We start from the raw sequence: 95464 nt of genomic DNA, 5'->3' as shown, positions 1-95464 counted from the left end.
GAAAAATTTCGTGGATGAGAAAATAGAGATATGGCCGGCCTGCTGACGCTCAGAGATTTCAAGGGAACGGTGATTACCGTCGAATGCAAGCCGTGCGGGCAACAGGGTGAGCTTGATCGCAAGGCGCTGGTGAAACAGTTCGGCGCCAGCATGCGTTTTGTCGATCTGCGCCGTCGCATGGCAATGGGTTGCGACAAGATGCACGGTTCTGACGGGCAGGATAGATGCGGGACGGGATTTCCGTGTTTGCTGGAGGCGGCCTTGGTTTTTGAGCCGCAAAAGCCCACGTGCTCGCTGGAGCTCGCAAAGCTTGATTGCGTTCCGAAAGGGTTGGAAACTTCGCCTTGAGCCGCAGGGGATAGGAGGACGGCAATGTGTAATCTCTACAACGTGACGACCACGCGCGACGCCGTTTTGCAATTTACAAAGGCGTTCCGGGATCGAGCCGGCTGGAATGAAGCCTCCTTCGATGTTTATCCAGGCTATCAGGCGCCGATTGTCCGCGTCGCCGAGGACGGGAGCCGAGAGATTGCCCGGGCGACCTGGGGAATGCCGTCGCCGCCGGCTTATGTGAAAAACTACGATCCGGGCGTCACCAATATTCGTAATGTGAGTTCGCCGCACTGGCGCCGCTGGCTCGGCCCCACCAGCCGCTGCGTCGTGCCGTTCACCTCCTTTGCCGAGCCTGACCCAGCCAGCAAGATTGAGGGAGGACGGGTGCCCAACGCCTGGTTTGCCGGCAATGAAGATCGGCCGCTGATGTTTTTCGCCGGATTCTGGACGCCATGGAAGGGCGTGCGCAAAGTCAGGGATGGCGAGCAGGAATACGAACTCTTCGGATTTCTGACGACCTCGCCCAACGAGATTGTCTCGCCGATCCATCAAAANGAAGGGCGTGCGCAAAGTCAGGGATGGCGAGCAGGAATACGAACTCTTCGGATTTCTGACGACCTCGCCCAACGAGATTGTCTCGCCGATCCATCAAAARGCCATGCCCTCCATCCTGACCACGCCTGAAGAAGTCGATACCTGGCTGACAGCACCGTGGGATGAAGCCCGCCACCTCCAGCGTCCGCTCCCGGGCAACATGCTGGTGATCGTGCCGCCGCAGGCCAAACCAAAGCCGGACGAGGAAGGTCTGTTGCTTTGATCACCAACACCATGCACGACCAGAGCAGTCAGATGCCTGTTCACGACATGCCGGCTTACCGTCTGGAAACTGACGGAATGGGTGGCGTGCAATCTGTGCGCAAAATCATCCATGTGGACATGGACGCATTTTATGCGTCGGTCGAGCAGCGTGACAATCCGGAGCTGCGTGGCCTGCCACTGGCCGTCGGCGGGTCGGCGGCACGCGGTGTCGTAGCGGCTGCAAGTTACGAGGCCCGTGTCTTCGGCGTGCATTCGGCCATGCCGTCGGTCACCGCCAAGCGGAAATGCCCGGATCTGATATTCGTGCCACCGCGCTTCGAGGTCTATCGGCAGGTCTCGCAGCAGATCCGGGAGATTTTTGCAGAGTACACGCCGCTGATCGAGCCGCTGTCGCTGGACGAAGCCTATCTCGATGTCACCGAGAACCTGAAAGGTATGGAGATCGCCACCGAGATTGCGCTTGAGATCCGTGCGAAAATCAAGGCGGTCACGGGCCTCAATGCGTCGGCTGGCATCTCCTACAACAAGTTTCTGGCCAAAATGGCGAGCGATCTGAACAAGCCGAATGGCCAGGCGGTCATTACGCCAAAGAACGGGCCGGGTTTTGTAGAGGCCCTCCCCGTGAAGAAATTCCATGGCGTGGGGCCGGCCACTGCCGAGCGGATGAAACGGCATGGAATCGAGACGGGGCTTGATCTCAGGTCGAAGTCCCTCGCCTTCCTTCAGCAGAATTTCGGGAAGTCCGGTCCATATTTCTACGGCATCGCTCGCGGCATTGACGAACGCCAAGTTCGGCTTGATCGCATCCGGAAGTCCGTCGGCGCGGAAGACACCTTCGTTGAAGACATCGACAGTTTCGACCTGGCCAAAGCCGAGCTGCGTCCATTGTCCGCGAAAGTCTGGCGGTATTGCGAGGCGCACGACATCACGGGAAAGACCGTAACAGTCAAAATCAAATATTCGGATTTCAGCCAGGCGACACGCAGCCAGACAGTGTCGGGAGCCGTCTCGGACGTCGACCAGATGCTCGAAATTGCGGAGTTCCTACTTGCCTCGGTGTTCCCGTTCAAACGTCCAGTGCGGCTACTCGGGATCACCCTGTCATCGCTCAACACCGAAGAGAGTGAGCAGGCACCGCAGCTCGCTCTCGAACTCTGATGCGACGGTCCTGAAAACGAAAAAGCCTGCCGCGGGAGGAGGTGCGGCAGGCTTTTCGAAAAGAACCGAACAACGGCTGGGAGGAGGAGTGCCGCTGTTCCGAGGTGCGGCAGGCTTTTCGAAAAGAACCGAACAACGGCTGGGAGGAGGAGTGCCGCTGTTCCGACAGACGCCCCTTGGGAGGAGGAGTGGGCCGTCTGAATTCGAAGCTCTGCGGGAGGAGGTGCATCGCTTCGATGAAAACCAGGATACCCATTCTCTCCGCACATTAAATAGACTTTGCTGCAGTGCAGCTATGCGGAAAATGCACGCCCTCTCCCTGACGAATGAAATCTCCAGCACAGCGCCTCGCGGCGGCCAAACACAAAAACGCCCGCGTCATCAGCGGGCGTAGTGTCATTCAGGATGGGCAGGAAAAAGTCGCTTAGAGAGCGACCGACTGGCGAGCAACGCTGTGGATGTCGGCGCGGTTGATGCCGAGGTCCTGCAGTTCGCGCGAGCTCATGCGGCCAAGTTCGGTAACGGTCTGACGGTACTTGCGCCAGTTATTGAAGGAGCGTGCTACGTTCATGATGATCCCCTTTCGTGATGTCTCTTGACGCCAGCAACCTTGCTTCGGTTCCAACGTCGTTTCGATGATTGGAACATAGGCCCTCGGACGCCCGTCGATAAGGCAGAAGGTCTCAGGTCGGCCATGCGATCAATGCATGGATCCTATAGAGATGGATTGAAGGAAGCGATCAGGCCCGGAACCGGTCGAAGGCAGTGAGGCGTTTGATGGGCGGATCGGCGTCTGGATAACGGTAGATTTCGGCTCTGAGATAGCGGAGTTCGTCATCGAGCGCTTCTTCTCCAACCTCGATCCACCAGGATTTGGGACGGCCGTCGCTTCCGTCGGACCAGCGATAGCCTCGCGCTTTCAAGTGGTCCTTCATGTCGAAGGGGCTGTTCTCCGCAAAGATCCGGACACGCGACCGTTGGCTTGCCTCATAGAGTTCGGCAAAAGCGGAGAACGCAGATCCATCGTCCTGCCGGGCGAGAACTTCCAAGAGCGCGAAACAATCATCGACAGCGCGATGACCTTCATGAAAATAGCCCGCTTGCCCGATCAGGTACCCGAGCTTGGTACCTTCATATCCCCGCGACGACCAGTCGATCTCGGAGTTGGAGCACGCCCAGGCCTTGCCAGAAAACAGATGAGAAAATGCCTCGCAGAATGGCCGGTCGAAACCGGCATTGTGGGCGATCAGCAGATCAGCCGGTTCAATCAGCGCCTGCAACGCAGCCATATCGATTGACTGCCCGGCCACCATATCATCTGTGATCCCGGTGAGCCTCGTGATCTCAGTGGGAATGGAAACGCTCGGCTGTTGAAGCCCACCATAGATGCCGGTCACGTCACCAATGCTTCCGGTCGCATCGAAGGTGAAAGCGATCACGCCGATCTCGATGATCTCATCCTTGCGAGCATTCAGGCCCGTGGTCTCGGTGTCGAGAATGATGCCCTTGAGGAGGTATTCCGGACGCGGGAATGGCGCAATCGTCCGCGGCACGAGTTTCGTGAGGATGCGGTAGCGGCCCGTCTGTGAGAGATACTGGACCATCTCCTCTTCACTCATGGAGACGGTAGGTTGTTCGGGCTTCGCGTGTTTGGAAATGTCACGCTTGACCACCCGGTCGCGCGAAACCTCTCCCGAAAACATATCGAACTGTTCTGCCATTCTTGCTGTCATCATCCTGCCGCCGGTTCCCACCCTTCAAAACACGGCGGGATTGCTAGATCAACCATGTTGGTACCAGGCATCATCAGTAAGCCGGTCGGTCATCGGCGATACGGCGCAGTTCGTTGTGACTGCCCTCGGATGTCACGAAAGCGCCCAAACTGGAAATGGGCATACCAGCTGTAGCGAGCAGCGCGAAAGCCGTTCGCCTCCCGCAAGACCGGTAAAAAGGGTTGCCGCAGGAGGTTTAGCATAGCGACGGCAGGGCCGGAAACCGGGACCGACAGCTCCCGGCGCGCGGGTCCGCTTAAAGAGGTCTACCGCACCGATGTTCGCAGATATTCTACTCGCGCTGTTAGGAACGAACGTTCGATGCACCCCTCCATTCATACGCGCAGCGCATCTATGACGGCGCGCATGCCGGCCGATAGGTATTTCCGCGTCGGGTAATAGAGATAAGGCCAGTCCTCGGGCGCACTCCAGGATGCCAGGCATTCTACCAGGCTGCCGTTCTGGACATAGGGACGCGCTCGCTCTTCCCAGACATAAGCCAGCCCCACGCCCGAAAGTGCTGCCTCGACCATCAGTTCATGGTCATCGAGCAAGAGAGACCCGGTTGGCTCGAACTCGATGATCTTTCCAGCGCGGCTGAACTCCCAGGCATAGGGTTTGCCGCTAGGATAGATATTGCGGATGCAGACATGGTGACGCAGATCGTCCGGGGTTTTGGGAAGCCGATGATGCTCGAAATAGTTCGAAGAACCTACGACGGCAAACCGCAGTCGTGGCTTGATCTTCACAGCCGTCATGCCATCACGCAGGCTTTCGCCGAGACGAATGCCGGCATCGAACCCCTCCTTCACAATGTCGACGAGGCGGTCGGTGGCAACGATTTCCAGCTGGAGACCAGGATTTTTTGCAATCAGCGGGCCAATGATCGATCGGAACACGAACGGTGCGACCGAATTGGGCGCATTGAGGCGCACCTTGCCGAACGGTGTGTCGCGAAACTGGTTGAGGGCATCAAGCGCCGAGCCGATTTCGCCAAAGGCTGGCGACAGTTGCGCAAGCAACATCGCACCGGCATCGGTCAGCGACACGCTGCGGGTCGTCCGGTTGAGCAGACGAATACCGACGCGTGCCTCGAGATTGCCCACTGCATGGCTGATCGCTGAAGCCGTCACACCGCGCTCTTCGCCGGCCCGGCGAAAGTTGCGGTGACGGGCAACGGCATCGAAGGCCGCCAATTCAGAGAGATCCGTACTGCGCATTGTCAAATCTCACTCATCATTGAGAGGAAGATTATCTCTCTAATTCTTATTCCCAAAAAGGTCCAGATTTCTCCTCGCAAACCGGCGCTGGTGCCGGACCAGACAGGAGACAAGACAATGGCCGACTTCATTCCTCCCGCCCGCAACACGGCATCGCCCTTTGCTGACATGCGTGGCCATCACGTTGCCGTGCGCACGCCGGACCTCGAAACCGCTAGGCGCTGGTATGTCGAGAAGCTCGACTTTCGTGTCGTTGCCGAATGGGACTATGCCGACGAGCAACTCGCCTATCTCGCGCCTGCAACGGACGACCATTTCTACATAGAAATCCTTGGTGGTGGAGATCCGTCGCCAACAGACGTCCGCCCCTACACCGATCTTGGCGACAGTCTCAAATATGCGGGCTACCACCATTTCTGCCTGAATGTCGCAAGCGTTGACGCCACCGTCGAGGCACTGCGGGCACGCGGCGTCACCATCGTCACCGAGCCGTTCGAGCTTTTGGCAATCAGCCGGCGCCTTGCCTTCTTCTGCGATCCCTTCGGCAATCTGATCGAGCTGGCAGAAGTCCTGCCGTGACCCTTTCCTACCCGGCTGGCCATCACAACATCGCGGTGGCCAGACGCCCTCTCGCTTATCTCATCGAAAATCAAGGAAGATCCTCATGAAAATCTGGTTCATCACCGGCGCCTCGCGCGGCTTTGGCGCCCTCGTCACCACAGGCGCTCTTGCCGCGGGCGACGCCGTCGTCGCTACCGCCCGCAATCCGAAGGCGATCATCGAGCGGTTCGGCGAACATCCCAACCTGCTTCCTGTCGCCCTCGATGTAACCGATGACAAACAGGCGACCGCAGCGGCGAAAGTAGCGATCGATCGCTTCGGCCGCATCGATATCCTGCTCAACAATGCGGGCTTCGGACTGATGGGTGCCGTCGAAGAGGCCACCGTGGCGGAGGTCGAGGCCGTCTATCGCACCAATGTCTTCGGTCTCCTCAACGTGACGCGCGCCGTGCTGCCCTTCATGCGCCGGGCGCGCTCCGGCCGCATCCTGAACATCTCATCGATCGGAGGTTATCGCGGCGCGGCAGGCTTCGGTGTCTACTCCTCGACGAAATTTGCGGTCGAAGGGCTGAGCGAAGCCCTGCATGACGAACTGGCGCCGCTTGGCATCCACGTCACCGTCGTAGAGCCGGGCTATTTCCGCACCGACTTCCTCGACAGTTCGTCCTTGTCGGTCAGTGGCAATATCATCGGCGATTACGCAGAAACTGTCGGCAAGGTGCGAACGATAGCAGCAGGTCTCAGCCATAACCAACCCGGCGACCCTCAAAAGCTGGCAGAGGCGCTCATCGCCTTTACTGATACCCCTAATCCGCCGATCCGCCTGCCGCTCGGTAGCGACACGGTCGCCGCGATCGAGAAAAAGCACGCGCAAGACGCTGCCATCCTCTCCGAATGGCGCACCGTCTCGGTGTCGACTGACTTCGCCGCTGACTAATGACGGCGCTTGTCCGGTAAAACGGTCGTGCGATAGGAGGCCGCTTTCCGGCCTCCTATGATTAGATACGAACCGTTGTATCTTGCTTGTAGTAAATTCAAAGGTTTAGGCTGCTGTTGAGGCGTAGTCATATTTATGGAACTAACATGCGTTTTTGGGGTGTTGCTTTTTGTACTAAAAACCGCCGTAAGGCGTTTTGGACTTTTGTGCAAACTGCGGTTTGACCTGTTGCTTTCTGACTTCCTTGTGTGCGCGAGGCAGCATGCCGGTCATCTCAAGCGAATACGCTCAGTTAAGGCATCCCCTGCTTTTCAAACGTTCCCCTGGGGACGGGTCCCCAAGTTCATGGGGACGTTTCAGCCATCGATCATAGCAATGCGAAGCCGTCTGCCTGCTTCCAAACCATTGTATAACTTTCTGAGACCCTCTCCTCACACGTAGTTTCTGACGACGCAGAAACAGCATTTCCACAGAACCTGCTCAGGAGACGTCTAAATGTATCCTCACATTTATCCCGGTAAGGAAACCGCCGGCGGCTTCACGGTGGTCTCGACTTTGGACCGTTTCGTCGCCAGTTCAGGGCTCGACGAACATCTGATTCGGCTGCTCAGTCTCCGAGCCTCTAAAATCAATGGTTGTGCGCACCGTCTGGACGCGCACACGCGGAAGCTCGCAACGACCAAGGGAATCAGTTTCTCGACCTCGTGGCGCAGCGCAAGGCCCAGGAAAGAGTAAGGCGATGTCTAACACATTGATGCAAACCCCAGCCCCGAGTACGGCGAAACCCTGGCTGCATTCCTACCCTCCCGGCATGCCTAGCTATATCGATCCACTGCCTTTCAATTCAATCGGTGAACTTTTCGCGCACTCATGCGAAAAATATGCCGAACATGCCGCCTTCACCTGTATGGACAAAACGCTGACTTTCAGGAACCTCGACGCACACAGTAGGAAAATTGGTGCCTGGCTGCAGTCGACCGGTCTCGTTAAAGGCGATCGCGTGGCGGTCATGATGCCGAACATCCTGCAAAATCCGGTGATCGTCTTCGGCATTCTTCGGGCGGGTTACACCGTCGTAAACGTGAATCCGCTCTACACGCCACGCGAACTGGAACATCAGCTGACGGACTCCGGCGCCAAGGCAATCTTCGTGCTCGAAAATTTTGCCCATACCGTCGAACAGGTGGCGACCCGGACCGATCTCAGGCACACCGTAGTCGCCACGATGGGCGATCTTCTCGGTCTGAAGGGCCTGATCGTCAATTTTGTCGTACGCAGGGTCAGAAAGCTGGTTCCCTCGTGGTCGCTACCGGGACACCTGACTTTCAAAACGGTTATTGCGAAGGGCTCCAGCCTGACGCTTGAAGCCGTCGACGTCAAATCCAGCGACGTAGCACTGTTGCAATATACTGGTGGAACTACCGGCGTCTCAAAGGGCGCAACGCTGACCCATTCCAACCTTTTGTCGAACATATCCCAAATGGGCCTGTGGCTCGAATCGGCTTTCCAAGACAAGAAACGGCCCGAACGGCTGGTGTTTCTCTGTGCCCTGCCGCTCTACCATATATTTGGAATGACGGTGAACGCCCTGATGGGGGTAAGCACCGGCAGCGAGAACATTCTTATTCCCAACCCGCGCGACATTCGGGCTTTCGTGAAGGAAACCGCGAAATACCAGATCAACATCTTCCCCGGGGTCAGCACGCTTTTCAACAAACTGATGTACGAACCCAAATTTCGGAGCCTAAATTTTTCTAATCTAGCGCTGACCTTTGGCGGAGGAATGGCGGTACCGCGTCCGATAGCGGAACGTTGGGAAAAGTTGACGGGATCCTCGATCAAGGAGGGCTACGGCCTTTCTGAGACGTCGCCTGTTGTGCTCGTAAACCGGCTCGACGGAGGCGGTTTCACTGGCACGATTGGCCTGCCCTTACCATCCACTGACGTCGAGATCCGAGGCGATGATGGCAACGCCGTGCCGCTCGGTGATATCGGTGAAATCTGTATCCGTGGCCCGCAGGTCATGGCGGGCTATTGGAAACAGCCGGAGGAAACAGCCAAGGCGATCTCGGCTGACGGGTTTTTCCGCTCAGGCGATATCGGCTATATGAACCCTGATGGACTAGTGAAAATCGTAGATCGCAAGAAGGATATGATCCTGGTGTCCGGCTTCAACGTGTTCCCCAACGAGATCGAGGAGGTGGTGATGACCCTCGCCGGAGTGCTCGAGTGTGCAGCAATCGGTGTGCCCGATGAAAACTCCGGCGAAGCTGTAAAACTTTTCGTTGTCAAGAAAGATCCGAATCTCACGGAAGCGGACGTGAAGGCGCATTGCGCTGCCAATCTGACCAACTACAAGCGTCCTCGGTTCGTGGAATTTCGCACCGATTTGCCTAAGTCGAACGTCGGCAAAATCCTACGGAAGGACCTACGAAGCCTCAAAAGCCACTCGAATGGCGCAGGCTGACGCAAGCAGGGCTACCTTCCCGAACCTTCGTATAGGATATCAAATGTCCGCTTTCGTTATAGACGGAACGATAGATGTGTCGCCACAACCGGAGGCACCTGGAGGACGTCGATGAGCACCGTCTCGTTTCTCAACATCGGCATGCATGGCTACATCAACCCAACACTTCCCGTCGTCGCGGAGCTCGCCAGCCGCGGCCACACATTGACATACCACACATTCCCTTCGTTCGCGGCCGAGATTAAGGCTGCTGGAGCGCAGGTCCACCTATACACCGAAGGCTATATACCCCTGCCGGACCCCCCGATCCCACTTGCGCTACTGGAAGAGCTTGCAAGGACCTCTCTTGAATTAATGCCCGGCGTACTCTCTGATCTTCGCGACATTGGTCCCGACCTGATAGTGCACGGGGCAGCTTGTCCGTGGGGCGCAGTGGCCGCGCGTGAGCTTGGCGTCCCAGCGGTGGCGACATTCACGACATTTGCGTTCAACCGGCAAGTAGAAAGCCCCACAGGCGTCTCCCAGGGTTTAGTGGCCGCTGCATTGAGTCATCCCCGTATCGCCTGGAGATATGCGTGCGCACGTATAGCTTTAAGCCGCCGCTACCAAACCGGCAGCCTACCTTTGATCGATCTATTGAAGGCGGAGGCAAAGCTCAACCTAGTGTTCACCTCTGGCGCATTCCAACCTGGAGCCGAAGCTTTCGATCAGTCCTATGAGTTCGTTGGTGCCAGCGTGGGTTCACGCCCAAGTGACCCAGCCTTTGACGCCTTCAAGCTCAAAGACCCTGTGCTGTACGCATCTCTGGGAACAGTATTCGACGCTGGACCGGCCCTACTTCGGACCTTCGCAATTGCCCTTGCACCACTGGGGGGAACGGTTGTCATATCAACTGGGCATACTCAACCGGAAGAACTGGGTACACTGCCGTCAAACGTGCTGGCCGTGCAATCAGTCCCTCAACTACGGGTGCTTGACCGTGCAGCGCTATTCGTGACGCACGGCGGAATGAACAGCGTCAATGAGGCAATGCGGGCCGGGGTCCCGACGCTCGTCGTGCCACAGGGGGCGGACCAGCCACTGGTTGCTCGGCGGGTCGTCGAGCTCGGTGCTGGCCTCTCCATTCGCACGGATGAAGCCACTGTGGAAACGGTGAATGCCACCGCCTGGCGCCTTTTGAATGAGCCGAGCTTTCGTGCATCGGCCGTTGTACAGCGCACGGCGCAGGAGCGAGCTGGCGGAGCGCGGCGTGCCGCCGATGTGATTGAACGGTATGCCCAGGACATAAGCGGAGGCGCAGCCTCAGGTCGTAAACGAGGGCCCTGAACCATGTCACATACGGTTATCGTCCTACTGGCCCTGTCCGGGCTTTCCGAGAGTGCCGGGCGGCTTCTGCCCCTAATCGCAAGTCGCAACAAGAGTTCGCTTTATTTCGTAATCGGGCTCTTAGTAACCGGCACAGTGGTTGAAGGAACCGTCATCGCATCCTGGCCTATTGCCGCGTGGGCCACCGCCGACCTCGTACGGTCTGCCTCTCAGCCGGAACTCCGACTAATCGCGACAACAGGCCTCGTCTGGACACCTAACCTGCTCGCACCATTGCTGTTGTCCGCTATCCTCGCGTTCCCACTGCTGGGGCCGTTTCTGCACACCCTCCTTATCGTTGGTGTCGGGACGGGACTTGTGGGACCCATTGCAGCAGCGTCCGGATTAGGGTGGTGGACGTCGGGTGCCTGCGTCGCTGTTGCCGGACTTGGGCTGGCTGTTACGGTCCAAGCAGTCCGGCGGCTTATAGGGCGGAGAATTGCCAGTGCGGCAGAGAAGGACGCGATCGTATGAGCGATTTCCCGTGGCTCGTCTGCCTCCTGGCGCTAGGGCCAGTCCTCCTCGCCGAGGGCTTGCTGGCTCGTTATGAACTGGTGCTCTACACCGTAGGGCGGCGGCGACTAACCGCGACTCTCCCGCCGGAAATGCCTTACGCCAGAGGCGCGGACCCAAGTCAGCCACCCCACGCATACGTGGTCTATTTGGATGGAATCGGCAAGCGACGCTTCGATGACACCCGCGACGGCGGCCAGCTTGTCGAAGCCGTTATTGCCAGAGCGCCCGAAGTGCGAGTTCTAGGCCAGGTTCAGCCTTATTCGCCGTTGGCAGACCCGCTTGTGGGTCGACCAATATGGGACTGGCTGCGACACCATATTGCAATAACGCTGTTTTTGCACAACGCAATGCAGACTTTCGTGGCATCGGATCGTAGATACCGCCCGCTATACAACCGAGCTGTGAGCGCTCAGATCGTAGGCCAGCTGCGCTTAGCGGGTTACGAGCCCGATAACGGCATACCGGTGGTTCTTCTTTGCTACAGCGGTGGCGCTCAGGTCGCCACCGGGGCACTTGAAGGCCTCTTCAGCGAACTCAGTTCTCCCCTTTGGTTGATCATGCTCGGAGGTTTCCACAACGGCGCTAATGACCTGACGCACGCACGCCACGTACACCGCCTCACCAGCAAAAATGACTGGATCGAAAAGGTGGGCATCGGGCTTTTCCCACAGAGGTGGCGTGTTCTTCGGCGTAGCCCATGGAACAAAGCCCTGAACGCAGGGAGCGTTACCGTGCATTCCCTTGACCCGGCCACTCATGTTGGCCCGCAGAGTTACATCAGTCCGACGGCACGGCTTTCCGATGGTCGCACTTATCTCGACCGCACCGCCGATATCGTGATCAACATTATTAGATGCGACTGCAAAGTGAAAACGTGAGAAATTAGGGCCACGGTGGCTCCTTCAACCGATAAGAGTGCGTAACATGGCACTTTAGCTGAACATCATCATCGACAGCGCGAGACCAGTCCGCAGCGGCTCGGTCGTCGCTGGATGGGTTATCATAATCCTTGCCCCATGTTGGGAACGGAGGCTCAAGGGTATAGCGATTTCAACGATAAGGTGAACAACCATTATTTCAAGACGTTCGGCTCAACTGTTCTGATCGCCCTTATCGGGACGGTATCGATATGACCGTTCCGGAAGCTCTACGCGCGGAACCCAGGCCACCGCCTCGGATGCGGTGCGGCGGAATTTCGCCGAGACCGTTGGCCGGGTGGCTGACCGGACTATTCAACGGAACATGCACGTCCAGCCCACGCTGGAGATTCGGCACGGGTACGAAAATGAACGATCTTACCCAGGTTATTGTTTGATGAACGCAGAGGAAACCAAATTTGGCCCTCACTACCTAGCGAGCCGCTCTGTCACATTAACGGGGATGGCTACGGACGCGCCGGCGGCTTGAAACACCAGCGCTCCAACATTCCCTCCACCACGGTTTTGCGCTTCTGCCTTACGCAGCTCACCACTAACCCGTGCCAGCGCGGCATAGCGATCGTGTCCAAGACCGTCGGATGACGCGGCTGACGTTACGTCTATTATGTTGACGTGGTTAGCAATTGCCGCCTGTCTTATCGTCGGATCGTCAATATCTAATCGACCTATGCGCGGTCGTTCACCACCAATGACGCTGGAAATTGTCAACGCCCGGTCGGTTTTCGACACGAGAAGGGTGATCGGTGCATGCATGTGTCCAAGATCGCGCAGCTGAGACCTGAACACGTCGACGTCTATATCAGGTGCGGCAAGCACTATCTGCAGCTTTCCCATTACATCGCGTCTGCCCTGAAGTTTAAGCTGGACTGCGGCTTCCATCGACAAAAAGCCGCCCATGCTGTGGCCGAACAGCACGATGCGTTTGACTCTCAAATCCCTCGCGAGTGCCCCAAGAAGGCGCTCCAGCTCCGCACGTGAATAAAGAGCCGCGTCCCTATCCGTCACATAACCAGTGACGCTGGCCGCCGAGGGCCACGAAAAAAGTATCGGAGGGCTCAAGGTCCTGGCGTCAGCGGCCATCTGCGCCGTTCTAAAGAGCGCCTCCTGGTAACTGTAGTTGTAGCCATGGACAAAGACCGCGACAGTGCCGTCGAAATTCGCCGCGCTCGTGGCATCGTCTATAAGTTCTCTTTCCGAAAGTTGCTTGCGGGCCGTGACCGCGAATTGGCGGCGCGGGTCCAGATTTTTTGACGGATAAACGATGGCGGTGGATTTGCGCTCCGAAGGTATGGAGAAGCCATATTTCTCGTAAGTGAGTTTCGCCGCCCATCGGCTTCCAAACCCATTCCCGTTAGTTTCCCGGTCACGATTCGTGATGGCAAGCAGCGTAACCTTCTCGTTTTCGTTTTGTACGAGCCCGACAGGCTGGAGAACTGATGATGGCGGCCGCGAAGCGCAAGCCGTTACGCCAGTCAGAACTATTAACATTGCAACTTCAATCATATTACGGCTAGGCTTGATATATTTGACAATCATCGACAACACGCCTTGCTGAATAGAGAGATGCGAAACGTCTTCGGCTCTAGTGGGCCGAGACTTCTGCGTCGCCGACGCCTCGTTTTCACTCGGTATGCGGAACCAGGCCACGTGGAGAACTGGCACAAGAGTGTCACGACCGTTCCCACGATGATCCCGCCCATCATGGCATAAGCCATGAACAGCAGCAGGTCGACGATGTCGGCCGCTTCGTCGCGCTGCGGCAGCCCAGTTTGCACATGGCGCAGCCAGGTTAGTGGGGCGACCCCACAGGCGCGGCAAGTGAGCATCAGACTGTAGATCACGGCGCTGGCTGTATTTGGGTGCGGCATTTACCTCCGTCATCGGCTTTCAATTCACCCCAATGACTTTCCTGAATTTACACATATTACAATACGTTGACGCTTACCACCGGGGTCAGCTTTCGGCGTTCAAAGGCTTAGATTGCCGCGCCTAATACAGTCAGCAATATCTGAGTGGATTGGAACGCGGACGACGCAACCCAACGGTGATTACATTGTATGAACTGGCAAAAGCTCTAGGTGTAAGTCATGTGGAGCTTGTGACACCGGGAAAATGATGGGTTGTGTCCCTTGTGGCGTCGCATCGATGCGAGCCGCGCTTGGCGTTTTTACTCACTGATGTGGCTGTCCGCCGATCTCTCCCTCTTTACCGGAGGCATGCGGATGCTCGGGATCATAGGAGTGGGTCGATTTCGGCCCTTCATGCCCGTCCAGTTTTCCGTCGATTCCATAGAAGGCAAGGTGCAGACCCCAGTATGCCGTGCAAAAGATCACAAGCGCCGAGGCCATTCCTATCGGAATACGCCATGTGCCTCGCTTGAGGTTGGTCAAAACGTCGACTCCCGACCTGTGATCGGCAGCCACGGCGAGGAGGATCGCCATGATGAGGCCGTGTCCGATGAGATCAACCCGTCCGAACGGCCAGACGGCGGCCGTAAAAATCACGATCAAAGCCAGTGCCGAAAGACGCCGTATCAGCGGGGTCCAAAGCAATCCGAGGCCGAGAGTGAATTCCGTAACCCCAGCCATCGGGAGAAAGACGTCCCGGGGCATCCCGAATGTCAGGAACGGTTTTTCCACGACAAGAGGATAGAACCAACTGGGGAACGCGAACTTCTCGAGGCTCGACCACATCAAGGCGATAGCGAGTCCCCAACGCAGGGCTTCGAAGCGCCTCGTCCGCAGCGACTCGTTTTTCAATGGTTCGAGGAGAAGGTAGGCGGCGACGCCCAGCCCGAGGGCAAGGTAGTCGAACAAATGGAACAGGTCATAGTCACGCAGGGCCAAGATCCAGAGGGCGATGATGCCAACCCCGGCGATGGGCATCGTCCGCCGCGAAAAGACGCAGAACGCGATAACCAGCTGTAGCCAGGATACCCATTCTGCCGGAGTCTTCAGGTCTGGAGTGAGATAGACGCCCCCTACCGCGAAAATGGCTACGAAGAACGCACCGATTATGGCCCGGATATAGTCGTCTTGTCGCTGCCACAGCGGATTAGTGACATAGTCGAGTGCGCTGATAGCAGCGCTTCCGAACCTGGAGAGTTCGAGGGCTCTGGTTATGACAAAGAACACCAGAACCAGTGCGATGCCCGCCCAGAACCAAGTGTCGGCCAGCGTCTTCGTTATGGGCGCGGGCGGCGCACCGACAATGTACGGTGCAAACCACTTGACGTGAGCGGATGCAACGGAGGGAGAGGCGTTGACCAGCATGAGCGCCCAAGCGAGTTTTAGGCCGATCGATAGTTTGCGTTTCCACATGGCGTAGCCTTTCGGAGAGACGCCGGGGCCAATGGCCCCGGCTGTGATGGTTCAAGCAGCAATGAGCTCGTCGGCTGGGCCGAAAAATTCGTAGTGTAACCGATCCGGCGCGATCCCTGCCGCCCACAAACCGCCAACCAAAGCTTTTAGGAATGGCCTAGGGCCACAAAGGTAATAGTCGGCTGAGGCGAACGGAGTATTCTCCTTGAGCCATTCAATCGAGATCATACCGTCATGATCGTGTGAGATCCCAGCTGCGTCAGCGTCAGCGGGATCGCTATAAAACGTTCGGACAGCGACGCGACCGTGTTGAGACGCCAATGTACGCACGTGGCGGTCCATGGCATGCGTGGTGCTGTTTAGAGCGCCGTGGACAAAATGCGCGTCAAGGTCGGGGTAGCTGGCCGAGATAGCTTCAAGCATGGCGACCATCGGCGTCAGACCCACGCCGCCTGACAGCAGGACGATTGACCGCTTTGGCTCATCCGGAAGGAAGAAGTCTCCGGCAGGCGGCGTGGCCTCAATGATTGCGCCAATGGAGGTGTGGTCGTGAAGGTAAATGGAGCCTCCCTGCCCCATTGCCTCCCTTTTTACGGAGATCCGGTAGAAATCGTTGTTGGGCCCGCACGAGATGGAATAGTTCCGCTTGACCTCTTGCCCGTCATTCAGTGTGAGTCGGAAGGTAAGATATTGGCCGGGACGATGCCTGGTTACTTTCTGACCGTCGGCTGGGCGTAGTACGAAAGACGTGACAACATCGCTCTCCTTGATCTTTTCAGCGATGACGAATTGCCTCCAGCCGTTCCAGCCCCCAACCGCCGCCTGCAGTTCAGACCGCAACTGCACTTCACGCTCTTTCAGGATGTCGGCGAGGAACCAGTAGGCTTCGCCCCAAGCTTCCAGCAACTGCGGCGTCGCCGCCTCGCCGAGTACGTCCGAGATTGAAGCTCGCAGCGCTGTCGCAACATAGGGATAGTGCTCGGGGAGAATATGGTAGCCGATATGCTTGTGGGCGATCCGCTCGACCGCGGGCGCAAGTACACCCAGATTTTCGATGTTGCGTGCGTACGCCAGGATGGCCGCAGCCAACGCGTGGACCTGCGACCCGCCCTCGCCTTGATTGGAATGGTTGAAAAGCCCTCGGATGTGGTCGTGCTCGAAGAGGCGTGTGTACATGCCTTTTGTAATCGCGGTTCCATGAACCGCCAGTGCAGGGGCGCTCGCCTTTACGATTTCAATGGTTTTTGCGGAGAGTGGAGTTGGCATCCAAGTGCTCTTTCTTCTTTTTTCAATGTTGGTCTGTGGTCGGTGCGTGATCATAAAACTCGATCCTGAATTTCACCGGGCCGAGCGTTTCGAGGTGGTGGGGAATTTCCGGGAGAATGAGGCCGAAGCTTTGAGAGGTTAGAATCTCCCGGCCTGCTGCAACCAAGGCGACCGAACCTTCCGTGATCCGGACGACGCCCCATGAGCCAGGCTTCAACGAATGTTCACGCAGCAAGGCCGCTGGGATAGAACTTTCATCGAAATCCTGTGTAACCATGTAGGGTTTGGACCTCGGCAGGGAGATATGGGTGACAGGGCCTGGAGGTAGCGAACCACAGACGGTGAGCGACAGCCGAGAGGCGATGCGGGAAGCCTTCGCCTGCATCAGTGCCGCTATTGACTGTGTCAGGAGCTCCGACGTCGTCTGCATCCAGAGAGTAAGCCATTGGTTGAACATCCCCGGCCTGATCTTGTCCGAATGCATCATATGCATCGACATCGGATTTCCCTTATAGCGACCCGAAGTCAGCATCAGGGAAGACCAGAATTCGGACAGCCGGACGATGTGCTCGTCCCAGTCGGTCACTACGTCGAACACGGGTCCGATCTCCGGATCCCGCCGGACTTTCTCGTAAAACCTCTCGAGCACCAAGGTGATTTCGGCCTCCGTGATCGCTTCCACATTATCGCTCCTAATAGATGCATTTTATATGCATCTATTATATTTTGGGAAAAGATGCGATCTAAATGCATCTTGGCTCCTTTGGACGTTTTGACGCAGGCTGTTAGATGAGGCTCACACGCTATACCGACTACGCGATCAGGGTCTTGATATACTTAGGTACACGTGACGGTGAGAGCACTTCGATACGTGCGATCGCGGACACGTTCGCTATCTCGCAGAACCACTTGATGAAGGTAGTGCAAGACCTTGCGGCTGCGGGGTTCGTACAGTCCATTCGTGGACGGAACGGAGGGATTCTGCTCGCTCGTCCCGCCGCTGATATTAATATCGGTGCCGTCCTGCGTCACACCGAGGGGCTTTCGGACATCCTGGATTGTTCGGTCTGCATGATAGCGCCAGCTTGTGGCCTGCCCCCCATATTGTCCGAGGCCACAAAAGCGTTCGTCGCGGTCTTTGACAAATACACCGTCGCCGACCTCATAAGACGCAAATCGGACCTGCATGCTCTTTTGCGGCTTTCGGAAATTCGCAACTCGATTATCACTGACATATTGGACTGACCAGATACGATGCCATCCTCAGGGTTACGCGTTGGCTCGTTCCTAATGCAGTAACGCATATGCCATTATGTGAGCGGAAGAGTACTGGCACCGCCAATTCAAGTACCCAAGGTTCCTTCTAATACTGAAGGGCGGGAAGGTTTGCGACCTCCTTGTTAGAAGACCGGTTCAGTTTCTTAAATGCCGGGCATGCGCGGTTTCGTGGGCAGCCAAAGTCGGAGCGAAAGGGCCTGCGGCAGCAAGCCGATGATGCGGAACACCGTTGTGCTCGCCAAGCAATTCCTAATTCAAGGCTGAGATGTTAAACCTGTCCAAAGTACTTTTGGTTGTGTTTAAAAGTCGTCTTAACAGCAAACAATTGCACTGGTTCTTTGAAGCCTTTCATACGGTGGAATCCAACCGAGTCAACAATGCGACAACTGGTCCTTTCCTTAAACGTGCTCGACATCAACACGGAAATTCCTAGGCTGCCGCACACTGCTTGGATCCGGCTCAACATGTTTACGTCCGGACCGATTACCGTGAAATCCAAGCGTCGGCCCGAGCCGACGTTGCCGTAGCTGACTTTTCCATAATGCAGGGCTATTGCGGCCTCGAGACCCGCGCCATCGCCCACGACCCTAGTTAATTGGTCCATGATCTCCATTGTAGCCGAAAGCGCCTTCTCGCTCGCCTCGTTCACGTCCGCATGCGGAAAAAACGCAAGTACAGCATCGCCCATGAACTTGAGGACTTCGCCTCCTCTTCGCGTGATTGCGGGGACCGCCAAGTCGAAATACTCGTTCAAAATTGCAAGCACTTTTCCTTCGGGCAGTCTGTTTGACAACTCGGTAAACCCGCGGAGGTCACAAAGGAGAAGTGCGGCCTCCATCGTTTCGACTTCCCCCTGCCGGATCCGTCCCGCAAGAATGCGACGGGCAGTCATTGGGCCGATGTAGGTATCCAGCAGTGAAAGTTCGGCTTGGCGCATCACCCTTATTTCGCAGGTGTTTCGCAAAGCGGGAAGCAACCGCTCAATCATACCGATTTCCGATACGGTGAAACCATCAGATTCCCTGCTTGCAAACGAGACGGCGCTGACTGGGCCGTCTGCATTGCAAAGGGGAGCGATGACGATCTGACTGAGCCCCCTGCCCTCGAACACGTCGATGTGCAGCCACGGCAAAGTCTCGTCGGTTCCGCTGACGACCAAGGTCTCCCGGAAATCTATTGCCCTTCTTAGGGCCGTCGCCGCGAACGCTGTCTGCATTCCATGCTCGCGGTCATGTACCTCCACCGGCTCGCCGGGGGCCCATGCGTAGGTCCGACCCATAATTTCAGGATGCAATGTCATTAAATGCAATGTAAGCCTATCCAATGGCAGTCCTATCTGCCGCAGCCTCCTCCCGAATGCGGCTATCATGCCAGCTTCATCGAGCAAATGGCATTCGTCTCCCGAAAGCCATTCGAGGATCGATAGCAGCGAGCCGGGGTCGAGAGAACGCTTTGAATTGTCATCGACGCGGGTTTTCGATTTAACTTGTTTGTAGGCCGTCGCTTTGCCTCCTGCTTTTGTCATCAGTGACCTCCTCCTCCCGAGAGATGATCAGGCTTTTTGAGCAACATGCTAGCGACAAGGGCAATCGAAAGCGCGACGCCAAGAACGAAGAACGCATCACTGAATGCCATAATGTTAGCCTGTTTACGTACTTTCAGTGCGACTGCCACGATTGCAGTATGGATTGCAGTTGCCTGGTCACTTGTACCGTGGCTCATAAAGTACGCCGTGAGTTTTGAAACGCTCGTTCGCGTAGCTTCGTCAAAGACACTTATTGAGTTCGTGATGATATTCGAATGGAATTGCTCTCTTTTGGACAAGAAGGTCTGCAGAGAAGCTATGCCGACGGCGCCGCCCAGATTACGCATCATGTTGAATATTGCCGAAGCCGATCCGGCATTTTCCTGCTCGATACCCGCAGTTGCGACCGCGGAGAGTGGCAAAAAAACGAGAGCCTGGCCGACGGCACGAACGATGTTCGGCCAGAATAGTTGATCGCTCCCGTAGTCGCTTGTCATGTGAACATTCATGAAATTCGAAACTGCAAACAAAGCAAATCCGACTATGATGACAAACCGCACGTCGAAGCGCTTCATCAATCTGGGCACCAATGGGATCAACAAGAGTTGCGGAATGCCGGTCCAAGCTAATACAAAGCCAATTTGCTCAGCGTTGTAGCCTTGGATTCGGCTTAGGTAGATAGGCAACACAAATACCGAGCCGTAGAGCGTCATTCCAAGTAGAAAGTTGGCGACGACGCCGAAACCGAAGTTTCTCCGGAGAAGGAGGCGAAGGTTTAGAAGTGGGTGCTCCGATCTTAGTTCGATGACAATAAAGAGGGCGAGCGAGACGGTGGCGATTACCGAGAGCCGTACTATGAACTCTGATCCGAACCAGTCTTCCTTGTTGCCTTCTTCAAGTACGGTCTGGAGCGCAGCAAGACCAATGGACATTGTCGCGACCCCCGGCCAGTCCCCTTTTGCCAGAAGGCTTAGGTTCATCGGCCCTCGGTCAAGGGAAACCCATAGCATAGCGACCATGACTGAGCCTGGTACAAGATTGACGTAGAAGATGTACTCCCAACCGTAGTTCTCTGTGAGAAATCCCCCAATCGTTGGCCCAATAGCGGGTGCGAACGTTGCTGATAGCGCAAACAAGGCAAGGCCGATTGGCTGCTTTTGCTTTGGCAGGAACGTAATGATGATCGTAAATGCCATCGGTATGAGAACGCCTCCAGAAAACCCCTGTATCGCCCTTAAAACAATCATCTGAGAAAGATTGGTTGCGAAGGCGCACGCTACCGAAAAGGCGAGGAAGAGGATGGCGTTGACGAGAAGATACTTACGAAGCGAGAATACTTTCGCCAACCAGGCGCTTAGCGGAATGACGACGATCTCGGCTATCAGGTAGGATGTGGAAATCCATCCGCCGTCGTCCTTTCCTGCACCTATCGCCCCCTGAATGTCCGCAAGTGAAGCGTTGACAATCTGAATATTCAGCACTGCCATGAACGCCCCGAGAGTAGATCCGACCACCGCACACCACATCCGGGCTGTACTCATCTGCGGCGTACTAGGTGGCAACGATGTCGTTAGGACACCACTGGCGTTCTTCGCCTTTACATGACCGATGGACACGATTCATCTCCTCGTGGCGAATCCTGGGATCCACCTCGCAATTAGAACTTTTGTTGGATTAGAGCGGGTTTCCCGTCTTATCTGGCGGCCAGATGTTCGCCCTTCGTGTCGATCTCAGGCTCCACTGACATTCCTGCGCGGAGGCGTCCGACAGCGTCATCATCCTCAATGAGAATTTTTACAGGTATGCGCTGGACAATTTTCGTAAAGTTACCCGTGGCGTTGTCCGGAGGAAGCAAGGAGAACTCAAGGCCACTTGCAGGCGAAATACTGTCAACGCGACCTTTCACCTCAAGATCTGGAAAGCTGTCGACCTTGATCATCACGCGTTGCCCTGGTCGCACGAATGTGAGCTGGGTCTCTTTAAAGTTCGCTACGATGTAGACCGACTGCAATGGCACAACCGCCATGAGTTGCGTGCCGGAATTGACGAACTGACCAACACGAATTGATCGAGCTCCCACCGTACCGTCAACCGCTGCAACAATGTTCGTGTAAGAAAGGTTCAGCTCGGCTTGTTGAGCAGCCGCGGCCGCCTTATCCCGCTGCGCCCCGACCTGATCACGCTGGGTGCGAAGAACCGGAATCCTGTTTTGTGCAGCTATAAGTGCCGCTTCATCGCGTTCGACCGCGGCAGAGGCTTGATCCAATACGGATTGGCTCTGCTCGGCCCGGGATTGGGTACCGGCACCGTTGTTGACCAGTCGTGCGTTTCTGGACGCATCCAACTTCGCGAACACCAATGAAGCTTTAGAAGCATCCAGTGACGCCTTCGCTTGCCCGATTACCGACTTCTGTAAATCGATCTGGGCGTCAACGTTCGTGAGCGCAGCTTCTGCTGCGGCAACTTCTGCCCTCGCCTGAGAGAGCGCGGCCTGAAAGTCTCGGTCATCAATTGTTGCAATGACCTGACCCGAAGTCACGACGTCATTGTCATTAACGAGCACTTCCTTAATGTAACCCCCTACCTTGGGTGCGACAGTCGTATAGTCAGCTTTCACATAAGCGTTGTCAGTGGAAACGATGAATCGTCCGATGGTCCAATAATGATGACCAAAATAGGCCCCGTACGCTACTCCGGCTACGAGCAGTACCGCACCCAATCCTTTTTTTACTCTGGCGCTCCGAGGCTTGGCAATAGCTTCGTTTTGGGCACCAATTGTTTCGGGTGGCGTGGAAGGAACTGCCTCTATCTTCCTCTCGATTTCTTCGGGGGTTTCGAAGGCCTCCTTGCGGGGTAACTCCACGATTTCGATCTCCTATCTGTGCGCATATTTTGCTTTGATCTTAAATGCCCTGCGTTGAGCCACCAGATAAGACCGAAAGGGCAGGAAGGATCTTACGCTGAGAGCGGATAATCCAACCCATTGGTTGTTAGATTGCCTCCGCTGTGAACTTGGCATTGGCCGTTAACCGCGGAGACAATTGCTTCGGTGTTCTTGAGAAAATCGGTGTTAGCTGTTGGCCGAACCAGATTCGCTTTTCTTGCTAGCCAAGAGCTGGATCGATGCGAACAACGCGACACAAAGTCCGACAGTCACATGAATCCACGTCGGCGAGGCAAGCGATCCGAATTTCAGAATGAAAGGGGCAACAGCCGCCCAGCATCCTAGAGCGAGGTTCGCCCACTCAGTCCAGACTCCATAGCGCGAGAGCGCTACCGCGGAGCAGCTTGCGATGATGGCACCGACAATCACAGCATCCCAAACGGCAGCGGGGAATTCCGTGAAGAAGAGCGCGGAGCACGCGAGGCACGCGCCCATGATGAAGTTGGTCCACTCCAAGCCTTTGCTCGGGACTACGTTTTTCATTTTTTACTTCCTGATAGTTGAATTTGACCCTTTGCCGTTACGATTTTTCCGTCGGCATCGGATGCACCGAACAATGTCTCATCGCGCCGTGCATGCATACTAAACACACGTATAGAGCAGGATCTGAACGATGGGAGCTATCGGGCGACCTAGCACTCGAGGCTGATGGGAATCGGGCTGACACCTTGGCAATAGGACTTAGCTGCGCGCAAGTTTAACATTTTCGGTTGTCTGACGCTGTTGATGGAAGTCAACGCGAAATTAGCGATCGTCACGAACAGGTTATGTGCTAGCGACAACGAGCGTTAGCGGGCCATGCCGACCCTATCGCTCAGCATGCCGAAGGGCAGGGACACCGCTCGGCGCTATAGAACGCCCAATATTGCTCCACCAAATTTTTATGTTGCCGTGGGAGTTCATATATCGGCTCAATCCATGTTAGGGGTACAGGGTAGTGTGACATCAGTGAAGCAAATTGGTTGCGCGGGCTAACTTATGGCTGAACTGTGGATCGGGACTGATCAGTTGTTTTGCTGATGTGAAGGCCGTTGGCAAAGGGGTCGGCGATGGGGGAAATGCAGGTCCGGCGGCGGTTGACCTACTTAGTCGCCGCAACGATAGCGTCAGGATTAATCGCGTCTTGGACTGCCGGCTCTCCCCTTGGTCTGCTAGCTCCATTCTTGTCATTCTTTTTGGCTGCACGAGGCGGTGTCGTGCACATTTTGATGGTCATGTGTGCGCTTGGGTTGGTTGTCTCAGGTTTGACGGCCATTAGTATTGTCGGTGTAAACCAGCAGTATGCGTTGTCTTGGGCAGTAATGTTTGCCTTGGCTGGCTCCAGCGGAATGATACTGAGGTACATCATTCAGACACGGCACCTCGGGCAGGTTCACAAGTTTCTTGCGAATGGATCCGATCGTGGGGCGATGGACACAACTTTCCCGCCAAATTTTCCGGCCTTGAACTCCATCCATCCCGATGACTGGCGCGCGGCGGCGTATGGGCTCTCGCGTGCGTTCTGGACTGGAGTGCCGCAGGTCCTGCGGCTTCGCCAATTGCAGGCGGACGGATCGTACCTGTCGGCAGATACTCGCCTGGAGCCCGGATACGGGATCAGCGTCGACATCGATGACCTAGCCCCAAAAATTGGAGTTCCCGCAGTTGCGTCAAAAAGCGCCAGCGCGGATGAACTGCCGGCTGTCCGCGCCGCAAAGGTCATCGAAAATCTCTTTGGTAACGGGTGGGCCTTGGATGCCCAAGGAAAATGGCTTTATCTCCCTGAATTCGCTCAAACCACGCTCGGGGTGACACCCGACGATCTCAATTCGTCCACGGTCGAAGGCGAGCTGAGTTGGAAACAGCTGATGCACCCCGACGAGTACGATGAGGTTGCGGCCAAATGGCGTCACGCTGTGGAAACAGGTGGCCTTTTTAGCGCTGAGTATCATATTAAACGCGCGACAGGTATTTACGCTTGGGCAAGGACTGCTGCCCGTCCAACGCACGACGGACAGGGTCGGATTACAGGGTGGTACGGCACCTCGTTGGATATGGACGTCTATAAAAAGACCGAAGAAGCTTTAAGAGAACGAGAGAGGCAGCTTCAACAGCTTATCGGAGCGCTGCCAGCCCTTATCTATTCCTCCCTACCGGATGGAAAACCAATCTATCGAAGCCAGAAGCTCGAGGCCTATCTTGGATTCGGGCTTGCAGACAAGGATGTATCCAAAGCGTCTCCGATAAACGACACGCTTGACTTGATTATTCATCCCGACGACGTCGCCGCTGTGAAGGCCAGCTATACTCACTCGTTACTGACTGGTGAGCCATATGCTATGAAGCACCGGTTGCGAAGGCATGACGGCGTCTATCGGTGGGTCGAGACCCGCGCTGAGGCAATGAGAAACAGCGACGGTGTGATCGTCCGCTGGAACGGCATTTGCTTTGACATTGAGGAACAGGTCCGCTCATACGAAGAACTTCGCGTGGCGCAGGAGAAGTTATCCCGAGCCAGCCAAGCCGCCAGCCTTGCGGAGCTTTCTGCATCAATCGCCCACGAAATCGGTCAACCGCTAGCAACTCTGGTCTCCAGTTCAGATGTGTGCGACAGATGGCTTTCGGCAGAGCCCCCGAACATCGACCGCGCAAGAATTGCCGCTAGACGAGTTGTATCAAGTGCGAAAATTGCGAACGACGTGGTTAGCCGTATTCGCGCCTTGTTCAAACATTCTGATGAGGCACGGCAAATCACGGACTACGGGCAAGTGATTGACGAGGTATTGAGTCTTGTAAGAGATGGTGCGAACCGTCGGCACGTTCGCCTACAAGCCGAGGTGGATCGCGAAATACCTGATGTCTTCATTGACCGTGTTCAGATTCAGCAAGTTCTCATCAACCTCATATTGAATGGGATGGAGGCTATGGACGGTGACATTGTCCGAAAATCGCTTCTCGTGCGTACTTCGCACTCTGATAATTCGATTCGAACGGAGGTTTCGGATTTTGGGCCAGGAGTTGAGTTTCCTGACCGCATTTTCGAGCCATTTTTCACAACAAAAGAGCAGGGGATGGGAATGGGACTAGCAATATGCCGAACTGTCATCGAATCGCACGGCGGGCGACTTTGGGTGCAGAGTAATGAGCCGACTGGCTCAAAATTTGTTTTCACGCTTCCATTGAATCTGTAGGCTCTCGTATAAATCATCGCGCATGGATCGACTCGTGCAGCAAAAACGACGAAACGCTGGAGTAACGGGTCCGTGCGTATGAGCGAAAGCTGGCCACTCATAATTCGAACTCCGAGACTTGCGGTGCGGCTCGTCGTGGCACCTTGCGACTAAACCACCAGACCGCGGGCAGACCAAACCTCAGGGAAAGGGATCTCGTTCATGGTCGGCAACAACCACTGGATTGCATCTACGCCGTGGTATGCCGGTCGCGAACCGAAGGTTCGTCGTGTTGCCATCAAATGCAGGTATTTCCAGTTGGTGAACTCAACGGCGATATCGGCGAGTAGCTCTGCGAGTGTACGCCAATGATCAGCCGGATCGTCTACCCGGTATATCTCGGCCCACACACCCTCTATCTCCTTGTTCGACACGTAGACCGCAGCATAATCGGGCGTGAGGTATTGCGGCGGGATCGGCTTTCCATCGCGAGCCAACGCAGCGAGAATGTCATCGTAGAGGCTCGGCGAACTTAGTCTTTCGGAAAGTTGCCTGAACCGATGCGGCTGCGGCTCGAAATGCTCAAGTGAGGGCCTGTCCTTCACGCCGAGCAGAAACACCATCTCGCGGAACGCCCAACCCTGGAGGGCGGTGTCTTTCCCGTGCCTAGCACTGAGTCCTTTCAGGATGGGCATGAGTTCGGCCGGCGTCAGCCAAGAAAGAGATCTCCAGTTTGCATTGAATGCTTCCATGTGGCTGACGATACGGCGAAGAACGCGATTGGTCGCCGCGATCCTGTCGCTTCGCAATTCCGTTTGGGCTGTCAGTAGCTCACGGGTGATAAGCGCCCAATAGATTTCGCTGATTTGCACATTGGCAAGAAACGCAGGTTCCGCAGGACTGTCGCTGACAAGTTCTTGTAGCGTATGGAGAACTTCTGTCTGGACATATCTGCTGTAGGGTGTGTGACTGTCTCCTTCAGTCGGCGACTTCATCCCAGTGTCGATCATCGTTCCATCCTTTTTATTGGCCTAAGCAGCCGGGCCTTTAGAACCGGTCCGGCACGAGGATAGGAGCAAACATCAATTCACGACAGGCTACGGTTCTTCGACTTAGCGTCCAAAACAATGGACAATCATTTTAAGGCGCTTGAAAAGCAGACGGCCGAAACGCTCGGCCGTCTACCAGCCAGTATGCTTTACTCGAGGCCGGCCTTATCGAGGCCAAAGGCCTTGTCGGCAGATCCTGGAACCGCGCGGAACGCAATGCTGGCCCGGTTCCACATGTTGATCGCCATGACCTGGAACGTAAGATCGGAAAGTTCCTTCTCCGATAGCTGACCACGAACTCTCTCGTAGACTTCGTCAGGAACGCCGCCTTCAGGCAGCTTCGTCACCACTTCGGTCCAGGCGAGCGCCGCGCGCTCGCGTGGGCTGAAAAGAGTTGACTCGCGCCATGCTGCGAGATGATAGAGCCGCAGCTCGCGTTCGCCGTGGATCTTGGCTTCCTTGGAATGCATATCGAGGCAGAAGGCGCATCCGTTAATCTGGGAGGCGCGAATATCGATCAGATCCAGGATAGACTGCTCGATAGAACCTTTCTTGATTTCGTTGCTCAGAGTCATCAAGCTTTTGAAGAGCTCGGGCGAAAGCTGTGCGAAGTTAAGTCGCTGTGTCATCTTCTTCTTCCCAGGGTTGGAATTTGAAATCGGCCAGATCGGCGGTCTGGAAGACGCGAATGGCCGGCCTCGATCCTGGGATACGCGCACAGACTCGGATAGATATACCAATGTTGGGGGCATAAACCGAAGTGGCCCAAAATGCGGGTTGCGAAGAGGTGGTGCGCGCTATTCGGTTGCGGTCGCAACCAAATGCTGCTCGCTGGCTCTGAGTTACCTTAGTAATATCCTACCCCGTGTTTCCTATTGGATTGGCAAGCCGGGATATCGCGGCGTCGCTGAATTTTCCGCATCATCCGCGAGTCAGAAGCAGCGAGGCAAAACCGCAGCTCTGTGGCACAAATGAGCCATCTATTGAGGGGCGCCCACCATTACCTGGGCGATGAATTCGGTGAAAATCTGGAGGCGGTGACTAGGCATGGATCCAGAGGCGTGCAGCGCCTGAAACGGAACGGTCTGCAATCGGATGTTGGGAAGTAACTCTACCAGTGAGCCTTCGCGAAGGTCTTCCTCAACCACGCGCTTCAGCAAATGGGCGACGCCCGCCCCGCTTCTTGCAGCTTCCCGAATGGCGGTCGCGGTATCAAATTCGATCCTTCCAGAAGGAAAGAATTCGCGGCCGCTGGCAAACCGCACGGGATATGTTTTGCCTCCAAGCGAGTATTTGGCAAACTGAAGCTGCGACAGCTGTTCGATGGAACCAGGGACCGGATTTACCCTAAGAAACGACGGCGAGGCGACTAACGCCATATCGAGATGCGCAAGCGTTCGGCACATGAGTTCGTTTCGATCCGAGTTGCCGACGCGGAATGCCGCGTCGTAGTTTTCACGCACAAGATCGACATGCCGGTCCGTCATCCCAATTTCCAGAGAGATGCCTGGAAATCTAGGCATGAAGTCATTGAAGATCGGCCCGAGCATCACTCGGCCGAGCTCGCCCGGCAGACTGACCTTTAGATGGCCAGATGTCTCCCGATAAGATTGGACGGCGTCGGCGCTGGCTTCGATTTCGCGAAGTAGTGGCATCACTCGCGCGTAGAAGGCCTCACCCTCGGCCGTCATCGCAAGCAACCGTGTCGAGCGCCGGAAAAGCTTGGCATGAAGTATGGATTCTAGTCGCGAGACGCTTTTCGACGCTGCCGACGACGTGACCCCTAGAGTTCGGGCGGCAGCGCTGAAGGTGCCTGTTTCGACCGTCCGGACGAAGGCAAGCATCCCGGCAGTTTCATTCAGAAGACTTTCCATCGTGCGAAATCCTCAGTTCGGACGCCGAGAGCTGCTTTCAAATGCCGGAAGCCTGTCCGAGGAGATTTGAAGCTCCCTTGCCAGATTTTCGAGATTGTTTGTCGCAAGTACTTCCTGTCAAACGGCGTCGGCAGATTTGAACGACCGTTCCAGGATCGAGGCCACGCTGGCAATGGATCCGGCCGGGACCATTTTTTCGGCTCGGCCGCTGTCCGCAAAGGTCTCGATGTCGCCTTCTATCGCTCGCACGACCTCAAGCAGGGTGATTGAGCGCGCCTCCCGCTCGAGGCTGGTGGAAAGTATTTCGTTTCTTTCCAACGTCGTCATCAACAAGCAGCAAAGCAAGCCTTGCTCGACCTGACTACGAAGTTTCATAGCAATCAATCTCGGTGCGATCCGGCCCGAACCGGAAAAGGGGATACGTGTCGAATGAGTCTATTTGGTCTCAGATGCCCCAGATAGCCAACTGAGGTTTAGCTTGTGCAGACGCAAGTTTTTTGCATAGCGGCATGGGCCGCAAAATCTATCAGTCGTGCGCACGGGGAGTGAACGCCGTGACCTTGGGCACTTCCATTGCCAGGAAATCGACCAGCGCACGAACTGCTGGCAGAAGCCCATTCCTGTAAGGCATGAGCGCGCTCATACGAGCGTCGGCAGCCATCCAGCCAGGCAATATCTGACGAAGTCTTCCGTCTTCGATCTCTTGGCGACACATATATCCAGGAAGTGCGGCTACGCCCAGATCAGCGCAAGCAGCCTCCTTGAGGGCAATCATATTGTTGCTCAGAAACCGTGGCTCAATCGGCACGTCCAACTCATGCCCTGACGGCCCTTTCAGACCCCACATTTCGGCACCATGTCGATCCATAGCTAGCGTTGAATGGGACGAGAGGGCTCGCGGATCAGTTATGTCGCCGGCCTGATTCAAGTAGGTCGGACTGGCAAACAGATACCATGGAACGCTTGCGATTCCGCGGTGCACCAGCGTAGAGTTTTGCAAGGAAGCGACATGTCCTCTAAGGGCCAAATCGAATCCTTCAGCGACCATGTCGACAAGTCTGTCCGTCGCGATCTCGACGATTCTTACCTTTGGATATCTGTTCAGGAAAACTGGAATTAGATCCTTTAGTGCAAATTGAGCTATCTCAACCGCAGTCGTTACCCTGACCGTCCCGCTTGGCTCATTCAATCTCTGGCGGACGAATTCTTCGGCGATATCAGCACTTTGAAGAATCTGCAGAGCATAATGGTAGAATTCCGCCCCCACATCAGTCGTGCCGAACTGCCGCGAGGTACGATTTATTAGCCGAACGCCAAGCATCGACTCTAGTTCGCGAACTCGGTGACTAAGCGTCGATTTCGGCACCCGCAGACTTCTTCCGGCAGACGTGAAGCCGCCGCGATCAACGACCTGGACGAAGAAGTAAACGTCTTTGAGTTCAAGCATCGACACCTGCCGTCTTCGAGCGCGCCCGACAAAACCGCGCGAAAGCCATCGCGAGACACCGCGATGGCCCTGTTAATCGACGCCCTTGCAGATAAAACGTCAAGATCCGAAACGCATCCCCGGACGCTTAATCCGAAAAGGTGACAAACTCTTCGAGTGAAAGCTTATGGTTTGCCATGTTGTTCTCGGCCAGGTTGTTATCCGCCCAACCCAGGGAAAGTCCGGCAACCACCATGTCCGATTGTGAAAACTTAAACTCTTCTCGCAGCATTTGATGTTGGAGCGACCAGATCTGCTGCGCGCATGTGTCCAGCCCCCGCGCCTTCGCGGCAAGCATGATGTTTTGCAGGAAACATCCGTAGCAGATGAAGCTCGCCCATTCGAGCTTTCGGTCCATCGTGAAAATCAGGCCGACCGGCGCCTCGAAGAAGCGAAACTGCCGCTCGACGTCTTTCATTCGTCCGTACTTGTCGCTGCGAGGTACGCCAACCGCGTCACCAAGCTGACCTCGGAATACGTTGAAGCGGCCGGAAAAAGGATCGTGCAAAGGCTGAGGAAAGAAGGGATACTCGGGAGTTAGCTTCTCCGGCCCCGCTCGGAATATATCGACCGCCTTGGAGGTGATGCGGTCGCGGGTGTCGCCGGTGAGAACGTAGCATTTCCAAGGCTGGGTGTTGGTTGAACTTGGAGCGAAACGCGCGGCGTTCAGAATGTCTTTCACGGTATCGAGCGACACAGGCGTCTTGAGAAATCCTCGTTTAGCTCGCCTTTCGACCATGACCTGATCGACGACGGCTGATCGTACTAAGTTGGATTCGTCCCACTTTACATTGGCGTGCATGACAGCTCCCCTTTCTTTTATTGAGCTGAGAGAAGACTAAACGCTCGTCGATATTTGAGAAGTTCGCAGTCTTGTACGCATGGTCCAATTCCCGCGAACGATGACGCCATCCATACTTGGCCAAGAGCGACGCTGTCATCGAGTCACCCGCCCCCTGAAGGTCGATCGGATTGACTGAAGCAACTGCTCTCGCGCTACGTCCGGCGGCGGTGGCACTGCAATGATGCCCCTTGCACGAGCCACTCCGGCGTCCGTCGCAGCCTGCATTGTAGGCACTTGGTCATATGAGGCTTGGAAAGTATGGCTCCCCGCTGGCTTCGCGAGCTCGATACCGGTGGCCACACAGTGTCTGTAGACGCTGTCGATCACCTCGTTCCGGGCAACGCCGCGCTGTGCGGGACTTGATACGCGGAAACACAACTGAACATCAATCGCTGCGGCGTCGATGCCAACGAGCGAAACGCTCGGCGGGGGCTCGTGGGCTATTTCACGACAGCTATTCAATGCGTCGAGCATGACGTTGAACACTTCATTAGGCTCGCGCGTCGGTACGATGCGGACGCCCAGCATTATCTGGTGGTTTTCATCCGGCTTGCTAACGTTGGTGAGGCCCTGTTTTGCCAACACGCTGTTGGGGAGGACGACTACGTTATGTGCGCTCGTAAGTAGGTATGTCGAGCGCCAATTGCTAGCGACGACCCTACCCTCGGTGCCGTCACTGAGCACAATCCAGTTTCCAATGGTGTACGGTCGACCAAGGGTCAGTGCCACGCCCGAAAATACATCGCCCAAAGTGTTTTGCAGAGCGAGACCTAGAATGATGGCAAATACGCCCGATGTCGCGAGCAGCGTGCCGATCGGAACACCGAACACGAAAGCCATTACGGAGAGCACGACGCCCAGATAAACGATGGCGACCAGCAGATCCTGGATCAGCCGCGCTTCGCGCGGCCTGCCGTCGAGCACAATGTATATTCTAACGAGACCGATGGTCGCCCAGGAAAGATGAGTCCACCAAAGGATCTTGGCGGAGACCATCCAATACCCGCTGCCATCAAGATGTGGAGTGTCGAAGCGGAACGGCATGACCCGAGCGAATACCAAGGTGACTGTCATAGCAATGAAAAAGATGATCTGTGCGATCAGCCGGGCAGTAGGTCGCGACGTTCCTTGAAGGTGCCAGACGACGATCCCGGCCACTCCTAGGATATTGATCAAAATTATAAGATGAACCGTTTGCACAGGCATAAATAACTCACGCGCGCGAGTGCCCGCGGAACGGCAAAGCAGCGCAGACGCGGGCGGCTGACAGATTGAAATCGAACTTCCGGAACAGTATTTTACCGATGTCTCGACCAAGCTATATAAAACCTTTGGGTAGGTTGGATGCCAAACCACGAGGCTTTATTTCGCCGACGCGCGCGAGCTGCCCTTCTGGTACGGGCTCTGGTCGAATATATCCAGCCAACCCGGCTGCTCCTTCACGCGATCCAGCCACCTGAGGATGGCCGGGAAGCGCTCCATCTCGTATTTGCCTTGATGTGCCAGAGAGACGTACGCAAACAATGCGAGGTCTGCTACGGTATATCTATCGCCAACAAGCCACTCGTGGGCGCCTAGCCATCGCTCCAACTTCTCCAGGCCGAGATAGCCGTCGGCGTGAAGCCGCTCGATCTGCTGGGACATTTTGTCAGCCATTCCTCTAATATGGTAGACCCGCGATAGCGCGATGAAACGCTGAAGGTCGCCCTGCTCGAAGAACATCCAGCCGATTATTTGAGAACGCAGGTAGGGATCGTCGTAGAGATAGGGAGTGCCCTCCGACAGATACAACAATATAGCTGCTGACTCGACCACCGTACGGCCGTCCTCGAGCTGCAAGACCGGTATTCGGCTGAACCGGTTTAAGCCGTAAAACTCGTCACTCTTCGTCTCGCCTGACTCCAGGTCGAGCGTGTATCGCTCGAATGGCCTTTTTAGCTGGTTGAGCAGAATTCGGATCTTCCACGAGTTTCCGGAATAGCGGCTGTCATAGAGTCGAAGCATCGTCTGGCCCCTCGCCAACTTGACTAATCGACTCGCACCTTAAACTCCGACATACCGGTTTGACTATCCAAACAAGGTTTAATTGGCAGCCACCGATTTCAACCAGTAATGTAGGAGCGAATGTATTCCGCCTCGTATTCGATCGCTTTGATATGATGCCGGACTGCGTCGCCGATCGATACGATCCCTGCAAGACGCCCGTTGTGTTCCACAGGCAGATGACGCGCCCTGTGCATGTTCATTATGTCCATGAGGATGGTGATGCTTGTGTGGCGAGTGCAACAGAATACATTCCGCCACATCACTTCGCCTAGCGGCTCGGCTAGGCATTGGACGCCGCGCTTCGAAATAGCGGCCACGACGTCACGTTCGGTGAAAATGCCCTCGATCCTGTTTTCGGCGTCGACGACCACCACAGCGCCGATACGATTCTCATGAAGTAGATGGCACACCTCCTGCACGGACGCCTCGCGCGGCGCGGTGACGACGCTGTATCCTTTCTCCTTCAATATCGCCTGTACCGACATGCTTTTCCTCCCTTTTACATACGATGCTCAGGACCGGCCAACGGTCGGACCCACGATTCAATCTCGCCCGCGAATTCGAGGAGCTGCGCGTCGCGTCCGCGCGCAGCGACGATCTGTAAGCCTACCGGCATGCCGTCGGTCGCAGATTGTCCGATCGGGATCGAGATCGCCGGCAAACCGGCGAGGTTGAAGGGCGCCGTGTAGGTCATTAAAGCCTCGCGGACAGTGCCGCTCCAGGAACCGATCACGACCAAATCTTCACCGATGAGCGGCGCCGTGCACGGGCAGGTAGGAAGTACAAGGAAGTCGAGCGTCTGCATCACAGAATCGAGGTCACGCGCAAACTCCCTGCGTCGCTGCTGCCACTTTGCATAGTCGCCAAGGCTTACGTTTTCCGCGAGCTTCAAGCGGGCCGCAGTCTCGCGCCCATACCTCGACTGGATGAACTCGACGTCGTTACGACCGAAGTGTCCCACTCCTCCTTCGACCAACACGATGCCAGCGAATGTCTTGAAAGCCCCGTCAAACACTGTTTCGATCGACAATTCGGTTAGGTCGAAACTCTGCCTCAGTAGGCTGCATGCCAGCGTAAACAGGTCGGCGACATCGGCGGACATGGGAACGCCGCCCAGACCACTCGTGACCCCGATGCGATATCGGGATCGCATCGCCTTCCCTTGCCAAGCAATACCGAACGCCCTTGAGATTATTTGAACGTCCTCCACCGAGCGGGCAAGGATACCAACATGATCCAGCGAGAACGCGAGTGGGAACACGCCGTCGGTGGAAAGGAAGCCAAAAGTCGGCTTGAAGCCGACGACCCCACAGAGCGCAGCGGGAATCCTCACCGAACCGCCTGTGTCCGTCCCCAGGCCTCCCCGCACTGCCCCGCACGCAATCGCGGCCGCCATCCCGCCACTCGATCCGCCAGGAATTTTAGTGTGGTCGTATGGATTCAGCGTGTCCCCTAAGGCCTCGCTCGACGTCGTCACGCCCCAAGCAAACTCGTGCGTCGTGGTCTTGCCGACGACCACGGCACCATTTTCCCTAAGCGCTTGCACCACGACTGCGTCAGAGTCTGGCTGATGTCCCTCGTATGCAGGAGAGCCGTAGCGTGTAGGCATGTCTCCGGTGTCGATCATATCCTTCACAGCGACAGGGACGCCCTCTAGCGTTCGTGCGGTTTTCTCCCGATACCGTTGATCCGAGCGCGATGCAGCCTCGAGCGCGCCAGCTTCGTCGATTTCCGCGAACGCCCTGATGTTGGCCTGGCAGTGCTTTGCCAACGCCAGGCTTTCGGCGACGGCGTCCGTGGTGGTACGCCGCCCCGCTGAATAGTCGGACAGAAGAGTTGCGATCGAACTTGTATCACGAGGTTTCGTCGACAGCTCCATCTACCAAATCCCCTCAAGCAGCGAGGCAAGCTTCTGCTCTGTGTCCTCGCCGAGATCGGCGACTTCCCTTGGATAGTTTTCAATCAGCAAGTCGCGTACCTTGGAGAGGTTGCCTCGATCGAATTCAACTTCCCGAAGACGACTGGGAAGCCCGAGCCGTTTCACTGTCGTTTGCACGTCGCCCGAAAGCAGGTTTGCGGCCTCTCGTCCCGTGGCGGCGTCGTTGAATATGCGAAGCTTCTCACCATAGAACGCTGCACAGGCACTGATGACGGGGCCGAGAGTCATGCAGGACGTAAGGCTATGAGGTACCCCGAAGGTGCCACCTAGAATATGACCTATTCGGTGGCTCAACCCATAGACGACGGACGCCGGAAAGAAATAGCTTTGCCAAGCGGCAAGCTGTAGCTGCAGCAGGTCGTCGAGCGAGACAAGATTTGCTTCAAGGGCCGTCTCCGTAACAATCTCTGCAGGCCACATGTTCAAGACGTCGAGGAAGCGTCGGACGCCGCTCGCAGCCATAATGGCATGTGGATGGTCCGCACCCACCAGACGCATGCCCTCGACGGCGTGGTCAATTCCTTTGATCGCAGAAGAAAGCAACAGAACTCTCGGCGTCCCCCTGATCAGTTCAGGATCAATCACCACTAGCTTCGGTGCGATCTCCCTGACGGCGTAGCTTCGCTTGAACTTCACTGACGACAGAGTCTCTGTGACTCCGAAGTAATGGGAGAATTCCGATCCAGACAAGGTGGTCGGCAGTGCGACGATCGGAAGGAAGCTGCCGTGCTTCACCTGGTGGAAATGTGAAACCGCTTTTGCCGCATCAAGAACGGAGCCGCCTCCCAAGGCGATGATCGATCGAGCGCCGGACTCTTCGCACGCCTGCATGCCAAGTCGGACGGCAAAGTCCGGGACGTGCGGCGGCAAGTCGAGAAACTCGCCCACCGCATCTTTTACATACGGTTCGACAAAGGCACGTCTAAGGTCGTTTAAAGGTCCAACCGAAAAAACGATGGGCTTCTCGATGCCATAGCGCGCGAGGCTCGCCATGGCATCGGATAGAACTTGACGGCCCCAGATGACCTTTTCTTGGGGTAAAAAATCGAGCTTTTCCATAAGCGCTGATTGCTCTCCTGTTTGTCATCCAAAAACGCCCCGAATTTAGCGGGGTATCGGTACGGGAGCTGGACGGTAAGCGATGTGCTGCTCGATCGTCCGCCGATCCTTTTCGAGGGGTTCGGGGAGGCACAGTTTCGCGCCAAGTACGGCGGCGTCCTCGTCTATAGTAAACTTGTTTGGCGTGGAAAGGGCGCAGATGTGACCGTCTGGATCCCGGAAATGAAACTGCCGGGAGTAAATTGCGTCCTGGATGGCTGACACCTCGATGCCGAGTTTCCGGAACCTGGAATGCTCCTCGCCGAGCGCGACCTCATTTTCCACTTCAAGCGAGAAATGATGCGACAGACCTGTGCCGAGGCGACCGGGCGTGTACCCCGGTAGGCCGAAGAAAGTCAGCACCGACCCCGGAGAAAGATCTTCGTCGCAGGCGTAATAGAAGTGCGTGCCACCCTTCTCATCGAGGTAGTCGGTCTTCTTAATTAGGCGAAGACCCACTTTCTGAACGAAGAAGTTCTCGGTTCGCTCGGCGTCGCTGGAGATCGACGTGATGTGGTGGAAGCCACGAAGCGCGAAGTCCGCCGTAACCTCTGGAAGCGGCTGCGGCCAAGTTTCGGCGGCCACCTGAAGCTCGTCGCGCCCGCCGATAAGATTTTCCTTAGGCTGGGGCCGGAAGCCAGACCCTAGCACAGTCTCGTCATGACCGAAGCCCGGCTCGCTCGTTGCGATCTCGATGATCGCTCCATCAGGGTCACGAAGATAAATGGCGAAGAAGTAGTGGCGGTTGTAGGGACCCGTTACGTGGACGCCGTGATCGGATAGCCTGCGCTTCCACTTGAGCAGTCCGTCTCTGTTGGGGACATGAAGTGCGAGATGGTGGTTGGTGCCTGCGCCCCAGCGGCCCTTGGGGTCGCCCACGCGCGGATTGGCGACAGCGTCTCGCGTGCTGTCCGCTTCAATGAAACCCCTATCGGGCATCATGTAGAAGACAGGGTTCCACTCGATGTACGTTATGGATTCGCCGCGCGCCGGCTCGCCCTGGAACTGCCGGAAGCCGAAGGTGACGGTTGGCAGTCGGGCGTCGTGGTGGTGCACAGTCCTCTTGACGACCGGCAGGCCCAAAACCTTGCCATAAAACTCTTCGGTCCGCTTTATGTTGGCAGCGACGAATGTCTGGCTGCTGACACCTCTGATAACCATCTGATTCATGTTCCACCTTTAGGTTTTTTCGTTTTCTACCGGCTTCAAAAAGCTCGATCGGGAGCAGGCTAGCCCTTCGTCCCCCTGCTCAGAAGACTGGCGCGCAGAGACGAAGCGTCCAAAATCATGGACAAGTCGTTGGCAGGCATCCGGTCCTTTGACGATGACGTGAGCGTGGCAGGTTCGGATAATGCCGCCTAAGCGGCCACTGCCGGTCGCGGTCGCTTCCGTCGTCCAAATTCTTGGACGCACATTCCATCTTTCCCCAGCTTCTGAGGCGCGCCCTACTCGTCCATTTGTGAGCTTAAGCTGTGGCATAGGCCGACAGCCCTAACCCCCAGCTGGAGGCAAGCATGTCCAACCCCAAGGTGCTCATTGCGTTTTATTCGCGCAACAGCTCCACCGAAATTCTTGCAAATGCAATCGCTGAAGGAGCGATCAAGGAGGGCGCGGAAGTGCGCCTTCGCCGCGCTCGCGAATTCGTTGGCGAAGACGTCATGGCCCAGGTCCCTGGCTGGAAAGAAAACGCAGCAGCCATGAATGCCAAGTACGAGGCGCCCACGGAAGCGGACGCGGAATGGGCCGACGCCATCGTTTTCGGCACGCCGACACGCTTTGGATCCATCTCTTCCGAGCTCAAGGCATACATCGATGGTTTGGGCGGTATTTGGTTCCAGGGCAAGCTTAATGGAAAGGTCGGGTCCGTATTCGGCTCCACATCCTCCAAACACGGCGGGAATGAATCGACCTTGCTTTCCATCTACACGCCCATGGCCCACCTCGGCCTGATCATCGTACCGCTCGGCTATGCCGACCCGGCGATGTTCAAGGCCGGCACCCCATACGGTGCGACGCATGTATCATTGCTCGACAGCCTGAAGCCCGACGAAGACCACCTCGCCGTCGCCCGCTTCCAGGGTCGCCGCGTCGCCTCGGTCGCCCGCGGACTAGTGAATGCGAAAATTATCGGCGCCGTCGCCTGAAGAAATGCTTAGCGTGCCTGGTTCGCCGGGCGCGCGCCCCTTCGGGACCACGGGGTACCATATGCTCAAGATCGCGTGCTTTGAAAGCAGCCCCGCCCGCCGACTTCTTGTCGCGTTGCTCGTGGGTGCGTGGAGCGGAATAGGTAAACTTGGACAAGCGCACTGCATCTACAGCGAGCCGACGACTGCCGATCGTCTACGGTCTTCGAACGCTGAAGACAGTGCGCTTCCGCACAATTATCAAAGTAGGTAGATGGAACAGATCACCAACCTCAAGCGGCGCCAGACAACTCAGAGAGTCGATATTCTCTCGGCGCAGATCGCCGACGCCAGCAACGAAAGCGTGATCATTTACGATGCCGACAAGCGGATCGTCCATTGGAACCACGCGTCACAGCGTCTTTATGGGCGGCCAATAACCGAGGTGGTCGGCAAGCGGTCCCAAGAAGTGTTCGGCACGCTTGCCGTCGGCCCCGACTGGAATGAACTGCAAGCTGGCGGATCTTGGCAGGGCTTGGCCCAGCGCACCTGGTCAGACAATACGCCGATCCTGGCGGATGTCCGCTTGCGGGCGCTTCGAGACGAGCGCGGTCTTATAACGCACTTCATAGAGCACGGCGCCGCCGCTGATGCGAGGATCGTCGAAGGTCACGCACCCACCGCCTATAAGGACTGGATCGCAGTCTGGAGCATCGACACGACCGGGGCTGCGGCACTCCTAGAGCAGATCGAACAAATTCGCGATCACAGCCTCACTGCCGTGGATCCCAGCTTGATCGCGGAACATCTGCGGATCAGCGATATGAACGTGGCTGCGTCCAAGCTGTTTGCCGGTGGGACGTCTCCAAGCGCAATGATCGGGCGGAGCGCCTATCGATACTGGCCGCAAAAGCACCGCGACAAGCTGCTCGAACTGAGCATCGAAGTTCTCTCAGCGCCTCAGAGTGAAAAGCCGTTCATGACCGTTGAGGCCGGCACCGATATCCTGTCTGTTTGGCGAGGTACTTCAGACCATCCCAATCTCATTTCCTCTAGCGTCACAGGCTCATGGAGCGATCCGGAAAAGTACTGGGATCTTGCAGCCAGCGAACAGCGGTATCGAAATCTCATCAACAACGTCCCATTGCCGGTATGGCAAGTCGACGCGCGCATTATGAGCGACGTGATCCACAGGCTCATGTCGAATGGTGTCTTGGATATAGATGTCCATCTCAAGGAACAACCAGACCTGGTTCGATTTGCAAGTGAGGCAGTCGTCGTGACTGAGGTGAACGACAGCGCCATGCGGCTGTTCAAAGGAAGTTCAAGGGAGGACTTCCTGCAGAGCGTCACTTATCTCTATTCAGCAACTCCGGAAGCCGCTGTACGGGTGGTGAAAGCGCATTTCAACGGAAGCCGAAACTATAGCGAAGAAATGAAGATACGGACGTTCGACGGGGAACTCCGTGAAGTTTTGTTCTACGTCACGTTCCCTCAAATCCCTGAGAAGCTCGACAAGACGCTGATCATGATGATCGACGTGACCGAACAACGGCGCATCGAACAGCAGTTGAGAAAGATAGAATCCGAATTTGCACATGCCGCTCGCGTGTCAGCACTCGGCGAACTTGTAACCTCGATCGCTCACGAGGTTCGGCAGCCGCTTTCGGTAATAGTCACGGACGCGGACACCGGGCTCAGATGGCTCGACCGCGACGAACCGAACGTCCCGAAAGTAAAGGCGATCATTTCACGCATAATGGAAAATGCTCATCGCGCGAATGAGGTAATCCGGCGCATCAAGGACATGGCTGTTAAGACCGATCCCGTTCGAACAGCCGTCGACGTCAACGACATCATTCGCGAGGCGGTTCTGTTGGTCCGATCGGAAAGCCAAGCTCACCACATCTCAGTCACGACGCAACTGGCTGGCGGCCTCCCACAGATAATGGGCGACCGTGTGCAACTTCAACAAGTTGTCGTGAATCTCCTCATTAACAGCATTCAGGCGATAGCAGTCTCCCAGCGCGCATCTCGGTCAATATCGGTAGAGACCACTCTCGGGTCCGATAAAGAATTGACTATTGCCGTGCGCGATACGGGAGGTGGTATCCCGGGAAATGATATGGAACGGATATTCGACGGCTTCTTTTCGAGCAAAGCAGACGGCATGGGAATGGGTCTGGCGATATGCCGATCGATCATAACCGATCATGGAGGTTACATCACGGCTCGAAACGATGGTGCCCTCGGGGCCATATTTGTGGTCACCCTCCCGTTGCCCCCCGAAATCCAAAACGATCCAGAACCTTTGGATCCTTATAGAAAGCAACCAGATAACAAACGTTAGTTTACTTGTTCAGATAGGAGGCGGTTGATAAAATGGGCGTTGAATGGACGCCATTGATTTCGGTTGGAGGAACCAACATGGCAGAGACTGCCAATACTCTCGAATCCAATGCTGTTGCCCGCCAGCTTATACACATCGTCGAGGACGACGAAGAGTTTCGTCTTTCCCTCCTCGATCTCTTCCAATCCTTGGACATGGACGCCCAAGCTTTCGAGAGTCCGTCGGCCTTTTTCGACGCTGCTTCCACGACCAATGCAGGATGCTTGCTTCTCGACGTTCGGTTACCTGGCATCAATGGCATCGAATTCCAGAGGGAACTCGAAACGCGAGGCTATAAAATCCCGATCGTTTTCATGACCGCCCATGGCGACGTCGCCATGAGTGTGAATGCAATGAAGGCCGGGGCGGTCGATTTCCTTGAGAAGCCCCTCCAGACGGCCGAACTGATCGATGCGATCAAAGCCGCGTTTTCCCTCGACATAGACCAGCAACAAGAACGAGCCCATCGCGTGGAAGTACGCAGGCGCGCTGATAGCCTCACTCGGCGCGAGACCGAGGTACTTGGCCTTGTCGCGAGCGGCCTCATGAACAAGCAGATCGCATTCCAACTAGGCATTAGCGAGATAATGGTGAAGCTGCATCGAGGTAGCATGATGCGCAAGATGGAGGCGACCTCGCTCGCAGACCTGGTCCGCCAGTTCGAACTACTGACTTAAATAGCGCTACCACGCGACCAAGAAAAAGATCAACGGCAGGCTTTTATCGGCCGGCATTCCGAGCTGAGGTTCAATGAGCGCAAAATCCCCAATCACGGTAGCGATAGTCGACGATGACCTGTTTCTACTGGAGTCATTGCACGATTTCTTCGATGCGATGGGCATCGCAAGCAAGACCTTCAAATCCGCCGACGCCTTTCTCGAATCTGGCGATTTACCGAATGTTCATTGCGTGCTTGCCGATCTGAAAATGCCGGGCACCAATGGAATTCAGCTTCTGGAGTTGCTCGTCAAGCAAGGGGGGCCGCCAGTCTGTATTATGACGTCGTTCGCCGATAGCCGAACGAGAGCCGCGGTCCGGAACTTCGGCGCATTCGGTTTTCTGGAGAAGCCAATAAGTTCGGCGGACCTGCTTGCCTTCGTGTCAACAGCCAGGCCGAATTGATCTGATCCTAGTCCCAAACGGACGTATAGCTCCCAATGCATCGTGCTGAGGCGTAAATCCGCTGTAGCATTGATTTACGGAGTGCCGGCGCTTTGAGAGCTTCGGACTTCGAGCCCGTGGGAACGCGTGCAAACACTGATAAGGCTGCTTGCCAACAATACCGTGCGCGAAGCCCGATGTAGCCAGCTTCCGAGCCACGTGTCCTAGGCAAATCCTGAAAGGTGCTTCAATCAAAGCCCAAGATTAACAGGTCCGTCGAGACGGGCGACATAGCGAGTCGAAATGATGAAGATACTTCATTTGATCTGTAGTCCCAGAGGACATGCGTCTCAGAGCGCCGCGTTTTCCAGACACCTCGTTGAGAAATTGACCAGCACGAGCAGTGGCTCCGAGGTCACCGTGCGCTGCTTGAGTGCGCTAACGATGCCGCATGTCGATCGTGAATACTCCCTTGCCTCCAGATCTCTGCCACCGGGTGGTGTTCAGGAAGGGTCCCTGCAGCTATCTGAGGAGTTGATCGGCGAGATAGTGGAAAGCGATGCAATCGTGCTCGCGACGCCGATGCACAATCTTTCGCTGCCCTCCGCGTTAAAAGCGTGGATAGACCATGTCGTGAGACCGGGTATGACTTTTCGCTACAGCGGCCGAAAAATGATCGGTCTGCTCTCCGATCGTCCGGTTTTCGTCGTTTTGTCGTCGTCAGAAAATCTCTGGAACGACAAAGAACAGGACTTTCTCCGGCCTTATCTCGGGGCAATGTTCGCAGCAATGGGGATTTTCAGCGTTGAGTTCTTTGGACTGAACCGGAAGGCGCTCTCGGGAATCGCGGGGATTATCAACTCTGCCGATGCGATGTCGATCCTGACAAGTTCACGGCCAGCAATAACGCATGAGGCGGTTCATGCACTCTGGTCGCAATTTTGTTGATGATTTGCTTTAGTGGTAGCTTCGATCGTCACCGAGTTGATTGACTTGCAGACAGTGAACGAGGCGAAAATGAGCGAGTCCCGCAAAGATTGTCAAGCGTCACTTATGAGATGGTTGTCGGCCGGCCTGCGTGAAGAAGCTGCTGCGGAACGCATATTTGTCCAGCTTTGCGAGCGCCTCGTCTTGGGTGGGATCGATCTCAGTCGCGCTTCACTACATTTTCGAGTACACCATCCCCAGTGGCTGGGAACCCGCGTTCTCTGGTGTCGCGGACTGGTCGACGCCCACGTCCAAACAGTTGCTTACGACGTCGAGGCCACCGACGCGTTCAAACGCAGCCCGTTTCGTCTTGTAATCGAGACGGGGAACGAGGTTCGCCAGAAAATCCAGACTATCGGTCCGCATACTTTCCCGATTTACGACGAGCTAAGACAACAAGGTCACACGGACTACGCTGCTTGGCCGCTTGACCACACCCAGGGAAGGCGCCATCTGATCACCTTCGCGACCAAAAGACTGGGAGGCTTCCAAGAGGATGAAATCGCTCTTATTCGCGAGGCCCTTCCTCTCTTCTCGTTGGTGACCGAGATCCGCCTGAAGAACCAACTCGCCCGGACTCTTCTCCAGACTTATGTAGGCCCGCATGCGAGCGAACAGATCCTCGATGGCGCCACCACTCGCGGAAGGGGCGTGACGTTAAGTGCCGCTATAATGATCTGCGATCTTCGAAATTTTACAGAACTTTCCGGCCGTCGGCACCGCGACGACGTGATCGACATCCTCAACGACTACTTCGATTTGATAGCGGATCCCATCGAGTCCTTTGGCGGCGAGATTCTGAAATTCATTGGCGACGGGTTGTTAGCAGTCTTTCCCCTCGACAGAGAGGACGCGTGTCGGAGACTTCTAAGCGCAGTCGTTGCAGCCTACGAGGCCACGGCAAAAAGACGCGTCTCCGAATATCCGATCAGGTTTGGGACCGGTATCCATGTCGGAGAGGTCATGTACGGAAACATAGGCTCGAAGCGGCGGCTGGATTTCACGGTCATCGGACCGGCAGTCAATTTAGCATCGAGGCTTGAGAGCCTGACAAAAGAGTTAGGGCGACCGGTATTGGTCTCGGGAGACTTCGTCGCCGCCGCAAGCTGTTCGGCGCAAACCGATTGCCTCGGCCTTCACAAAGTTAAAGGATTTGATGCCGCCGTCGAAGTCCACGCGCTGCAGATTTAAACTGCGTCGCAGCGCCTGCTCAAAGGCTGAGCACGCGAGACAGAGTTTTGCATCGACTTGCCACGTCTCTCCTGCGAACGTTCGCTATACCGAGCAGCAGACCCCTTGGCGAATCTTTGCGCTGGTACCACGAAGATAGTGGGAGGACGCCGAGGTCATGCGTTCGCGCAACGCCCGCGATCGCGACGTCGTCCGTTCCTGGAGGCAGAAACAACCTGACAGAGAGAGCGCCCTCAAAGTCGCACCTGATAGCTGGATGCAGCTCCCTTCGAAGCGCGTCAACCAGCATTATCTTTCGATCGGCATACAGCGCCTTCATCTGCCGGAGATGACGAAAAAAGTGACCGCCTGTCATAAAGTTCTGAACCGCCTGCTGAGCGACGACTGACCCGGCAGGTGCGAGGTGTCCCACGAAGACGGCGAATCTTTCGGTAAGCGCCCGAGGAACGACGAGGAATCCCAGCCGCAGTCCCGGATTGAGCGTCTTACTGAAGCTCCCAATATGGAAAACGCGTCCGGAGGTGTCGTCTGCGGCGAGAGCCGGGGAAGCATGACCAGACAACTGCAGCTCGCCTGCATAGTCGTCTTCGATTATCCAGGCGTCTGAGTCATCTGCCCATTTCAGAAGTTCTTGTCGCCTGCCCTGTGAGAGCGTCATCCCCAAGGGCGCCTGCTGCCCCGGCGTGACCACGGTCAATTCGACGCCTGGATGAAGGCCCGTAATCGGAAGCCGGATCCCCTCGCCATCGACCGCCGCGGGAATGGTTTCTACCCCCGCTTGTTCGAGCGCATGCCGTGTGCGAGGGAAGCCAGGCTCTTCTACAAAGGCTTTCTTGCCATTCAGGTTCATGACATTCAGGACTACGCCCAAAGCCCCGGCAAAACCTGATGTAATAAAAATCTGGTTCGTGAGGCAACGGACGCCGCGAGCGGTAGCGAGATATCCCGCGACCTCGCGTCTCAACGAGGAAAGGCCCCGCGGATCCGGATAGATCTGCGGACGCGTCGCCTCTGCAGATATTGCGCGCCGCCAGGCGGCGTGCCACGCCTTGCCCGGAAATTGATCTTGCGCCGGGACCCCGAGTTGGAAGTACTGGGGACCTGTCTCGAAGTCGTAGAACAAGCCCTCCGGCCCGCTTTCCTTCGCAGCTTGCGGCGGTGCGCCAATCGGCAATATCGCCGCGACCCGCGTGCCGCCGCTACCCTTGGTCTCGACGAGATTTTCGTCTTTCAAGAGATCGTAGGCGCGTTTGACCGTTCCCCGTGACACGCCCAGCTGGGCGGAAAGGTCTTGCCACGATGAAAGTCGTGCCCTCTCCTGTAACGTGCCATTCAAGATAGCGGACCGCAGACCCTGAAATATCTGTTGGGTGAGCGAGACATGTCCCTCGCGGCTTACCGGCGGAAGATAGGACTCTGCCACTTGGTACAATGCCTTTCTGCGTTTTTGGGCCTATGAGGCCGCGACCGCTTACACCATGGTCCGACCAACTTAGGAAGGATTCGCAATGTTTGCACGAGCGCTTTTGATACTTGCCGCCACAACGTTGTCAACGCAAACCGTTTACGCGGACGACGCCCATCGTGGCTCCGCAAAAATCTCCATCGTATTTGACCAACCGCTCCCGAACGTCCCCGGCAAGAGCATGAGAGGCGTTCTAGTGGAGTATGGTCCCGGCGGGTCCTCATCGGCACACGTCCACCCAAAATCGGCTTTCATCTACGCCACGGTGTTGGATGGTGCTATCAAAAGCAAGGTCAACGATGGCCCCGAAAAGACATATCAGGCAGGCGAAAATTTCTCCGAAATTCCCGGCGACCGTCACGGTGTAAGCGCAAACGCAAGCAGCACCAAGCCCGCGCGCTTGTTGGCGGTTTTTGTGGTCGATACCGACGAGAAAAACCTGGTCACTGATATCAAGCCCTAGATCGAAGCTAAGGACCGACCTTGGCCGCGCGACGCCGTGCGTCATTCTGCCCACACCTCCACGGCGGGCGGGGTCGATGGAGCATTTCATGACGCACGTCGTAGTGCTCGATAGCGATGAAACCTCGGGGGTTATCCTGGGCGAGTTTCTGAAGCAACACGCCATTCTGGTGACCCAGATCGCCGAGAGCCGACAGATCCGACGGGTTCTGGTACAAGAAATCGTCGATGCATTCCTGATCGAGGTTAGTACCGAAGACGGCGTCGAGATTGTCCGGAGTGTTGCCAATCTCACGGATGCTCCGATTCTGATCACCAGCAGAAAGCAAACGACAGAAGATGACAGGGTCGACGGTCTCGAGGCAGGGGCAAGCGATTACGTTTGTCAGCCGTATGGCAACCGCGAGCTGCTCGCACGGCTCAAGGCGGCGATAAGAGACAGGACCAAAGCTAAGCCGGAGCTAGACCGCCGGTCCTATAAGTTCAACGGCAACGAGCTCCTCGTGCACAAACGGGTTCTCCGGTGGCACGACCGTGAGGACGTCAAACTTACGACGGCAGAATTCAATCTGCTTTCTGCATTCCTTCGAGCGCCTCGGGAGGTGCTTTCACGAGAACGACTCCTCGCCGCCAGTCGCGTGCATTCCGGGGAGATTTTCGATCGCAGCCTCGATTCTCTTGTGCTTCGGCTGCGCAGGAGAATCGAGCGCGACCCCGGCAAGCCAGAGTTGATACGCACGGCCCGTGGAGTCGGGTATTGGTTCGATAGTGACGTCGACTATGAGGAACGACCGCGACTGAAGAGATAGAGTGAAGTATTTCGAACTGAACCTCTTTGTCAGCTCTATGTGAAACATCGCGCTCGGGTTGCCGATATCGAAGGTATCAAGGTCTGGGGAGGATGCTCCTCGACGAAACATATTGGCGTTCGCCTTGGTCGACGCCACGGTCGGACACTTGTGCCCCGTCATGTGGTAACCGCAACCACAAGCCGCTCCACGAGTTCCATCGCAAGATCGCGGACACAGTCAATTACCAGACGCGCGCAAACCTCCGTATAGCTTTTGCGGCGTCGTTGATCGCACTACAATCACCTTCGTTGCCTGCGGTCATGCCTTTGCAATGCAAACCAAGCCGCTCGCTATCTGCGTGGGATTTCGAGTTATTCCAATCATCTACTTGATTTTCCCACCCCCTACTTGGCGAGTGCCTTTTGCCGACAAAACCGGATTTTGAAGATGGCCGTCACGTCGTATACCGATTATCTGCGGGATCTAAAAAAGATTATCGATCGGATACGCGACCGACCGTTCGAATACGATACTGCGGTGTACAGCTAGCGTTGTGTAAAAATGGTTTCGGCTACAAGAGCTTTGATCTGCTTTGCAAAGGTAGACTGCACTCGGAGTATCACATGGGTCCGTTGAACGTGGAGAATTGGAGTCCCGACTTTGCAGAGCTAGGGCGTACCGAGATCGAGAAATTCTTCCAGTTCCCAGTGATATATGCCTATTCTGATCAAGCCTTACGAGGCAAAAAAAATCCGCTTTCGACTGCCCATTGGGACGCAACTGTTGGCATAGTCGAGATCCAGGTCCATCAACGAGGCCATAGTCCGAAGCGACAGCGCATGTTGTTCGCGGGCTTCAACGATTACATCCATGCCGAGTTCTTCCTCGCTGTGAATCATGATCTGATCGTTCAGGATCATCAGCCAGGCACGGATTTGTTCGAATGGCAGGAAGATACGACCTCCGACATCGATGCGTTGAATCTCACGATATCAACCAAGGACCACTCAGAGCGTTTGCATGCGCTGGCCAGCCCGCGAAAACGGCCCGGTTCCTCGGTACATCCAATCGATATTTTTTGATTAAACGGATGTATAGCTTCAGAATTATTCCTGTTTTCTTAATGTAGATTGCTGCGATTTTGGCCGTCCCAGGCCATATGTACGCAGTTCAATATATAATTTTCAATCAGGAGACTTAATATGAAGAGCTCTTCAATGATCGCTACTCGGCGAGACATCATGGCTGGAACTTTTACTCTAGCGGCGGTCGCGGCCGGTGCGGCCGCACATCCGGCTGCTGCTGCGGGAAAGAAGAAGAAGACCCCTGGGGAGGCCACTGCGGGTCACGGCTATGTCACCGCAAGCGACGGAACCCAGATCTTTTACAAGGACTGGGGTCCGAGGGATGCTCAGCCGATTGTCTTCCATCACGGATGGCCGTTGAGCAGTGACGACTGGGACAATCAGATGCTTTTCTTCCTCGGAAAAGGGTACCGCGTCGTCGCCCACGATCGTCGTGGCCATGGCCGCTCGTCACAGGTCAACGACGGGCACGACATGGACCACTACGCTGCAGATGTCGCTGCGGTAGTTGAACATCTCGATCTTCATAACGCCATCCACGTCGGACACTCGACAGGTGGCGGTGAAGCGACCCGCTACACGGCCCGCCATGGTAAAAACCGCGTTGCGAAGCTTGTTCTGATCGGCGCCGTCCCGCCGATCATGGTGAAGACCCCCGACAATCCAGGCGGCCTCCCCGTCGAGGTGTTCGATGGCTTCCGGACTGCTCTCGCCGCCAACCGATCGCAGTTCTATTTCGACGTCGCTAGCGGCCCGTTCTATGGGTTCAACCGCGATGGTGTCAAAGCGTCAGACGCAATGATCAAGAATTGGTGGAGACAAGGTATGACAGGAGCCGCAAACGCCCATTACCTCGGAATCAAGGCCTTCTCGGAAACCGACTTCACCGAAGATCTCAAGGTCATCAGAGTGCCTACGCTGGTAATACATGGAGACGACGACCAAGTCGTTCCAGTCTCTGATTCGGCGCCGCTGACGGCCAAACTTCTCAAGAACGCCACCCTCAAAATCCACAAGGGTCTGCCACACGGTATGGCAACGACCCATGCCGATGTAATCAACGCGGACATCCTGGCATTCATCCAGGCGTAAAGAAGCAGGAGGGCGCCGGTTCGCCGCGCGCCCTCTCCTCTTTTGACACGCAGATGAACTAATAAACCTGGCGGTCGAAGCAAACGCACTTGCCGATGGAGCAAACGAAAAAACGAAAGGCCGCGGCTGACCGCGGCCTTCGATTTTTGTCGGCCCAGGAGAGCCTAGAGCCGATTAATCCATCATCGCGCCGGCGGCGGCGTAGCGGTTTTGACCCATTCGGAAAATGCTGTCGTACCAACGCGGACACCGGCGCTCGGCATTAAAGTCCTGTCGTCGAGAACCGCTCCGAAGTAAGGCGTGTTCCCATCGACCACGATCTCCCGGCTATCTCCGATCTGGCGAAGATATTTGGTGACGGCGTCCGCGATCCGGATCGACTCCGGACCTGCTATCTCGACGATGCCGTTCGTCGGCGCGCCGACCACGAGGTCAGCGAGTGCGTCGGCGACATCGTCGGAGACGATAGGCTGCATCAGCGCTGGAGAAAGGTGAACCTTATCGCCCTGAGTGCCGGACTGAGCGATGCCGAACATAAACTCAAAAAACTGAGTCGAGTGAACGAGCGTGTAGGGGACGTTAGATTCCTTGATGAGCGCCTCCTGAGCCAGCTTGGCCCGAAAGTAGCCGCTGGCCTGAAGACGCTCGGTGCCGACGACGGATAGGGCTACGTGATGCTTGATCCCCGCTGCCACTTCCGCAGTCAGGAGATTGCGCCCCGACGTCTGGAAGAACTCCATGACGGCCTTATCTTCGAATGACGGCGAATTTGCAACGTCGACTACGACCTGAGCGCCCAACAGCGCCTCCGCCAGGCCCTCACCGGTGATTGTGTTCACGCCCGACGCAGGCGACGCAGCAATAACGTCGTGGCCTTTTGCTTGGAGCCGCCTAACCAATTTCGAACCAATGAGACCGGTTCCACCAATAACGACGATTTTCATGTTTTGCTCCTTAGGTTTTCTAATGTCGGCGCGGCCGACGCGATTGAATTCCGACCCGCTTGATACAAACCTGTCATCGCGGCAAACGGGACAGGTTGAACAAAGAGTTCGTCAACCCTTTAGGGTATCAGCTACGATGGCTCCGATGGCAGGTTCGTACATTGAAAAGCGAAGGCGTACGGACCCACCAGGCAGGCACGGAACCGGCACAGCCATAGGACATCAACCGTCGATCGGCGGCGTCCTTCAATTTTAAGCGAATGTCGCATGGGGAACAGATAAACGAAGGTTTGGGGCTGCGATGAAAATCGCACGTTTTTAGGCAGACCAGTTGCGCTGAAGCTGCTCGGCCTTGCGGACCAGATCTGCGAGTGACCGGCTCTCCATTTTCCGCATCACGCTCATGCGGTGAAGCTTTACAGTCATCTCGCTAATTCCGAGCTCGTACGCCACTTGTTTGTTCATAAGACCGCTCACGACCTGCCACATCACTTCCTTCTCGCGTGGCGTCAAACTACTGGCGAGCGTCTTTATGCGATTCAACGCCGCATCGGTTTTGCGACGTTCGCTATCCAGCAGTATCGCATGGTCCACCGCCTCCAGCAGATCCTGATTGATAAACGGCTTGGTGATGAAATCGGTCGCTCCCGCCTTCATGGCTCGAACGCTTGTCGGTATATCCGCGTATGCCGTCAGGAAAATTACCGGAAGCCTGCTTCCCAACGAAATCAGTTGGTTCTGAAGATCCAGTCCGGTGCCGCCTGGCATCCGGAGATCGACCACAACGCAGCCGGCAGCGCTCGTATCGGCCAACTGAAGAAACTCAACGCCGTTTGAGAAAGCACTCGCTCTCTTTTTGGTGACCATAAAGAGGTCGAGCAGCGCGCCCCGCATCTCTTCGTCGTCATCAACCACGTACACGATGGGCTCGACCGGGGCTTCCAATTTTGCCTGGACGTTATGCATGGTTCTCCCTCTACGTGCACCGATGCAGCGAAAAAACCGCTAGCACTGGCGGCACCTTTGATCGTGCGCGTCCGAGGATGGGACCACGCAGGATTGTTATGACCTATTTGCCGTCACCTTATACCATGGTTTACCCCGTAGAGAGCATAAACCTTCGTTTAGGGTCTCCTCAAAGCTGTCACAATGATCGACAGTCGATGGGGTTCAGCCACGCTAGCGAGGCGAAGGCGTAGAGTATGCGCCGGATGTGCCGGACCCTGGACTGCCAATTCGTTGGTCGAAGAACGAAACCGAATGGATCCCCGCGTTCATCATCCTCATGATCACCGGTTTATACGGCTCATAAGGACGAGTTATTCGTAGATGACGCTGGTGACGTCCCAAACCTTCCTATACGGCAACCTGCATTTGTGGCTCTCGATGCCGAGTTTGAACCGCTTCTCCAAAGGAGCCGTATCTCGTCGGAAGTGCTATCTGGGTCAACCCAAGCCTTCGTTTAATCGACCCCCCAGTGGAAACGCCTAGTATCGCACGCTTTACGTTCCATGGAGCATAATGATGAAAATCGTGGTAGTTGGCGCAAGCGGAATGATGGGGGCGAAAATTGTCCGTACCCTAGAACGGGGCGGCGAGGACGTCGTCGAAGCTTCGAGCAAGCTCGGTGTGAACGCTCTTAGTGGCGAAGGTCTTGAGGCTGCGTTCGAAGGCGCTGACGTCGTTATCGATGTCACAAATTCGGGCTCGTTTGGCGAAGGCGACGCGCTCGCCTTTTTCAAGCAGGCCGGAAAGCAAATGCTGTCCTCCGCCAAAGCCGCCGGCGTGCGCCACTACTTGGCACTGTCTGTTGTCGGCGCCGACAACCTTGTCGAAAATGACTACTTCCGGGCGAAGCTCGTACAGGAGAATCTTGTCCGGGCGTCCGGTCTGGCGCATACTATCGTGCGTTCGACACAGTTTTTCGAGTTCTTCAGCGGAATTGTGAATACCTCCGTCTTAGATGGCAACCTAAGACTGCCCGACCTGCGGCTCCAGCCGATCGCCGCCGACGAAGCAGCAACCTTTATGGCGAACATCGCCACCGCAGAGCCACGCAACTCGATTGTAGAGTTAGGAGGACCGGAGCCCACCGAACTCGTTGAGCTCGCTAGGGAACTGCTCACGGTGACAGAAGACAACCGGCCGGTCGCGATCGATCCAGCCTCACTATACTTCGGCGTATCGCTTGCTCGACAGGGCCTGCTGCCGAATCCAGGAGTGGTATCGGGAAAGCTAACGTTTCATGACTGGCTGACGCGCACGGTCTATGGGTAAGTAAGGGCGCGAACCCGGACACCGCGAGAGGGTCCGGGGCCGCTATCACGTTTCAAATGCGCATCGCGGCAGTCCTGCGGGATGCTGCAATGGCTTGTGACTGCGAGCAGGCCCAAATCGTCGACGCAAGTCCGAAAAGTGCCGGAAGGCTGACCGCCGGAAAATCTCGCACCAGAACCGAAGCTGAGCAGATTCCGACCGCAACCTCCCAAAGATGAAATGCTGCGTGCGCTATAAGCCAGAGCGTCGCCGCGGCCCAGAGTTCGAGCCGCCGCTCCAGCCTAAATATGCCAATGGTGAATGCCGCAGCAATGAAGCCCTGAATGATGCCGATATCCCGGATAAAATGCTGATTGAAGAACCCGGTATCGGTGACGCCCGGTACGAAGTAGTACCAGCCTTCAGGGTCATAGAGCATATGGATGGAAAGCCATCCAGCGAGCAGAACGTTGAACCATACCGTGGCGTAGATGCCATATTTGATCGCTTGCATTTTCGTCTCCTTCGATTAATCCGAAGAGAAAACTACCACCGCTATGGGGAGAGAACTTCCCAAACCATCGTTTAAGCCGCTGCGTAAAACGAGGAGTATCGATGCCTAAATTTTTGGCCTATGTGCCGGATGCCGAGCTTTTCGAAGCCAAGTATGCGCTCTTACAGTTTGGTACAGTTGTATCGGACGAGGCCCACTTGGTCGTGATCGATACGGAGGTGGAATTCGCGGACGTTCAAGCCGCTTTGGCGAAGGCCGATAAAGACTTCCTGTTGGTCGAGATTGGGAGCGACGGCGCCGTGGCCGGGCGCGGGAACCGGGACCTTCGCTCGGTGGTCGAACTGTTGAGGAAATAGTGAGAAGCTTCAGTGCGTTGCCGTTCTTATGGACTCAATCAGTCGTTTACTCTCGATCGGTTTCGCCAAGAATGCTTCGGCCCCGTGTCTCATCGCGGTCGCACGCATCCCGTCATCTGCATAGGATGTCATGATCAGAACGGGCGGGCATTTCGTCATCGATCGCAAAATGCGCAGCATCTCAATCCCGGACATTCCGGTCATTCGCACGTCTGCAAGGATGCAATCGACGCCCTCGTGACCCTTTTGAGACAAGAATTCTTCGGCCGACTCGTAAAGCCTACTCTCGATGCCTTCCGTCTCCAAAAGGTCTTGCAGAGACTCCCGGAGATGCCGGTCGTCGTCGACGATTGCTATGGTCGTATACTTTTCTGCTGGCATGGGCTTGAGCGAACTCTTTCCTGGAAACCTCGGCTGTCCCCTGCCAGCGTCGGCATCATCTACAGATATACGTCGTATTCTTTGGAAGCCATGTCCAGTTTTTTGACGAGTTCGGCGAGCGAACCGACATGCATTTTTCTCATCATTCGGCTCCGATGGATTTTGATCATCATTTCGCTCACTGCTAATTCGTGGGCGATCTGCTTGTTCAACCTTCCCATCGCAACATGTCTCATGACCTCGCGTTCCCGAGGCGTCAGCGTCCGTATCGCGGATATGGTGATCTCGCGTTCCACTGCAGCGGCGCGCTTTGCTGCATTCAACTGAATCGCGCGGTCCGTCGCACCCACAAGTGCAGGGCGATCCAAAGGTTTCAAAAGAAAATCGCTCGCACCACGCTTCATAGCCTGGACGCTCATAGGTACCGTCGCATCACCCGTCATGAAGACGATCGGCAGCATGCATTCGATGGCGGCGAGTTGCTTTTGAATGTCGAGGCCGTTCATGCCTGGCATGTGGATATCCAGAAGAACGCACCCCGCTTTTCCGAGGTCCGCGCGCGAAAGGAAATCATCGCCGCTTCCATAAGGCATCGCGCGTATTTCCAATGACTCGAACAAATCCACCAACGACAGTCGGAGCGCTGCATCATCGTCGACGATGGAGATCGTCGGAAGGTGGGTGTCATGCTGTAGATCTGTCGGCTGCACGTCTCGCTCCTAGCTGCTTCTCAAGACGAGCATGCGCAGCGACGCAATCATAACACCGCCGATACGCACCCCCACCTATACGAAGGTTCTATGGGCTTGCAGTCGCCGTCCACCATGGTGTCTGACCTGTCACGTAACGAACCATTTGTCGGAGGCGAACCCAGGCCCGCCTCCGAACATCTCGGCTCATTTTGCCGTCGCAGCCTCTTCTATGAGTTTGGTAACCTCGCCCGGATGAGAGATCATCACGACATGAGACGCCCCATCGATCGCAACAGTTCTCTTGGACTTGGCGCGTTCCGCCATCCACCTCAGAGTAACCGGCGGAATGTTTTTGTCAGCTTGACCGTATACAAACCAGGACGGAATCGTTTGCCAGGCCGCTTTTGGAGCTGGCTCCGCTAATGCGGTGTCAGTGATAGGGCGCTGAGCTACCGCCATCAGGCGTGCGGTGGTACGTGGCACGTCGGCCGCAAACTGTTCCGGAAATTTCTTTTGGTCGATATATAGATCTTTTGCCCCGCTAGGTAGCGCAACCGGCTCTGCAAGTGTCGGGCCGAGAGTGCTGCCAGGGTTTTTACCGGACAGTGCGACCGCGGACTCCCCAGGCTCCGGTGCAAAGGCCGCCACAAAAACGAGTGCCTTCACGTTCGATGCAGAAGTGGCTGCGTCACTGATCACCGAGCCGCCGTAGGAATGTCCAACGAGCACGACGGGTGTCTTTATGCCTCTCAGGATGCCGGCCACGTAGGCTCCATCGCTCGTAACGCCGCGCAGGGGATTGGCGACGGCCAGCACCGGGTACCCATCCTTTTCAAGGCGGGAGATGACATGGTTCCAGCTCGAGGAATCGGCAAAAGCGCCATGGACAAGCACAATTGTCGGCTTAATTGTCTCTGCATGGACGGAGAGAGACGTCGCTGCAGACAACGCTGCAGCGGCGAGAAGTTTGGCGCTCTTACGCATTTGGATTCCTTTTGATCACCTGAAACAAACTGGGCTAGCCGCTTGCAGACGAACGTCAGGAGCGACCCGTCGAGAAATCGACTTCGTCACGAACGGCGGCTATCTATTCTGCTTCCACGCAGGGGCTCCATTCAACCCAAACGTAAGTATGTGACTTCCGGCGAACGAGCGTAGGTGGCTTTATCGAGCAGCGCCTGTCAGCCTGGTGTATGCACTGGTCGGACAGCAGCCATGCCGGCCCCACGAGTTCGACCGTGCATATGGAGAACACTCTGCGCCAGCTTTGCCTGTTCTATCGGATTTTTGCCGGCGTCATACGGCCGTGACTTGCCATGCTCTCCATATCGGAGACCGACCCGACAATCATTCAAAGTTATTTTTTGCGATGCAAGTAAGGGCCGAACTAATATATCGCGGCGTCCCGTGGGGAGTTGCTATTCTCAAGGAAGGAAACGGACGGGATATCAGCCGTCCAGGCGGGCCTCGGGACCGGAAGTCTCATCAGACCTGTAAATTACTGACATTCGCTCACAGTCGGTCAAATCGACCCGGGGACCGAATATAAAAGAAGACCGACGCAAAGTTCCGCGTCGGCCCCTTCGTCCTTTTCAACTCAGGCCAGCGACATGCCGCCGTCGACAATCAGTTCGACACCATTAACGAAGGTACCCTTCGCTGCCAGGAACAGAGCGGCCTCCGCCAGCTCCTCTGGCCGCCCCATCCTTCCGGCCGGGATCAGGTCAGCCATGTGCGCTTCGAATCCTGGGCGATCTGCTTCGGCGATACCGAGCTTCGTCAGGATTTCTGTCTCCACCGGTCCTGGGCTTAGGATGTTGACGCGGATGCGTCGTTCCTTGAACTCAATCGCCCAATTGCGGGCGAAGGCTGCCATCGCGGCCTTTGATCCTGCATATAGTGTGTGCTGGGGTAAGATTTTGGTAGCCGCCAGCGAGCTTGTCACGATGATGTTCCCTCCGTCACGGATCAGGGGCGAGATGGCCTGGACCCCGAAGAAAACGCCTCGGGTGTTGACGGCGAAATGCTCGTCGTATCCGATTTCGGAAACCGCTGCTGAAGCCTCGAGCTTGATGATGCCGGCGTTCGCGAAATATACGTCGACGCCTCCAAACCACTTACCGACGCTATCAGCGAGACGCTGGTGAAAATCATTTGCTGCAACGTCGCCGCAGACGCCGACAGCACCGTGTCCGATTTCTTTTACCGCCAGGTCGAGCACCTCCTGTCGACGACCAGTGATGACGACTTGGGCCCCCTCCTTAGCAAAGAGCTTGGCGGTTGCCTTGCCGATCCCGCTATTGCCTCCAGTTATAATTGCTACTTTATCGTCGAGTAATCGCATTGATATTTATCTCCGTTCTGATTTCGGAGAAATACGACTTGGGCTGTCGCCGCATTAGCCCCCTGAGCGGCACATAAGGTATTCCTCGTCCATTATAATGTGCGTCGGGGTGGCGATTCTCGGCCGCTGAACATGGATGACGTGAAGTGAAGGCTAAGGCCTTGTCAAAGCCGGCAAACACCGCATCGTCAAGGGGCTGGCCGGAGCAAATCAAACTCTCCGCAATCCCGGGCGCAGGAGCGTGCTTCCGTGCTGCGCGGCATCCTCTCCGTTCACCCAAACCGAATGTGGGGTTGGTCTATCCCACGGAAATGCGTTATTTTGGCCCGCATGGCGAAGCTTTTGGGGAAGGTCTGTTATGTCAGAAATCCATCTAGGCAAGAACCCGCCAGGGCCAAAAAAGGCTCCCGGTGCGATCGGATGGATCGCTGCCAGACTTCAGACGCCGTTCGTCATCACCTTCGCCGCCGTAATCGCAGGTACCGCGGTCGCGTGGTCCACACACACTCTCTTGGGACTACTGTGTCCGCTAGTGGCCGCATTCGTTGTCTCTGATGACCGCCTTAGAGAGATTTTTCGACCCTTCTTGTGTTTTGGATTCGTTGTTTCTTTAGTTATAGCGGGAGCTCAGCGAGATGCTGCAGCGGCGTCTTTGACGTGGTCCGCCGTCGCCCTATTCGGTTTATCGTTTCTGGTCTGCGAAGCGATCCGGGCCAAGGCCATGCGAGCGGTTCAAGCGAGCGACCCTACGCTAGCTAAACCGTCAGGGGTGGGGGAAGACCGAGACGTCCATCCCTCGCTCGGCATCGTTCACCCCGAAGACCGTGCGGCGGCGTCACACGCTGCCGCGTATGCTTTTTGGACCGGCGTCCCACAGGTTTTCAAATACAGGCAGCGTCAAAGCAACGGACAATATCGCTGGACGGAGATGAAAGCCGAACCAGGCTATGGGGTCAGCGTAAACGTCGATCCGATGGTATCCGATCCAGACGAGCGGTGGCTGAAGATGGGACCGGTCGGAGAGACTGCGGAAGCAATCCGGGCGGCCAAGGTCATTGAAAGCTTGTACGGCAAAGCATGGGCGCTGAACGCGGAAGCGCAGTTCACCTACGTCACTCCGTCTGGCCAGGTAGCGATCGGCATGGCGCTCAATGATTTGAATCGACCGTTGAGCGACAAGCGATTTATTGATGGTGGAGACAATGGCTGGAGCTTGGGAGTGCATCCGGACGATTATCCGCGCGCGGCCGAGACATTTCGGCACTCCCTCAGAACGGGCGAACATTGGCATATCGAGTATCGAATGTTGAGAACGACGGGGCTTTATGTATGGCACAGGATCGCCGCCTGCCCTACCACCGATCCTTCTGGCCGCATCACCGGCTGGTATGGCACCTCGATCGACATTGATGTGTACAAGCGAACGGAAAGTGCACTCCGCGAAAGCGAGCGCTCTCTACGCCAATTGATCGAGACCGTCCCGGCCCTCATCTGGTGCACAGCTGAGAACGGTGAGCCAATCTACTTCAGCCAGCAGTTTCGCGATTTTCTTGGGTTCGACGTCGATCAAAGAGATGTCGAGGGCAAAAAGCGGCTGACGGTCGTACTTGACGCGATCGTTCATCCCGACGAGCGCCCTGCCCTAGAGCAGACCTTCCTCACTGCATTGACGACAGGTACGTCCTTTGCATTCAAGCACCGGATGCGCCGTTTCGATGGTCAATTTCGTTGGGTTGAGATGCGTGTTGCGGCAATGCGGAAGGAGGACGGCACCATCGTCCAATGGAATGGCGTGTGCTTCGATATTGAGGATCAGGTTCGCTCCCAAGAGCAACTACGGCGAGCCCATGAAAAATACACCCGCGCGAGCCAAGCGGCTAGTCTGGCTGAACTTTCGGCGTCCATCGCACATGAAGTTGGTCAACCGCTTGCCGCGCTGGTATCAAGCTCCGATGCGTGTGAGCGCTGGCTAAGCAGCGATCCACCCAACCTCGAACGGGCAAAAGTGGCACTGGATCGTGTAACCCGAAGCGCTGCAACAGCGGTAGAAACGGTAAAGCGTGTGCGTGCGCTGTTCAGGCGTACTGACGAGTCTCGCGAGACCGCGGCATTGGCCGAGCTTATACTTGAAGCACGTGATCTGCTTGCGGAGGAGGCCTCTCGACGGCACACCGTCATGTCTATCGATATCAACGCACATCTTCCACTCGTGGCAGTGGACCGAGTGCAGATTCAGCAGGTGCTCACCAATCTGATTAGAAATGGGCTTGAGGCTATGGATTTGCCCATTGAAGGAAAGCGGCTAAGCCTCACTGCCTATCGCTTCGAAGAATCAGTCCGGGTGGACGTCAGCGATGTCGGACCGGGCGTAGAATATCCGGAACGCGTTTTCGAACCGTTCTTTACGACAAAGGGAGAACAGGGGATGGGGATGGGCCTTGCAATCTGCCGCTCGATTGTCGAGTCACATGGAGGAAGTTTGTGGGTTGAACCATCCGTCCCAAGCGGTGCGACCTTCTCGTTCACTCTGCCAACGGCCTGAAAGATTTTAACGCCGGTGCGATCATCTCGCGTCAAGCCGCAGATTGCACTTCGTCGTCAGTTTTCCGTTAAATGGCTTGCCGGGTAGCGAGCTGCTAACAGTGTCTGCGCTGCACCTGAAACCATTGACGTCGGCGGTACGCGATTGGATCCGCAGAGGATGGTTTCACGCCTCACTGTGTGCTGCTGCAGCCTCAACGAACAGTCGTGCCTACCCCGAGAGCGGATGCTGAACGATCCCCATACTCGAGGTCGGTCCGACGGCAGTTCGCGACGTACCGCATTTTGATTCTGGCGGACACCTCCGCCATCGATTCAACTGTGTTCCGGATGAGAGTGGATTTTTGCGTATGCGTTGCCATAGGATTTGAATGGTTTGGCAGGATGCCATCAAGCGGCTCGGCCATATAGACCGTCGTTTGTGTGGTCATGAGGCGCGGCGGGTGCTCTCAAGACGGCCTCAGGTGACGACTCCGCTTAAATCGAATGGAATTGGTTGCAGTTGCAACATTAGAGCCAAATAGCCGTATTCGGCAAGCTTGACACAAGCGCCTATGCCCAGCCTATGGCCGGTATCCCCGCAACGAAAAGGATAAATTAATGAGAGTCGGATCTGACAATTCCATCTACAGCCTGTTGGCTTCCTCGCCGCGAAAAGGGCCGTCCATCGCTGACGCGAAAATGGGTGGTGCAGTTCAGGTGAATGCGCCCAAGATTCCCGCCGTCCGGAGTGATCAGGAATTGATTGCAGACTTCCACGCCCGCATGTCAAAACAAGCACTCGACTGGGCAGACAACGACAAGGACGGAAAGGTCACCAAAAGCGAGTTCATGGATGGGCAGTCACGTCTAGCGGAAATGAATGGAACACCGCACGACACCGCCTATAGTGAAAGTAAATGGGCGAAGCTCGACGCAACCGGTAAAGGCTGGGTGACAGCGGAGGAACTTGGCGACGGCTTGCAGAAAATCTTCCCTGTGAACGTCGGCCATCTCGGTGCCGGTTATGCGGAACGCCTTCGCAACAGGCAGGGATGAGGTGCTAATAGATTCACTGCCGTTAGCTTTTTTTGACATGCTATCTCAGGCAATGTTCGCATGCCTTGGAAGCCGCGCTGTGGTTACTGGTGAGCGGGTCCACTGGCTTCAAAGAATAGAGGTGGACGGTGATGCGCGTTAACGGCTCCGCCTGACTGCCTCCAAAACGTTATGCGAAAAAGGGGCCGTCTTCCGAGGAAAGACGGCCCACTGGTGGATTTGACATCCACGTCCTCGGCGGAGGGGGCGGAGAACCGAGGTTTTGGTCAGTATCGCTGGGAGGGGATCGCGATATCGACACTTAGAAGATACCTGATTGCGCCCTCCAATAACACTATACGTAGGTTTGGGACCAAGTGTGGTCGGCGCAGATCCCTACATTGCCCCTACTTCAACGATGGCGTTCGCGAATGCGTAGGGTGCCTCTTGGGGTAGATTATGCCCAACACCGCGAATAATGTGGTGCACACGCTTGACGAATTTTGCCGACGTCGAACTTCCGTCAGTGGCTGCGACGACCCCGTCCGAGTCCCCATCCAGAGTCACGGTTGGTACGGTGATCTGTGGCTGTAATGCGAGCAGAGCTTCCAGCTTCATATAATCGGGATATCCTGGTGCGCCGCCAAGTCGATGGCGATAGGAATGGACGACAACGTCGACGAAGTCCGGGTTGTTGAAAGATCGTGCACTGCGCTGAAACGTCACCTCGTCGAACTCCCAGGTTGGAGAGTTGTCATGCCACATGATGCGGGCGATGTCTGAGCGATTGCGCTCTAGCCCTTGCCGCCCCCTCTCCGTCTGCAGATAAAACTGATACCAGAACCCGCGTTCGACTTTCGCCGGCGCAGGTTCAAGCGCCTTCGCGATATTCTGGATAAGGTAGCTGTTGACCGAGACGAGTCCAAGGCAACGCTCCGGCCAAAGCGCAGCCGCCACGCATGCAGCGCGGCCTCCCCAGTCGTACCCAGCAAAGATTGCTTGGTCTATCTTGAGGGCGTCCATTAGGTCGACGAGATCTCTACCGATCGCAGCCTGCTCACCGGACCGGACTGTAGAAGTTTCAAGGAAAGCTGTCGTTCCGTGCCCGCGAAGATGCGGCACAATCACGCGGAAACCCCTTTGAACCAGCATCGGAGCCACATTGACGTAGCTATGCACATCGTAAGGGAAGCCATGCAGAAGAAAGACGGCCGGCGCCGTTTGGGAGCCGGCAGCGTAGTAGCCGACATTCAGCACCCCGGCCTGAATCTGACTCGGCGTCTCTGAGAACAAAGTTCCATCTCCGTTTGTCGCAGCCATCAGACGCTCAGGGACCGCAACACCAAGTGCCGACGCCGCGGCGCCAGCCACAAATGCACGACGTCCAAACTGCGCGAGAGAGTGGGACACGGTTTTACGAAAGCCGGGGACTATTTCACCTGCCATAATGACTACTCCGCAATTTGACTTTTATTGGACCAAGCGATGTTCCGTTAGGGGCGGTGGCGGGTCGAACTCGGCGAACACGATTGCAGTCCGCATCTCCGCTGATCGCCAGTCCAAACAGAACATAAATGAGCGATTGCTGTGACAGATGAAGCGGTAGTTCGCGGTCTGAGATGAACGTGACACCGTTCCACTAAGATGAGATGCTGTAAGCACAGAGTTCGTGCGAGGTCCGGTTGACTTCCGGACCTCGCTACTTCGGGCCTCTTGCTGCATGGTGTGGCCACCGCCGCATCGTTGCTCAATGACGGGCGAACGCTAGCAACACGATCGCTCAAGGCGTCATGCTCTAAGTGTCAGTAGTCCCAGAACACCGGAACCCAACGGAAGGCGTCGCCCGCGACAGCCACCCGTCCGAGTGACGGGAACGGAAGATGGGTTGCCACAAGGAGTTCGCGCGTATCTGCGAGCTGACGCAGAAGGTCAATGCGGACGCGCGCCGCTTCTTCCGGATCGTGCTCGAAGCCGTTGTGCCAGTCAGGCTGTTCGAATCCGACCGCGAAGACGGCGTCGCCGGCGAACGTCAGTGCTTCATTTCCTGAAGCCACGCGGATCACTGCGTGTCCGGGCGTATGTCCACCCGTGCGGCGTACAATTACGCCTGGAGCGACCTCGTAGCGCTCGTCGAACGTAATGATGTGGTTTCCGTATTCCTCCAGAAAACGTTTGGCGGTCGCCCGCAGCGCGGCCGGGAACCCTTCCGGCATTTTGGTGTGGGTGAAGTCGGGGTTCTTCCAGAAATCCACCTCCGATGCTGCTGCGTGGATTCTAAGGTCAGAACGAAGACGTTCCTTAACGCCTTCGACGAGCAGTCCGCCGATGTGATCCATGTGCAGGTGCGTAAGCACGATGTCCGTCACCGATCCGAGGTCAATGTCTGCGGCCGCAAGGCGCTGGACGAGTTGGCCTGCGCGCGGCAGGTGCAGATCCGGATCGAGACCAAGGCCGGCGTCAAGCAGGATTGTCTGATCACCGCTACGAACCACAACGGCGTTCAGTGGCCAGTCAAAAGAATCCGGAGGCAAGAACATGTCCGCCATCCAGTTTGCACGAATGGTAGGGTCGGCATTGTGCCCCATCATTTGTGTCGGCAGCGGCAAGACACCGTCGCTGACGACCATGACGTCGATGTCCCCGATTTTCAACGCGTAGCGCGAAGGAACGAGTTCGCCCGCCCCGGCCTTACCGGGATGAAAGGCGCTTTCAGCCGGGATCTTAGCCTGTGGCGGGCCTGGGGTATGAGTTTTTGCTTCTGTCTGCGACATGAGGCGCTCCTATGTTTTTTAATGCAAGCCGTTCACGCCCCGTGCTGCAGTACGCGATGCGTAAGGGCACGGACAAGCGCTCAAAATTAACTATCCGGCTTTAGCCGGTTCGAGCGTTTCGGGGTGACGGCTCTCGGCAAACTTATCGTCGGCCGTTGGAGTAGGTAATCCTAACTTAAGTTTAGGTTGCTGCCGAGACCGCGTAAGAAATCACAATGTCTGAGGTAGACGACGGCACACTCAGTTTGCGAAGGCATGCCCGAGCACCACCAGTTGTCGGTCATACTTTGTGAAACCTGCGCTGCCAGGCGGTTGAAGCCCGAAAATGGGCCAGACGCAACGCCAAGGAAGAATGGGGGGCGATTGCTAAACTCATATAGCTATACCACCACGACTCGCTGCGATCTTGTGGACCATTTGGTCGGCACGGCGCTAACAATAATGGCGTTGTCGACGTTGCCCCGCTGCTGACCATCTCTTACGATCAGCGATTTTGCCGTCGACGGTCGAGTCAGCCATATGAAGAGGATTGCCTAGGCCGAGGTGCTCGGCGGTTCGACACATAGGCAGCGAAAACAAGCAGCGGGATAGTGGATCGGTCATTCCTGTAGTTGTTCTCTCAACTCTTTGACTTCGCTGGCCGCGACTGGGACGGCACTGTTGCCCCACCTATTTCTAATGTAGGTCAGGACGTTTGCCACGTCGTCGTCTGAAAGGTTCCAAGCAAACGAAGGCATGGCAGGACCGGTCGGAGAAGCCTGTGTTCCGCCTGCCCTACTGCCCGCCAACACTACACGGATTAGGCTAGTCGGATCGTCGCTGTTTACGAGCGGTGCGGAGGAAAGCTTGGGGAACAGGCGCGGAATGCCATTTCCGTCCGGCGTATGACAGGCGGAACAGCGGTCAGCGTAAATATTCTTGCCCGCCACGATACGAGTGTCGTCCGCGTCGAGCGCGTCCGGCACCTCCGTTGCGGACGTCCTGCTTTCCTTCAGGTAGACGGCGACGGCGTTTAGGTCAGCGTCGTTCCAGTGTTGGCTGGAGTTTTCGACTTCTTCCGCCATGGGACCTGAGGCAGTGTCAAATCTATTCGTTCCCGTTTTCAAGTACTGGACGATCTCGTCCGTGGACCATGAGCCGATACCCCTGTGTCGATCGGCGGTAATGTTCGGCGCATGCCAGTTCTGTAATGTTGCTCCCTCCAGGAACCTGTCGTTCTCGTCGCCTCCCAAAGAGGTCTTGGGCGTATGGCATGTGCCGCAATGGCCAAGCCCCTCTACGATGTAGGCTCCGCGGTTCCATTCGGCCGACCTGTCCGGGTTCTTCTCAAATTCGCCTTTTGAAAAATTGAGAAAATTCCAGCCAATAAGGCTCGCGCGGATGTTAAACGGAAACGGCAGCTGGTTGGTCTCGACCTTGTTCCTGACCGGTTCGACCGACCGGAGATAGGCGTAGATCGCGGAATTGTCGGACTTCGAGACCTTGGTATAAGCGGTAAAAGGCATGGCCCCGTAGAGGTGGTAACCACCCTTGCCGATACCTTCCGACATGACGCGTTGAAACTCCTCCTCGGTGTAGCGGCCGATTCCGGTATCTGGATCGGGCGTTATGTTGGCTCCGACGAGATCGCCGAATGGCGTCTGCAGGACGACGCCGCCAGCGAAGGGAGCGCCTCCGGCGGCCGTGTGGCACGCGCTGCAGTCGGCGAGGGTCGCGAGATAGCGACCGCGGGCAACCTTTTCAAAGGAGTCGTCACGCGGGGCCTGGGCGACAGCCGCGGTCGCCGTGAACGCGAGTATCCCCACTGACTTGAGAAGGAGATTGTTCATGCTTGCACCAATGGGCCTGGATTTTTGACATACAACGTGCGGATTGCGTCAGCCGCCTTGAAAGCTAGCGCTCCGACTGTGGCTGTCGGGTTGTAGCCGGGGTTTTGGGGGAAAGCCGATGCACCCACGACGAAGACGTTCGATACGTCCCAACTCTGGAGATACTTATTCACCGAACTGGTCTTGGGGTCCGCGCCCATGACGAAGCCACCGACGACATGCGAGGATTGATATGGCCCTCCGTTCCAGTGACCCTTAGAGGGGTTTTTAACGTACTGGCGCGGATTCATAGCTTTGGCGATCTCGCCGACCTTGTCGGTACAGTACTGAGCCATCTTGAGGTCGTTTTCGGGAAAATCGAAAGTCACGCGGAGAAGCGGTCGCCCGAGCCTGTCGCAATAAGTCGGATCAAGCGAAAGATAGTTGTTTCGCATCGAGTAGCTGGACGCTTCACAACCGATCGACATCGTTGACAGGTAGTTCTTCACCGTTTGCTTCTTCCATTCCGATCCCCAGGTCGGGGTCCCTGGCGGCGTCGGGCGATTTCCGATGGGAGCAGCTCCGATCGGCGTGACGCGGATGCTCCCACCACCAATGAAACCCAGTCCGGAATGGTCGAAGTTGTCGTTGTTGAAATCGTCGATCCCCATGCCGACTGCACCCGCTCCGATAAACGGATTGAAATTCTTGTCATCGAAGAAAAGCTGCACGCCGTTGGCGGTCTGGTAGGCGTAGTTACGGCCCGTCGTCCCTGTATTGGTGATCGGATCGTAGGGCTCGCCGACACCTGATAGCAGCATGAGGCGAACGTTTTCGAAGGTGAAGGCGGTCACGATTACGATGTCTGCCGGCTGCTCCCATTCTTCGCCGGAGCTGTCTACGAAAACCACGCCCGTGGCCCGTTTGCCACTTGCGTCCATGAGGATACGCAAGACCTCGGAGTTGGTTCGACAGGTAAAGTTCGACTTGCGCACTAGAACCGGAATGATCGTGGTGATCGCGGTTGCCTTAGAGTAGTTCGCGCAGCCGTAGTTCGTGCAGAAACCGCAGAATGTGCACGGTCCCATCGTTACGCCGAGGGAGTTTGTGTAAGGCTCGGAGATGAGTGCCGAAGGCACCGGAAACGGCTTGTAGCCCATATCGCGCGCCGCCTGGGCGAAGAGCGTTGGTCCGTACGGCTGCCTCAGCGGCCGGGTCGGATACTCGCTCGAGCGCGGCCCCTCGTAGGGGTTGCCGCCGTCTTGGATCTTGTTTTCGAGATTGCCAGCTTTGCCCGAGGTTCCAGCCACTTTGTCGAAGGCATCGTAGAACGGCTCCATTTCGGTCCAGTCGGTGCCCCAGTCCTGCAAAGTCAGCTGCTCGGGGACTGCCGTAGAACCGTATCGTTCGGTCAAATGGCTCTTGAGCCGGAACTCTTCGGGCTGGAAACGGAAGGTGATCCCGGCCCAGTGGTTGCCCGCGCCGCCGGTGCCGTTCCCCGGATGGAACGAGCCCCAGTTGCGCATAGGCAGGGCTTTCTGTCCGGGATTGTTGCGCATGGTAATCGTGTTCTGCGCCGTCCGCAACATCAGGTCCTGGCGCTGTGAGTAGCGGAGTTCGTCAGGAGCCGTGGCAATGTTGAAATCCGCGGCCGTGTCGCGCCACGGTCCACGCTCGAGCGCGACGACCTGAAGGCCTTCATCGGTCAGTTCGTTGGCGATGATGGCGCCTGCCCACCCGAGCCCTATGATGACAGCGTCTGTTGGAGGAAGTCTCTTTGCCATCATCTAACCTTTCTTGTGCCATTCGGGGCGGCCGGAAATACTCAGTGGCGGCAGATCGAGTTTTTCATTGTGACGGTCGATATAGTCGCGATAATCATAGCGTGCGCCGGGGAAGCCGAGCATTTTCCAGGAAACCATGTCCCGGTTGCCGCCGTAGATCGGATCGGCGAAAAAGCCTTCCATCGTGTTTTGCAGCAAAATCGCGAAGAACATTTTCGAGTCGATGTCTTTGAAAACGATCTCACCGTTTTGTACCGACGTGATGACTTGGTCTTTCTGCTCGCCCGGCAGTTCGACAAAGCTCTTGCCGAGGGTCTGCTGACAGTGTCTTTCCAGTGCAGCAAGTCCGAGGCGATAGCGTCGCTGCGGGACCAGCGGCGATTGGTCGCCTTGCTCGGGCGTTCCGGCCACGAATGGCCCCTGCATGTAGAGACGCTCGAAGGTCCCGTAGGAACCGGCCAACTGACGGTCGATGAATTCGGCACATCCGGCATCCAGACCGCTGACGCTCAGTTCGTCGGCGGGGATGAGACACTCGACCAGCGCTTCCATCAGCCGCGCCTCCTGCGGTGTGAAAAAATACCATCCGCCCGTACCCAGAGTTTCGGGCGGGTTGTAGTCGAACGGCTTGAAAGGCGCGACGCCCTTGATGATGGTGGCGCCAGCTGTTGACGCTACGGCCACGAAAATGGCCGCGACGCCGGAAGCGAGGAAATGCCTCCGGCTCTGCTTGAACGGTAGTGGGGGTTTCATCGGGTCTTCTCGGTTTGGGTCTCTTTTTCGTTCCGAAGACGAATGTTGACTTTGGGGCGCTGATCTATCAGCCACTCTGGTGAGAGGGGTAGGAAGATATGAGCGAAGTTTTCTCCAGAAACGATATCGAACGCAGTCTTTCTCGCAGTGCTTGTCGTCGCAATCCATACCTACGTATAGGTCTCCTGGCGCGAGCGGTTGCGGACTGTCGGGTTCCGCCTTTAAGGTGTACAGGGTGAACTCTTGGAGTGGGCTCTGTTGCTAGCGTGACTGGCTGCTTCATTGCGGCCGTTTCTTGGCAAAGGAAGCTTAATCGGGGAGTCGATATTGCGATCGCGGTTCTGCCCGTCTTAACGTCCGCCTTGGGATGCGACAGTATCGCCTGAAAAACTGGGTCGTCGATGCGCGGCAGAATAGGACCCTCCGTCTCCTTCCTTGAAAGAGCCGGAAAAATTTGAGGCAATGGCGGTACAATCGGCTTTCCAATAGGCCGTTGTCGGTCATCTCGGGAAAGCGGCTGAACGTCCGGAATTGGTACCCGTAGTCGGCGGCTTCGCAAGCTAAAGAATGGCGATCGCGCCGCTCCTGACAACTTGCTTGCCTTTTGCACCTACCGAAACCGATGCGCAAACCCACAGTTCCGTTCTTGACGGAACGTGTTTCGACGATCTCCGACATATGGTTAGGGTCTCACTCCGCCATTTTCATATACTTCGTTGCTGCCCGACGTGGATTAGTGTTTCTGGGAGAAGGGAAATGCACCTTAACGTATGATTTGATAATCTCAGAGATTGTGTAAGGATCGTAAAGCCTGAGTGCATAATCGGAGGAAAGCATGGATCGGCTGACAAGCTTGGCAGTCTTTGGACAAGTCGTTGAATGCGGGGGATTTTCTGCAGCCGCAAGGCGCATGAACATGTCAACAAGCATGGTGGCCAACCACGTTCAATCTCTGGAAGATCGCCTCGGCGTCCGATTGCTGAACAGGACGACGCGAAGGGTCAACCTCACCGAAACCGGCAAATTCTACTATGACCGCTCCTCGCAGATCCTTGCTGATCTCGACGAAGCAGATCAGTTCGCCGGCGCGTTGGTATCAACACCCCGGGGAAAGCTTAAAATATACACAAGCACCGCCATCGCCCCGTTTCTCGTCCCACTCATGAGCGAGTACATGCAGCAATATTCTTCGGTGGTTATCGAGCTGGATATTGGCGAGCGGATGATCGATATGATCGAGGAGGGCTATGACCTCGTCATCAGGACGACGTTGAGGGATTCCCGCCTTATCGCCCGCAAACTAACGCCATGGCGACACTTTGTTGTCTGCTCTCCCGACTACCTCAAATCACATCCGGCGCCGGAACAACCAAGTGATCTTGCAAGCCATAATTGCTTGCAATACTCGCACTATGCCTACGGAACGTCCTGGCACTTTGAGAACAGCGCGGGTGTCAAGGAAGAGGTCAAGATTGAGGGCAACTTCGTTTCGAACAGCCCGCAAACTCTCAGGGAATTGGCAATCGACGGACACGGCGTATTCCTTGCACCGAGCTTCCTGGTCTTCGATGATCTGAAGGCCGGCCGGCTTATATCAAATATGCCCAATTACCGGGGCGTCGAATTTTCCATCGATGCTCTGTTTCCGGAACGAAGGCAACTTCCGACCAAAGTAAGGCTCTTTATCGAACTTCTCGTTGAACGCTTCTTCGAACATCGAAAGTGGATGGCCTAAGGCATCGCGATCTGGCCCGCAACCCGAAGGCGCTTAGCGATCACCTTTCCGATGATGATCTTCGAGACGATCAGGACCGGTGCAGCGCCCAGGAAAAATAGTGCCACGGAAAAGAAGGCGGAGTTGAAGGCGATCGTCGTCGACTGCAACGCGACGGACTTGCCCATCAGAAGCGCAGATGCCTTGTGCGCCCCGTGTTCCAGGCCGTGGGTCGAGAAATACTGTGCAAGGCCGGACAGGTGATCGATAACTTCCGGACGACCTGGCGTGATGTAGGCGGCAAGCACGGCGCGGTTTTGGGCCGTCTGATCTTCCACGAATGTTTGCAGGAACGAAATGCCCCCGAGACCCCCAGTTTGTCGACCGGCGTTGAAAAGGGCGACGGCGGTGACGACTGCCGATCCATTAAGTCCAAACATCGTGATGAGGGTGATTGAGAGAAACAGAAATCCAAGCGCGCATCCACGAACCAGGACACCGGGCAACATGTCAGGGATACCGCTGCCACTGGTTGAACCGGACAGCATCCACATCGCCAGCATGAGGCCCAGGATGCCGAAGGGGATGGTGAGCGCTGGGGGCGCGCCGCGATTGATGATGAAGGCCGTGAAGAAGAGTGTAGTGATGAAGGCGGCCGAGCTCGGCAGCAGGAGCGCGCCGGCCTCCATCGGTGTCATTCGCAGTATCGAGATGGCGAAGGACGGGATCAGGTAACTGCTGCCAAGGAGAGCAAAACCGGCCGCGAAGCTTGCCAAAAAACCGAAGCTGAACCCGCTGTTCATGAACACCGAGAAGTCCAGAAGACGACGATTCTTATCGCCAACGAAATGACAGCCGACAACGACGGCGAGCGCGGCTATGCCGATTGCGGCGAACAAGACAATGGTGGGCTCCTCAAACCAGTCCCAACGATTGCCCTGGTTTAAAACGTAGGTCAGCGATGACACGGCGACAGCGAACCAAGCGAGCGATGGCCAGTTCATCCGGATTGGCTTTGGTGCCTCTCCCTCCAATGAAGGGCCCAGCAACAGGAGAGCGAGCGCGGTCAGGCCGATCGGGATGACACCCAGGAATATCCACACCCAGGAATGACTGTCGAGCAGCCAGCCGTGGAGGTAGGGAACAAGCGTTGCAGGGGCAACCACCGCGGTGACGGCGAAGACACTCTGGACGAACGGTTGATGCCGCCAAGCATATGACTTGAGGAGCATTGACTGGGCGCTCACCAGAATGACACCTCCCGCCATGCCCTGGAGAAGACGTAACACAAAGAGGGAATGCAATTCCTCCGTGACGGCTGCAAATCCCGACGCGACCGTCATTGTGATCGTTGCTGTCGCCAAGGATGAGGCCAGCGTGAAACGCCCGGCTAGCCATGCAGTCATGACGAAGCCAATGAGCTTCGCGGTTGTATAGCCAAAATCCATCCGGGCAAATTCGTCGGCCGTCGCTGCAACCTTCCCCATCATGTCGAGGCGTGCGAACGAGAGGACTGTCCCGGGGATGGCTTCGGTCAAGGCGGCCAAAGACGCTCCACCGATCAGGCAAAACCCCGCGAAGTTCGTTGGGCGGCTGGTGGCTTCCGAAACGGTGCTCATGACATTTTCCCGCAGCGCGAGGCGCCCAAGTCGCTCTTCTTGCCTCCAGGGGGAGGCGTGGGAAGAAAATGCCGGAGCACGGCGCGATTGATAAGCTGGCAAATCGAGAGAGGATCTTACAGCCTGGGTGTAAAATCGTGTCAGAAGATCCCTGTTGTCTAACCAATGATTGAGTTGGCAATGCCGGTTGATGGGGAGCTTTTGCATAGCGTTGGCGAGGGAGCGTTTCGTGCGGGAGCCGGCTGCCCAGGACGTCTTTTTATGGGGATTTTCAAGCTTGCTGGGCCGTATCATCAACCCGAGCGATGGCCTATGTCCACGAGAACGCCAGCTAGACGAAGATCGTCCCTTCGATATTTATGCATGGGAGCCTGTAGAAGTAATTGATTCCCCCGCCTTGAATGGATCCGAACCAGCGACCAGCCTTCTGTTCAGTCAAGCATCTGAAAACACTCGAGTTCGTGATGTCCACGCTGGAAGACTAATTACCGGCAGTTCAAACCATCCCTTTGATTTTCAACCGGCTCCTCCGCCCACGCTCCCTGCGAATAGGATCGGACATAACGGACTGTCCGGTCGTCAGGGAATTTGGACCGACCGGCAAAGGCGCAGCGCTGAACCAGGAACAAGGCGAATATGCTATCTGTAGCTCTTCGGTTGAATCCCGAATTCAAGCTCCAGATAACGGGCCACTACATGTCCGAACCCGGGCAACTTTCCGTCTGTGCGGGCCCTGACACGAAGTAATTCTTCGTGGGCCGTACGGCCCGCTGCCAGTACTTCCTCGACCTCGGCGATAATTGCGGCTCGCTCCAAATCCAGTGCATCATCGTCTAGTGACAGCGCGCCGATCATATTCAAAGCCGCCTGGTCGTCGGATCTTGCCGCCCCGATCTTCCCCGACTGTCCGAATGTGAAACGCTCCTCACACCCTGGATCCGAAGGGAGAATGCTTGCAACGTTGTCGTACCAGTTCTTTTTCGAATCGCCGCAGGTCGATGGTCGCTGCTTAGGAACTCCATGATTGCCCGGTGGGCCACAACTGCGGAAAAAATTGTTATAGTTCAGGGTGAAATCTGGTCCGCTTACACCGTCGAAATGTGCTTGCGGCCAGAAATGATCTATATGACCATCACCGTCTTTCAACGGGCGTCCACAGTAGCAACAGACATGCCCTTGCTCGGCAAGCAGGCTTTCTCGGACGGCAGTCATCGGAGTTCCCGACAGGCCCTTATAGGTTGGCTTCCAATCAGCGCACTCTTTACCAAGCCACGCGACGAACTCCGGCGGCGGCAACATCTTGTTTGAATGCTTCATTCTGAAGCCGTCCTCGTACGACGGGCCAGCCTTGCCTCAGCAATATCGATTTGCGGATCGGCTCCTTCTACCTCGTGTCGAAGTTGACGGATTTCTTCCGCCACATCCTCCAAGCGGCCGTCAGCGAGTGCCTTGTCGATGCGATCAATACGGCCTTTGGCGACAGGCGACCGCTCGTCCGCACCGAAAGCGGCCGCGAGAAGGTAATTGCTGTCCCGCCCGAGTGACGCTCGGATATAGTCGAGCTTAACTTCATTGCGGCGAACATTCAGCACCCTGATGACCTCTGATTGCACCTCTCCGAGCACCTGCGGAGAATGGGTCGTAATGATGAACTGAACATTTGCAAAGGTATTGGTCAGCCACGAAATGATCCGCCTCTGCCAAGCAGGGTGCAAGTGCAACTCCACTTCGTCGATTAGAACAATTCCTTTTCCCAGGAGCGGGTTCTTAATATTCGGATTGATGATGGCAAGCCGCCGAGCTAGGTCCCCGGCGAGAGCCATGTAAATCCTCTCACCTGTCGAGAGCTGGTTGGCGTGAAGCTCGGTCCTTCCCTTGGTGAAAGTCAAACCCCGGGGAGCCTCGATACGATAATAGGGATCTTTCAAGCCCGTAGCTGATGAAATGGCCTTTCGAACCGCTTCCAACTGAGGGTCGAGATAGCTTTTCTGGCGACGCTGTTTGCGCAACTCTTCAGTTTCGCGCTCCTGAAACCAGTAGGTGAGCTTTCGAAAATCAATACGACCGACGTCTAGGCTCTCCGCAAACGCGTCGGCAACCTCATGACTAATCTTTCCGCGCTTTCGCTGCGGGATCTCAATAATGGCACGACGCTGGTTATAAAATATGACCGGAGCTTCCCCTGCCAGGAAAGTCGAAGATCCTTCTGCCCTTTCCGCAATTCGTTTTACCAAGTCGGAAACGCCGCGATAGTCGCTTGATACTGGCCGCAGAAGTTTTTCACGTTGGTCCTGCTTCACCATCGTCCAGCGATACTTCTGCGAGCCATCCTCTGCGAGAATCTGGATCCTCGTTCCAGTGCTATCTATCTTAACATCGTCGTCGGTGATGCGTCTCGCGCTCATCGCCGTCTTGCTAAGTCTCGCAATATATTGAGAAAGACCAATCGCAACCGCATCGAGTATCGACGTCTTCCCCACACCATTTGCACCAACGATCACGGTGAGCCGGCGATCAAAATCGACCTGCAATCGGGTGATGCCTCTGAAGTTGCGAAGCTCTATTCTCTCCAGGTACATTATGTGCCTTAAGGTTGCGCGTCACTCATTTCACCGCATCGTCCTGGCGCGGCACTCTAACTCGGGCCGTCGGGAACTACCAAAGTTTCGGCAGGCCGACAGCCGTCACTAAAGACATAATTTGATAAGTTTATACAGGCAAATGTCTGAAAAGATACGATATCAACGACGGTTTTTTGCTCGAAATCTGGTGCGGGGCCGGCAGAGGACGTCGGGAGTACACCAAAGTTTTTTCTGGAGGCAAAAGGCATGATCGAGCCGCGGCGCCCCGATATTGCTTCCTTAAGTGGAAGCTGATTTGCTGCTACCGTCAGAACAGAGGATCGTCGGCTAGCTGCGTTGTGCCGACCGCAACGACATGCTCTGGTGATCGATCTCTGCATAGCCGCCGGCTGTCCGATCAACCTTTGTTGAAGGCGAAAAGCAGCGGATCAGTCGCTTGTAACGGGGTGACGCTGTGTCGCGACCTGTTGGCAGCAAGATCAAGAAGTCTCTTTGCCTCTGGAACAAGCTCCAGAGATGCTGCATGGCAGAGCCTTCGGTCGGCTTGACGTTGGACCATGCCCCAAGACACCATCGTTTTAAAGGCATAACTGGTTGCCTGATCGATCGTAGCCCGCTTTCCGTGCAGTTCGAACATGCGGCGGTGAACCTCTCCTGCGGAACAAGTCTCTTGCAGACGAAGTAGGCGACCAACGTTTTCCACTACCTCCCGGAAATATGGATAGGCTCCAATAGCTACGGCTACAAAGGCCGCGGTGCGTGACCCTGGCTTACTATGTTGCACGAGCATAGCAGCCTCTATCGTAAGGCTTCGACCGACCGTACCCTCCGGAAACCACATCCGATTTAAGATACCGACAACCTTGCGCTGGACCTGGCGTCCTGGGATATCAGCTGCGAGTTGTGCGTGGAGACCTTTCCAGTCGCTTTCGCCACGCACAACGGACGCCGCCAACTCCATCCATTCGGCATCGATGAAACGATCCATGCCAATTCGGGGTGGTACGGTGCTCACGTCTCTTCCTTTCTCGAAATCCTGACGAACGGGACGATGACTTCCTCCAGGGATGTGCCCCCATGCACGACGGCTCGCCGGCCGTCGGGGATAAATGCCCGCCCATACGGTGCGAACAGCGGCATATAGGTGTCGGGCAAACCACCCGGCTGCAGAACCCGGCTGCCGGCGATAGTGGCGGACGACTTCTGCCGCAGAGCCACGCTGTCGTAGATACGGACCCGCTCGCCACGCTCCTCCGCGGCGCTCCCCTCCGACGGACGGCCCATGCCTACGACGTCGACATTGCCGTGGTCAGCGGTGACGTAGATGCGGTAGCCCGCTCCGATCAGCGAACAGACGAGCCGATCCCATTCGCCGAGCCCGAGCCAGTGCTCGATGCGGCCGACCAGCGCCTGCTTACCGAACAGCTCTCCGTGGAGAAGCTCGTCGACCGTGTCCACAACGAGCCCGATGACCTCGACGCCATCGGCAATCGCGCCGGAGATGACCTCGTCGCAAGACCCCGGCTGGCCAAGTCCCTTGGCGTAGAACACTTGGCTCTCGGCGAGACCCTCGTTCACCCAGAAGCGCCGCCATGCGGCGGGTTCGGGCGAGGTGCTGCCGATCGTCTTGGCAAAGGCTCGTGGTTGATCGCCGGTGAAGATCGCTTGGCGCGAGACGCCGGTCACCGTCGGTAGCCAAGCGAAGCATGACCGGGTATCGATGAGGAGGTCCGGCTGATTGACACGAAGACGGCGCTCCAAGATGAGCCACTGGTCGAGCGCGATCCCATCGACAACGATCAGCGCCTGCCTCCGCTCACCGGACCGTCGACGATGCGCCATGTGCGGCGCGATCTGATGCACGATAGAGGGAGCGGTCGCGTAGCTGTTGAAGCTCAACCCGTCGAAGCCGCTCTTCAGCCAGTCGAAAAGGGAGACATCGATGGCCTGTGCGATCCCGGCCATCGGATCAGGTCGGGTGGCGTCAGTGGCTAGGCTTCGCCCCGCATCAACGATCTCGGCGTGCCGTTCCGCAAACCGCAGCCACTCGCCGTGTGTGGCGCCGTCCTTCGGGATGTCCTGTCGCAACAAGTCGATCCGCTGCTCGGCCAGGGCGCGAGCGGCTTCATCGTCCCGCGCCATTCCAACGACCATCCAGCTCGGCGTCGATGGGGGAACCAGCTCGACCTTCGCGGGCGCAATGGTGCCATCAAGCACCATGCTGTCGAGGTTCACGCGGACGCCGGGCAGCGCGAAGGGGATGACGTCGGCGGGCGGCTCCTCGCCGCGTGCCCATGCCCGTGCGAACAGGTTCCAGTCCCGTTGGACGCGGTCGATGAAGGTCGCCCGATCGGAAAGGATCGATGCCGCTACCTCGACAGACATGCCGTCCGGCCTGCAGGCCCGCTCTGCCACATGGCATGCGATGAGGCGTGGGAGGGGCGAGCCCCGGAAGAAAATGTCGAAGGCCTGCTCCCAGAAATCAGTAGGGCGTCGGAGTAGGTCCGGCACGACGCGGTAAAGGTTGGTCGCTAGGAAGTCTTTCGTCGCGACCGTGCCTATCGTCGGCATGCTCGGCCTAGAAGACGTGATCTGCCACAGGTCGTCATAGCGTTCTGATCCGACCGCGCGCACCGCGTTTGCGTCGAGCGCGCCGAACAACTCGGGGATCGAGAGCGCATGTACGCGCGCCTCGTTCAGGACGTCCCAGGGCACGATCGTGCTGGCATCACCACGGACGTGGACGAGGAAGGCGCCGCCTCCAGCCGCACCCCTTATTTCGGCTTCGTAGCGTTGCCGGAAGGCGAGCGGGTCACGATAGGTGACGAGCTCGAAACCTCTTTTCGCGAGGATTGGGGCAACCGTGGGGGCGAGCAGAATCTCATCGGGGTCGGTAACGACCCACAGATGGCTGAACTCGCGCTGGAACGGAGCCAAGATGTGATCGGACCAAGCCGTCATGCCGGTCGCACCTCGACGATGATTACCGGCTCCAGGCTTGGCATTATCGCAGCCGCGTTCTGGAGCTCACGGATGCGACGCTCATGTTCCTCCTCAAGGCGCCCCAGCCGTGCGCGTCGAACGTTCTCAAGCCCTATCCGGCCTATCGCCCGTCGGCGTGCGTCGAACGCTGCGGCTACGCGCTGGCGCTCCTGCTCCAGCTGCTGGAGGTGTCCGTTGCGAAGCTCCAGGTAGATCGGCTCGGCCTGCGCTTCGGCGAACTGCTCCAAGGCGGCTGCCGCGTCGCTGGCGTAGTCGCCGTCGGTCGTGAGTTCACCTGTGACGATCATGTCCCACAGCCTACGGGCCGTGGGCGCGAACGCCCGCCCGTTCTGCACGAAGAGCGGCATGTATCGCTGATTATCCCCCCGCACGGTGCTCATGCGAATGCGCCATAGCGACCATACGCCCTCGACGCCGGCCGGCAGCTGTGGCACCGATACGCGCGGAATCGGGCGACCCGGCGGTTCTGCGGGAAGGTGGTCGATCACGCCACGGACGGCGGCATTATCGAGGGTCAGCCAAGTCGCGTCGGGAGCCGCGTCGAGACCGGATGCGTCGAAGCAGGCACGATCGTTCGAGGAGCCATCGGGCCAGGTAATCCGCCAGGTTTCACCATCGCGTTGGGCAACGCCGCCGGCGTCGGCAAGACCGGCTGTCACCGCCTTCTCAACCCAAAAGTGGATGGGATGCCGGCGCCACCTCTGGGCGGCGCCCGGATCGAGCGGGGCGGCGGAACCGAGGAGCTCGTGACGTTCGCGGTCGGCAGCTATCCGTGCCCGTAGTTCTTCCAGCCTGGCGTCGGCGCGTTGCTCGACCGCGTCGGGCGAGAGGATGCCGTCGATGTAGAGGCCGTCGAACATCGCTTCCGCTTCGACTGAGTCCATCACGTCGGCCGCCTTGTTAACCCCGAATTCCTCGGCTATCGCCTCGAGCTTCGCCTCCAGCACCTCACGGACGCGGTGCTCGACCGTCCCACCGAGGACGAAGTTGGTGGCGCGAACCGTATGCTTTTGCCCGATTCGGTCAACGCGGCCGATGCGTTGCTCGATGCGCATAGGATTCCACGGCATGTCGTAGTTGAACATGACGTGCGCAAACTGGAGATTCAGCCCCTCGCCACCTGCGTCCGTCGAGATCAGCACCCGAGCCGTTCCTGCGAACGCCTTTTGAGCGGCTACTCGCTCCTGCACCGCCATCTGCCCGTTAAGCGTGGCTACCTCGAAGCCGCGCTCGCGGAGCTGTGTGGCGAGCATCGCCTGCGTAGGGACGAACTCGGTGAAGATGAGCACCTTCAGGTCGAGGTCGTCCTCCTCCTGCTGCATGCGGTAAACATGCTCCAGCAACGCCTCGACCTTTGCGTCGGTTCCTCCGAGTGCCTGCTCCGCGAGACGTAAAAGGGTCGCGACCTCCGCCTTCTCCGACCGCCAGCCAGGCCAGTCCACCAGCTCGTCGAGCTGCGACTGTCCATCCATGTCCGCCATCTCGGCGACGTCGATGTCAGGCGCAAGCGACAGCTGCGCGGGTGCATCCTCAAGCACCTCGAGACGACGGCGGAGGGTTGTAGCGATCGCGGCAGTAGACGATGTCACCAGCCGCTGCATAAGAACCATGAGGAAGCCGATGTGGCGCTGCTTGCTCTTCAATGCCTGATTGTAGCCATGCCGCACATAGTCGGTGACCGCCTCGTACAACTGCCTCTGGGCGGCGTGCCTCGGTTCCCACTCCACGGTCACGAGCCGGGTCTGCCGGGGCTTGAAGAGCGGATTGCCCTCGTGGTCGATGGCGAGCCGCTTCTCGGTTCTAACGACGTACGGTGCCACCCGATCACGGTCGATGCAGTCCTCGCCGGGAAAAGCCTCACGGTCGAGGAGCTGCATCAGGCGCAGGAACTGGTCCGACTTCCCCGAGTGTGGCGTCGCGGACAGCAGGAGCAGGTTGGGCGTGGCGTCGGCGAGCGCGGAGCCCAGCTTATAGCGGGCCACCTGATCGGTGCTGCCGCCGAGTCGGTGTGCCTCATCGATGACCACCAGGTCCCAGGCGGCGGTGATCAGGTCCTCAAAACGCCGCTGGTTGTAGGCCGCGATCCGCTCCCAGGACCAACCGCGACGCCGAGCAAGGGGCTTCACGCTGTCGAGGGGGCAGATTACCTGATCTGCGACGCGCCAGACGTTGTCGTCGTCCGACCAGCGGGAGATTGCGTCGAAGTCGCCCGGTTCTGCGATGCGGAATGCCTCACCGAAGTGGAGCTGCATCTCCGCCTGCCACTGTGGGGTAAGCCCCTTCGGCGCGACGACGAGGATGCGTTTCGCCAGGCCGCGCAGCTTGAGCTCGCGGATGACGAGTCCCGCCTCAATCGTCTTGCCTAAGCCGACCTCGTCCGCGAACAGGTGGCGGACTCGCCCCTTTTCCATGGCGCGCTCCAGCGCATAGAGCTGGTGCGGCAGCGGGGTGACGCTTGATCGCATAGGTGCGAGCAGGACCTCGGTGGCGAGCGCCTCCTGCACGCGTGCCGCGGCGGCCCGGTGCACGATGGTGTTTAAAGTGGGTGCGCGGGCGGCGACTGGCTCGGCCGCGGCTTCATCGATCTGGGTAACCGTGCCCGACGCGGGTGACCACACTCGGAGCGAGTGCACGCCCCAGCTCTCCAGCCGGTCAATTACCTGGACGGCACCAAGAGGACCATGCCACAGCCAGTCGCCGCGTTGGGCGCCCGACGCGACGATGGCGCTCACCGCTCAGCCTCGAGTCGAGTCTCGGCCATGCTGTGCAGCATCATTAGACGCTCGTCCTCCTGCCACACTTCATCGGGCACTTTTGCCGATACGTCGATGATAGTGCGGTAGTCCTTGGCCGCCCACGCCGCCTTGAACCCGACCCGCATCACCTCCAGCCGGATCTCCCTCATCTTTTTGCCCTTGTGAGCCTTGTAGATGTCGAACTCGCGCAGCAGCGACTTCTCGCGGCGGGCCTCGACGTCATGTTGCTTGTTAGGGTCGGGCACGAACCAGCGATTACGCGCCTTCTCGACCAACTGCGGGGCGTCCTTGTCGAGGTTGCGCAGCTCTTTCCAGTTTGACGACAGGTAGGCATGGATCTGCGACGGCACAGGGCCATTGCCGTCAAATTTTAGGAAATTCTCGTCGAGGAGTCGAAGCAGTTCCGGCTTGGTCTCGTGCTTCCTCCAACCAGCGCCCGTCTTTTGAGTGAAGTCAGGGTGCACCTCCTGATAGGTCGAGGGTTTGGCCTTTAGAAAGTCGGTGAGCCAGTCGATCGCGGTGCGCTCGTCGTCAACGAACAGGTCGCGCTGCGGTGGATCCCCTGCCTGCATGCGCGCCCTGTCGTACTCGTCGATCTGGTTGGGCAGGAAGAACATGCTATCGCGCTCAGGGAAGCGCTCGGCGAGCCCGGCCTGGAACTCGGCGCTGGACAACGGCACGGGCGTGTTGTGGCGCACGAACCAGGCGACCATCCGGTCGAATAATCGTCGTGCATCGCGCTCCGCGACCATCTCGATCCCGCCGACCTTGCTCCGCTTGACCACAGCCAGATTCTTCAGATGGGTGCGGATGAAGTCCCACGCAGTGTCGTCAGTCAACCCGCGCGCTTCGAACCGGTCCTCTAGCCCGCCATTTGGCTTGTAGCACGAGACGACAAGATCCTGTTTCACAGCGTTTGCGGACGTAACCTGACGGTAGCTACCCTGCGTCTTGTCCAACGCCGTAACCTCCGCAACGACGAAGCCTGCTTGCTGAAGCGCGACTTGGATCGCGTTCCACACGGACGCCCGGCTGTTCGAAAAAACGACTGTCATCCACCGACCAGGCTTTAGAACGCGAAAGTATTCCGCGAAGCAGGCCTGCATGGCACCTTCATACCAAGGAAGGTCCTTCTCCTTTGCCGAGTCCACGATAGCCTCAGCTGATGCTGCGGTAGTCACACCGTGCCAAGCTTCCACAAGAAAGTTGAGATCAGCGTAGTAAATGTTTTCCCCGAACGGTGGATCAGTAAACACGTAATCCACGGAGGCGGCTGACACCGGCAGGTGTGCGGCTGTCCCCACGGTCACAAACGCATCGTGTGACTTCGGTGCAAACAGGCGAAATGCGCTAACGAGTCGCGAGAACTTTCCTTCTAGGTTATACCAAGGGCTGCATTCCGCATGCTGCGAGGCGATGTAGTAGACGCCGTTGAGGTTGCGGTTAACCTGCGAAAAGTGGGTCGGGCTGTAGCGGTTGAGGATCGAGAACCCCCAGATCGTCTGTTCCACAGCGAACACCAGCATCTTCCGCACCCGCTCGTTCGGCTCTGCCGCGGACAAGCGCAACAGGGCAGCGAGCGAAGATTATTTCCTTCTCGCGGCAAAACCTATCCTACACCGAGAGATATTTTGCCGAAAAGTTCGCCGAGTATGATCTGACACGGAACATCGCTTACACCTGCGACGACACTTTTTCCCTGGTTTCGCTGGTCTCCGCAGGGCTCGGGATCGGCTTTGCGCCGGAATGGACTGGCGATCTTCCAAACCGCAACCTTGCACTCCGGAAGGTGAGGGGCGTTGACTTCCGGATTGGGCTGGGTATTGCTTGGAACGCCGAGGACCCTACGACGTCACGAAATGACATTGTGGATATCGCGCGATCGCTCGCCCGGCAAGTGCGCTAGACCCAAATGACTGGGTACCGATAAGCCATTGATAATGCAACATTATCGGTCTTTTATTAGCGGCGACGGGTGGTGCGGTTTTGGTGCACTACGTGACCGTAAAATGCACGTACCGGCTCGGTGATTTCGCGAGCCCGCGGTGCATTTAGTCGATTCGTTTGAGGTTTTCCGGCACCTGATAAGCAGTCCCCTCGAAGCGCAGACGACGGACAGTTGTGATCGCGTCTTTATCGTCCACACACTCTCCGTCCGGGCCCAACGTGCTGATAGTCTTTGTTTTCTTCTCCGAGACGAGGATATCGGAACGGCGGTTTGGTTGAAGGCGCCCCATGGCGAGCGTGCGCTCGATGGTCTGGAATTCCCCAGCGCAATTGGTATCCCATTCGCCCTGGTGCCCTGCGACCACAATGTTATCGAGCACAGGTTTCAGTTCGTTGTTGTCTATGACAAAGAGCCACAGGACTGTCTCGCCAAACGGATTGGGGCTCGAACTTCCGCGCCGTTCAATGCGCAATCCGAAGGCAATCTCGCTCTCTGAAAGGCGATAGTATGCGGTGTCAAAAGCCACGCCTGAGACGAAGACGGCATCGTCGGTGAGAAGGTCTGGAAGGCGCAGCCGGTGCTTCAGCTTGAGATCGTCGCTTTCGACAACGAGCAGTTCGATATCTCCTTCGTTTCCGTCCTCGGATTGGCTCGTCATGAGAGGTACTGCGAAAAGCGTGAGCTCGGGGCGGGCGGGCCACGTCTTGCAGATCAGTTCATGAGGATTGTCGCCCAAATCTGCCGGTAGCCCGATGGTCTGGACTCCAAGCTTGATTTCCCGTTCGGAAACTTGTTTCGCCGCGGGGTAAGCTTGCCTGACGGTGTCGGCGCCTCGAGCGCTACACGCGCTGTCGGCCGCCTGAACACTCGGAACGGTGAAGGCAACAATGGCTGACGTAGCGGCAAGCAGAAAAAATACCCGGCGCTGGCGAACGAAACTTGACGACATGCTGGTCCCCAACGATTGAGTATCTTCGTCCATAGTGGTCCAACGAGTGCGGAGAAGCCAGTGCGGCTTGTTTGGCTGCGGGCTTAGAGTCCCTCCCGCTGTCGAAAGATAGCGCAGGAGCGATTGCTCGCCGGTCATTGACCCAACTTATCGCGTTGACACTCTCGTCTCCAAATGAGAACGATTAGTGAACATTATGGAGGCTCACAGCCGATGATTCGCTATTCCCGCTATGTCGAGCCCGACGTCCCGCTGCAACGGGCAGTCCCAAAATCCCCCAGCCCGAAACCACGGACTGTTGTCGTGTCAACGGAGCACGCCGTGACGGAGCCGGCGCCCACATCTCTTAACACCGACAGGGTGCAGTCGGCTGCCGAGACCTTGTCGCCGGGCGTCGAGCAACTCGAACTGACAGCGCCTGACGACCCGCCGTCGAAAGCGAGGAAGAGTAAGTCCTCCGTGCGCAGGCCCAAGACCCAGCCGGTCGATAGCGGCACGGCGCCGGCATTGCCTTTGCTCACCGGGATCGAAGTCTAGCGGCGGCCGCGTCATCCGACATCTAAAACACTGCCTGCCGCAATATCGTAACCGCCCGATTGGCACCGCCTGCCGCTTAACGCCCTGATAGCCTAAGACACGTGTGTAACGACGTCGTTAGCGACGTGTCTTATGCGGGGATTGCGATGCGGGTTGAAATTCTTGGGCAAGAGCGGCGGCGTCGATGGCGCGATGATGAGAAGCTCGCGATTGTCATGTCGGTTGGGGTTGCGGGAGCCACGATCACAGAGGTTGCTCACCGGTACGATGTAACGCGTCAGCAGATCTACACCTGGCGTGGCGAACTCAAAAAGAAGGGGCTGCTGTCGGCGTCTGCGAATGCATTGTTTGTTCCCATCGATATGAATTCTGTACAGACCGATGTTCAGGAATGCAGGGAGAGCCGCTCCGGGATGATCGAATTGCGATTGAGCCGCGGTCGCATCCTGCGCTTCGGCAGCGCGGTCGATACGGCCGCACTGACGCAGCTTATTCGGGCGGTGGAAGCAGCATGATCGGGCCTGGGACCGGCGTTCGGGTCTATCTTGCGTGTGAGATCACGGACATGCGCAAAGGAATAGAAGGCCTGGCAGCCCTTGCCCAGGATGACGCCGGCTCATCCTTTCCGAGAAAGCCAGTCGCACCTTCAGATAACGTTCCACGGTGTAGATCCCGGGCCCTCCTGCATTCGTCGCAGAAGGGTATATAGGTGGCTGGGTTTTATTCCAGCGCAGCAGGACTATCCCGCCTCTACCCTGGCAGACTTTCTCACCGCCGCTCTCAGAGCACAGATCACTCATAACTACATCCCTCATGAAAATCGGGTTTTGCACTCTGGCCAGGTGGATTCACCTGAACGTCGCCTCTCGAACACTGGCGTCGGCGGAAAACAATTTTTCGATGCGGTCGGCTAGTCTCTGAGTGGCTTTGGACAAGCGCCCATTGTGCACCACGATGTGAAACATCTTGGGATTCACGACCCTGCGTTCTGCGACGGGTAGAAGGCCAAGCCTTCTGCACGCGTGATCGCCGTAAGGTGCGCGCACCAAAGCAATACCCAATCCCTCGGCCGCAGCAAGCAATGTCAGATCGTAGCCGGGCAGGTGTCTGTCCAGAGGACGGACCGCCAGGCGCGGCAAATCCAGCCACATTGGCCAGCCGTCATCATACTGGTCATGGATCAAAGGGTAGGATAGGATGGTTTTGGGATTTAGATCTGCGGGTAACGTTGCGGCGAGACCCGCCGAGGCGTAGGGCCTGAACATCTCTCGCGCGAGTGGGATTGACCGGCTCGCGGGCCAGGGGCCAGCTCCGTAGCGGATTGCGATACGGTCGGTTGCCAAGGGCATCAGCCGTGAATCGATGTCGAGAAGGATGTGCAGGTCCTTGGGGTCGCCTTCGAGCCGCATCAAATTCGGTATCATCCAAAGCCGCGCGAAGGAGTTGATGACCCCAGTGCGCACAATTGGCATGTCTGCGCCGCGCGGCCCCGCAAGTCCGATGTCGCGAAACTGGAGAAGAAGGGTTTCCACCTGTGCGGCGATGTCTTGCCCCGCTTCCGTCAGCCGCACGCCGCGTCCGTGCCGCTCGAAGATCCGGAAGCCGGCCCAAGCCTCCACGAGGGCGATCCGGCGACTGATCGCCCCATGGGTGATGTCGAGCGCATTGGCAGCAGCGGAGAATGATCCCGTTTCGGCCGCGTGCAGTACGGCTGCGAAAGCGTCGAGGCTTGGCAAGCTGTGATCCATGCGCACAACAGAATATCGATGGGCGCCATATGTCAACAGCATCCGATGTGGCAAAACTCGGTCATGACCCAGACAATAAAGCTTCCCACCCAGACAACACTCTTACCCGCCCTCGCGGTCGCTGGAACGATTATCAATTGGTCGGCCTCGTTCGCGGCCATCGGCATTTCGCTGCGCGAGTTGGAACCTCTCCCCATGGCGAGTGTCCGTTTTGCGCTCGCTTCGTTCCTCGCTCTCGGATGGCTGCTGTGGCAGCGCCAGTTCCGTTTTCCCACGCGCGACCTCTTTGTGATTCTGATATGCGGCGTGCTCGGCATTGCCGCATACAACATGCTCTTGAACCTGGGGCAGGCTTCGGTCTCTGCGGGGGCGGCCAGCTTTATCGTCAACACACAGCCCCTCTTCATGGTTGGGCTCGCGGTTGTTTTCCTGAAAGAGCGGTTCAGTGCCTGGGCCTGGTGCGGCGCACTCCTTGCACTCTCTGGTGTTGCCGTCATCGCTTCGGGCCAGCCCGGAGGTCTGGTGTTTGGCGCGGGAACGATACTGATTGTGGGGGCAGCGGCGAGTGCGGCAACCTATTCGGTTCTGCAACGGCCGCTCCTCGCTCGCCACAACCCTCTGTCCGTAACGGCTGCGGTTGTACTTGCTGGAACCGTTGCGCTGTGCCCATGGCTTCCCGCAGGGCTCGAGCAGCTTGCCGCCGCCTCACAGGCAACTGTTGGCGCGGTTGTTTTTCTTGCCGTCGCGCCGGCGGCCATCGGTCAGTCGTGCTGGACATATGCGCTCAAACATTTTGGTGCGGCGCGAGCCGGCCAGTTTCTCTATCTCATTCCGCCATGTGCCATGTTTTTCGCTTGGGCCGGCCTCGGCGAGACGCCTGAAACCAGAACGCTTCTCGGTGGCGCATTGGCTCTGGGCGGGGTCCTCGCTGTCAACACGCTCGGCCGACGATAGGGCTATGCAATAGAAGTCCCACAGTTCTGGTAACCTGAAAACGGCCCGTACTTCCGGTGCCGGAGAGGCCAGGTCGGAAAAAGGGGAGCCGACGTCCGCTGACGACAACCCCCAATTTTTTTAATGCCTAGCTCAAACCCGTTTTAGCGCGTTGCTTTCCGGTTGATTGCATCGCGAGGGGGATCGCCGCGTCCAGGAGCCACTTCCTGAACGCTGACATTGCAGGCGTTCCGCTCCGGGATTTTTGCGATGTGAGCCAATAGCTCCCACGCGACACGAAAACATCGAAAGGCTGCTGCAGCGAACCCATTGTCAGTTGCCGCTGGAACATCAGTGGCGGCGCGAGTGCGACGCCTGCGCCTTGCAGTGCCGCCTCGATCATGGCGAGGGACGAGTCGAACATTATGCCGCTTGCGATCGGCGGCTCTCCAGTCACGCCGGCCGCTGCAAACCATCCGGTCCACTCATCTGCGCGATAGGACCTCAGAAGAACATTCCTGAAAAGGTCTTCCGGGCGTTTCAGTTTCTTTGCCATTTCAGGAATGCAGATCGCAGAGAGCGGTGCATCAAACAGGTGTTCGGCTTCGATATTGTGCCAGGCGCCGCTCCCGAACCTGATCGCGAAATCCAAGCCCTCAGCTGCGATGTCCACGCGATTGTTGTTGGTGGATAGTCGCAGTTCGATCTGCGGGTGGTGTAGTTGAAAGTCAGCAAGACGTGGCAATAGCCAACCTACCGCGAATGTTCCGATGACGCCGACGGTGAGGACCTCCCGCACGTAACCGCCCTCGAAGCGCTCGAGCATATCGGCCATGCGGTCGAATGAATCGCGCACCACTGGCAGAAGCGCCTCGCCTTCTGCGGTTACCATCAGACCTCTCGAGATGCGCTTGAAGAGGCTGACTTTCAAGCGGTCTTCGAGAATCTTGACCTGATGGCTGACGGCAGCCTGCGTTACCGAGAGCTCAATCGCCGCCCGGGTAAAACTCAAATGCCTTGCGGATGCTTCGAAGGCGCGAAGCGCGTTGAGTGGCAGATGCGGACGGACCATGGTGACCCAAATTAAATTTGTATCTGATCCTAAATAACGTCGTTTGTGCGGAGGTATCAACCCCTATATCACACCATCATTGAAATAGCAGGTCGCAACAAGAACTCGGCGGAACGATCAGGTCGCCAAGAAAAATCGGGCTTCTCACGAGAAGAGAGGCTTGCTTTCGGCTGTCCCATGACTTGGCTCATGGAGAGCGGGCCGGATGTAGATGGAGTACGGAATGAAGCTTCTGGGAGGAATTTTGAGTGCCGCAATCAATCTCGGGCTCGTGCTTGCAGTGATGCTTTACGTCTTGATCGCGAATTTTAGCGCCGAGCTTCCCGACCATACGATGCTTGCCAACTGGCATCCCTCCGTCACCTCACGGCTCTACGCTGGGGATGGAACAATTCTGGCGGAATTTGCCCACCAGAAGCGTCTTTTCATGCCGATCGAGGCTGTGCCGCTGCGTGTGAGAGGCGCATTTCTCGCTGCCGAGGACAAGAACTTTTACAGTCATTCGGGTGTCGATCCGCTCAGCATTGGACAGGCCTTCCTGTCGAACATCGAAAATAGCTTGAGCGGTGATCGCCTCATCGGGGCCTCGACGATCACACAGCAGATAGCCAAGAACTTCCTGCTGACGAATGCCCGGACGCTTGAGCGCAAGCTGAAGGAAGTGCTGCTGGCTGTTCGCATGAGCCAAGCCTTCACCAAGGATCAACTGCTCGAACTCTACCTCAACGATATCTACTTGGGCGCCGGAAGCTATGGGGTGGCACAGGCGGCGTTGAGCTACTTCGGCAAGGGCGTGGCCGAACTCGACATCGCTGAGGCCGCTTATCTGGCGGCGCTCCCGAAGGGCCCGAACAACTACCATCCGGTCAAGGCCCGAGACCGAGCAATTGCACGTCGGAACTGGGTGATAGAGCAGATGTTGGCGAACAGCTTTATTACCAAAGCAGACGCGCTTCGGGCCATGGCGGAGCCGTTGGAGGTCGTTCTCAGCGAAAATCTCCCCACAGTTGAAAAAGCGGAATACTTCACAGAGGAAGTTCGCAGGTTCCTGCTGACCAAGTATGGTGAGGTTGAACTTTATCGTGCCGGATTCAGCATACGGACAAGCTTGAACCCTGTGTTTCAACGTGCGGCGATGAGCGCGTTACAGAGGGGGCTGGTTGAGTACGATCAGGCCAAAGGCTATCGCGGGCCGCTGACCCATCTGGCGAACAATGCCGAATGGCCATCCGCCTCAAGAAAGATTGCGCCTCTGGTTGATGTGCCCGAGTGGCGCCTGACCCTTGTGACACGGGTCGATGCGAATGGTGTGGTTCTAACTTCGGATGTCGTCAATGAAACTCCAATCGAGATGGATCTAAAATCGCTCGGTTGGGCTCTTTGCACCCCGCAGAAAGGCAAAAGACGATGTGCCAAGAACGCGTCCGACGTCTTTTCGGTGGGCGATGTCGTCTATGTCGAGAAGACTGAAGATGGGTATCGCGTACGCCAGCCGCCACAGGTTCAAGGTGCGCTGGTCTCTATGGAGGCAAGGACCGGTCGGATCGTGGCGATGGCCGGTGGTTTCTCTTATTCTCAATCACAATTCAACCGCGCGACCCAGGCTTTCCGTCAGCCAGGCTCATCGTTCAAACCGTTTGTCTACGCGGCTGCGCTTGACGCTGGTTACACCCCCGCGACCTTGGTGCTCGATGCACCCTTAGCCATTTCCGACGGCGCAGGCAGAGTGTGGCGTCCCAAAAATTATGACGGTCGTTCGGGCGGTGCATCTACGCTCAGGACAGGATTGGAAAACAGTCGCAATCAGATGACGGTACGACTTGCGCGCGCTGTGGGAATGGATGTCGTGGCGCACTACGGCGAGCGCTTTGGCCTCTATGATGATCTGAAAGAATATCTTCCGATGTCACTTGGCGCGGGTGAAACCACACTGATGCGGTTGGTAGCGGCTTATGCCGTCTTCGCCAACGGTGGCCGCGAGGTGCTTCCATCGTTCGTCGACCGTATTCAAAGTCGCGACGGACAGACGATTTTCAAGCAGGACGAAAGACGCTGCGATGGCTGCAACACTGCGCATTGGAATGGGCAGCCTGAACCCACTGTGGTTGACGACAAGGACTATGTGCTCGACCCGATGACTGCCTACCAGATCACCTCGATGCTGCAAGGCGTGGTCCAGCGTGGCACAGCGAGGAGTGTTAACGTCCTCGGGGTACCGCTCGCGGGAAAGACGGGGACGACAAACGATGAAAAGGACGTCTGGTTCGTCGGCTATACGCCGGATTTTGTGACCGGTGTCTTCATGGGCTACGATACGCCGACCCCTATGGGCTCGGGCGAGACTGGAGGGGGGCTGGCTGCGCCTGTATTCATCGACTATATGAAAACAGCGCTCGCTGACTGGAAGAGAGGCACGTTCCATCGGCCGGACGGTATGATCCTTCACCGTATCGACCGGCGAAACGGAACGGCGACAGAAGAGCAATCGGGCTCAGTTTTGGAAGTCTTCAAGCCGGGAACAGGCCCCTGCGTGGCCCCGTGCGACGTGATTGCTGATACGGCAGACCCCATAGTCGGTTCATCGTCAGGAAGATTTGACGATGAGTTGCTTGACCGGCTGATGCGCAGCACCGGCGGTCTGTATTGAGATGCGCCGCACCTTGCGATCAAGGCCGCAGTCGAGCGGCCAGAGCCGAAATCGCAGGCTCCTGCTGATCATGGCGGCATTCCTGGGCCTCTTTCTACTCATGCTTGCACGTCTCACCTTCCTCGGCCTCCTGGAGCCTCCCTTGTTAGCCACTGTGCCGAAGGTTGTCGCGAACAGCCGTCCCGCAATTGTGGACAGAAATGGTGCGATCTTGGCGATGGATCTCCCGATCACCAGCGCTTTCGCAATACCGAGGCTGATCGTCGATATCGACGACGCAGTCGAGCGCATCACCTCCGTGTTCCCGGACCTCGACCATCGTCAGCTCTATGACAAACTTGCCACAAGAGCGCACTTTGCTTGGATCAAGCGGCAGATAACGCCGCTCGAAGAACAGGCGTTGTGGGACGCCGGCGTCCCAGCGGTCAGTTTCCGGAGTGAGACAAAGCGGTTCTACCCCAACGGAGCACTGGCAGCACATGTGCTTGGCGCCGTGAATGTTGATAACATTGGTATCTCGGGGCTTGAGAAGTGGATGGAGACAGAAGGACTGGCGGACCTTCGTTCAAGCGGCATGGACACCTCGGCTGATGCGTTGGAGCCCGTTGTTACCACGATCGATATCCGCGTGCAGCATGCACTCGAGTCCGAATTGAAAAAGGCGATCGAGAAATATTCAGCCAAGGCGGCGGCGGGGCTCGTGCTTCAGGTCGAGACCGGAGAGGTTTTTGCCCTCGCATCCTTGCCCGACTTCGACCCGAACGCTCCCTCGGCGGCGCTTAAGCCCGATCGCATCAATCGAGTTGCCGCGGCAAATTTTGAAATGGGTTCAACGTTCAAAGCGCTGACCACCGCCATGGCGATCGACTCTGGCCGATACTCGATCCATTCGGTGATTGATGCCAGTAAGCCACTCGCTTTCGGTCGCGCGCGGATTCACGACTTCCAAGGCAAGTACAGGCCCTTGTCTCTTCCAGAGGCATTCATCTACTCGTCGAACATCTCGATGGCGAAGATGGCCCTGGACATCGGGAGAGAAACTCACCGGCGCTTTCTGCAGCAATTTGGACAGATGGAAACCCTTCGGACGGAACTGCCGGAAACAGCCACTCCGATCCTTCCGAAGCGCTGGAACGACATCGAAACGGCGACCGCCTCTTTCGGTCACGGTATTGCGGTCACACCGCTACAGGCGAGTGTCGGCGTCGCTGCCCTGGTCAACGGTGGAAAGCTCATCCGACCCACTTTCATCAAGATGTCAGCCCTGGCTCCCCGTCTCCTCGGCACGGACCTTGTCAAGGCTGGAACGACGAAGGCCATGCGCTACCTTTTCAAGCTGAATGCCGACGTAGGCTCCGCTCGAAACGGTAGGGTATCCGGATACCTGATAGGCGGTAAGACCGGCACGGCAGAGAAAGTCGTCGACGGCAGGTATTCAAAGACCCTGAACATCACCTCCTTTATGGGAGTAGTTCCTGCCGACGCCCCTAGATTCCTGGTGCTGACACTTCTGGACGAGCCAAAGGGGCTGCCGGAAACCCATGGTTTTCGCACATCTGGATGGAACGCCGTGCCGACTGGCAGCGCGGTGTTCAGCCGCATTCTTCCAATGCTCGGGGAGTTGCCCTCATTTGATGCGCCTCCGGGCCAATCTTACTAACGGCCCTGAACTCACGCGTTCACGGCCGATCTCACGTAATTGTCCATGAGAGGATAAAGTATGGAACGCCTGGTTTTACATGTCGTCGCCCTGTTGTCTTGCGCATCACTGGCCGTGGCCCAAGACGATCTTTACCCCGGTAGACCTGGTCTGACATATCCAGAAGGGACACCCCAGGAAATTGCGACTTGCGCGAATTTAAGCGGAACAATTCTGAATTTTCAGGCTGAAAGTTATCAACGGGTCGATCTGTGGGCAACCGGCCCTTTGACGATCGTGGATACAGACGGAGTGCTCTGGTATATCGGCATCTGCTCTTTGCCGGGCATCCGTGTGTTGTGTGTGACGTATTCTGACAACGGAATGCGTGTCGGCGAGGTCGTGACCGTCCGCGGTGGCATGGCGATTCAAGATAGCAAGCATGTTTTGCTTGACCCTTGCCTTGCCTCGCGCGATTGATGTCGCCTCTAAAAAGAAATGTTGGCACAACAGCGTCGAGCAATCCAGCATGGGGTGAAGCTCCATCGCAGCAATTCTCCCGAACCGTAACTTAGCGGATAAAGTGCAGGACCTGGCGGACACGACTACCAGCTCGCTAGCTATAGTTCCATAATTCAGTGCGGCGTACCGGTGTGGCGCAGCTGAAAAATCAAAGACTTAACCAAAGAATGGAGTCAACCGGTTTGATTCCGTTCAAGGCGTCTATCGTGAACGAGCTGCATTCGTGACAACAGCGCCTAAACAATGATTGGCTGGACGAAAGTGCCGGCATTCGCTATTTCCAGGATTTGCAGTGACACCGAACATGCCGCTGTCCCACGTCTACGCAAGGCTCCCAGAATTGAAAAAAAACGAACGCAGTTTTGCCGTCGAATATAAATCCAGCCGGCGAAAACCGGATGCCAAACCAAACTCGATCTGGGGCAACATGGATCTCAAGGCGGTGGCACTTGATTTGGAAGAAGAGGCAATGGCCTTCGCGGCGGATAGTAACATCACACGTCCACCCGCCCACGAACTTCATGAGGTAAAACCTGACACGGCGGTGCCGTTGTTGACAGTGACCCTCGGGCGGCCGACAAGTGTGGCAGTCAAAGAGGAGACGACGATGGCCGACGAAATCAATACGATCACACCTGATGATGCACCGGCCGTTGCGGAAACGCCTGTCGTACCAAAGAAAGAGCGCAAACCGCGTGCGAAGCGGGCAATCGCCTCTGTTGATACTGCGACAGAGTTTGCGCCTCCTGCAAAGCAAACGCGGGGACGCAAGGCAAGGCCAACGGAGGAGGCTGCGCCCGCAAAGCGTGCACCAGTGAAACGCACGCCAAAGGCGGAGCAAACTGCACCTGCCGGACCGGTTACAGCAAGCGACGAGATGGCGGATCTTTTGCAACTGGAAGAAGAAAACCAAAGGCTTCGTACGCTTCTGGCGGAAAAGCTTCGGGCCGAAAACGCTGATCTTCGCAAACGGCTCAAGCTCGATTGATATCTGTCGGGCGGCCGGTCGCAGACTGAGAGGTGAGTATCCTGGTGGCAGTCATGCTTGCTGCTGGATGTCGGCTCGCACCCTGCATGCGGGATAACCACGCGAGGTCGAAGTCATGGCGTCTCCCTGGAAGTTCTTGTCCGACTTGTGTCGTCTCCACGCCAGCAAAGGCAGGGCGACAACCCGCTAGAAGGCGAGTAGCTAAAAGATTTACTGGGCGCGGGACCGGCAGAAACGTCTATTGATGAGACCATCAACCCAACGGATCAGCCAATAGCTGACACGCCACCCGCCTTGCCATCAGCTTCGGCGCCCGAAGAGCCGGAACCGCTGGAGCAAACCGACGCGAGCATTAAAGGCGTGGCGGAGGGCGACGGCGCCTCCGACCCGGCGTTGGCGGCTCCAGGCATTGGCGGTCCCGCTGTCCTTTCGAAACCTGAAGAGCCCGTCAAATCTGCGCCGGGTAAGCGAAGAGGTCGTGCAAGGGACATCGGAGCGATTGGTTGTGCAGAGACAACTGCCGCCGTTTCGGCCAAATCCGATGAAACGAGTTTGGACGACGAAATCAAAAATCTCCGCGGTCAGCTGGCGCAAAAGTTGCGACTGCAGAATGCTAAATTGAAGAAAATGCTGGAGCGGTTCGACCGCTGACGTAAGCGGCTAGCGGAACGGAGCTCACACTAAAGGGCACCGATGCCGATGCCCGGTTTCAAACGTCTGTTTTGAACATGGCCGAGTTCTCATGCTTCCAGGGGCCGTTCAGATATTGCCAGAGATCGACACCGATGACTTTGATAGGGTGCGGTTCAAACGTCGAAAGGAGCTGGCGATGCAGATCGTCGGCCGCAAGGTTCGAGACCTTGTTCTGGATCGTAATGTGGGGCCGCCAAATCTGCATGTCCTGCGGCCCGAGCCATGGCAGGAAAGCGGCCTTCAGCTGCGCGCGAAGCTCGTGAAGTTCGAGGCTGTCGATCATAAAGGCAACACCAGCGCCAAGATTTTGAACACCGGTGACTTCGGCTTCGATTGTCACGCTTCCACCGGCGATGTCGGCAAGCTGCTCCATAATCCGGCCCGTGTATTCCCCAGGAAGACGGTGAAACATCGTCAGATGGGCACGGAGAAAATTCCGGTCCGGCGGAAAATAGATCTGACGCAACCGATCGAAAGGCGCCAGATCGGTCTCCGGTATGCGCGCTGTGAGAATGAGTGGTTGTCGTGTCTTCAAACGCATCAGTTCCTTCGTCACTGCTACGGTGTCGCGACTGGCTGACGACGGCCGCTGGCGGTGGAAACCGCGATCTCTGCGATCGACACGCGCATCTATAAGGTGTGGCCGTGAGCACCCCGGCGACACGACTATAGTGGAGATGCTGTCAAAAGCAGCGCAATAGGTGCGCTGACGGCTGACGCCGTCAATGCCCATACAGATGCCAGTTTGATCAATCGCATTTTTCGTGCGCGGGCTTCATCCCACTCGTATGTCATGATCTGTCCTCCGGGCCGCAATCAAGCACCGGGAGGCATCAAAGTCGAGTCAGAAACCGAGGCAACTGTACGTGCTAATGCTCCGTCCTGGCAGAATTCACTGGGGGTCAATCCAGATCTATTCAAGGCATTCGATGCCAATAGCCGTGTATGCTTACCTGTTTTATCCAAGCAGACGGCAAAACTCGCCTGCTTTCAAGGTTGTTGTCGATGCGTTGAAGATGTGAGGTGCCGATCAGCGGGCTGAGATGCGGATAGTCAGTAGGATCCTCAGATAAGCCGCGCAAGCAGCCAACTACGCCGACGGCCTGTCTTTGTGCAACTGCATCTGCTACCGAGATTGCGTGAGTTTCTCCTCGAAGGCCGTGTGTTGGTTTTCACGCGGAACTGAGCCGGTGGGGATGCGGATAAAAAGTTGGACTGCTTCATAAGTTTAGGCCGAGGCTCTTACGATATTCGACTGGGCTGAGCGATCCCAGCGATATCTTGATACGCTTCTCATTGTACCAGCGAATATAGGCATCTACCTCGGCGACGAACTGTTCGATTGTGATGGTCTTCCAGTCTCGTGGATAGAAGAGTTCGGTTTTCAACCGGCCGAAGAATCCTTCGCACGCTGCGTTGTCTTGTGAGCAGCCCTTTCGAGACATCGAGCGAACCAGTTTTGCTTCGCTGATCCGTGCGAGCCAGCCGGGCCAGCGATAGTGAGCTCCGCGATCGGAATGGACGATTGGTCGTTCCTCGCCGTTAGTCATGGTCTCAATGGCTGCATCCAGCATGGTATTGACCAGGTCCGCATCTGGTTGCGTTCCAATCGACCAACTGATGACCATGCCATCGAAGCAGTCGATGATAGGCGAAAGGTACACCTTCCCGGCTGGGATCTGGAACTCGGTGATGTCTGTCAGCCATTTCACATTCGGCGCTTTTGCATGGAAGTCGCGATTGATCAGGTTCTCGGGTGCCGGACTGATTTCTCCCAGATATGATCCAAAACGCCGTCGACGCGGTCTGGCAACGACCAGTAACTCCTGCTTCATCAAGCGCTGGACAACCTTTTCCGAGATTATCACGCTCTGCCTTGCCAGCGACGCCTGTAGTCTCCGATAGCCGTAGCAACGTCTGTTCGCTTCAAAGATTTTCGCGAGGCTGTGGCGGACGGCGGCATACTTGTCTGCCAGACACATGCGTGTGCGATGGTAAAAGTAGGAGCTTCGGGCAATTCGCAGCTGGGCGAGCAGTTCTGGCAAGCGGTAAACTTCCTTAAGGGCGTCAATCAGCTGTGTCTTCTCCCGATTACTCAGGATCTGCAGATCGACGCCCAGGCCTTTTTTTAGGAGTTCGTTGGCCTTCTTCAGGAGATCATGCTCGAGTTGCAACTGGCGGACATCACGCTGGAGGGCTTCAAGCTGGCGCTCGAGTTCCTCATGTTCTGGCACTTTAGAGTTGGCTTTGCGGCGTTTCATAGATGAAGGGGCCTCATGACCGAGAAGCTGGTCTTTCCAGCTGTACAATGTAGGCCTTGAGACGCCCAGCCGGTCAGCCACCTGTTGAGCGCTTTCATCTCCACTGCATAGTCCGATGACCCCCGCTTGCCGGACCTCCCTGGAATAGCCAGGGTGCCACGATCGACCGACCATCGATGTTCGTGTCTCTGGAAAGGCCTCTCGGACCCATGCGGTTAGAGTCCCTCGTCCAGGATAGCCAAGTGCCCTCATCGTCGCAGAGATGCAGCGATCATGGGTGCGAAAGTGCTCAAGTGCCGCTTGCCTCTGAGCCTCGGAATATTTTGGCGCTCGGGCTACTGACTGAACACGCAGGTCGAGATCCTGTACGTACTCGCGGTACCAGCCCCTCAGCGCATTCTTGGTGGGATAACCCAACTGTCGAATGGTCGAGTTGAGTCGCTTGCCAAGCCGGATATAAAGCTCAACGGCTCGAAGTCTGTCTGCGTAGGAATACATGAACTACCTCCTTGGTGGTCCAAGTTTTCGTCCGCACCCCCTTATGCGTCTAACCGGCTCAGTTCTGAGTGGAAACCAACATCGAGGTCCCTGAAAGTCAGCGTTTTGTCCATACAGGTGAAGGCGGGATGTTCGGCATATTTTTCGCATGAGTGTGCGAAAAGTTCACCGATTGACTTGAAAGGCAGTGAATCGATATGGCTAGGCATGCCCGGAGGGTAGGAATGCAGCCAGGGTTTCGCCGTACTCGGGGCTGGGGGTTGCATCAATGTGTTAGACATCGCCTTAATCTTTCCTGGGCCTTGCGCTGCGCCACGAGGTCGAGAAACTGACTCCCTTGCTCGTTGCGAGCTTCCGCGTGTGCGCGTCCAGACGGTGCGCACAACCATTGATTTTAAAAGCTCGGAGACTGAGCAGCCGAAACAGATGTTCGTCGAGCCCTGAACTGGCGACGAAACGGTCCAAAATCGACAGCACCGTGAAGCCGCCGGCGGTTTCCTTGATCGTGTCCCAGGGAGTGGTGTAGCTGGATTTCATAGCCATCGGTGATTTCCGGTAGGGTCGGGTTGCTTAGAACCAACCTGAAGGACACCACCGATGACCG

General features: G+C 56.8%; 82 protein-coding genes and 7 pseudogenes. 38 read left to right on the top strand and 51 right to left on the bottom strand.

The genetic code is table 11. The annotated features are described in order from the left end of the window. Positions 1 to 30: 30 nt before the first annotated feature. The 4 genes and pseudogenes from ASD36_RS12435 to dinB all read left to right on the top strand — a co-directional run bounded on the left by ASD36_RS12435 (position 31) and on the right by dinB (position 2310). Complete coding sequence (locus tag ASD36_RS12435) at positions 31 to 348, top strand: hypothetical protein (RefSeq protein WP_060510851.1); 318 nt, start codon at positions 31 to 33, stop codon at positions 346 to 348. A 24-nt stretch (positions 349 to 372) separates the two neighbouring features. Beyond that, positions 373 to 887: pseudogene (locus ASD36_RS12430) on the top strand (SOS response-associated peptidase family protein); the annotation flags it as partial. 1 nt (position 888) lies between these two features. Then, positions 889 to 1150 (top strand): annotated as a pseudogene (locus ASD36_RS31395) (SOS response-associated peptidase); the annotation flags it as partial. A gap of 47 nt (positions 1151 to 1197) precedes the next feature. Continuing rightward, positions 1198 to 2310 (top strand): DNA polymerase IV, encoded by a 1113-nt coding sequence (gene dinB, locus ASD36_RS12425; RefSeq protein WP_244489812.1) that lies wholly within the window; start codon positions 1198 to 1200, stop codon positions 2308 to 2310. Positions 2311 to 2734: 424 nt separating this feature from the next. Here the strand turns inward: dinB and ASD36_RS29985 are convergent, their stop codons facing one another. From ASD36_RS29985 to ASD36_RS12415, 3 genes are all read right to left on the bottom strand, one after another. Further along, on the bottom strand, positions 2735 to 2881 hold the full coding sequence (locus ASD36_RS29985) for a DUF1127 domain-containing protein (RefSeq protein ID WP_082562777.1): 147 nt from the start codon (positions 2879 to 2881) through the stop codon (positions 2735 to 2737). Positions 2882 to 3050: 169 nt separating this feature from the next. After that, a complete protein-coding gene (locus tag ASD36_RS12420) occupies positions 3051 to 4031 on the bottom strand; it encodes a 3'-5' exonuclease (protein ID WP_060510850.1) in 981 nt (326 codons plus the stop codon). Between the two features lie 386 nt (positions 4032 to 4417). Continuing rightward, positions 4418 to 5302: a LysR family transcriptional regulator gene (locus tag ASD36_RS12415; RefSeq protein ID WP_060510849.1), complete on the bottom strand. Its 885-nt coding sequence runs from the start codon at positions 5300 to 5302 to the stop codon at positions 4418 to 4420. 117 nt (positions 5303 to 5419) lie between these two features. On the opposite strand from ASD36_RS12415, the gene ASD36_RS12410 reads away from it, so the two are divergent. From ASD36_RS12410 to ASD36_RS31390, 7 genes and pseudogenes are all read left to right on the top strand, one after another. Next, positions 5420 to 5881 (top strand): VOC family protein, encoded by a 462-nt coding sequence (locus ASD36_RS12410; protein WP_060510848.1) that lies wholly within the window; start codon positions 5420 to 5422, stop codon positions 5879 to 5881. An 85-nt stretch (positions 5882 to 5966) separates the two neighbouring features. Then, the gene (locus tag ASD36_RS12405) at positions 5967 to 6800 is read left to right on the top strand and encodes an oxidoreductase (protein ID WP_060510846.1); all 834 of its coding nucleotides are present in this window, start codon (positions 5967 to 5969) and stop codon (positions 6798 to 6800) included. A 495-nt stretch (positions 6801 to 7295) separates the two neighbouring features. After that, a complete protein-coding gene (locus tag ASD36_RS12400) occupies positions 7296 to 7535 on the top strand; it encodes a carboxymuconolactone decarboxylase family protein (protein WP_060510844.1) in 240 nt (79 codons plus the stop codon). Positions 7536 to 7539: 4 nt separating this feature from the next. Next, positions 7540 to 9267, top strand: coding sequence for a long-chain-fatty-acid--CoA ligase (locus ASD36_RS12395; RefSeq protein WP_060510842.1), 1728 nt, complete (start codon positions 7540 to 7542; stop codon positions 9265 to 9267). Between the two features lie 111 nt (positions 9268 to 9378). After that, positions 9379 to 10593 carry a macrolide family glycosyltransferase gene (locus ASD36_RS12390; RefSeq protein WP_060510841.1) on the top strand — a complete coding sequence of 405 codons (1215 nt, stop codon included), beginning with the start codon at positions 9379 to 9381 and terminating at the stop codon, positions 10591 to 10593. A 509-nt stretch (positions 10594 to 11102) separates the two neighbouring features. Continuing rightward, positions 11103 to 12026: a hypothetical protein gene (locus tag ASD36_RS12380; RefSeq protein WP_060510837.1), complete on the top strand. Its 924-nt coding sequence runs from the start codon at positions 11103 to 11105 to the stop codon at positions 12024 to 12026. 138 nt (positions 12027 to 12164) lie between these two features. After that, a pseudogene (locus ASD36_RS31390) lies at positions 12165 to 12429 on the top strand (TrbI/VirB10 family protein); the annotation flags it as partial. Between the two features lie 65 nt (positions 12430 to 12494). Here the strand turns inward: ASD36_RS31390 and ASD36_RS12375 are convergent. Beyond that, a complete protein-coding gene (locus ASD36_RS12375) occupies positions 12495 to 13622 on the bottom strand; it encodes an alpha/beta fold hydrolase (protein ID WP_060510835.1) in 1128 nt (375 codons plus the stop codon). A 179-nt stretch (positions 13623 to 13801) separates the two neighbouring features. Beyond that, positions 13802 to 13936: pseudogene (locus ASD36_RS30595) on the bottom strand (transposase domain-containing protein); the annotation flags it as partial. A gap of 50 nt (positions 13937 to 13986) precedes the next feature. On the opposite strand from ASD36_RS30595, the pseudogene ASD36_RS31385 reads away from it, so the two are divergent. After that, a pseudogene (locus tag ASD36_RS31385) lies at positions 13987 to 14202 on the top strand (helix-turn-helix transcriptional regulator). Positions 14203 to 14257: 55 nt separating this feature from the next. Here ASD36_RS31385 and ASD36_RS12365 read toward each other — a convergent pair. From ASD36_RS12365 to ASD36_RS30910, 3 genes are read right to left on the bottom strand one after another with little or no spacing between them, the layout of a single operon-like run. Then, positions 14258 to 15406: a hypothetical protein gene (locus tag ASD36_RS12365; RefSeq protein WP_244489809.1), complete on the bottom strand. Its 1149-nt coding sequence runs from the start codon at positions 15404 to 15406 to the stop codon at positions 14258 to 14260. A gap of 51 nt (positions 15407 to 15457) precedes the next feature. Continuing rightward, on the bottom strand, positions 15458 to 16672 hold the full coding sequence (gene hmpA, locus ASD36_RS12360) for an NO-inducible flavohemoprotein (RefSeq protein ID WP_060510833.1): 1215 nt from the start codon (positions 16670 to 16672) through the stop codon (positions 15458 to 15460). Between the two features lie 22 nt (positions 16673 to 16694). After that, a complete protein-coding gene (locus tag ASD36_RS30910) occupies positions 16695 to 17354 on the bottom strand; it encodes a DUF1971 domain-containing protein (RefSeq protein WP_112834623.1) in 660 nt (219 codons plus the stop codon). Positions 17355 to 17461: 107 nt separating this feature from the next. Between ASD36_RS30910 and ASD36_RS12350 the strand changes: the two genes are divergently transcribed. Further along, positions 17462 to 17917: an Rrf2 family transcriptional regulator gene (locus tag ASD36_RS12350; RefSeq protein WP_060510831.1), complete on the top strand. Its 456-nt coding sequence runs from the start codon at positions 17462 to 17464 to the stop codon at positions 17915 to 17917. Positions 17918 to 18218: 301 nt separating this feature from the next. Here the strand turns inward: ASD36_RS12350 and ASD36_RS12345 are convergent, their stop codons facing one another. From ASD36_RS12345 to ASD36_RS12330, 4 genes are all read right to left on the bottom strand, one after another. Next, positions 18219 to 19475 (bottom strand): adenylate/guanylate cyclase domain-containing protein, encoded by a 1257-nt coding sequence (locus ASD36_RS12345; RefSeq protein WP_060510829.1) that lies wholly within the window; start codon positions 19473 to 19475, stop codon positions 18219 to 18221. Continuing rightward, on the bottom strand, positions 19475 to 21016 hold the full coding sequence (locus ASD36_RS12340) for an MDR family MFS transporter (protein ID WP_082562779.1): 1542 nt from the start codon (positions 21014 to 21016) through the stop codon (positions 19475 to 19477). Before ASD36_RS12340 ends, ASD36_RS12345 begins: the two co-directional genes overlap by 1 nt. 152 nt (positions 21017 to 21168) lie before the next feature. Beyond that, a complete protein-coding gene (locus ASD36_RS12335; protein WP_060510827.1) occupies positions 21169 to 22341 on the bottom strand; it encodes an HlyD family secretion protein in 1173 nt (390 codons plus the stop codon). A gap of 204 nt (positions 22342 to 22545) precedes the next feature. Next, positions 22546 to 22902, bottom strand: a complete 357-nt coding sequence (locus tag ASD36_RS12330) for an SPW repeat protein (protein ID WP_060510826.1) — start codon at positions 22900 to 22902, stop codon at positions 22546 to 22548. A 566-nt stretch (positions 22903 to 23468) separates the two neighbouring features. Between ASD36_RS12330 and ASD36_RS12325 the strand changes: the two genes are divergently transcribed. Then, positions 23469 to 25589 (top strand): PAS domain-containing sensor histidine kinase, encoded by a 2121-nt coding sequence (locus ASD36_RS12325; protein ID WP_060510824.1) that lies wholly within the window; start codon positions 23469 to 23471, stop codon positions 25587 to 25589. Positions 25590 to 25738: 149 nt separating this feature from the next. Here ASD36_RS12325 and ASD36_RS12320 read toward each other — a convergent pair whose 3' ends face one another. The 12 genes and pseudogenes from ASD36_RS12320 to ASD36_RS12265 form a co-directional block, all read right to left on the bottom strand. After that, positions 25739 to 26578 (bottom strand): tryptophan 2,3-dioxygenase family protein, encoded by an 840-nt coding sequence (locus tag ASD36_RS12320; protein WP_060510822.1) that lies wholly within the window; start codon positions 26576 to 26578, stop codon positions 25739 to 25741. Positions 26579 to 26766: 188 nt separating this feature from the next. After that, positions 26767 to 27246 carry a carboxymuconolactone decarboxylase family protein gene (locus tag ASD36_RS12315; RefSeq protein ID WP_060510820.1) on the bottom strand — a complete coding sequence of 160 codons (480 nt, stop codon included), beginning with the start codon at positions 27244 to 27246 and terminating at the stop codon, positions 26767 to 26769. A 351-nt stretch (positions 27247 to 27597) separates the two neighbouring features. Beyond that, positions 27598 to 28491, bottom strand: a complete 894-nt coding sequence (locus ASD36_RS12310; protein WP_060510818.1) for a LysR family transcriptional regulator — start codon at positions 28489 to 28491, stop codon at positions 27598 to 27600. Positions 28492 to 28608: 117 nt separating this feature from the next. Beyond that, positions 28609 to 28866 (bottom strand): hypothetical protein, encoded by a 258-nt coding sequence (locus ASD36_RS12305; protein ID WP_156407475.1) that lies wholly within the window; start codon positions 28864 to 28866, stop codon positions 28609 to 28611. Between the two features lie 151 nt (positions 28867 to 29017). Then, a complete protein-coding gene (locus ASD36_RS12300) occupies positions 29018 to 29938 on the bottom strand; it encodes a LysR substrate-binding domain-containing protein (RefSeq protein WP_060510814.1) in 921 nt (306 codons plus the stop codon). A 127-nt stretch (positions 29939 to 30065) separates the two neighbouring features. After that, positions 30066 to 30779 carry a nitroreductase gene (locus tag ASD36_RS12295; protein WP_060510812.1) on the bottom strand — a complete coding sequence of 238 codons (714 nt, stop codon included), beginning with the start codon at positions 30777 to 30779 and terminating at the stop codon, positions 30066 to 30068. Positions 30780 to 31091: 312 nt separating this feature from the next. Then, positions 31092 to 32027, bottom strand: a pseudogene (locus ASD36_RS12290) (mechanosensitive ion channel family protein); the annotation flags it as partial. 156 nt (positions 32028 to 32183) lie between these two features. Then, positions 32184 to 32825, bottom strand: coding sequence for a glutathione S-transferase family protein (locus ASD36_RS12285; RefSeq protein WP_060510810.1), 642 nt, complete (start codon positions 32823 to 32825; stop codon positions 32184 to 32186). A 98-nt stretch (positions 32826 to 32923) separates the two neighbouring features. After that, positions 32924 to 33352, bottom strand: coding sequence for a CBS domain-containing protein (locus ASD36_RS12280; protein WP_060510808.1), 429 nt, complete (start codon positions 33350 to 33352; stop codon positions 32924 to 32926). Positions 33353 to 33366: 14 nt separating this feature from the next. Beyond that, the gene (locus ASD36_RS12275; protein ID WP_060510805.1) at positions 33367 to 34746 is read right to left on the bottom strand and encodes an amidase; all 1380 of its coding nucleotides are present in this window, start codon (positions 34744 to 34746) and stop codon (positions 33367 to 33369) included. Further along, positions 34747 to 35865, bottom strand: coding sequence for an iron-containing alcohol dehydrogenase (locus ASD36_RS12270; protein ID WP_060510803.1), 1119 nt, complete (start codon positions 35863 to 35865; stop codon positions 34747 to 34749). It lies immediately after the preceding gene. 45 nt (positions 35866 to 35910) lie between these two features. Next, positions 35911 to 37074 carry a VOC family protein gene (locus ASD36_RS12265; protein ID WP_082546872.1) on the bottom strand — a complete coding sequence of 388 codons (1164 nt, stop codon included), beginning with the start codon at positions 37072 to 37074 and terminating at the stop codon, positions 35911 to 35913. A 344-nt stretch (positions 37075 to 37418) separates the two neighbouring features. Between ASD36_RS12265 and wrbA the strand changes: the two genes are divergently transcribed. The 6 genes from wrbA to ASD36_RS12235 all read left to right on the top strand — a co-directional run bounded on the left by wrbA (position 37419) and on the right by ASD36_RS12235 (position 43695). Next, a complete protein-coding gene (gene wrbA, locus ASD36_RS12260) occupies positions 37419 to 38048 on the top strand; it encodes an NAD(P)H:quinone oxidoreductase (RefSeq protein WP_060510799.1) in 630 nt (209 codons plus the stop codon). A gap of 253 nt (positions 38049 to 38301) precedes the next feature. Further along, entirely contained in the window at positions 38302 to 40377 is a 2076-nt protein-coding gene (locus ASD36_RS12255) for an ATP-binding protein (RefSeq protein WP_060510797.1), read from the top strand. Between the two features lie 77 nt (positions 40378 to 40454). Continuing rightward, the gene (locus tag ASD36_RS12250; protein WP_060510795.1) at positions 40455 to 41093 is read left to right on the top strand and encodes a response regulator; all 639 of its coding nucleotides are present in this window, start codon (positions 40455 to 40457) and stop codon (positions 41091 to 41093) included. Between the two features lie 73 nt (positions 41094 to 41166). Beyond that, complete coding sequence (locus ASD36_RS12245; RefSeq protein ID WP_060510793.1) at positions 41167 to 41538, top strand: response regulator; 372 nt, start codon at positions 41167 to 41169, stop codon at positions 41536 to 41538. Between the two features lie 282 nt (positions 41539 to 41820). Next, positions 41821 to 42465, top strand: coding sequence for an NAD(P)H-dependent oxidoreductase (locus ASD36_RS12240; RefSeq protein ID WP_060510790.1), 645 nt, complete (start codon positions 41821 to 41823; stop codon positions 42463 to 42465). A gap of 69 nt (positions 42466 to 42534) precedes the next feature. Then, entirely contained in the window at positions 42535 to 43695 is a 1161-nt protein-coding gene (locus tag ASD36_RS12235; RefSeq protein WP_060510864.1) for an adenylate/guanylate cyclase domain-containing protein, read from the top strand. Between the two features lie 19 nt (positions 43696 to 43714). Here ASD36_RS12235 and ASD36_RS12230 read toward each other — a convergent pair whose 3' ends face one another. Beyond that, positions 43715 to 45118, bottom strand: a complete 1404-nt coding sequence (locus ASD36_RS12230) for a PLP-dependent aminotransferase family protein (protein WP_200954898.1) — start codon at positions 45116 to 45118, stop codon at positions 43715 to 43717. An 85-nt stretch (positions 45119 to 45203) separates the two neighbouring features. On the opposite strand from ASD36_RS12230, the gene ASD36_RS12225 reads away from it, so the two are divergent. The 4 genes from ASD36_RS12225 to ASD36_RS12210 all read left to right on the top strand — a co-directional run bounded on the left by ASD36_RS12225 (position 45204) and on the right by ASD36_RS12210 (position 48590). Continuing rightward, positions 45204 to 45623: a cupin domain-containing protein gene (locus tag ASD36_RS12225; protein ID WP_060510787.1), complete on the top strand. Its 420-nt coding sequence runs from the start codon at positions 45204 to 45206 to the stop codon at positions 45621 to 45623. 88 nt (positions 45624 to 45711) lie between these two features. Then, positions 45712 to 46431, top strand: a complete 720-nt coding sequence (locus ASD36_RS12220) for a winged helix-turn-helix domain-containing protein (protein ID WP_060510785.1) — start codon at positions 45712 to 45714, stop codon at positions 46429 to 46431. A 605-nt stretch (positions 46432 to 47036) separates the two neighbouring features. Next, positions 47037 to 47495, top strand: coding sequence for a hypothetical protein (locus tag ASD36_RS30590; protein ID WP_156393843.1), 459 nt, complete (start codon positions 47037 to 47039; stop codon positions 47493 to 47495). A 120-nt stretch (positions 47496 to 47615) separates the two neighbouring features. Continuing rightward, positions 47616 to 48590 carry an alpha/beta hydrolase gene (locus ASD36_RS12210; RefSeq protein ID WP_082562773.1) on the top strand — a complete coding sequence of 325 codons (975 nt, stop codon included), beginning with the start codon at positions 47616 to 47618 and terminating at the stop codon, positions 48588 to 48590. A 182-nt stretch (positions 48591 to 48772) separates the two neighbouring features. Here ASD36_RS12210 and ASD36_RS12205 read toward each other — a convergent pair whose 3' ends face one another. Both ASD36_RS12205 and ASD36_RS12200 read right to left on the bottom strand, forming a co-directional pair. Continuing rightward, positions 48773 to 49534, bottom strand: a complete 762-nt coding sequence (locus ASD36_RS12205) for an SDR family oxidoreductase (RefSeq protein ID WP_060510782.1) — start codon at positions 49532 to 49534, stop codon at positions 48773 to 48775. 318 nt (positions 49535 to 49852) lie between these two features. Continuing rightward, positions 49853 to 50500 carry a response regulator gene (locus tag ASD36_RS12200; RefSeq protein WP_060510780.1) on the bottom strand — a complete coding sequence of 216 codons (648 nt, stop codon included), beginning with the start codon at positions 50498 to 50500 and terminating at the stop codon, positions 49853 to 49855. Positions 50501 to 51055: 555 nt separating this feature from the next. Between ASD36_RS12200 and ASD36_RS12195 the strand changes: the two genes are divergently transcribed. Beyond that, on the top strand, positions 51056 to 51811 hold the full coding sequence (locus ASD36_RS12195) for an NAD(P)H-binding protein (RefSeq protein ID WP_244489808.1): 756 nt from the start codon (positions 51056 to 51058) through the stop codon (positions 51809 to 51811). 52 nt (positions 51812 to 51863) lie between these two features. Here the strand turns inward: ASD36_RS12195 and ASD36_RS12190 are convergent, their stop codons facing one another. Further along, positions 51864 to 52304 carry a hypothetical protein gene (locus ASD36_RS12190; protein ID WP_060510776.1) on the bottom strand — a complete coding sequence of 147 codons (441 nt, stop codon included), beginning with the start codon at positions 52302 to 52304 and terminating at the stop codon, positions 51864 to 51866. A gap of 101 nt (positions 52305 to 52405) precedes the next feature. On the opposite strand from ASD36_RS12190, the gene ASD36_RS12185 reads away from it, so the two are divergent. Beyond that, on the top strand, positions 52406 to 52660 hold the full coding sequence (locus ASD36_RS12185) for a hypothetical protein (protein WP_060510775.1): 255 nt from the start codon (positions 52406 to 52408) through the stop codon (positions 52658 to 52660). Between the two features lie 9 nt (positions 52661 to 52669). Here the strand turns inward: ASD36_RS12185 and ASD36_RS12180 are convergent, their stop codons facing one another. The 4 genes from ASD36_RS12180 to ASD36_RS12165 all read right to left on the bottom strand — a co-directional run bounded on the left by ASD36_RS12180 (position 52670) and on the right by ASD36_RS12165 (position 56077). Then, positions 52670 to 53041 carry a response regulator gene (locus tag ASD36_RS12180; RefSeq protein ID WP_060510773.1) on the bottom strand — a complete coding sequence of 124 codons (372 nt, stop codon included), beginning with the start codon at positions 53039 to 53041 and terminating at the stop codon, positions 52670 to 52672. A 59-nt stretch (positions 53042 to 53100) separates the two neighbouring features. Next, entirely contained in the window at positions 53101 to 53751 is a 651-nt protein-coding gene (locus ASD36_RS12175; RefSeq protein WP_060510771.1) for a response regulator, read from the bottom strand. Between the two features lie 186 nt (positions 53752 to 53937). Beyond that, positions 53938 to 54717, bottom strand: coding sequence for an alpha/beta hydrolase (locus ASD36_RS12170; protein ID WP_060510769.1), 780 nt, complete (start codon positions 54715 to 54717; stop codon positions 53938 to 53940). 613 nt (positions 54718 to 55330) lie between these two features. After that, positions 55331 to 56077 carry an SDR family oxidoreductase gene (locus tag ASD36_RS12165; RefSeq protein WP_060510767.1) on the bottom strand — a complete coding sequence of 249 codons (747 nt, stop codon included), beginning with the start codon at positions 56075 to 56077 and terminating at the stop codon, positions 55331 to 55333. A gap of 358 nt (positions 56078 to 56435) precedes the next feature. Here ASD36_RS12165 and ASD36_RS12160 point away from each other — a divergent pair, with 358 nt between their 5' ends. Then, complete coding sequence (locus ASD36_RS12160; RefSeq protein WP_060510765.1) at positions 56436 to 58619, top strand: PAS domain-containing sensor histidine kinase; 2184 nt, start codon at positions 56436 to 56438, stop codon at positions 58617 to 58619. Between the two features lie 193 nt (positions 58620 to 58812). On the opposite strand, the gene ASD36_RS31380 is transcribed toward ASD36_RS12160, so the two are convergent. Then, a complete protein-coding gene (locus ASD36_RS31380) occupies positions 58813 to 58980 on the bottom strand; it encodes a catalase-related domain-containing protein (RefSeq protein ID WP_277995997.1) in 168 nt (55 codons plus the stop codon). Between the two features lie 319 nt (positions 58981 to 59299). Between ASD36_RS31380 and ASD36_RS12155 the strand changes: the two genes are divergently transcribed. Further along, positions 59300 to 59656, top strand: coding sequence for an EF-hand domain-containing protein (locus ASD36_RS12155; protein ID WP_244489807.1), 357 nt, complete (start codon positions 59300 to 59302; stop codon positions 59654 to 59656). Positions 59657 to 60031: 375 nt separating this feature from the next. Here ASD36_RS12155 and ASD36_RS12150 read toward each other — a convergent pair whose 3' ends face one another. From ASD36_RS12150 to ASD36_RS12130, 5 genes are all read right to left on the bottom strand, one after another. Beyond that, positions 60032 to 61081, bottom strand: a complete 1050-nt coding sequence (locus ASD36_RS12150) for an alpha/beta hydrolase (RefSeq protein WP_082562771.1) — start codon at positions 61079 to 61081, stop codon at positions 60032 to 60034. Between the two features lie 356 nt (positions 61082 to 61437). Further along, positions 61438 to 62406 carry an MBL fold metallo-hydrolase gene (locus ASD36_RS12145; RefSeq protein WP_082546868.1) on the bottom strand — a complete coding sequence of 323 codons (969 nt, stop codon included), beginning with the start codon at positions 62404 to 62406 and terminating at the stop codon, positions 61438 to 61440. Between the two features lie 599 nt (positions 62407 to 63005). Continuing rightward, the gene (locus ASD36_RS12140) at positions 63006 to 64235 is read right to left on the bottom strand and encodes a cytochrome c (RefSeq protein WP_060510761.1); all 1230 of its coding nucleotides are present in this window, start codon (positions 64233 to 64235) and stop codon (positions 63006 to 63008) included. Then, entirely contained in the window at positions 64232 to 65998 is a 1767-nt protein-coding gene (locus tag ASD36_RS12135; protein ID WP_060510857.1) for a GMC family oxidoreductase, read from the bottom strand. Before ASD36_RS12135 ends, ASD36_RS12140 begins: the two co-directional genes overlap by 4 nt. Positions 65999 to 66001: 3 nt before the next feature. After that, positions 66002 to 66919: a gluconate 2-dehydrogenase subunit 3 family protein gene (locus ASD36_RS12130; protein ID WP_244489806.1), complete on the bottom strand. Its 918-nt coding sequence runs from the start codon at positions 66917 to 66919 to the stop codon at positions 66002 to 66004. A gap of 667 nt (positions 66920 to 67586) precedes the next feature. On the opposite strand from ASD36_RS12130, the gene ASD36_RS12125 reads away from it, so the two are divergent. Continuing rightward, positions 67587 to 68486 (top strand): LysR family transcriptional regulator, encoded by a 900-nt coding sequence (locus ASD36_RS12125; RefSeq protein ID WP_060510757.1) that lies wholly within the window; start codon positions 67587 to 67589, stop codon positions 68484 to 68486. Here the strand turns inward: ASD36_RS12125 and ASD36_RS12120 are convergent. The 7 genes from ASD36_RS12120 to ASD36_RS12090 all read right to left on the bottom strand — a co-directional run bounded on the left by ASD36_RS12120 (position 68483) and on the right by ASD36_RS12090 (position 79951). After that, positions 68483 to 70012, bottom strand: a complete 1530-nt coding sequence (locus tag ASD36_RS12120; protein WP_244489805.1) for an MFS transporter — start codon at positions 70010 to 70012, stop codon at positions 68483 to 68485. The genes ASD36_RS12125 and ASD36_RS12120 overlap by 4 nt on opposite strands. 711 nt (positions 70013 to 70723) lie before the next feature. Next, complete coding sequence (locus ASD36_RS12115; protein ID WP_060510753.1) at positions 70724 to 71401, bottom strand: retron system putative HNH endonuclease; 678 nt, start codon at positions 71399 to 71401, stop codon at positions 70724 to 70726. Further along, a complete protein-coding gene (locus ASD36_RS12110) occupies positions 71398 to 72663 on the bottom strand; it encodes an AAA family ATPase (RefSeq protein WP_060510752.1) in 1266 nt (421 codons plus the stop codon). The genes ASD36_RS12115 and ASD36_RS12110 overlap by 4 nt, the downstream gene beginning before the upstream one ends. A gap of 400 nt (positions 72664 to 73063) precedes the next feature. Beyond that, positions 73064 to 73681 (bottom strand): hypothetical protein, encoded by a 618-nt coding sequence (locus tag ASD36_RS12105; RefSeq protein WP_156393842.1) that lies wholly within the window; start codon positions 73679 to 73681, stop codon positions 73064 to 73066. Next, positions 73678 to 75627: a BREX-3 system phosphatase PglZ gene (gene pglZ / locus ASD36_RS12100; protein WP_060510748.1), complete on the bottom strand. Its 1950-nt coding sequence runs from the start codon at positions 75625 to 75627 to the stop codon at positions 73678 to 73680. The genes ASD36_RS12105 and pglZ overlap by 4 nt, the downstream gene beginning before the upstream one ends. Then, positions 75624 to 78401, bottom strand: coding sequence for a helicase-related protein (locus tag ASD36_RS12095; RefSeq protein ID WP_200954897.1), 2778 nt, complete (start codon positions 78399 to 78401; stop codon positions 75624 to 75626). Before ASD36_RS12095 ends, pglZ begins: the two co-directional genes overlap by 4 nt. Continuing rightward, positions 78398 to 79951, bottom strand: coding sequence for a site-specific DNA-methyltransferase (locus ASD36_RS12090; protein WP_156393841.1), 1554 nt, complete (start codon positions 79949 to 79951; stop codon positions 78398 to 78400). The genes ASD36_RS12095 and ASD36_RS12090 overlap by 4 nt, the downstream gene beginning before the upstream one ends. Before the next feature lie 56 nt (positions 79952 to 80007). Here ASD36_RS12090 and ASD36_RS29960 point away from each other — a divergent pair. Next, positions 80008 to 80331 (top strand): annotated as a pseudogene (locus ASD36_RS29960) (LysR substrate-binding domain-containing protein); the annotation flags it as partial. A gap of 145 nt (positions 80332 to 80476) precedes the next feature. On the opposite strand, the gene ASD36_RS12085 reads toward ASD36_RS29960, so the two are convergent. Beyond that, on the bottom strand, positions 80477 to 81322 hold the full coding sequence (locus tag ASD36_RS12085) for a hypothetical protein (protein ID WP_156393840.1): 846 nt from the start codon (positions 81320 to 81322) through the stop codon (positions 80477 to 80479). 213 nt (positions 81323 to 81535) lie between these two features. On the opposite strand from ASD36_RS12085, the gene ASD36_RS12080 reads away from it, so the two are divergent. Continuing rightward, a complete protein-coding gene (locus ASD36_RS12080; protein ID WP_060503981.1) occupies positions 81536 to 81859 on the top strand; it encodes a hypothetical protein in 324 nt (107 codons plus the stop codon). Positions 81860 to 82005: 146 nt separating this feature from the next. Then, a complete protein-coding gene (locus ASD36_RS12075; RefSeq protein ID WP_060510742.1) occupies positions 82006 to 82374 on the top strand; it encodes a transposase in 369 nt (122 codons plus the stop codon). A 333-nt stretch (positions 82375 to 82707) separates the two neighbouring features. On the opposite strand, the gene ASD36_RS12070 is transcribed toward ASD36_RS12075, so the two are convergent. Next, the gene (locus ASD36_RS12070; RefSeq protein WP_162246360.1) at positions 82708 to 83595 is read right to left on the bottom strand and encodes a LysR family transcriptional regulator; all 888 of its coding nucleotides are present in this window, start codon (positions 83593 to 83595) and stop codon (positions 82708 to 82710) included. 75 nt (positions 83596 to 83670) lie between these two features. Between ASD36_RS12070 and ASD36_RS12065 the strand changes: the two genes are divergently transcribed. Next, positions 83671 to 84561, top strand: a complete 891-nt coding sequence (locus ASD36_RS12065; protein ID WP_060510740.1) for a DMT family transporter — start codon at positions 83671 to 83673, stop codon at positions 84559 to 84561. A 127-nt stretch (positions 84562 to 84688) separates the two neighbouring features. Here ASD36_RS12065 and ASD36_RS12060 read toward each other — a convergent pair whose 3' ends face one another. Beyond that, a complete protein-coding gene (locus tag ASD36_RS12060) occupies positions 84689 to 85612 on the bottom strand; it encodes a LysR family transcriptional regulator (protein ID WP_060503989.1) in 924 nt (307 codons plus the stop codon). Positions 85613 to 85835: 223 nt separating this feature from the next. Here ASD36_RS12060 and ASD36_RS12055 point away from each other — a divergent pair, with 223 nt between their 5' ends. From ASD36_RS12055 to ASD36_RS12035, 5 genes are all read left to right on the top strand, one after another. Then, on the top strand, positions 85836 to 88259 hold the full coding sequence (locus ASD36_RS12055; protein WP_060503990.1) for a penicillin-binding protein 1A: 2424 nt from the start codon (positions 85836 to 85838) through the stop codon (positions 88257 to 88259). Between the two features lie 70 nt (positions 88260 to 88329). After that, complete coding sequence (locus ASD36_RS12050; RefSeq protein ID WP_244489804.1) at positions 88330 to 89919, top strand: penicillin-binding protein 2; 1590 nt, start codon at positions 88330 to 88332, stop codon at positions 89917 to 89919. Positions 89920 to 89979: 60 nt separating this feature from the next. Beyond that, positions 89980 to 90378, top strand: coding sequence for a hypothetical protein (locus ASD36_RS30585; RefSeq protein ID WP_156393839.1), 399 nt, complete (start codon positions 89980 to 89982; stop codon positions 90376 to 90378). A gap of 382 nt (positions 90379 to 90760) precedes the next feature. Continuing rightward, positions 90761 to 91408: a hypothetical protein gene (locus ASD36_RS12040; RefSeq protein ID WP_060510853.1), complete on the top strand. Its 648-nt coding sequence runs from the start codon at positions 90761 to 90763 to the stop codon at positions 91406 to 91408. Between the two features lie 294 nt (positions 91409 to 91702). After that, positions 91703 to 92059, top strand: a complete 357-nt coding sequence (locus tag ASD36_RS12035; protein ID WP_060510733.1) for a hypothetical protein — start codon at positions 91703 to 91705, stop codon at positions 92057 to 92059. 58 nt (positions 92060 to 92117) lie between these two features. Here the strand turns inward: ASD36_RS12035 and ASD36_RS12030 are convergent, their stop codons facing one another. The 3 genes from ASD36_RS12030 to ASD36_RS30580 all read right to left on the bottom strand — a co-directional run bounded on the left by ASD36_RS12030 (position 92118) and on the right by ASD36_RS30580 (position 95403). Then, the gene (locus ASD36_RS12030; RefSeq protein WP_082562768.1) at positions 92118 to 92642 is read right to left on the bottom strand and encodes a 2'-5' RNA ligase family protein; all 525 of its coding nucleotides are present in this window, start codon (positions 92640 to 92642) and stop codon (positions 92118 to 92120) included. A 679-nt stretch (positions 92643 to 93321) separates the two neighbouring features. Then, entirely contained in the window at positions 93322 to 94860 is a 1539-nt protein-coding gene (locus tag ASD36_RS12025) for an IS3 family transposase (RefSeq protein ID WP_060510731.1), read from the bottom strand. A gap of 285 nt (positions 94861 to 95145) precedes the next feature. Next, the gene (locus tag ASD36_RS30580; RefSeq protein WP_060510729.1) at positions 95146 to 95403 is read right to left on the bottom strand and encodes a carboxymuconolactone decarboxylase family protein; all 258 of its coding nucleotides are present in this window, start codon (positions 95401 to 95403) and stop codon (positions 95146 to 95148) included. Positions 95404 to 95464: the final 61 nt, after the last annotated feature.

The sequence above is a fragment of the Rhizobium sp. Root1334 genome, from assembly GCF_001426665.1.
In the GTDB taxonomy this organism is placed as follows: domain Bacteria; phylum Pseudomonadota; class Alphaproteobacteria; order Rhizobiales; family Rhizobiaceae; genus Pararhizobium.
The sequence above is the reverse complement of the archived record's forward strand: the minus strand, read 5'-3'. Positions and strand labels throughout refer to the sequence as shown.

Coding starts and splice junctions, on each gene's coding strand:
- ASD36_RS12305 (WP_156407475.1), bottom strand. CDS start 28,866: ATGAAACTTCGTAGTCAGGTCGAGCAAGGCTTGCTTTGCTGCTTGTTG.
- ASD36_RS12150 (WP_082562771.1), bottom strand. CDS start 61,081: ATGGCAGGTGAAATAGTCCCCGGCTTTCGTAAAACCGTGTCCCACTCT.
- ASD36_RS12420 (WP_060510850.1), bottom strand. CDS start 4,031: ATGGCAGAACAGTTCGATATGTTTTCGGGAGAGGTTTCGCGCGACCGG.
- ASD36_RS29985 (WP_082562777.1), bottom strand. CDS start 2,881: ATGAACGTAGCACGCTCCTTCAATAACTGGCGCAAGTACCGTCAGACC.
- hmpA (WP_060510833.1), bottom strand. CDS start 16,672: ATGCCAACTCCACTCTCCGCAAAAACCATTGAAATCGTAAAGGCGAGC.
- ASD36_RS12155 (WP_244489807.1), top strand. CDS start 59,300: ATGGGTGGTGCAGTTCAGGTGAATGCGCCCAAGATTCCCGCCGTCCGG.
- ASD36_RS30585 (WP_156393839.1), top strand. CDS start 89,980: ATGGAACGCCTGGTTTTACATGTCGTCGCCCTGTTGTCTTGCGCATCA.
- ASD36_RS12190 (WP_060510776.1), bottom strand. CDS start 52,304: ATGCAAGCGATCAAATATGGCATCTACGCCACGGTATGGTTCAACGTT.
- ASD36_RS12400 (WP_060510844.1), top strand. CDS start 7,296: ATGTATCCTCACATTTATCCCGGTAAGGAAACCGCCGGCGGCTTCACG.
- ASD36_RS12410 (WP_060510848.1), top strand. CDS start 5,420: ATGGCCGACTTCATTCCTCCCGCCCGCAACACGGCATCGCCCTTTGCT.
- ASD36_RS12405 (WP_060510846.1), top strand. CDS start 5,967: ATGAAAATCTGGTTCATCACCGGCGCCTCGCGCGGCTTTGGCGCCCTC.
- ASD36_RS31380 (WP_277995997.1), bottom strand. CDS start 58,980: ATGGCAACGCATACGCAAAAATCCACTCTCATCCGGAACACAGTTGAA.
- ASD36_RS12065 (WP_060510740.1), top strand. CDS start 83,671: ATGACCCAGACAATAAAGCTTCCCACCCAGACAACACTCTTACCCGCC.
- ASD36_RS12080 (WP_060503981.1), top strand. CDS start 81,536: ATGATTCGCTATTCCCGCTATGTCGAGCCCGACGTCCCGCTGCAACGG.
- ASD36_RS12225 (WP_060510787.1), top strand. CDS start 45,204: ATGTTTGCACGAGCGCTTTTGATACTTGCCGCCACAACGTTGTCAACG.
- ASD36_RS12365 (WP_244489809.1), bottom strand. CDS start 15,406: ATGTGGAAACGCAAACTATCGATCGGCCTAAAACTCGCTTGGGCGCTC.
- wrbA (WP_060510799.1), top strand. CDS start 37,419: ATGTCCAACCCCAAGGTGCTCATTGCGTTTTATTCGCGCAACAGCTCC.
- ASD36_RS12350 (WP_060510831.1), top strand. CDS start 17,462: ATGAGGCTCACACGCTATACCGACTACGCGATCAGGGTCTTGATATAC.
- ASD36_RS12345 (WP_060510829.1), bottom strand. CDS start 19,475: ATGACAAAAGCAGGAGGCAAAGCGACGGCCTACAAACAAGTTAAATCG.
- ASD36_RS12050 (WP_244489804.1), top strand. CDS start 88,330: ATGGCGGCATTCCTGGGCCTCTTTCTACTCATGCTTGCACGTCTCACC.
- ASD36_RS12310 (WP_060510818.1), bottom strand. CDS start 28,491: ATGGAAAGTCTTCTGAATGAAACTGCCGGGATGCTTGCCTTCGTCCGG.
- ASD36_RS12240 (WP_060510790.1), top strand. CDS start 41,821: ATGATGAAGATACTTCATTTGATCTGTAGTCCCAGAGGACATGCGTCT.
- ASD36_RS12270 (WP_060510803.1), bottom strand. CDS start 35,865: ATGGAAAAGCTCGATTTTTTACCCCAAGAAAAGGTCATCTGGGGCCGT.
- ASD36_RS12110 (WP_060510752.1), bottom strand. CDS start 72,663: ATGTACCTGGAGAGAATAGAGCTTCGCAACTTCAGAGGCATCACCCGA.
- ASD36_RS12390 (WP_060510841.1), top strand. CDS start 9,379: ATGAGCACCGTCTCGTTTCTCAACATCGGCATGCATGGCTACATCAAC.
- ASD36_RS12435 (WP_060510851.1), top strand. CDS start 31: ATGGCCGGCCTGCTGACGCTCAGAGATTTCAAGGGAACGGTGATTACC.
- ASD36_RS12280 (WP_060510808.1), bottom strand. CDS start 33,352: ATGTCGGTACAGGCGATATTGAAGGAGAAAGGATACAGCGTCGTCACC.
- ASD36_RS12125 (WP_060510757.1), top strand. CDS start 67,587: ATGGATCGGCTGACAAGCTTGGCAGTCTTTGGACAAGTCGTTGAATGC.
- ASD36_RS12180 (WP_060510773.1), bottom strand. CDS start 53,041: ATGCCAGCAGAAAAGTATACGACCATAGCAATCGTCGACGACGACCGG.
- ASD36_RS12185 (WP_060510775.1), top strand. CDS start 52,406: ATGCCTAAATTTTTGGCCTATGTGCCGGATGCCGAGCTTTTCGAAGCC.
- ASD36_RS12220 (WP_060510785.1), top strand. CDS start 45,712: ATGACGCACGTCGTAGTGCTCGATAGCGATGAAACCTCGGGGGTTATC.
- ASD36_RS12245 (WP_060510793.1), top strand. CDS start 41,167: ATGAGCGCAAAATCCCCAATCACGGTAGCGATAGTCGACGATGACCTG.
- ASD36_RS30580 (WP_060510729.1), bottom strand. CDS start 95,403: ATGGCTATGAAATCCAGCTACACCACTCCCTGGGACACGATCAAGGAA.
- ASD36_RS12275 (WP_060510805.1), bottom strand. CDS start 34,746: ATGGAGCTGTCGACGAAACCTCGTGATACAAGTTCGATCGCAACTCTT.
- ASD36_RS12320 (WP_060510822.1), bottom strand. CDS start 26,578: ATGATCGACACTGGGATGAAGTCGCCGACTGAAGGAGACAGTCACACA.
- ASD36_RS12060 (WP_060503989.1), bottom strand. CDS start 85,612: ATGGTCCGTCCGCATCTGCCACTCAACGCGCTTCGCGCCTTCGAAGCA.
- ASD36_RS12395 (WP_060510842.1), top strand. CDS start 7,540: ATGTCTAACACATTGATGCAAACCCCAGCCCCGAGTACGGCGAAACCC.
- ASD36_RS12085 (WP_156393840.1), bottom strand. CDS start 81,322: ATGTCGTCAAGTTTCGTTCGCCAGCGCCGGGTATTTTTTCTGCTTGCC.
- ASD36_RS12030 (WP_082562768.1), bottom strand. CDS start 92,642: ATGCGTTTGAAGACACGACAACCACTCATTCTCACAGCGCGCATACCG.
- ASD36_RS12255 (WP_060510797.1), top strand. CDS start 38,302: ATGGAACAGATCACCAACCTCAAGCGGCGCCAGACAACTCAGAGAGTC.
- ASD36_RS30590 (WP_156393843.1), top strand. CDS start 47,037: ATGGGTCCGTTGAACGTGGAGAATTGGAGTCCCGACTTTGCAGAGCTA.
- ASD36_RS12210 (WP_082562773.1), top strand. CDS start 47,616: ATGAAGAGCTCTTCAATGATCGCTACTCGGCGAGACATCATGGCTGGA.
- ASD36_RS12195 (WP_244489808.1), top strand. CDS start 51,056: ATGATGAAAATCGTGGTAGTTGGCGCAAGCGGAATGATGGGGGCGAAA.
- pglZ (WP_060510748.1), bottom strand. CDS start 75,627: ATGACGGCTTGGTCCGATCACATCTTGGCTCCGTTCCAGCGCGAGTTC.
- ASD36_RS12295 (WP_060510812.1), bottom strand. CDS start 30,779: ATGCACGCCAATGTAAAGTGGGACGAATCCAACTTAGTACGATCAGCC.
- ASD36_RS12115 (WP_060510753.1), bottom strand. CDS start 71,401: ATGAAGCATTCAAACAAGATGTTGCCGCCGCCGGAGTTCGTCGCGTGG.
- ASD36_RS12380 (WP_060510837.1), top strand. CDS start 11,103: ATGAGCGATTTCCCGTGGCTCGTCTGCCTCCTGGCGCTAGGGCCAGTC.
- ASD36_RS12235 (WP_060510864.1), top strand. CDS start 42,535: ATGAGCGAGTCCCGCAAAGATTGTCAAGCGTCACTTATGAGATGGTTG.
- ASD36_RS12375 (WP_060510835.1), bottom strand. CDS start 13,622: ATGATTGTCAAATATATCAAGCCTAGCCGTAATATGATTGAAGTTGCA.
- ASD36_RS12200 (WP_060510780.1), bottom strand. CDS start 50,500: ATGCATAACGTCCAGGCAAAATTGGAAGCCCCGGTCGAGCCCATCGTG.
- ASD36_RS12265 (WP_082546872.1), bottom strand. CDS start 37,074: ATGAATCAGATGGTTATCAGAGGTGTCAGCAGCCAGACATTCGTCGCT.
- ASD36_RS12170 (WP_060510769.1), bottom strand. CDS start 54,717: ATGCGTAAGAGCGCCAAACTTCTCGCCGCTGCAGCGTTGTCTGCAGCG.
- ASD36_RS12205 (WP_060510782.1), bottom strand. CDS start 49,534: ATGAAAATCGTCGTTATTGGTGGAACCGGTCTCATTGGTTCGAAATTG.
- ASD36_RS12135 (WP_060510857.1), bottom strand. CDS start 65,998: ATGGCAAAGAGACTTCCTCCAACAGACGCTGTCATCATAGGGCTCGGG.
- ASD36_RS12330 (WP_060510826.1), bottom strand. CDS start 22,902: ATGAAAAACGTAGTCCCGAGCAAAGGCTTGGAGTGGACCAACTTCATC.
- ASD36_RS12130 (WP_244489806.1), bottom strand. CDS start 66,919: ATGGATTGCGACGACAAGCACTGCGAGAAAGACTGCGTTCGATATCGT.
- ASD36_RS12300 (WP_060510814.1), bottom strand. CDS start 29,938: ATGCTTGAACTCAAAGACGTTTACTTCTTCGTCCAGGTCGTTGATCGC.
- ASD36_RS12340 (WP_082562779.1), bottom strand. CDS start 21,016: ATGAGTACAGCCCGGATGTGGTGTGCGGTGGTCGGATCTACTCTCGGG.
- ASD36_RS12140 (WP_060510761.1), bottom strand. CDS start 64,235: ATGAACAATCTCCTTCTCAAGTCAGTGGGGATACTCGCGTTCACGGCG.
- ASD36_RS12090 (WP_156393841.1), bottom strand. CDS start 79,951: ATGCTGGTGTTCGCTGTGGAACAGACGATCTGGGGGTTCTCGATCCTC.
- ASD36_RS12315 (WP_060510820.1), bottom strand. CDS start 27,246: ATGACACAGCGACTTAACTTCGCACAGCTTTCGCCCGAGCTCTTCAAA.
- ASD36_RS12415 (WP_060510849.1), bottom strand. CDS start 5,302: ATGCGCAGTACGGATCTCTCTGAATTGGCGGCCTTCGATGCCGTTGCC.
- dinB (WP_244489812.1), top strand. CDS start 1,198: ATGCCGGCTTACCGTCTGGAAACTGACGGAATGGGTGGCGTGCAATCT.
- ASD36_RS12145 (WP_082546868.1), bottom strand. CDS start 62,406: ATGTCGCAGACAGAAGCAAAAACTCATACCCCAGGCCCGCCACAGGCT.
- ASD36_RS12250 (WP_060510795.1), top strand. CDS start 40,455: ATGGCAGAGACTGCCAATACTCTCGAATCCAATGCTGTTGCCCGCCAG.
- ASD36_RS12075 (WP_060510742.1), top strand. CDS start 82,006: ATGCGGGTTGAAATTCTTGGGCAAGAGCGGCGGCGTCGATGGCGCGAT.
- ASD36_RS12165 (WP_060510767.1), bottom strand. CDS start 56,077: ATGCGATTACTCGACGATAAAGTAGCAATTATAACTGGAGGCAATAGC.
- ASD36_RS12160 (WP_060510765.1), top strand. CDS start 56,436: ATGTCAGAAATCCATCTAGGCAAGAACCCGCCAGGGCCAAAAAAGGCT.
- ASD36_RS12025 (WP_060510731.1), bottom strand. CDS start 94,860: ATGTATTCCTACGCAGACAGACTTCGAGCCGTTGAGCTTTATATCCGG.
- ASD36_RS12055 (WP_060503990.1), top strand. CDS start 85,836: ATGAAGCTTCTGGGAGGAATTTTGAGTGCCGCAATCAATCTCGGGCTC.
- ASD36_RS12285 (WP_060510810.1), bottom strand. CDS start 32,825: ATGCTTCGACTCTATGACAGCCGCTATTCCGGAAACTCGTGGAAGATC.
- ASD36_RS12325 (WP_060510824.1), top strand. CDS start 23,469: ATGGGGGAAATGCAGGTCCGGCGGCGGTTGACCTACTTAGTCGCCGCA.